The organism is Pseudomonas sp. LS2P72, from assembly GCF_054897865.1.
The window spans coordinates 2,332,268-2,447,610 of sequence record NZ_CM142708.1 but is presented as its reverse complement, the minus strand read 5'-3'; the positions used below and the strand labels follow the sequence as shown (position 1 = coordinate 2,447,610).

The following is a 115,343-nucleotide window of genomic DNA, read 5'->3' as shown; positions in this document are numbered from 1 at the left end:
ATCCAGTTCGCGCCAAGCGGCGTCGAGCTGGCTGTCGCAGCTGTCGCGGTAAGCGGTTTTACCGGCACAACCGGCAAGTGCCAGGGCAATCAACGGCACACAGATCCAGGCTTTCATTATTCACACCTCAAAAATAGGTCAACAGTCGTGCAGTTAAGACGGTCCGGCGCGTGAAAAGTGCCTTGGTCCCGCCGCGGAAACTCTAGCGCTCGCGAGAATACCCATCAGCCGCCAAAGAGTGTCGAAAAAACGACGCCCTCGCTTCGCGGAACGACCTTAGCGATTGAAGCGCGCCCCTCGATGGGTGCATTGTTGAACCTTGTCAGACGAGGGCGATTCATGAAAAAGCGTGTCGCGCTAGTGCTGGGCTCGGGTGGGGCCCGGGGCTACGCCCATATCGGGGTCATTGAAGAGATCGAACGGCGTGGCTACGACATCGCCTGCATTGCCGGATGTTCCATGGGCGCAGTGGTCGGCGGGATCTATGCCGCCGGCAAACTCGACGATTATCGCAATTGGATCGAAAGCCTGGATTACCTCGACGTCTTGCGTCTGGTGGACGTCAGTTTTCGTCTGGGCGCGATTCGCGGGGAGAAGGTTTTCGGGCAGATCCGCAAGATCGTCGGCGAGATCAATATTGAAGATTTGCGCATCCCCTACACGGCCGTGGCCACCGACCTGACCAACCAACAGGAAATCTGGTTCCAGGAAGGCTGCCTGCACCAGGCCATGCGCGCCTCGGCGGCGATTCCCAGCCTGTTCACCCCGGTGATGCAGGGCAACCGCATGCTGGTGGACGGCGGCATCCTCAACCCTTTACCGATCGTGCCGGTGGTGTCGAGTCATTGCGACCTGATCATCGCGGTCAACCTCAACTCCACCAACCAGCGCCACTATCAATTGCCGGTGATCCAGCGCCCGGCGGCGTTCAAGACCCGTTTCGACAGCCTGATCAATTCGCTCGGTTCAAAAATGCCCTTCCGCCGCAAACAGGCAGAACAATTGCTGCGGCTGGAAAAGGAAGCGTTGATGGCAGAAGCGGCCGATATCAACCCCTGGATCGAATCCGCCGAACCGGAGGCCCAGCAACCGGCGGCCGCCCCCGAACGCGCCGGCGCGCCGAAGTCCGCCACCGGCTCGTTCATCATCGACAACGTTGGGCCGGCCTCTTTGCTCGACCTGATCAACCAGAGTTTCGAGGTGATGCAGACGTCATTGGCGCAGTACAAGATCGCTGGTTATCCGCCGGATATTTTGATCAACGTGCCAAAACGGGTGTGCCGGTTTTTCGAGTTCTATAAAGCGCCGGAGCTGATCGCGCTGGGACGGGAAATTGCGCGGGATACGATGGATCGGTATGAGAATGAGCGGGATTCCTGAGATTCTCGAGTGAATGAAGGGGCCCCATCGCGATCAGGCTCGCTCCCACAGTGGATTTAAGTGATACACAAATTTTATGACCACCAAAGATCAAATGTGGGAGCGAGCCTGCTCGCGATGGGGCCGGATAATCCAACACAACAACTAAAGGCTGTCCTCACTCAACAACCGATACCCAACCCCCGCCTCAGTCACGATAAACCGCGGCTGAGTCGGATCATCCGCCAGTTTCTGGCGCAGGTGCCCGACCACAATCCGCAGGTAGTGAGTGTCCTCGGTATGGGTCGGCCCCCAAATATCCTTGAGCAATTGCTGCTGGGTGATGACCCGTCCCGGGTGTCGCGCCAGTTGTGCCAGCACCGCGTATTCCTTGCGGGTCAGCGCGACTTCGGTGCCGTCGAGCAACACCCGCCGATACGCCAGATCGACGGTCAACGGACCGAACATCAGCGCCGCTTGTTGAGCTTCTCCCGCCGGAGCCTGGCGCAACAAGGCACGCACCCGTGCCAGAAATTCCTGAATGCCAAACGGCTTGGTCACGTAGTCGTTGGCGCCGTTGTCGAGCGCTTCGACTTTCTGCCCTTCACTGGCGCGCACCGAGAGCACCAGCACCGGCACCGTCGACCACTCGCGAAATTCGCGCAGCACTTGCTGGCCGTCCATGTCCGGCAGGCCGAGGTCGAGTACCAGCAGGTCCGGTTTATTCAGTGCTGCCTGGGCCAGGCCCTCGGTGCCAGTGCCGGCCTCCAGCACTTTGTAGCCCTGGGAAACAAGGCTGATGCGCAGAAACTTACGGATCTGCGGTTCGTCGTCAATGACCAAAATGGTCGCGGTCTGGCTCATGAATTCACATCAACACAAAGAAGTGGCAAGAGAGTAACGCAAGCATGATCAGGCTTCACTTTCGGCTCTTAATTTTCAAAGGCCGGCTGAGCCTGCAACGGCAGGTGCAAGGTGATGCAGGTGCCGCGCCCTTCGATGCCATCGGCGACACTGATCCGCCCGCCATGGGCACCGACCATGCCCTGACAGATCGCCAGCCCCAGCCCGGTGCCTTGCCCGCCACGATCACCGCGCGCGGCGGTGTAGAACATGTCGAAAATCTTCGCTCGCTCATCGTGCGGAATCCCCGGCCCCTCATCGCTCACCGAAAAAAACAGCTCGCTGTCATCGGCTCCGGCGCGCAATTGCAGGCGACCGTGAGACGGTGAAAACCGCGCGGCGTTTTCCAGCACGTTGACCAGCGCCTGTTCGATCAGCGCGGCGTGGACGTACAGCAGCGGCAACTCTGGCGGCACTTCGGTGGTCACTTGCAACGGCGCCAGCACAGCGCGCAGACGATTGAGCGAACTGCCGACGATGTCGGCCGGCGACACCCAGTCCCGCGCCAGCTTCAGGGCGCCGTGCCCGAGACGGGTCATGTCCAGCAGGTTCTGGATGTAGCGATCGAGACGCTCGGCTTCATCGCGAGTGCCTTCAAGCAGTTCGCGGCGATCCTCCAGCGGGATCGCTTCACCGAGGGCCAACAGGCTGTCGATGCTGCCGCGCATGGAGGTCAGCGGTGTGCGCAAATCGTGGGACACCGAGGCCAGCAAGGCACTGCGCAACTGCTCGGTTTCGCCGTGCAGCCTCGCGGCTTCCAGGTCTTCGGCCAATTGCGCACGGGCCAGTGCCTGAGCCAGCGGTTGGCTCAGCGCGGTCAACAAACGCCGACGCTGACCGCTCAAGGTCTGACCCTCTTTTGCACACACACCGAGCAATGCCAACGGCCCGTCTTCCACCGACAACGGCCACCACCACCAACGCCCGAACGGTAGCGTGCCGGTGCCCGCGCCGGCCGGTTGATCGTGTTGCCAAGCCCAATCGGCGGCAGCGCGCTCGGCTTCGGAGAACTCCAGCGGGCCACCGGTTTCGACTTTCCAGCCACCCTGTCCGTCTTGATTGAGCAGGCAGAGTTGCAGATCACTCCAGCCATTGAGGTGCTGGGCCGCTGCGCTGACCACCGCCTGGCGGTCGGTGGCGGCAGTGAGTTTGCGCGACAGGTCGAGCAGTTCGGTGGTCTCTTCCTGAGTGTCGCGCAGCGCCTGCAATTGGCGCCGTTGCCGGGCCGCGAGGTTACCGGTCAGCGCTGCCATCAGCAGGAAGAACAGCAAGGTCAGCACGTCTTCTTCGCGCTGGATGCGGAAGGAAAAATTCGGCGGGATGAACAGAAAGTCATAGGTCAGAAACGACAACGCCGCACAGGCCAGCGCCGGGCCGAGGCTGCTGCGCACCGCCACCAGCAACACCGCCGCGAGGAACACCAGCGAAATATTGGGCAGTGGCAAAACACTCGACACCGCCCAGGCCAAGGCACTGGCGAGCACCGTCGCCACCAGCGCCAGCGCGTAGTCGAACCACACCAGTGACTGCGCCGAACGCTGACGCGGCTGATGCTGTTCGTGATCGCTGTCGAGGACGTTGATTTCCAGCCCGCGCGCATTACGCAACAAACGCGACGCCAGTCCGCCGCCGAACAACCGTCGACGCAATCGCTGCCGGGACTGACCGACCAACACCAAACTCGCGCGGCGTTCGGCGGCGTGCTGGATCAGGGTTTTCGCCACCTCGCCGGCGCGCAGCAGCACCACTTCACCGCCGAGGCGTTCGGCCAATTGCTGGGCGCTTTGCAGGCGCAGGCGAGACTGCTCGTCACGCACACTGCCGTTGTCTACATGCACCAGGCTCCACGGCAAATGTCGACGCTGAGCGACGCGACTGGCATGACGCACCAGGCGTTCGGCCTGAGCATCGCCATCGACGCCGACCAGCAGGCGACCGCGTACCGCCGGTGCCGCTTGGCCGAGCTGGCGATAGCCCTGGGCCAAATCATCATCGACCTGAGCGGCGGCGGTTTGCATCGCCAGTTCCCGCAGGGCCGTGAGGTTGGTCTGGGTGAAGAAAGCGTCGATCGCCGCCCTCGCCTGCTCCGGCACGTAGACCTTGCCATCGCGCAGACGCTCGAGCAGCTCGCGCGGTGGCAGGTCGATCAGCAGCAGCTCATAGGCTTCTTGCAGCACCCAGTCCGGCAGGGTTTCGCGGACCTGCACGCCCGTGATGCCACGCACTTTGTCGTTAAGACTTTCCAGGTGCTGGACGTTGACCGTGGTGAACACGTCGATGCCTGCAGCGAGCAGTTCCTGAATGTCTTGCCAGCGTTTCGCGTGACGACTGCCGGGCGCGTTGCTGTGGGCCAGTTCGTCCACCAGCACCAGTTTCGGTTTGGCCGCGAGCAGGCCGTCGAGGTCCATTTCTTCGAGCATCACGCCACGGTATTCCGAGCGCACCAACGGCTGCTGCGGCAAGCCGCCGAGCAGCGCTTCGGTCTCGGCGCGACCGTGGGTTTCGACCACGCCGGCAATGACTTTCACGCCCTGACGCAATTGGGTGTGGGCCGCTTGCAGCATGGCGTAGGTCTTGCCGACACCGGGTGCGGCGCCGAGAAAAACCTTGAGCCGGCCACGGCCGTCGCGGGGCAGGTCTGCTAACAGCGCGTCGGCGCGGCCGGAGTCACTCATGTTCGGGGATCTCTTTCATTCAGATGTTGATAGGGTGACTGTTCTGCCGCCATCGCGAGCAGGCTCGCTCCCACAGGGGAATGCATTCCAAAATGTGGGAGTGAGCCTGCTCGCGATGGCAGCACCACCGATCTACAGGTTTTCCAGCGCGATGTTTAGCGCCAGTATATTCACCACCGGCGGGCCAACGAGTGGCTGCTCGATGTGCGCATCCATCAACTGCTGAAGCGTAGACACCGGCAAATTGCGCGCCGCCGCAACACGCGCCAGTTGATAGGCAATCGCGGCCGGAGGCAAGTGTGGATCGAGGCCGCTGCCGGAGGTGGTGAGCATAGCCAACGGGACTGGGCCCTGACCCGGTACCTGCAGTTTGTTGGCATCGTCGATCACCCGAGTGGCCAGGGCCGGGTTGCTCGGCGAAAAGTTGCTGGCACTGCTCGACACAGTGGCAAATGCACCGGCCGATGGCCGTGGATGGAACCAGGCGTCGCCGACGAAATCTTGCGCAATCAGCGACGAGCCGCGGACCTTGCCGTCGGCATCATGGACCAGGCTGCCGTTGGCCTGATCGGGGAACGCGACCTGGGCTACACCGGTGACCACTAGTGGGTAGGCGACGCCGGTGATCAGGGTCATCAGGACGAGCAGGCTCAGGGCCGGGCGTATCATTGTGGACATTTCAGAATCCTCGAAATTGGAGAAGTTGTGGCGTGTTAGGGAAATCCACCCCTCACCCCAGCCCTCTCCCCACGGGGGAGAGGGGGAAAGGGAGCCGATCTGCGTTGCTCTCAAATCTTCCATTCACCTCGGAATATCAGGTCGCTGAATTTCGCAAGGCATCCGAGATCAGTCCCCTCTCCCCACGGGCGGTCCGACGTTTCGGGAGGGTTAGGGTGAGGGGGTCGATTTCAGCCTCAAACCAAATGCAACGCCGTCAACAGCATGTCGATCGCCTTGATCCCCACAAACGGCACCACTATCCCGCCCAATCCATAGATCAACAGATTGCGTCGCAACAACGCCGACGCACTCGCCGCCTGCACGCGCACGCCGCGCAATGCCAATGGAATCAGCACCACGATGATCAAGGCGTTGAACACAATCGCCGAGAGAATTGCGCTCTGCGGACTGCTCAGGTGCATGACGTTCAGCACGCCCAGTTGCGGATAGATCGAGGCGAACAGCGCCGGCAAAATCGCGAAGTATTTGGCCACGTCGTTGGCGATGGAAAACGTCGTCAGCGCACCGCGCGTCACCAGCAATTCTTTACCAATCTGCACCACGTCCAGCAGCTTGGTCGGGTCGCTGTCGAGGTCGACCATGTTCGCCGCCTCGCGCGCCGCTTGCGTACCGTCGTTCATCGCCATGCCCACGTCCGCCTGAGCCAGGGCCGGGGCGTCGTTGGCGCCGTCGCCGCACATGGCGACCAGGCGACCGTCGTTCTGCTCGTGACGAATGCGCGCCAGTTTTTTCTCTGGAGTGGCTTCGGCCAGCACGTCATCGACACCCGCCTCGGCCGCAATCGCCGCAGCGGTCAGCGGGTTGTCACCGGTCACCATGACGGTACGGATGCCCAGTTTGCGCAGCTCGGCAAATCGCTCGCGGATGCCGGGTTTGACCACGTCCTTGAGGTGGATCGCGCCGAGCAATTTACCGTCGGCGCAGACCAGCAACGGGGTGCCGCCGCTCTGGGCGATCTTGTCGATTTCCCGGGACAGCGGCGCGGCCAGATCGGCACGTTTCAGACCGACGAAGGCCAGCAACGAATCCACCGCGCCTTTGCGATACACGCGGCCCCGATAGTCGACGCCAGACAGACGCGTCTCGGCGCTGAACGGTACGGCGGTGAGCAACTCGGTGGCCGGCTCAGGTTGTGGCTGAGTACCTCGCAGGTACTCGACGATGGATTTACCTTCAGCCGTGTCATCGGCCAGCGAGGCGAACAAGGCACCCTCGGCGAGTTCCGTGGCAGTGACGCCAGGTGCCGCGTAAACCGCGGTGCAACGACGGTTACCGAAGGTGATGGTGCCGGTCTTGTCCAGCAGCAGGACGTGTACGTCCCCCGCCGCTTCCACGGCGCGACCGGATTTGGCGATCACATTCAGACGCACCAGACGGTCCATCCCGGCGATACCAATGGCCGACAACAGACCGCCAATGGTGGTCGGAATCAGCGTGACCAATAACGCCACCAGAAACACCAGCGGCAGGCTGCCGTTGGCGAAGTGGGCGAACGGTTGCAGGGTGACGACCACCAGCAGGAAGATCAGGGTCAGGCCGATCAGCAGGATATCGAGCGCCACTTCGTTCGGGGTTTTCTGACGTTTGGCGCCTTCGACCAGGGCGATCATGCGATCGAGTGTCGACTCGCCGGGGTTGGCAGTGATGCGCACCAACAGCCAGTCGGACACCAGTCGGGTGTTGCCGGTGACAGCCGAACGGTCGCCGCCGGATTCGCGAATCACCGGCGCGGATTCACCGGTAATCGCCGCTTCGTTGACCGCGGCGATGCCTTCAATCACCTCGCCGTCACCGGGGATCATTTCCCCCGCTTCAACACGAACCACATCGCCCTTGCGCAGGCTGGTGGCCGGCACAACCTGAAAGGCGCCGTTGCCGGTTTTGCGTCGGGCGCTCAGGCCTTCACTACCGGCCTTGAGGCTGTCGGCGCGGGCCTTGCCGCGACCTTCGGCCAGTGCTTCGGCGAAGTTGGCGAACAGCACGGTGAACCACAACCACAAGGCGATTTGCGCGGCGACAAAAGTCGGCACGCTGCTGTCGGGAATGAAGCACAGCACGGTGGTCAGGATCGCGGTCAATTCGACCACCAGCATCACCGGCGCACGCTGCAATTGCCGAGGGTCGAGCTTGACGAAGGCTTGCACCAGCGCCGGACGCCAGAGGGCCGAGATCGCGGTTTTCGGTTGTTCCGGCGCCTTGACGGTGGCGGCTTTAGTTGCGGGCATATTCATCATTGACTCCTTAGAAGCCCAGGCTCAGGTGTTCGGCGATAGGACCCAGCGCCAATGACGGCAGAAAGGTCAGGCCACCCACCAGCAAAATGGTCACGGTCAACAGGGTCACGAACAGCGGGCCATGGGTCGGGAAGCTGTTCTGGCCGATCGGTGCGGTTTTCTTCATCGCCAGGCTGCCGGCCAGGGCCAGAACCGGAAGGATGTAACCGAAACGCCCAATCAACATGCCGAAGCCCAGCATCAGGTTGTGGAACGCTGTGTTCGCGCCCAATCCAGCAAACGCCGAACCGTTGTTGGCACTGGCCGAGGTGTAGGCATAAAGCAACTGACTGAAACCGTGAGGGCCGGGGTTGCTCACCGCCGCGACCGGGCCGGGCAGGCTGGCGGCAATCGCGCCGAGCACCAGCACACCGACTGGCATGACCAGCAAGGTCACGACCAGTAACTGGACTTCCTTCGCCTGCAGTTTCTTGCCGAGGTATTCCGGGGTGCGGCCGATCATCAGGCCGGCGAGGAACACCGCGATCAACACGTTCAGCAACATGCCGTAGAGCCCGGCACCGACGCCGCCGAAGATCACTTCGCCGACCATCATGTTGACCATCGCGACCATGCCGCTCAGCGGATTAAGGCTGTCGTGCATGCCGTTGACCGAACCGTTGGATGCCGCCGTGGTAGTCACCGACCACAGCACCGTGGCGGTCGTGCCGAAGCGTGCTTCCTTGCCTTCCAGCGGCGCTGTCTGTTCGACGGCGACATTGTTCAGGGTCGGGTTCGGCTGGTATTCAGCCCACAGCGACGTCGCGCCGCCGATCAGGAACAGCGCCAGCATGCAGGCGATGATCGCGCGACTCTGACGCAGGTCTTTCACGTAGTGGCCGAAGGTGAACACCAGCGCCACCGGGATCAGAATGATCGAGCCGACTTCGAACAGGTTGCTCCACGCCGTCGGGTTCTCGAACGGGTGCGCCGAGTTGACGCCGAAGAAGCCACCGCCGTTGGTGCCCAGTTGCTTGATCGCAATCTGGCTGGCGGCCGGGCCGAGCGGGATCACCTGATCGACGCCTTGCATCGTCACGGCATTTACGTACTGCGCGAAGGTTTGCGGCACGCCCTGCCAGACCAGATACAACGCCAGCAGCAGGCACTGCGGCAGCAAGCCATAGAGGGTGGCGCGGGTCATGTCGACCCAGAAGTTGCCGAGGGTTTTACTCGACTTGCGACCGATACCGCGACACAGGGCTACCAGCACGGCGAGGCCGGTGGCGGCGCTGACGAAGTTCTGCACAGTGAGGCCGACCATCTGACTCAGGTAGCTCAGGGTCGCTTCGCCGCTGTAGGACTGCCAGTTGGTGTTGGTCATGAAGCTGACGGCGGTGTTGAACGCTTGCGTCCACTCCTGGCCCGGCAGGTTTTGCGGATTCAGTGGCAAGTGATCCTGAAACAGCAGGATCGCGAACAACAGCAAAAAGCCCGCAAGGTTGAAGGCGAGCAAGGCCAGGGTGTATTTCTGCCAGCTCTGTTCGGCCTGCGGATCAACGCCGGCCACCCGGTAACACCCGCGCTCCACCGGTCCGAGAATCGGCGAAAGCCAGGTGCGCTGACCTTCCATGACCTTGTAGTAGAAGCGCCCCAGAAACGGTGCCGGAATCAGCACCAGGGCGAAGAAGGCGAGGATCAGCCAATAGTCATAACTGTGCATAGCCGCTCCTAGTTCCGGTCCGCGCGCAACAGCGCAACCAACAGATAAATGAACAGCCCCACTGCCAATAGCAGCGACACTCCGTCCAGAACGCTCATGGAAATTCTCCGTGTTACGGCGTATTGCCGCGTGTGGATCCATTGTCGGCAGGGAGGCTGTAAAGGAACGAGAGCGAGGGGTGTGGCGGGGAATAAAGAATGCGTAAAGAGTGGGTTTATGGCTTTGTTACAGCTTGGTTTTGTGGCGCTTGGACGGGCCTCATCGCGAGCAGGCTCGCTCCCACAGGGGTTCGGGGTGTCCGGGCAACTGCATTCCAAATGTGGGAGCGAGCCTGCTCGCGAAGGCGGCATAACAAGCGACACTGCTCCCAACTGGCGCACAAAAAACAGTCATTCGGGGGCAAACATCCTCGATACGACGCCTTTCGGCACTTTACGACCGCTCTCACAACACTGGCACGCCCACTGCAAACGCCCTCTCCCGAGCTTTCCAAAACCGTTCAGGGGGCAACGCATGAACACACAACTCAAACCCACGCTGGGCACGCTGCATCTGTGGGGCATTGCGGTCGGGCTGGTGATTTCCGGTGAATACTTCGGCTGGAGTTACGGCTGGGGCGTGGCGGGCACACTCGGTTTTCTGGTGACTTCCTTTATGGTCGCCACGATGTACACCTGCTTCATCTTCAGTTTCACCGAGCTGACCACCGCGATTCCTCACGCTGGCGGTCCCTTTGCCTACAGCCGTCGTGCCTTTGGCGAGAAAGGCGGATTGATCGCGGGGCTGGCGACACTGATTGAATTTGTCTTTGCCCCACCGGCCATTGCCTTGGCCATCGGTGCCTACCTGAATGTGCAGTTTCCTGCCCTCGACCCGAAACACGCCGCGGTCGGTGCCTACATCGTGTTCATGGGCCTGAACATCCTCGGGGTGAAACTGGCCGCAACCTTCGAATTGGTGGTCTGCGTACTCGCAGTGGCAGAGCTGCTGGTGTTCATGGGCGTGGTCGCCCCGGCCTTCAGCTTCAGCAATTTCGCGCTGAATGGCTGGGCCGGTTCCGATGTGTTTGGCGCGCCGGCGATTGCCGGGATGTTTGCGGCGATTCCATTCGCTATCTGGTTTTTCCTGGCCATCGAAGGCGCAGCCATGGCCGCCGAAGAGGCCAAGGATCCGAAACGCACCATTCCGAAGGCCTACATCAGCGGCATTCTGACGCTGGTTTTGCTGGCGATGGGCGTGATGTTCTTTGCCGGCGGCGTCGGTGACTGGCGCACCTTGTCGAACATCAACGACCCGCTGCCGCAAGCGATGAAAACCGTGGTTGGCGAAAGCTCAGGCTGGTTGCACATGCTGGTGTGGATCGGACTGTTCGGTCTGGTGGCGAGTTTCCACGGAATCATCCTCGGCTACTCGCGGCAGTTCTTCGCCCTCGCCCGGGCCGGTTACCTGCCGGCGTCCCTGGCCAAATTGTCACGTTTTCAGACCCCGCACCGGGCAATCATCGCCGGCGGTGTGATCGGCATTGCCGCGATCTACAGTGACGGATTGATCAACCTCGGTGGCATGACGCTGACGGCGGCGATGATCACGATGGCGGTCTTCGGGGCAATCGTGATGTACATCATGAGCATGCTCAGCCTGTTCAAACTGCGCAAAACCGAGCCGAATCTGGAACGCACCTTTCGCGCGCCGTGCTATCCGTTGGTGCCGATCATTGCGCTGGTGCTGGCAGTGGTCTGCCTGGTGGCGATGGCCTGGTTCAACACGTTGATCGGGTTGATCTTCCTGGGCTTCATGGCAGCGGGTTTCGTATACTTCATGCTCACGGCGCAATTGCGTGCCGATGCGCCGACGGACGCGATGCTGACCGGGCTCTAAACAGGCGAAGTGCGGCTGTCAGAACAGGCATAGAATGGAACCACTGCGAAAATTAATCGCTCAAAGTGGTATGCACGATCGATTGGCGAAATCCGCCAATCGGCCTGCCCTCAAGGAGAGCCCTATGCCCTGGTATGCCTGGTTGATTCTGATCGTTGCAATCGGCTCGATCGTTGGTGGTTTGATGATGTTGCGTGACACCGCCAACAAGGTCGAACTGACCGAGGAGCAACGCAAACGCGTCGCTGAACGCAACGCGGAAGCGGATGCCAAGGATGCGCAGGACCGCTAACAGAACAAACCCCGTCGTTCTCATCAAATGACGGGGTTTTGCGTTTCTACTTTTCCCAATCGGCCTTGGCAATGTGCAAGCCATGCAGCCCTTTGTATGCCGCACGTTCAGGTTGGCTCCAGCCCTCAAGCAACGAATCCTCTAACCGATAAATCTCCACCCCGAGCGGGCGACACACGCTTAGCGGGTCCTGCGCATCCGGCCCCCACATGGCCAGTGACAGGTCACCGCCCGGGCAGGTCGAAAGCGCACACAACAGATCGATTTCGGCAAAAAACTCCAGGTAATCGCCCTTCTGCGCCGGACAGGCTTTCATGAAGTACATGTCGTCGTGGTTCAGGCCCGTGCACTGGAAAATGTTCAGCACGTCATGCACGTCGAACTCGGTCAGCCCATGAGGCAGTACCGCGCGGGTCAGGTTCGAATGGCAGTGATGGTGAAAGTCTTCGCCGGTGAGCATTTTGTTCACATAAGGATCGCAGCGGGTGCCGAGCAAATCGTGCAAGCGACCGCCATGTTCGTCGATCCCGTAACCGGCCAGGCTGTCATCGGTGATGGTCACCAGCGGCCGCAAAAAAGGCAGGTTCGACCAGAGCCGGTCATGAGTGCTGACGTGTGCGCCTTGTAACTGCCGGGTCCGCGCCGCCCACAAACGCTCCCGTGGATCATTGGCATTCCAGACATTGAAATCCCCGACTTGCGGCCCGACCGGCGTGGTCACGCGAAACACATGCCCAGCCGGCACCTTCCAGGCGCGACCGGTGCGGATCGGCACCTCGAATTCCTCAATTAGCGTGCGCCCCTCCTTCGCATCGCGGATCCGCTCGTAGAAGGCTTTGTCCACCTGCAAGGCCGAGCCTTTGCTGACTTGATAGGCCGCCGGATAGTCTTTGTACATGGCACGAATCCTCGATCAGTGATGGGAAGAACGGGTAAGCATCTGCAACAAGAGGTGTTCGGAATCGTCGAGATACAGGCTCATGGCGTCCTCAGCCGCGCGTTTGTCGCCCTCGGCCAACAACTCGTGAATCTGCCGGTCGCGCGCCAGCCAGGGCGCCTGAAAACGTGATTCATCGGGAGCGGTGCAGAACACCAGGCGCAATTGCGCGACGACGTTGGTGAAGAACTCGTCGAACAACGGACTGCGCAGCAACCCGACGATGTGTTGATGAAAGGCCAGGCTGTGGGTGCCGACGGCGCGCCAGTCTTCGCGCTCCCGGGCAAGCTCGGTGGCTTCCAGGGCTTCGAGCATCCGGTCGGATTGATAGTCGCGCAGCGGCTGACTTGCGCTGATGGCCTGCAGCTCCAGGGTGCGCCTGACCTTGAACAGATCCCGCACGTCCTCGACGCCCAGCCTGCGCACCATTACGCCCTTGTTGCGCACATAACGAGTCAGACCTTCCTGCCCCAGGCGATGCAGCGCTTCGCGAATGGTATTGCGGGAGGCGTTGTAGGCAGACACCAGATCGTTTTCCACCAACGCCATGCCGGGCAGCAAACGGCCGCCAATGATGTCGGCGCGCAACTCAAGTGTGATGTGGTCGGCCAGGGACAGTCCGCTGTTCATACTCATTGCCTCGTGATTGTTCAACAATCGTCAGTTAATGAGTAATCACTATTCGTGCCAGTTCGCTCAAGACAGCAGGACGGAGTTGGACGCATCTGCATGCTTTTTAGAAGTAGAAGTACAATCACCATCCCATTTTCATTGGTTAATATGGCGCATTGTTGCGGAGATACCCGATGCGTTACTCGCAGGACCATAAAGCCCAGACCCACCAACGCATCATCAAGGAAGCGTCAGCGCGCTTTCGCCGCGATGGCATTGGCGCAACAGGTCTGCAACCGCTGATGAAAGCATTGGGCCTGACTCACGGTGGTTTCTACTCGCATTTCAAGTCCAAGGACGAACTGGTGGAAAAGGCTTTGCAAGCCGCAGGCGAGCAGGTCGATGTGATTTGCGCCGAGCTCTTCGCTCAGGATCGTCCACTGGAAGCGTTCATCGACGCCTATTTGTCCGAATGGCACCAGACTTCACCCGATGAAGGTTGCCCGTTGCCGACCATGTCATCGGAACTCGGCCTGCGCGGGCAGCAAAGCCCGACCACTGACGTGGTGCTCAACGCACGGCTCGAACAAGTGCAAGGCACGCTTGAAGACGAGGACGCCGCCGACCAAAGCATCGTCATCATGTCGACACTGGTCGGGGCTTTACTGCTGTCACGCAGTGTCGAGAATCCCGAGCTGGCACAGCGGATTCTCGACGTGACTCGCGCCTATCTCAAACAGCCCCGGGACTAACCCTCCCAACGCTTGAACAGCACGCTGGCATTCACCCCACCAAACCCAAAGCCATTCGACAGCGCGTACTCGATCGCCATCGGCCGCGCCTGACCGTGGACGATGTCCACGCCTTGGGCGGCGGGGTCCGGGTTGTCGAAGTTGAGGGTGGCCGGCACGACCTGATCGCGAATCGCCAACAGCGTGAAGATCGCCTCGATACCGCCCGCTGCACCGAGCAAATGCCCGGTGGCCGATTTGGTCGATGTCACGGCGATTTTGTTATCCGTGCCGAACAACGCCTTGATGGCCGCCAACTCTCCCAAGTCCCCGACCGGGGTCGAGGTTGCATGAGCATTGAGATGTTGCACCTGCGCCGGCGAAATGCCTGCCTGGGCCAATGCCAGCGACATCGCCCGTCGCGCACCGCTGCCATCCTCGGGACCCGCCGTCAGGTGATAGGCATCGGCACTGGTGCCGTAACCGACCAGTTCCGCCAGCGGTTGGGCACCACGGGCCAACGCATGTTCCAGGGATTCGATCACCAGAAGGCCTGCGCCCTCCCCCATGACAAAGCCATCGCGGCCACTGTCGAACGGCCGCGAGGCACGCTCCGGGGTGTCGTTGTAACCGCTGGACAGCGCGCGAGCAGCAGCAAACCCGGCGAGACTGACGCGATCGATCGCCGCTTCCGCGCCGCCACATACCGCGATGTCTGCTTCGCCACAACGAATCAGCCGCGCCGCATCACCAATCGCCTGGACTCCGGCTGCGCAAGCTGTCACTGGCGCACCCAACGGGCCCTTGAAACCATGCTGGATCGACACATGACCCGCGGCGAGGTTGACCAGAAATGAAGGAATGGTAAACGGCGACAAGCGTCGCGGCCCACGGCTGTCCGTCGTGCGCACCGCATCGGCTATCGCACCGAAACCACCCACGCCAGAACCGATAATGGTTGCCGTACGCTCCTGGGCATTGGTGTCCGCCGCTTGCCAACCGGCCTGCTCCAGCGCCTGACGCGCCGCTTCCATGGCGAACATAATGAAGCGGTCCATCTTCTTCTGCTCTTTGGGCGCCGTCGCCCGGTCCGGGTCAAACCCCGCCTCGGGATCATCAGCCAGCGTCGGCACTGCGCCACCGACTTTGGCCGGCAAATCTGCAACCACCTCATCCGGCAAATTGCGCAACCCCGAATGCCCGGCCAACAGACGCGCCCAAACGGCTTCGACGCCAGAACCCAATGGAGAAACCAGGCCCATGCCCGTTACAACTACTCGACGATCACTCATACCGCACATACCTCAAGCCAATTGATGACGCCTCACGTGTAACGTGCGGCAGCCTTGCTTTTGGAAAGATTCGGCGCCAATACATGACGCGCCGCAACGAAGGCATCCCAGTCGGCCGCATCCGGTAACGAAGGAATGGTGATCAACTCACCTCGCGGCATCGACCATATCATCGGCTTCCATGACCATATCCGCCGGAATCTGCGTTGCGTCGATACCGGAGCGCTCCCAGATCTCGGTGCGTGTTACGCCTGGCAACACGGCCTGCACCTTGACCCCGGTTCCCTCCAGTTCGGCGTTCAACGACTGCGTCAGACTTAACACATAAGCCTTGCTGGCGCTGTAAGCGGCATTGAAGCGTTCGGGAAACAAGGCCACCACTGACCCGATATTGATGATCGTCCCCCGACCCGCCTTGGCAAAACTGGCGGCGGCTGCCGATGCCAACCGCGTGACCGTTGTCACGTTCAGTTGAATCAAGCGTTCCAGCTGATCCATGTCTGAGTTAGCCAACAACCCCTCGGACGCGACACCGGCATTATTCAGTAACAGGCTGATACTCGAATCGCTGCGAAGACGCTGCTCAATCTTCAGCACATCATCCTTTTGCGTCAGATCCGCCTTGAGCACCTCGACCTGAACGCCGTGTTCGGCGCGCAACTTTGTCGCCGCTGCTTCCAGCCGCTCTTGATCACGGGCAACCAATAACAAATCAAAACCACGCGCCGCCAACCGTTCGGCGTAAATCGCACCGATACCGGAAGAAGCACCGGTGACGAGGGCCGTACCTTGGGACTGGACAGAATTCATGACTGTGCTCCTGGGAGATGCCGCGGAAGTTAATTTATTATAGGCATAATTTAAGGCGCATATGATAGCCGTAATTTTTTACGCATCGACGAAAGGCGCACCCTCACAGCGTTCGCCAGAAAGCAAAAAGGCCGATCAATGACCGGCCCCTGGCGCTGACGTATAAGCTTAGTTCACCTCAAGCTTCTCGCGATTCTTATCCAGAATCGCTTTACCGATTCCCTTCACTTCGAGCAATTCGTCTACGGACGCAAACGGCCCATTACTCTCACGATAGGCAACAATCGCCTTGGCCTTGGCCTCGCCCACACCGGCCAACTCGCGCTGAAGGGTTGGCGCATCGGCCTGATTCAGATCGACCTTGCCGGACTGCGCCTTGGGAGAAACCTCCAGCACCAAGGGTGCATTGCCAGCCTCAGGCTTGGCCGTCGGCGCAGCAATGGCCGCAATAGAGGCGCTGGTGAGCAGGGCAAAAACCAGAGAGTAGAAATAGCCAGTACGCATAAATGAAGCTCCATGACATCGATTGAGAAAGCAGCTTTTCCGAAGCTGCCTTCCAAACTTAGGCGATGTCTGGAGTCTGTCAAAAATGTGTCCGTTACAGGATGTGAAACAATCAGGGTTCCAGGCGACGTTGCTGGTGAATCCAGTCGACGATATCGCCATCAGGGGTATAGCCGCTGACGGTTTCGCGCAGGAGCTGGCGGACACGACTGTAATCGTCATGATCAACAGCAATCAGCAACTCCCTCAAACGGCCCTTGAGTACATCCCAGGGCAGATGATCTTCGTTGGCGCTCATGATCATCGGATGCTGCGTCGCCGCCACGTTGTCGCCGATCAGCAACTCCTCGTAAAGCTTCTCACCGGGACGCAGCCCGGTGAACTCGATGGAAATGTCGCCTTGCAAATTCTTGTCCGAACGAACGCTCAGACCGGACAGATGAATCATCTTCTCCGCCAGCTCGACAATCTTCACCGGCTCGCCCATGTCCAGAACAAACACATCCCCGCCCTGCCCCATGGAACCCGCCTGGATCACCAGTTGCGCCGCCTCGGGGATGGTCATGAAATAGCGAGTGATTTTCGGGTGGGTGACCGTCAACGGGCCACCGGATTTGATCTGGCTGTGGAACAGCGGGATCACCGAACCGGAAGAACCCAGCACATTGCCAAAGCGCACCATGGTGAACCGGGTCTTGTTGACCCGGGAGACATTGGCCTTGTCGCCGAACATCACTGGGGCGATTTCACGACTGAGGGCTTGAAGCGTCATTTCGGCGAGACGCTTGGTACTCCCCATCACATTCGTGGGGCGAACAGCCTTGTCGGTAGAGATCAATACAAAGTTGGACACACCTGATTGCAATGCAGCCTGAGCAGTATTGAGCGTGCCAATGACGTTGTTAAGCACGCCTTCGGCGATGTTGTGCTCGACCATCGGGACATGCTTATAAGCGGCAGCGTGGTAGACGGTGTCTACATTCCAGGTCTTCATCACATCCAGAAGTTTGTCCTGGTGGCGGATGGAACCGAGGATAGGAAGCAGCCGGACAGGAACCGACTCCCTGCAGCCACGCTGCTCCAATTCCGACAGAATGCTGTAGAGGTTGAATTCGCTGTGCTCGAACAACAGAAGCGTCGTCGGCCCAAGCGAGAAAATCTGCCGGCTAAGCTCCGCGCCGATCGATCCGCCAGCGCCCGTGACCATTACTGTCTTGCCTTTGATACAGCGTTCGAGCAGGTCTGGTTGCGCTGGGACCGAGTCGCGACCCAGAAGGTCCGCGATATCCACTTCCTGGATGTCTTCGACCTTTACCCGGCCACTGGCCAGATCGGTGAAGTTGGGTACGCTTCGGATGTGAAGGGGGAAACGTTCCAGAATAGTGAGAATTTCCCGACGTCGTGCGCGGGTTGATGACGGCAGAGCCAGGAGGATTTCCTGTGCGCCGGTTACGTCGATCATCTGTTGGATGTGTTTGGGTTTGTAGACCTGAAGGCCTGCTATCGAACGATCCGCAATGCTGGGATCATCATCGATAAACGCCACGGGACGCATGACTCGACCCATGCGAAGTGCCGCTACAAGCTGGTTGCCGGCCACGCCGGCACCGTAGATGGCGACTTTGGTTAGGCGATCGTCGCGACTGGTAAACGGTACGTGCTGGGCGGCGGTGAACCAGTCGCCCATGAAGTACTGGCGCATGAACAATCGTAGCCCGCCAATGATGACCAGGCTGAGCCACCAATAGTTGAAGACAATAGAACGAGGCACTACCGCTTCGTGATTACTGTACCAATAGACCACCACTGCCAGAATCAGCGAAGACAAAGTGACTGCTTTGATAATCGCAATCAACGCATCGTTGCCGAAATATCGCATAACCGCCCGGTACATGCCGAAGCGGATAAACAGAGGAATGGCGACGACAGGGGCGCAAACAAACAGCCAGAAATGAACCCTGAAAGGGTTGTACATATCATCAATACCCAAACGCACGATGAACGCCAACCACAGAGCAGCCCAGACAAGCAAAATGTCTGTTCCGACCTGTATAAGCCGTTTCCGACGCCTGGGAAGCCCTACAAGGCGCGATCTGACCCTATCCATGAACTCTTCAAACACCTCAGCCTTCTCCCTTCAACTGCCGCATCACCGTAGTGAAACCTTATAGGCGCATCTGATCTATTTTCAAACCTAAATGACAGAACTGTTACTTAGTTCTTCATAGATGGCCTTTCAAGCTCTCCAGCGTGAAACTTGATCGCCAGAACGACCAGAGGAGCATAGGCCAAAATCAACCCTAGACTGGAGTTCAGGCCAAATTGCGTGACGCCTAGTGCGATAGGCAACAACCAAAGCAAATTGATCGCGCCCACCGCCACAGTGACCGGTAAATGGTTGCCAAACCGACGGGAGGCAAACTGATAGGCGTGGCTGCGGTGTGCTTCGTAAATCTTGTCGCCCCTGAGCAAACGGCGAAACAGCGTGAAAGTCGCATCGACAATAAATACGCCGAGCAGAATCAGCCAACCCCATAGCAAGTCCGCAGAGACCCACGCCGCTTGAAGTGAAAGCCCGCCAAGGACAACACCCAGGAATCCGCTCCCGGCATCCCCCATGAAAATTCTGGCGGGGGGGAAATTCCAAAAGAGAAAACCCGCCACGGACACGGCCAACAATAATGGTGCCCAGACCAAGTCCGTCGCACCACTCACCCAATACAGGAGGCAAGCCCCAAGACAAACGCAAATCGCCTCGACGCTGGCAATGCCGTCGATACCATCCATGAAGTTATAAAGGTTAAGTAGCCATACCAGATAAAACGCTGCTAACACATGACCAAACCACCCAAGGTCGAAAGTCCCCCCGCCGATTTCAACAACGGGTAACCCACCTAACCAGAACAGCAACCATATCGATGCAACGAAATGCCCCAACAAACGCCAACGGGCGGCGATGTGTCCGTGGTCATCCATAAAGCCAATAACGGCGATCAGCGCGCCCCCACCGGCAATCGCAAAAAACGCCGAAGAAGACATCAACCCTGCAAATAACAACATTCCTAAAGCCAATGTAAACGCCAGGACAATTGCAACCCCGCCCCCTCGAGGAGTGGGAACCGAATGAGAACTTCGGGCGTTGGGGATATCCATCAGGCTTCGAGACAGAGCGTAACGGCGCAGCGCCCAGGTGAGGAAAAAAGACACAGCAACGATGACAGGGATAAACCAGCCATAACTCATGATTTACGGGAATCCAGAAAATGTTGTGCCGTCTGGCTCAACGCTTTATCGAGGGTGACCGGAGGAGTCCAGCCTAATAGTTGTCGGTTTTTGCTGATATCAACCTGCAAGGACCCGAGAATACGATCCGACAACGTTCGCTGGCCCAGTAACGTTGCCGCACCGCTCATGAGCCAGGCAGGTATTGGCAACAATATGGCAGGTTTGCCCAAGGCGTCCGCCAGTTTGCGCAGTAACTGTGTGGTCGACACGTCCTCGCCGTCACTGACCAGGAACACTTGATTGGCAGCCGCTGGGTGGTCGGAACAGGTCACGATAAAATCCACCAGATTGTCTATGGCGACGAGACTTCGCTGGTTGTGAACCGCGCCGAAAGGCAAGGGAACACCGCGATACAGCCAACGCATCATGTTGAGAAAGTTGGCTTTGACGCCAGGACCGTAGACCAGCACCGGGCGGATGATCACCACCTCCATACCAGTAACTGCGGCAAGCTCCTTCAAACCTTGCTCTGCCTCAAGCTTCGAGATCCCGTAGGGGTCAATCGGAGCAGGCACATCATCGGCACTGTAGACGGTGCCGGGCTCAGCACCCTCTCCGTTCACCTTGATCGAGCTGATGAAAATAAAACGCTTCGTTCCGCTCGCTGCGGCTTGGCGAGCGAGGTTCAATGTAGCCTCGACATTGACTTCACGAAACGCCGCCAGCGGATCGGAAGAGACCTCTTTCATGACGTGAACACGAGCTGCCGCATGGACAACAACGTCGATGTCGGTGAGCGCTTCACTCCAATCGTTTGCACCATTGAGACTCGTCAGAGGTAGCTGGCGCACACCCGCCGGGAGCACAGCCGACGTGGCTCGGACCGGTGCCACAACAGAACAGTCAGGCAACTGCACCAATCGTTCAATCAGTGCGCGCCCTAAAAAACCACTGCCACCGGTAACCAGGAATGTTTTCGAACTCATGGGTGGCCCTTAGGAATACATAAGAACATCAATGCTCGGGCACTGTGTCGCAACACTTCAAAGCAGAGATCGATAAATCTCAGCATAGGATTTCGCCATCGAATCAGCTGAAAACACTTCTTCGAAACGCCGTGCAGCAGCCTCTCCCATCGACGCAGCAACTGCTGGCTGATTCCAGAGCTGGTTCATAGCGCCTGCCAGCGCAACGGAATCGCGGGGAGGAACGACAAGTCCTGTCTCACCTGCGATGTTGATGTAAGTAGTGCCGGAGCCAATCTCACAAGAAATCATCGGTTTTCCGTACATCGCTCCCTCAAGCAACGAAATACCGAAAGACTCGGACCTCAGATGCGACGGAAAAACGAACGCATAGCACAGCGTTAACAGGGCCGCTTTGTCTTCATCAGGTAAGCCACCGAGAAAATGTACATTCGTCAGCCCCAATTGATTCGCCTGGGCTTTGAGTTCCATCTCAAGGTGTCCGCCCCCGAGAATGACGACGGGCAGTTGAGTGGTTTTTGCAGCTTCAAGCAGATAGTCCAGTCCCTTGTAATAGCGCAGAGCGCCCACAAACAGGAAAAAACGTTCCCCCAGACGCGCTCGCCAGAAATCCAGTTTCTCAGCAGAAGGCGTCGGGTAGGTTTGCCGGTCCAGACCATAGGGTACAACGCGGACTTTATCTTTGAAGCGCGTCAATACCGGACTGCTTTCAGCGTAATTGGGCGATGAAGCAACGATACAGTCGACGCTAGACAGGAAGCGGTTCATCAATGGCTGATAAAGCTTGAGGAGCGTCTTTTGCTTGACGATATCAGAGTGATAACTGACGACGGCAGGCTTGCGAATTCGACTGACGAAATGCACAAGATCCATGTAAGGCCACGGAAAGTGATAGTGAACAATGTCCGCTTTCTTCGCCAGCTCGGCAAAATCCTTGAATGCCGATAGCGAGAAACCGGTGGACGCTACGTGCAGGTCGAGTTTGGAACGATGAGTCAGGTGGTGCCCAACCGGTTCGTTACGCGCCGCGCCTCGCTCGCTGAGATAAAGCACTTCGGATTCAAAACCGTGCTTAGTTCCACCTTCAGCAATCTGAAAGATGACCTGCTCAATGCCACCCATGGTTTCCGGGTAGTACGTCTTGAAGAAGTGCAGAACCTTGATCATTGTCCTTTGACCACCGTCTGATAAACCTGAAGCGTTTCCATTGCGCATCGCTCCCACGAAAATCTCGCGGCATGTAGCAAGCCTTGCTCAACGGCGCTGGAGCGCCATGTCTCATCTTCCAGACCTCGCTGGATCAGTCCAGTCAATGTCTCGGTGTCTTTGGCCTCGCACATCAAGGCCGCATCACCGGCAACCTCTGGGAGTGATGAGCTGTTTGAACAAACGACCGGGATACCAGAACTCATGGCCTCCAGAACCGGCAAACCAAACCCTTCATACAGCGAAGGGAAGGTAAAAAGACGAGCCCCGGCAAACAGCAGCGGTAGGTCTTCACTGGGTACAAAACCCAGATAAAAAGCCCAGCCCTCACGCCGGGCACTTTCGAGCCGTTGGTGAATGCTTTCGTTTCGCCAGCCGTGATAGCCAGTCAATACCAAAGGCCAGCGCTTGCGGACTTCGATAGGGAGTCGGGAATAGGCGTCAAGCAACGTCTCGATATTCTTGCGAGGCTCGATCGTCCCGACAAACAGGCTGTAACCATCAACCGTAAGACCATGGCGTGAAAGCGTGCTTCTGAGTTCATCGGCGCTACGAGGATGAAACTCGGCAGAACTGGCCAGCGGCACCGTATGGATACGCTCAATAGGCCAGGAAAAGTACTCCGCCAACTCTCTGCGCGTGTACTCCGAGTCCGTAATCAGTGCATCGGCTCTCACCAGTGTGGCTTTAAGCTCTTTCTGCAAATAGCGCACAAGTTGCGGCGCATGGCAGTGAGACCAAGTGAACGGAGACAGATCGTGGAAGGTAGCAACACTGCGGCCAGCAAAGGGCGGCAGATAATAATTCGGGCTGTGGTAAAGAAAATCACCATGGCCTTTTAATGCGCGCTTCCTGAGCAAAGGCATAAGAAGTCGATACGCTTCAACCGCCAGGAAGTTTTTTTGTACGGCTCGTTTCAGGCCGTATCCACTACCCGAGGCTTCGGCAGCCGTGGGCAACGCAGGCAAAAACCGCCGACCGGCAAAAAATTGCAGGTCGGTGATTTCCGGGTTCTGCTGCAGTCGCAGCGCCAATTCGTAGGTGTAGCGACCAATACCGGTCAGCGGAAAGCGGACCGGTTCAACAGAAAGAATTAACTTCATTTATTCAGCCGTCAGCATCCAGCTAAGGGTTTCGCCCAGGGACGGTGTGGTCCAGCCTGGTACCAGCGCCCGCAATCTCGAGTTATCCCCGCACAAGGTTTTCACCTCATTGGCTCGCACAAAGGCCGGATTCACTTCGACCTCGATATCATGCCCGGTGAAGCCTTTGCACATATCGATGACTTCGCGAAGCGAATGGGTATTGCCGGAACTGACATTGATAGTCTGCCCCAGTGGCTTCGCCTCGATAAGCCCTCGATATGCCTTCACCAAAGCGCGAACATCGCTGAAATCACGCCAAACATCGAGATTACCCAATTCGATCTTTGGCGCCCTGCGACGAAAATGAGAAACAATTTTCGGCAACAGGAAGTTCTCGGCCTGGCCCACGCCGGTGTAGTTGAACGGTCGAGTGATGACGATTGGCAGGCGCTCGTGCCAAAGGTTGGCCATGTACTCCATGGCCAACTTGCTAACGGCATAATCATTGGCCGGTGCCGGCGCTGTGGTCTCAGACAGCAGGCCACCCGAAGCATTGCCATAGACATTGGCGCTACTGGCGATCAGCACGCAGTCCAAGGATTTTCCACTGGCCGCGACGGCTTCCAGCAGATTACGCGTGCCTATCAAATTGACCTGATAGAACGCGTCCGCTGCGCCATGCCCGACAAACGCCAATGCCGCGAGATGAACTACAACATCCGGCTGAATCTTTGCCAGCAACGTACGCAGACCAGGGCCATCGGCCAAGTCCACCTGGTGATAATTGCGATCATCGGAAGGCTGACTGCCCAACCCGATAACCTCGTAGCCATGAGCCCGAAGTTCATCCGCCATGTAACGACCGGTGAAACCTTGAATACCTGTAATCAGCGCACGTTTGCCGGCAATGGTCATCAGAACGAGAATCCTTGTTCATTACGACGCAAGTCAGCTTCGACCATCATGCGGCACAGCTCTTCCAGCGAAGTCTTTGGTTCCCAACCCAAAACTTCCTTGGCTTTGGCCGGATTGCCGATCAGCAACTCAACTTCAGTTGGGCGGTAGAATTTCGGATTGATAGTGATCAGTACTTTACCGGTTGCAGCATCGGTACCCTGCTCGTCTTCCGCAGTCCCCGCCCAGGAAATGGTGATACCAACTGCCTTGAACGCCATGGAGACGAAGTCGCGAACGGTCTCGGTGCGGTTAGTCGCCAACACGAAAGTGTCCGGCTCATCGGCCTGCAGCATGCGCCACATCCCTTCGACGTATTCCTTGGCAAAACCCCAGTCGCGCTTGGCGTCGAGGTTGCCCAGTTCCATCTTGTCCAACAGACCCAGCTTGATCTTGGCGACGGAGTCGGTGATTTTGCGGGTCACAAACTCACGGCCACGCAGTGGGGACTCGTGGTTGAACAAGATACCGCTGGTGGCAAAAATGCCGTACGACTCACGATAGTTGATGGTCATCCAGTGAGCGTAGAGCTTGGCGACACCGTATGGGCTGCGCGGATAGAAAGGCGTGCTTTCGATCTGCGGGATAGCCTGCACCTTGCCGAACATCTCGGAAGTGGATGCCTGGTAGAAACGAACCTTCGGATTAACGATCCGAATTGCTTCGAGCAGGTTAACCGCGCCGAGGCCAGTGATCTCCGCAGTAGTGATCGGCTGCTCGAACGAAACACCCACGAAGCTCTGCGCAGCAAGGTTGTAGACCTCGGTGGCTTCGGTGGTTTGCAGCAGGCGGATGCTGGCCGACAGGTCAGTCAGATCGTATTCGACCAAATGCAGATTAGGGTTGGACTGAATACCCAACTCTTCGATACGCCAGAAATTGACAGAACTGGTTCGACGGTAGGTCCCGTAAACGGTGTACCCCTTCTCCAGCAGCAGTTCCGCCAGGTAGGCGCCGTCTTGACCAGTGATGCCAGTAACGATTGCTTTCATGCGAATCCTCTAAACTCCATTTGAAGGCCTTAGCAGGCACATCTTCAACTAATCAAACTTGAGTTTGGCGAACCAAGCTCCGAAGCCCCACAGCGGGGGGCCTATCATACATCCTCGCCTGTCTTAGCACACCACCAGCATGTCGATAAATCGGGGGGGCGAGGCAACCAAGCCACAGAGAAGGGCTCGGCAGGCAGGGTCACTTCTTGAAAAATTATCACTCCATTGGATTAAATCAGACTAGAAGCACTTCGAAAGACTGTTAGCCGTAGAGCAATAAAGTCGTTTTTTGGCGAAGATCACACAAAAAAGTACAAAATCTGGCCAACAACCAAATGAAATAACGCACTCTGTCTAACATCATCTACACAAACCATATTTCACCGAGCCCAAAACCATAGACTTCAATCCCCATCGACTTAAACGAGTCAGATGCGCAAGCACCTGAAAATGCAAAGTCAGAAACATTATTAATCGTGTTAAATGCTGCGAGCCTACACCCTTGGCGCGCACCCGCGGTGCGAGAGACCTACCAAGCTGCTAGTCTTTTATTCGCCATCTAGCTGGCGGCATAACAACAAATCCCAAGCCCGGCATCCCTCCTGAGCCCCCTAACGAAACAAGCTCTCTGTCGACGGGAAAAGGCGACGACAAACAGAGGCGAGACGCCATGAACTAAGGGTAGCGAGCACGATAAAGGTGACACCACCACCCCCTCCGAGGTTACAATCGCCGGCTGATTTGATAACCCGGTGTTTCGAATGCTCAACAGCACAATAAACGTTGCCCTGATGGACATAGCAGCGTCGGCAAAGCGCTATTCGCTTGTCGGCATGCTCGGATGGCAGGATGTCCGCCAGCGCTACAGACGCTCCGCCATCGGACCATTCTGGCTCACCATCAGCATGGGCGTAATGATCGGTACGATAGGTGTTGTATTTGGACAAATTTTTAATTCCCCTATCAAAGACTTCCTTCCCTTTCTAGCCGCAGGGATGATTCTTTGGGGGTTCATCGCAACTAGTGTAACCGAAGGCTGCACCAGCCTGATTGCAGCAGAAGGTATTATAAAACAGCTGCCTATTCCTTTGTTCGTGCATGTACTGCGAACTCTATGGCGAAACATACTAATACTTGGTCACAACATCATCATTTTCCCTCTCGCACTCCTGGCCGTGCAAAAACCATTAGGACTTGAAGCGCTCCTTAGCATTCCTGGCTTTGCCCTCCTGGCTATTAACCTGACTTGGATTAGCCTCATATTAGGTGTTCTGTGTGCACGATATCGCGACCTTACCCAGATCGTCTCAAGTCTTCTGCAGATTGCCTTTTACCTAACACCCATCATGTGGCTCCCCAGCCTGCTCCCGCAACGATCGAGCACTTACCTCCTGGATTTCAACCCTATCTATCACCTGATGCAAATTGTCAGAGCACCGTTGCTAGGTCAAGACGTTAGCACCTTGAGCTGGTGCGTATCCGGAGGTATGGCTGTATTGGGGTGGGGCTTAGCAATAATGTTCTACGGTTATTATAAGCGTCGCATTGCTTACTGGCTTTGAAGAAGAATACACACCATGGCTTCTATTGAGTTTCACAACGCATGCGTTGACTTTCCGATTTACAACGCTAGCGGGCGCTCGCTGAAAAAGCGCCTGATCCAGGTTGCGACAGGCGGCCAACTGGGAGCGAACGACCAGGGCCGCGTAATCGTGCGCGCCCTGGAAAATCTGACGTTCACGCTCAACGACGGTGAGCGCGTTGGTTTGCTTGGTCATAATGGTGCCGGTAAAAGCACCCTGCTGAGACTGCTCAGCGGTGTCTACTCTCCATCGTCTGGAACCGCCAGAATTAGTGGTGAAATAGGCTCACTGATCGATATTTCTCTAGGCATTGACCCCGAAGCAACGGGCAGAGAGAACATCTTTGTACGTGGCGTACTTTTGGGAATGACGAAGACCGAGATCGCAAAAAAGCTTGATGAAATCATTGAGTTCTCCGAACTCGGCGAGTTCATTGATATGCCAGTCAGGACCTATTCAACAGGTATGCATCTACGCTTGGCGTTTGCAGTGTCTACTACCGTCAGGCCGGAAATACTGATCATGGATGAATGGCTTTCCGTGGGCGACGAGGGCTTCAAACTCAAGGCTGAAGAACGAATGACCGAGCTTGTTAAAGCAACGAATATTTTGGTGATTGCAAGCCATTCTCGAGAACTGGTGATGCACACATGCAACCGTGTCATCTGGCTAGAGCATGGCAAAATACGAATGGACTCAGATCCCGAAACCGTGACGCGCGCTTATTTCGGACACTGAACACTTGCCTGCCCCCCGGCCATCTAAGTTAAGCTGATGACCCGTTTGGGCTCGTAAAGAACCCATTCTCATCAAGACCGACCTAGAAGACAGACCTGAATAATGCTAAACATCATCATTCCGATGGCTGGGCGTGGCAGCCGCTTCGCAAACGCTGGCTTTACCGATCCAAAGCCACTAATTCCTATACATGGAATCCCGATGATCAGGTTGGTCATCGAGAACCTTAGCCCTAAGTGTGAGCATCGTTTCATTTTTGTGTGCCAACGCGAACATTTCTCCGCGTACGGTCTAGACGTACTACTGCCGCAATGGACACAAAATTTCGAAGTCGTCTTGCTTGACGGCATCACCCAAGGTGCCGCCTGCACAGTCCTTGCTGCCAAACACCTCATTAACAGCGACGATCCGCTGATGATCGCAAACAGCGATCAGTTCATCGACGCCTCAATCGATGATTACCTGAGCGATATGGAACAGCGCTCGCTGGACGGTTTGATCATGACCATGACAGCCAATGACCCGAAATGGTCGTTTGCTGCCACTGATAACCTGGGCCATGTGACCTTGGTTGCTGAAAAAGATCCAATTTCCGAAGATGCAACCGTCGGCATCTACAATTTCGCCAAGGGTTCAGAATTTGTCAGCGCCGCCGAAGAAATGATCGAGGCAGATGAGCGCGTAAACAATGAATTCTATGTAGCTCCCGTCTATAACCGGATGATTGCCTCTGGTAGCAAAATCGGTATCTACACAATCGGTACGGATGGAGAAGGAATGTATGGCCTAGGTACCCCACCGGATCTGGCCTCATTCCTGGCTCTCCCCCTGTCCCTGACAAAAATTGAGCAGATCAAATGGAAATAATCAGCCATAGAGGATACTGGCTGGAGGCAAGTGAAAAAAACACTGTCAAAGCCTTCAGAAAGTCGTTCTCCCTGGGCTTCGGAACAGAAACCGATGTTCGAGATCTTGCCGGTACACTCGTTATTTCACACGACCCACCCACTGGTGGCGAACTGACGCTGGATGAGCTTCTGGAATTAGCAGGCACCGCACAACCAACCCTGGCCATCAACATCAAATCAGACGGGTTGGCCACCGCGGTTAGCGCCGCGATGAAACGCCACAGTTACGAAAATTGGTTCGCATTTGACATGTCAATTCCCGACACGCGAGGGCAATTGGCCGCTGGCAATCCAACCTATCTTCGAATCAGTGAATTCGAGGGCCGGTCCACCTTGATGACCTCTGCATCCGGCATCTGGCTTGATGCATTCGAATCAGATGAATGGCGAATAGAAGAGCTTCGGCGACTGACCAGCACAGGCATCAAAGTCTGCCTTGTATCACCGGAGCTACACAAGCGTGAACACAGACCCTTCTGGCAGCAACTCAAAGATAGCCATCTGCACACCAGCGATCTAGTCATACTATGCACTGATGTCCCAGAAGAAGCAGTTGATTTTTTTAAGGTGAAACCATGATTCAGGCAGTTATTTTTGACATGGACGGTGTCCTGATCGATGCCAAAGAATGGCATTACGAGGCGCTCAACAAAGCGTTGGCGCTGTTCGGATTCGAGATCTCCCGATATGACCATCTGACATCTTTTGATGGTCTACCTACCAGCAAAAAATTGAACATGCTGAGCAAGACGAACAACTTACCCTACGAACTGCATGGCTTCATTAACACGCTGAAACAAAATTACACGATGGATATGGTATTCGAAAAATGCCGACCACGTTTCATCCACGAATACGCGCTCTCCTCACTTAAGGCTCAGGGTTATAAGTTAGGTGTTGCTTCAAACTCAATCAAAGCAACCGTACAAACAATGATGCAAAAAGCTGATCTTGAGCGTTATTTGGACATTATGTTGTCGAATGAAGATGTCAAAGAACCCAAACCCTCTCCCGAAATCTACATCAAAGCGATGCAACAGCTTCAGTTAGAACCATCGCAATGCCTGATTGTTGAAGATAATGAGCACGGCATTCAAGCTGCTCGCGCCTCCGGCGCCCATGTACTCGTAGTCAGCGACGTCAACGACACCAACTACGAAAACATAATGAATGCTATCAAACGTGCCGAAGGTAATCCCCATGACTAACGTCCTCATCTTAGCTGCTAACGAACCCCATGACGACCGTGACAGCGGCTACCCCCTCTGCCTGACAGAGGTTGATGGAAAGCCGCTCATTCAGCACCTAAGCGAAAAATGCAATTCAATCCCAAATGTTAAATTGACGCTTGCCGTGCGCGATCAAGACTGCAAACGTTGGCACCTTGATAACGTCTTGCGCCTGCTGTCGCCAGACGCCAAGGTGCTGAATGTTCAGCGTAAAACTGGCGGGGCATCCTGCACAGCATTGCTCGCTATCGCAACGATCAAGAACGACGAGCCACTGCTGATCATCAATGGCAACGAACTGATTGACGTCGACTTTGCAGCGGTTATTTCTGGGTTCGTAAAGTCTGACTTTGACGCAGGCGTCGTCGTATTTCCTTCAGTCCATCCTCGCTACTCCTATGTACGCTTGAATGACGAAGGCTTCGTCGTTGAATGTGCCGAGAAAAACCCAATCAGCAACAATGCAACCGTCGGATTTTATTGGTTCAAACACGGTAGCGATTTTGTCGAAGCAGCCCAACAAGCAATCATGAAAAGCGCTCACGTCGATGGTCAGTACTACATCTGCCCAACCTTGAACGAATTGGTCTTGCGCCAGTTTAAAATTGGTGCGCACCGCATTAATACCCAGAAATTTCATCCCTTAAAGTCTGAAAGACAAATCGAGCGCCTTGAAACCTTTATCGACTCGGGAAAAAGCTGAACATGAAACACGATAAACTGGAGGACATGGTAAAGGGGTGGTTCGTGGGCGGGTTCACACCGACCGCATTTGACACTCAAGCCTGTGAAGTTGCTATTAAGCGATACGCGAAAGGCGAGTCAGAGGGAAGCCATTACCATAAGATTGCGACTGAGATTACGGTAATTGCGGAAGGGTCGGTGAGAATGGGCGGCAAAGAGTGGCATACCGGAGATATTATTACAATTGCCCCAGGAGAGAAAACTGATTTCTTGGCACTTACCGATACTTTAACGGTGGTGGTAAAGCTTCCCGGCGCCCTTAATGATAAATACATTGCAGACTAATCGGGTACCGGAATGACTAAGACCTGCATACTCGACGTTGGCGCAAACAACGGCGATTTCATTTTTAAAGTTGCCGAACGCTCTCCACAAATTCCAGTTTTGGGGTTCGAACCAATTCCGGAGTTATTTGAAGGACTGGAGGTAAAGAAGGAAACTCTTGATCTCCCTAACGTCGAGTTATTGAAGCTAGCCATCAATACGATATCTGGCGCTGCTAACTTCCATGTCGCGAAACATGCAGACTGGGGCGTATCCAGCCTATTAGACTTCGATAAGTCGTCACTTTCGGAAAATGAGTACTGGGCACAACGCAAAGACCTATACTTTGATCAAGATATTCAAGTTGAAGTTGCGCGGTTAGATGACGTGTTGCTTGCGGCAGGATACGATCACATCAGTTTTATCAAAATCGATGCGCAAGGTGTAGATTTAAAAGTCCTAGAGTCCTTGGGAACGCTACTGTCTAAAGTTGACGCAGGAATGCTCGAAGCCCCTACCACGCATAAGTCTGCACTTTACTCTGGTGAACCTACACTAAAAGAAGTCTTAGTCTTTTTAGAGAGTCACGGTTTTGAAACTTATGCAATCAAACCAAATGATCCAGCATGTGCGGAAGTAAACGTATTTTTCAACAAAATTGGGTTGGATTGGCAAGAAATTGAGGCAAGAATAGGATTAAAAGGGATACCACTCTATGACGGAAAACATTACTGGCACGTCCCTGCTCCGTCTGCGGTACTCCCACCTGGAGACCCTGTAAATATTTCAATATTGCAAGAGCTTGCCAGAGCACGCCACGTAGTTGCTGAAAACTCTGCTGCATGGGCTAGAGTGATGTATTGGAAAAATGAAACCGAAGTCCTCCGTAAAGAAAATGAACGCCTATCTTTAGATCTTAATGGAGAAGCACTTCACCTTAAGCGATCCATTTCAAGCACCGTCACTTCTTCAACGAGCGATAACGGTGCACTATTAGCCGAAATAAAAAACTTGAAAGCTGAAATAAGCGCCATTCACCAATCAACTAGCTGGCGAATAACTTCTTTTTTACGTGCAATAAAACGTTCAATTTGATATATAGGTGCTTTTCCCAGAATGTATGATCCTAAACTACTAAGCGAAATCTGCAGTTCTGATGCGGTTTTTTGGGGGGGGCGTCACCCACCGATTGAACACTTCACGGCGTCTACCCGACTCTTTGAGGCATCCTATGACTTCAGGGAGTCCTCCGACCGCCATGGCAACTACAGCGCCGTATACTTGACCGAATTGGATATCGGCCAAATAAAACAATGGCCATTAGTTCTTGATGAAGCACTACGTCTGCTTGACCATAACAAGAAAAGCTCACTCTTCCTGCGCTTCACCCAAAGCAATTTAATTAGTGTATTTCTACTCACCACTTTTCTAAGAAGAAGAACAGACTTCAAGTTCGAACTTATTTATCAAGAGCAAGATCCTGACGGAACTTTTGTTTACGCACTTAATTGCTTTAGGCTCAGTATCCGAGCTACCCTTTCTACCTTCGAATTCGCGCTAATCACAAATGGAAAGCGCCCTAATGAAGTAAAAGCGTTCATTGACAGCGTCTCGAGCATAAGGGGAATTGACAATATCGCCTGGACCATAGCGATATGTGGCCCAATAGAATTCGGAGCAACTATAGATAATAAATCTGGCAAGATTCGCTACATTGAAGAACCTAAAGAGCATGGTACAAAAGGATGGATAACACGTAAAAAAAATCTGATCGTAGAGACCTCCAGCGCAGAAAATCTTCTGATTGCACACGATAGGTATGAAATCCCTCCTACGTTTCTGGATGCAATGTTTGAGTATGGTGCAGATTTTTCGGTCATTGTCCCCGCTCAATATGATAGAAATGGAGATCGGTTTCCTGACTGGGTATCTATTGGTAGCCAGTGGTCTTGGGCTCCTTGCGGAATGCTAGAGCATGGTGATTACAACCCAAATATCTATGTAAATGGAGGCGTAATAATAAGTAAACGGGAGGTTTTGATAGCGTCTCCTTGGAACAACCTCTTATTCTGGAACCAAGGCGAAGACGTAGAACTAACTCGCTCAATGTCAGAGAAAGGCGTAACACCACGTTTTGCTAGGCATGTAGAACTTATAGTGACTGACGCCCGTCCAGGATACACATATGACTTTGCCAGCATCCCGCAAATTAATAATGTTTATGTATCTCCAAACGGAAGTCCACTGTCTGACCACTTTACAATTCCACCACTTGCTCCCGGCAAAGAAATCGATTTAAGAAACGTTAATCCGACCCACCTCGCGCATTTTGGAATATATGCTTCACCCTCTCTATTTGGGTACACCTCGTATGGACTAGTGCCAAAAAGAAAACATGCCGTTATTTCGATAAGCGCCATACAACCCGTAGCAAAATATACACACCTCAACATTACCATCACTAGTGAAAGCTTAAATAATGAATTTCAAATTTCAATAAATGGCACCACAACCACCTTCACCACTGAACACCTAATAAAAAGCAGAACAAAACTCACTATAGACCTTACAAGCAAAATCAACCAAAACTGTAGAAATATTGTCATTGCACTACATAACGATGATCACTATGCAATTGAAAGCATCGGTACTAATTTTGTTCAAGTAGAGTCTGCCTACCCATTACTGCTAAGCAGTAAAAACATGGACCTCGGCGGTGTTACAGGCTCAGGATGGTCAGAGCGTGAATCTTGGGGTGTTTGGTCTGTCGGTGCGACATCTTCATTAACACTTCCAAAATTTGAGATTGGAGAACACCACGACCTAAATCTGGTTATTAAAGCCATCTCGTTCGCCCCTAAATCGGTCAAGTCCCAATTAGTTGCAATGACTTGCGAAGGAACTCCTATAGGAATTTTAAGAATCCCAAAGAATAAGCGCCCTAAAAAATTCAACATCCGCGTACCTGGCTTTTTAATTCAAGACAAAGAAAGTATTTCCATACAACTGAATATACTGCACCTCTCATCACCCAAAAAGCAAGGTATCTCACTCGATGCACGAGAGCTTGGTATTGGCGTTGTTAGTATTGATGCAAATAAAATCAGTGAAGCCTAGCACTTAAATACGTTCAATCCACCGCGAAAACCATGCCATGAACAATAAGACAGCGCTGCTAATTGTTGAAAACAATTTTAACCTTACACATGTTGGCGTTAGACGCGTTATACGCTTCTACTGGAATCAGCTTATAGATGCTGGATACACGGTTACATTGGGATCTCCAAGCAACGGTAATTTTTTAACGTGCTCTGATGTGGACGCTAAAAATTCAATGCTACCAAAAAAAAATGATGAGCGTGATGTCGCTCCAACTTGGAAATCAAATGACCCCACTTATAAACCAGAACACACAAACCCGATAATACACAATCCAGCACTAAACCAAGTCACATGGAATCTGGATAAAAACATCTCCCCCGATAGTTTCGACCTCTCCATTATAACTGCCCCCTGGATATGTGCAGATCGTGGCGCTCTGCAAGAGGCGAAGTACTCAATTGGCATAGTTTACGATATGGTTCCCAACCTACTCGCAATTGGAGCCCTTCGTATGCCCCGATACCTCAATGCTTATGAGTTCGCCCACCAGCATAGTTTAGGGTATGATTTTTATCTTAGAAACGTTAAAAAAATTACATGTATTAGTGAGAGTACCAAACGTGATTTTTTAACCTTTTATGGAAAAAGTCTCGAGCCACGGATAGCGGTATCAATTCCATTTCAAGACTTTGGGAATGGAATGACGAACGAAGGAATATCAGACTCTGTACTTCTTATTAACGTACTGGACCATCGAAAGAACTTTGCTGCGGTTAGCGCCGTCATTAAAAAGACTACTAGCCTGAAGCCTGTAAATCTAATTATAGTCGGAACAGAGCGAATGCCTGTAATCGAAGTAACAAAGTTTTTAGGCGAGATGTCGGAAACTTGCGGAAATGTTGAATGGTATCGCTCGCCAAGCGATTGGCAGTTAGAACATCTAATGAAGAGATGTAAAGTACTGTTCTTTCCTTCTATCTACGAAGGCCTTGGGCTTCCTATACTCGAAGCACAGGCAAAAGGTTTGCCTGTAATTTCTTCAAACAACTCATCTTGCGAAGAAATAAATTTAAACCCCGAACTCACTGCGGATCCTTATGATCACGATGTGTTCGCAGAGATACTTACCAAGGTTTTAGATGGCACCTCATCATACCTTTCTGGTGAAAGCCTAAGATCTTGCCAAACTAGTTTTCTTTCCAAAAAGAACACAATACCTTTAATTTGATTATTTATACAAAAAAAAAAAAAAAACAAAAATGCAATTAAAACACCCGGGGAATAGTCATGATCTTGCTGCCTGCCCCTACTACAACAATTTTCAACTTTAACATCGGGCATCATGGCCGCTGGCTCCTGAAAGAGATCGGGAGCACAGCATCAGGCATCAAATCGCGGCTTTAAATGTGAGGTTCGTGGAGCGGTTACTTTGAATGTGGGGTTTATGGAGCGCTTACGTTTCAACTGGGGACAGTGAGTATGTTCTCGGTGGATCGATTACAATTTTTTCCTCCCATAACTTTTCAAGAAAATTCGCAGCGGTGACAACTAGCTTGCCTCCGTCAGCCTGATCTGGTGATAGGCACCCAATAGAAAGATGACCATCACATAAATATCTCAGGACTCAACCAAAGTTGCTACTTTCTTTTTAGTCAGCCTCTTGGACCAAGCCTGTACCGGCATTTCAACAAAGAGATGAAGACCGTACGCAACTACTACAGAGATTATCAAGCACGAAGCACCAAGGCACTCGGCGTAGAGCCTGGGCTTAAATGAATCATCAATTCAATAACTGTCGTATGAATAGCGTACAGCGGATATGAAATAGCCCCAAGCCATAACAACCATTTCTTATTTATAACTTTATTCACGCGAGGAGAAAACACGCACAAACCAAATGCAAAAGCTGCCAGTACCCAAGTGGTGAAATTCTTGTAGAAGGAAACGTTATCACTAATTGGAGAAAATGAAAACACAACCAATAACAGCGCAAGTAAAACAAAAAGCTTATTCAGACTGATCGTTTTTTTATAAAATAAACATACAGCTGTGCCCATTAACAAAATAGGTATGCAGTTCACTGCCAATGCTAAATCTATAAGTGCGGGTTTCGAAAGCAGAGGAAAATTCGCACCCAATACACCCAACCCCAAAGCGACTAAAATCAAACATGGATACAACCTTTGAGCCATTTTACTTCTAACTACAAAGAAGACTGCAGCCATTAGAATATAAAATTTAACTTCAATACTCAGACTCCAAACAATAGGTTCAATATTAGCCTCAATAGGTATAAATAAGTTCCCAAAAAGACTAACATTAAGAACAAAAATTTTTATCGTTGAAAGATCAAAATGTCTGACACCTATAAAAACCTGAGACACCAAACGTAAAAAAACCGCAGCTATTATTACCGGGTATATCCGAAAAACACGTTAAATCAGAAACTGCAAAGGTGGTGTCTTTTCGAGACTTAAGAAGATAACAAAGCCGCTCAATAATAAAAATGCACCAACGCCTAAAGCCCCCATGAATGTAGCAAAGTAGAATAGAAAGCTATCTACGGGAGGGTTGTTGGTCAACAGTATTGAGTGATCGATAGAAACGAGTAGAGCTGCGATACCACGCAACGAGTTCAGCGATTCGAGCCTTTCTGCCTTGGCCATATTCGCTGCTGTAATTCCGATAGTAGGTGTAGGTGGCAAAGGATTCACTCACTAACTTTACGCTAAGAAAGCATAACAATTATTTGTATAATATAAAGCGTTATACACTTTTTAAAAAGGCCTTCTACGAGCTGCAACTCCGATAACAGCCCATAGAAACCCACAACCTGAACACCCTAAACCTTCAAAGACAGCTTAACATCTTCATAAGCTTCACTAAGCGCGCGCACTGCGTCTTCATGTTTAACTTCAGCCCATACTTGTTTAACGTCGTCTTCAGCCTCCACCCAAGGATAGTCTTCAGGTGTAACATTCACCAGCGAAACATCTACTGTGTAGATAGAATTACGCCAATTAATATTCTTTAGAAGCTCCATATTTCCTGACCAGCCAGTCATTACACAGCGTCTACCAAGAGCGAGAGATTCAGCGCAGCCCATCCCATAGCCTTCAGATCGATGAAAACTCACATATACATCGCAGGCACGCTTCAGGCCAAGAGCCTCTTTGTAACTAAAACTATTAGTATTCAAAATAATGACATTGGGATATCTGATCCTAACCCCGTCAAGAAACGCCTCGTACTCCTTCCGCTTTTCATCGCCGTGCCTAAGCTCAAATTTCACATGCATGACCAAAGCGACATCGTTCACACCGCGAAAGCTTTCAGCAAAAGCTTTTAGAGCGGCCTCAGGGTTTTTCCGAACAGTCGAGGAAGTAAACTCCCAATTCAATAAGAATAAAACTTTCTCTCCAGGTAGATTGAAATACTTCCGATTAAAGTGTTCAACGCTGGAGACCGGCACCCTAACTTCAGGATCCACAAGTGTTATCGGTTTTGTGGTAGCGCTAGCCACAGCACTATAAACAAACTCCGTATCAACCATCATTGAGTCAACCGCGTCAAAGTTACTGATCAGCCGGCTTGGTACAAATGGTAGTTCCCAATGAGTAAAATTAATATTCCAACGGCCTTCCGCCCACTCGCGGAAAATATGTAAATGGTGCCCAACGAACGGAAAACCCACACACCAAATATTAGTAGGATACAATGGATCTGCCGAAAAATAGGTTTTAAACTCATCAGGAAGCACATTTTTATTGGCGCCCCGTTCTATATCGACAATACAAAAAGGCACACATTTTCGCCGTAACGATTCTATGTAATGAACACTAAGGTTCACTACTCCCCCTGATTCTCCAGCATAAAGCAGAATATTCAGTCCTTTATTTTCATCGGGTTGAACCTTTAATCGCTTTCTAATATTTTCCGTGGATATTACTTCTTTGGACTTGAGCAACCGCCGACAAATAAGCTGCACCCCAAGAAACATAACGCCTTTCCAGCTTGCACCTGCTCGGCGACGGGCCTCGATTCTATTGATAACCCCTTGAAGCCTTCCCCAAGGCCTAGGGTTAATATCAACAACAAAACTTTGCTCCGCCTCCTCTATCAACGTTGCAATTGGGGCGGCCTCGACGACGGGAGGAAAAAAAACATCATCATAATCTGTTTCTAGAGCCAGTTTGAAGGCATCGGTAAGATGATCTGGAACATCAGTGGTGGCTGAAGAGAATCGATTTATTCTTGGAACAACCGAATAGCTCTCAAGCTGTTTAGCAAGTTCCACATCCTCTGCTTGATTGTGAAAAATCAACGCATTGAATGGAACAAGTTTAAGTAGTTCGGTTTTCGCCACTACTAGCCCGCCGTTCAGATAGTGACGATTCCACGTTTGGTTTTCGTTCCCACACTCATAAATAGCCCCCCAAATAAGATGGGATCGATCATCAATCGCACAGTAAGATGGATAATTTTTCCCTGATTGATGGTGTTGTCTTATAGTCAGAAAATCAAAATCATAACCAAACTTTTCAAAACCAGTAAAGAAATTTTCGTCAAGCCAGTAGCGATCATGTAAAATGCAGAGGTTTTCATGATCAGCAATATCAACTATATCGTTTTTCTTGATGCAAATATCTGACAACTTTTGACTATACTGCCTATCAATGTAGATCGGTGAGTAATTATCATAAGCTGTGCTATATGGACCGACAATTATTATCTGATGATCGGAACCACCAAAGTCACGAATTGTTTTACACAATCGAGCGACAAGTTCAACTTTTTTCCCTTGAGTTAAAACCCCAAAAGTCCATTTCCGAGAGTTTGGACCAACTTTAATCTGACGACAAATTTTAAAAACCGTTACAATCTCGCCACCACTAACAAACTCTGCGTTCACAGAAACGGCCAAACCATACTTCCTATAAAGGAAGTTTTTTAACGCCGGAATCGATATATATTGATTCTGGACATATCGAACTATCAAAGTTCCGGATGCTTTTAGCATTCGGATAGACGAGTCAATTAAGATTCGCCAACCTTGTTGCGCTACAGGCTCTTGAAAAAGCCACACACTGTCAAAGCGATTGGAGTCGGCAGGGGATGCCCTGAAACCAGGGGCACTGAGAATATCTACAGAAACGAACGAGGCTCCATCAACTGGAGAGTCACCAATCCAGATATGATCCGGACCAGATCCGGCTTGAGCCAATGCTAACAGCTCACTAATATGTTCAATCATAATGCTTCTAGCCACCCTTTAAGGAGTCCCCTGGAACATCGCGTGCATTTGCATACACCTGCCAAAACGAAACTAACTCGATGTTTCGGTATTACAAATTTCCGTCAAAAACCAACAACCACCGCACTCACACTTCACACCTGCGCCAAATCCGTATCTTTTCTGGTTCATCGCAAGCCCACCCTAAAGTACTTTACTTTACTATTCCAGCAAGACTGATCAACAATACAAAATGATTGAGATGGCCATGGTTCGGACCTATCATTTTTTTGATAACACTAGGCTCATCAATCGCCGAGCACTTTCCTGCCAACTAATCAACTTGATGTTTTCGGAGATCGGCTGCCGGCCAGCTTGGTACAGGGCTAACCATTTTCTAATTACAATAGCGAGGCCTTCTAATTCCTCCCTATTAAAATAAAGTGCATGCTCACCGGCAACTTCACGGTGCAAGGGACTGTCACATGCGATGATCGATAGCCCATTGGCTGCAGCTTCTACTAAACTTAAGCCAAATACCTCATCTTGGTATGCAGCTATGAAACATTTACAGGCGGCCTGAACATTGCTAAAAATATCCTGATCCACTTCGGTGACCCACAATAACTTGGTCTTCTGCGCCTCCTTGATTAACTCCTTCGAACTTTGAACTTCGCGAGTTTCAAGGCTAGACACCACAACCAATACAACATCTATACTTTCAAACCACAAACCATTAAAAGTGGAAATTATTTTATGTAGGTCTTCCTTCGCCATTCTTCTGGCATCCAAGAAAAAACTAACGCTTTTAGATACTTCACTCGACAACTCTGCCAACGGGCGGGATTCGCAATCACCAGCTACATGGGGTTTAACTTCTGCCCCCAATGAAAAACTTCCTATTTCTAGTTTTCTCGCTCTGGGTTCAGCATTTTTTTCAAGCCAATCTCTCAGTTCTCTGGACACATGCTCTGAAACACAGATAACACCATCCATGTAGCGTGAAAGCGCAACTTGATCATGGTCCTCAAAAAAGGCAGGACCAAGAAACATACTAGACTTGAGCAATGGCTCTAGCTCATAGAGTATAAAATATACACTAATGCCAATACGTCTTAAATATTGATAAAACGATGCCTGCTTGGCTTGCACATTGTGTTCAACGTCCAAACCCAGGAAAATATCACCTTGGCAAAAATCTATATTATAGTCTTCTTGATCATTAGATGCTTGATTGAGGAAAGCATCAGTAAGCTTACCGGCATACCGATATCCAAACTCATCCTTAGTTGCATATACCGGCGTTACAACATACCCATCTGGAGGACTAGCTAAAAGTTCCCGAAGCAACCGCTCAACGATGTATGACACACCGCTAACACTGTTCCTATTAACCAAACCAGAGACGTCAACCAATAATTGCTTTATTGACGATTGCGTGTGTGTAGCAATTGCTTGGGCAACGCGCCTGATCTCAGTATCTGCCATTATTGGACCAAGACGAGCCACTTCATCTAGAAGCCAATCTCTGCGATCAGCCTCACTCGATGGAGCCAGATTTCTGGCTGCTTGAGCACCATGGGATTCAAACCACTTTTCAAATGCTCGCAATGTCAGCTGAGCACTGATTTCCCAAGTAAAATTCTTTGCCTGAATGACCCCATGCTCTCTAAGACTCTGGAGCAGCCCTGGATCCCGCAAAACTTGAAGTATCTTGTCAGTAATGGCTTGTTCCGAATGAGGATCAAACAGAGCCTCTGCGTTTCCAATGACTTCAGGAACGCTGGTTGTATTTGAGCCTATGGCTGCAGCGCCACAGGACATAGCCTCCAACACCGGCAATCCAAAACCTTCGTGCAATGAAGGGAAGATATAGAGTGCACACTGATTGTAGAACTGTACCAAGTCGTCGTCAGATACACGACCGGTTATTATCACATCATTCTGTGAGAGCTTACATTTCGAAATATGTTGCTCAAAGCGAAAGCGGTGATCATCAGGCAAACCACCAACCAATACCAACTGATATTCCTCACGCACAGAGACCGGCAATAGTGCATAAGCACTTATTAATCCGATATGATTCTTTCGATCATCTGTTGCGCCCGAATACATTAGATACTTACCACTGACACCGTACTTTTTATTAAACCGCTTTGTGGCATCGTGGGTATAAGTGACCGGTTTGAAAATATCATCTACTGCAGCAGAGATGTTTACGATTTTCTCATCCGCAAGATCCAAGTACTCAAGAGCCTCCTCTCGTGATGACTCGGAAATAGCAAGCATCAGCTCAGCTCGATTGAGGTGCGATATTTTCTCGCGATACAATCGCTCAAAGCCAGGATTGGGAGCAAAGTAGACGTCACTTTTGATAAGCGGAATCAAATCATAGAAAGTCACCGCGGTCGGCACCTTGAAAGGTGCCCGACCTATACTATGTACCGCGTCATCGCCAAACCCCTCCATCAAACTTGTCACATGGACAAGATCAGGCTTAAGGCTTGCTAAGAACTCTTCACGTATCAATTCCGCTATGTCTTTGCGCCACTCATTCGCCGGATCAAATGCATGCACAGGCCCGACACTACTCCACACCTTGATGTTCTCTTGGGGAAGCAACTCGGCAAACGCATCACGAATTGAGTCAATTGTTTCTGGAAACAGCCCGTTAAGCGCAAGGATTATTTCGTGCTCGCCACGCAGTTTGATCATGGCAGCTGCAAGCGCCATTGTATAACGCCCAATACCCCGAAAACGACTTCCGGTCTGTGCGCCCTGCATATCAATGACTATACGCATTAACGGCTTTCCTGTTCAGACATACGACTTTTTATATCAGTGTAAATATTTTGAGCTTTGGGCGACAATGGCGTATGCCCAGGCATAAACCCTTCGGGTAAATCTTCAATCCCACCATTACGGCCAAATCGACCAGCCGGGTTACTTTGGGCTGCTGACATCAACCCTCGTCGAAAAGCGAACATCCGCAAGTTGTGATAAAGGTTGGGGAAACGCCTGAATACTTTTTTTGCCGTTGCGACCAGCGTAGGGTTTCGCACCACAGGCCTAATCACCAACACCAGAGCTCCACGTGCAGCCTTGCCTGCCTTGCGCCGGATTTTCACCAACAGCCCACCATGACTGGTAGGTGTATTTGCTGATAGCGAAGGCTGCGGAATTGTGACGCCTAGCGACCGAGATCTGCGTCCACGAGTACTCACCCGGCTCCCATCAGCGCCTGCTGATAGCGCCTCTTGAAGACTTTTAATCTCTAGCCGTGCAGCAATCAGGTCCCGTTCAGATTTAGCAGCGCGTGATTTGGAGGACTCCAGCTCCAATCTGGCCTTAACAAGCAGCGTTTCGGCTGCTGTAGCTCTTCCCTCTAGTCCGGCCAGGGCTTCAGCCTGCTCCTTTAAGAGGGAAAGCGCAGACTGCAACTCAAGGTTGTCCGAATTATCCACGGTGTTTTTTTCCAAATAGTAAAAATGCCATATCCCCTCATAACCGGGTGAAACACGTGCGATACCAGGGAGAAACCTTTTACTCTCCACATGGAGCGGAGCGAGCAAGCTGAAAAGAATTCCAGTTCTCACTGGCTCCCAACGTAGTAACATCAGGCTAGGTGTGAAAAGTGGTCTGGTAGTCAGAAGACGCCTTAGTCTTTGCCCAAAAAAATCAATACTTCGAGCTCCGCTACACGCTCCTCTACCAACGCCACACTTGCGCGGCTTTCAACATTCAAACGCAACAATGGTTCAGTATTCGAAGCCCGCAAATTGAAACGCCAATCGTCAAATTCCAGGCTGACCCCGTCGGTCCTGTCAATTAATGCATTCTGAACAGCATAGTGCTCAACAATCCGTTGCAAAATAGGTGCGACACTTTCTACTTTGTAGTTTATTTCTCCACTGCACGGGAAGGCGGCAATTCGCTCATTGACCAACTGTGCCAATGTCTTTCCGGAGGTTGTCATCAAAGCCGCCACCAACAACCACGGAATCATCCCACTGTCGCAATACGCAAAATCCCGGAAGTAGTGGTGAGCACTCATCTCCCCGCCATACACCGCATCTTCCTCGCGCATACGCTCCTTGATGAACGCATGCCCGGTTTTGCTCTGAACGGCGATACCACCCGCCTGCTCAACCTGTTCGATGGTGTTCCAGGTCAACCGCGGGTCGTGGATGATCTTGCTACCAGGGTGTTGTTTAAGCAGCATCTCAGCCAGCAGGCCGACGAGGTAATAGCCTTCGATGAACCGACCATCGGCATCGAAGAAGAAGCAGCGATCGAAGTCACCGTCCCAGGCCAGGCCCATGTCGCACTGGTTTTCCAGCAGAGCCTGACGAGTCAGTTCGCGGTTCTCTGGCAGCAGTGGATTGGGTACGCCGTTCGGAAAGTGGCCATCAGGCACTTCGTTGATGAATACCCATTGCAGCGGCAGTCGTGCAGCCAATGCCTGCAGCACAGGGCCGGCAGCGCCATTGCCCGGGTCTGCAAGGATCTTGAGGGGTTTCAAGGTGCTGACGTCGACGTAGGTGAGCAAATGGTCGATGTAGGCAGTCTTGTCTAATGCCTGACGAACTGCGCCTTTTTCTGCCGCGACGGTACCCAGGTCACCCTGATCGACACGCAGGCGGATGGCGTCGAGGCCAGTATCGCCGCTGATAGGGCGAGACTCGGCCTTGACGAGTTTCATGCCGTTGTAGCCTTTGGGGTTATGACTGGCGGTGATCATTACGCCGCCATCAACCTTGTAGTGACTGGTGGCAAAGTAGACTTCCTCGGTGCCGCACAGCCCGATGTCGATCACATCGGCACCCGCCTCGGTAATGCCGCGCATCAGCGCTGCCGCCAGGGGTGGGCTTTCGAGTCTCATGTCCTGGCCGACCACGAAGGTTTTCCCCTGCAACTCGGCGACGAGCGCGCGACCTATGCGGTAGGCGATGTCTTCGTTGAGTTGAGCGGGTACCTGACCACGAATGTCATAGGCTTTGAAGCATTGCGTCACGATAGGAGGAAACATTCTACTCACTACTGAAATGTCCGATGCCGCCCTGGGGCGGCAACGGCAAGAATGGACCGCCAGGGCCTGATGCCTCTGGCGCGCTTACCCCGCAAGACGCGGGGCTCGCTTCGGGTTCAGTGTTGTTACTTGTCGACGCGACCGTAGTTGTCTTCGAAGCGCACGATGTCGTCTTCGCCCAGATAGTCACCGCTCTGCACTTCGATCAGCACCAGATCGATAACACCCGGGTTCATCAAACGGTGCTGATGACCAGCACGAATAAAAGTGGACTCGTTGGTGTTCAACATCAATTCCTGCTGATCGTTGACCACCACTGCCATACCGCTGACAACGATCCAGTGCTCGCTTCTGTGATGGTGCATCTGCAAGGACAACGAAGCCTTGGGCTTCACCACAATGCGCTTGATCTTGAAGCGCTCGCCATTTTCCAGCGTTGTGTAGGTGCCCCAAGGGCGATGCACGGTACGGTGGAGCAAATGAACCGTATGACTGCAGGCCTTGAGCTGATTGACGATATGTTTTACGTCTTGAGCATGGTCCTTGTGAGCAATCATCACCGCATCCGGGGTATCGATGACCAGCAAGTCCTCGACACCGACCAGCGCGGTAAGCCGACCTTCACTGTTGACGTAGTTATTGCGCGAGTTATGAGAGAGCACTTCGCCTTCAAAGCGGTTACCGTTCTCGTCGGGTTCGGTCAGCTCACTGACGGCGTTCCAGGAACCAATGTCGCTCCAGCCGATGTCGCAGGGAACGGTCGCAACTTTAGAGGATCGCTCCATCAACGCGTAGTCGATGGAGATATCCGGAACCTCTGCGAACGCATCAGCATCAAGCGCAAGGCAACGGTACTTGGCCGATGAAGTAAGGCGGGAGTTTTCAATCGTTTTGCTGACCGCTTCCACTACGTCCGGAGCATGTTGACGAAGCTCTTCGAGGACAGTGCCCACCCGGAAGCAGAACATCCCGGAGTTCCAGTAGTAGTTGCCTGCGCTGACATAACTTTGCGCGGTGTCAAGATTGGGTTTTTCGACAAAGCGCGCGACTTTCAGGCCGCCCTTCAGCGGTGCATCTTTTTGCGCTTCGATGTAGCCAAACCCTGTTTCAGGGTACGTCGGCTGGATCCCGAAGGTAACCAACCAACCTTCGGCGGCCAGCGTCATGGCGCTGGCTACGGCCGCAGCAAAGGCTTTTTCGTCTTGTATCAGATGATCAGCTGCCAGCACCAGCATCTGTGCATCAGGACCATGGGTCGTTTCCAGCTGAAGTGCAGCAGCGGCGACGGCAGCAGCGGTGTTACGCCCAAATGGTTCGAGGATGAAACCTTGAGCATGCTTGGCTGTATTGACGGCGCCGTACTCGTCTTCGGTCTTGAACAGGAGTTCGCGGTTGGTCACCGTCAGAACTTCCACAACACCTTCCAGACGCGAAGCGCGGAGGAAGGTTTTCTGGATCAGATTCTGGCCATCTGGCAGCTCCATGAACGGCTTTGGGTGGGCTTCTCGAGAAACAGGCCACAACCGGCTGCCCACTCCGCCAGACAAAATTACGGGAATCAGTTCCATGCTCTAAATCCTTAATCCCCTTCTGGCAGATATGTCCAGGAAGTGGGGCTCAGTTATATTTCCGGTCATTCCTGCATCGTAATTGATGCAAATTCTTGTTGAACCTGTCGCCAGGATGACAGCTCAGCTTCGATCCAAACCCGCTAGCTTCATGCCTGGTATCGCTTCTAATTACCTTGCTCCAGCATTCATCGAATGCCCGTACCTGCAACACTGTGTATTGGAGGCAATCTAGACAATGCAGTCTCCTTTGGAAAGGAAAAGCGGATCATTGGAGGTTGAGATGCGATGCGGAGCAGGATCAGATAATTCTGCCGGCCATTCTACAGCTAGTACCGGGAATTAATAACAGATGCGTAAGGGCTGGAGGCAAAAAAAGCGTTTGAAAACAAACAAGTGTTTCAACTGGTGGCCATCAAAATAACATCAAACCCCAATATCGATCAAATCTCAGCGGACAGGCGCATCCAGAAGTTTTTTCAAGTATTGCCCATAACCCGTCTTTCCCAGCCGCTCCGCCTGAGCTGACAGCTCAGCCGCAGATATCCACCCGCTGTTGTATGCAATCTCTTCCAGGCAAGCAACTTTAAACCCCTGGCGCTTCTCGATGGTGTGTACGAAGTGGCTAGCCTCAAGCAGCGACTCGTGAGTACCCGTGTCCAACCATGCGAAACCGCGACCAAGGATTTCGACGTTCAACTCACCCCCCTCAAGATAGGCACGGTTGACATCGGTGATTTCCAGCTCGCCGCGTGCGGACGGCTTGATGCTCTTGGCGATCTCGATGACCTTGTTGTCGTAGAAATACAGGCCAGTCACCACGTAGTTGGACTTGGGCTTCTGCGGCTTCTCTTCGATGCTCAGCGCCCGACCGGTAGCGTCGAATTCCACCACACCGAAACGCTCAGGATCAGATACGTGATAGCCGAATACAGTCGCGCCTTGCTCTTGATTGGTCGCGGAACGCAGGTTTTCCGAGAAGCTCTGACCGTAGAAGATGTTGTCACCCAAGATCAGACAGCAAGGGTCCTTGCCGATGAACTCTTCACCAATGATGAAGGCTTGCGCCAAACCATCCGGGCTAGGTTGTTCGGCGTAGGTAAGCTTGATGCCATACCGGCTTCCATCACCCAGCAATTTCCGAAAACAAGGCAAATCCTCCGGGGTGGAGATGATCAGGATTTCTCGCATTCCCGCAAGCATCAGGACCGACAGCGGATAAAAGATCATCGGCTTGTCGTAGATCGGCAGCATCTGCTTGGACACGCCGAGGGTCAACGGATGCAGGCGCGTACCCGAACCACCGGCGAGGATGATGCCTTTACGATTGATCGTGGTCATTTATTCAGAACCTCCCTGAGCATTCGGGTTACGCCACTTTTCCAATCCGGCAAGTGCAGAGAAAAATTGTCACGTAGCTTCTGAGTATTCAAACGCGAATTCAGAGGGCGGCGCGCAGGTGTTGGATAAGCCGTCGTTTCAATCGGATTGATCGCCGTTACGGCGAGCTGCTCGCCGCTGTCTTGGGCGAAACCGATCACATGGCTAGCATAGCCGTGCCACGACACTTCGCCACTGGCTGCCAAGTGATACAAGCCCGACAGCTCGGGACGCTGCAGAACTTGCTGAATCGCCAACGCCGTCACGTCGGCAATCAGGTCTGCCCCGGTCGGCGCTCCGATCTGGTCGGCGATGACGCTCAAGACTTCACGATCCTTGGCCAGACGCAGCATGGTCTTGGCGAAGTTGTTGCCGCGAGTGCCATAGACCCAGCTGGTGCGGAAGATCAGATGCTTGCAGCCCGACGCGGTAATCGCCTGTTCGCCGGCCAGTTTACTAGCGCCGTAGTGATTCACCGGGGCGACTGTATCTGACTCTTCCCACGGCATTGAACCCTGGCCGCTGAAGACGTAGTCAGTCGAGTAATGAATCAGCCAGGCACCTAAAGTCGCGGCCTCTTCAGCCATTACTTGGCTTGCCTGACCGTTCACACGGTCGGCCAACTCAGTCTCGGACTCGGCTTTATCGACGGCGGTATAGGCCGCAGCGTTGACGATGATGTCGGGTTTGACCTGACGGATCGTTGTGCGCAAGGCATCAAGATCGGACAGATCGCCGCACAACCCATCGACTGCGTGGCGATCCAGGGCGATTAACTCACCCAGCGGCGCGAGGGAGCGCTGCAGCTCCCACCCCACTTGACCATTTTTTCCAAGCAGGAGGATTTTCATGCCTTGATTGAGCGGTCTGAGTAGTTCTGGTCGATCCACTGCTGGTAGCTACCGCTCTTTACGTGAGCGACCCATTCAGTGTTGCTCAGGTACCACTCGACCGTTTTGCGGATGCCGGTTTCAAAGGTTTCTTCCGGCGTCCAACCCAGTTCACGCTGAATTTTACTGGCGTCGATCGCGTAGCGCAGATCATGGCCGGGACGATCCTGAACGTAGGTGATCAGGCTGGCATGTGGGCGATAAGCAGAATCGGGACGCAGTTCGTCGAGCAGTGCGCACAGGGTATGCACCACTTCAATGTTTTGTTTTTCGTTATGGCCACCGATGTTGTACGTCTCACCGATAACACCTTCGGTCACGACTTTGTACAGTGCGCGGGCATGGTCTTCGACGTAGAGCCAGTCGCGAACCTGGTTGCCTTTGCCGTAGACCGGCAGCGGTTTGCCTTCCAGCGCATTGAGGATGATCAGCGGAATCAACTTCTCGGGGAAGTGGCACGGGCCGTAGTTGTTCGAGCAGTTGGTGACCAAGGTCGGCAAACCGTAAGTTCGGCTCCAGGCACGAACCAGGTGATCGGAACTGGCTTTGCTGGCGGAGTAAGGTGAGCTTGGCTGATACGGTGTGGTTTCGGTGAAGAGGTCTTCCGGACCTTCGAGGTCTCCGTAAACTTCGTCAGTCGAAATATGGTGAAAGCGGAAGTCGGCTTTACGCGCATCATCCAGCGCAGCCCAATAGTGGCGCGCAGCTTCCAACAGGGTGTAAGTGCCGATGATGTTGGTCTGGATGAATTCAGACGGGCCAGAGATCGAACGATCGACGTGGGACTCAGCGGCCAGGTGCATGATCGCATCCGGTTCGTGTTCACGCAGAACACGGTCAACTTGATCACGATCGCAGATGTCGACGCGCTCGAACACGTAACGCGAGCTCTGGCTAACTTCGGCCAATGACTCAAGGTTACCGGCGTAAGTAAGCTTATCGACGTTAACGACAGAGTCGGTAGTGCTGGAGATGATATGTCGAATGACTGCCGAACCGATAAATCCCGCGCCGCCGGTTACTAGAATTTTCACGCGAAGCCATACCTTTGGAGTTACTGACAGGGAGTCAGTGTGAACCGAATCGGCAATACGCCACCCTTTCAACAAGCGCAGCATATTACAGCTTCATAAAGATTCCACTAATGGATATGGACGAGCATAGGGGTACATTCGAGGTGCGCCATGCCCTTGTCGAAATCAGACAAGGCGCTTGCGTGAAACCCTGGACGTACGCCCCAGGAACCATCCAAGAATCGGCCCGATCACCATCCCGATCAGCAGCGCAACAACCATGACCAGCGATACCGGCAGTTGCGGCCCCGCCCACCCCAGGAATAGCAGGGAAACCGATTGCTGATTCTCGAGAACGAACGCCAGGATCGCCAAAATCAGCAACAGGACGAATACGGCGAGCAGTACACGCTTGAGGTTACGCATGAGCGGTTCCTTGAATAACGGAGGCCGTCAAAGCCCTTCCTCCTCGTCCTCGTTCACCCGATCGCGCAATTCTTTGCCTGGCTTGAAATGCGGCACGAACTTGCCGTCGAGGCTGACGGACTGACCGGTTTTTGGATTGCGGCCTACGCGCGGTGCACGGTAGTGCAAGGAGAAGCTGCCAAATCCACGAATCTCGATGCGATCACCGGTGGCCAGACATTGGGACATTTGTTCGAGCATGGTCTTGATGGCCAGCTCCACATCCTTGGATGAGAGCAGCCCTTGATGGGTGACAATTCGTTCGATCAACTCCGACTTCGTCATATTTTTCCCTTCTTTTTCAAGCAGCTAGATCAGCGCTTCAAAGGTTTTAGCACGCCCGGATGAATTTGAACAGCCCGAGTTTTGACATATCTTTACTCACAAAGGGATGTCCGATTTGAGATCACTGGAACGCTGATCATGCACTTCCAGATTCATCTGCAGATAACCAGCATGGTGCGCGTCAGATAGCCCGCAGGATTAAAGCCAAAGGGGTACTCATCCTCGTCTTTGGCATCATCGGACCTGGCTACAACTTTGTAGCCAGCCGCCTTGCACTCCTTGTTCGCTCGCTTGCGACATTTCTCCCACCCCGAACCCAGCCCCGAACAATCGATCTCGATGCCACTGACCCCACGCACCGCGTGAGTCTTGGCACTAGTGGTACAGCCTGCCAGTGCCAGTACTGCTATGACGACAATGAGCTTGTTCATTCGCTTCCTTAGGCCAGGCAGTGCGCCCGACGGTCGTTCGCTTCAAGCTGAAGACTAGCTGCAAATAAACGATTGATCCGATTAAAGAAAGAGACAACTTGCCGGGACGATTGGTTTCACGGCAAACAACCGGAGCGCCGCGAAACCATCAGAATCACCAAATCCCAGAATTCGAGTAGGAGGCGGATTTACACCCGCCGTCCTCTCACACCACCGTACGTACGGTTCCGTATACGGCGGTTCAGGTTATGCGGTTAAGCCGGTTTATCGTATCCAGTATCGAGACCAACCCGAGTCGATCCCACAGCTTCTTCGGTAGCGCCTGATTCATATGTGGCGCTCCCGAGTTCCACCATGGGCCTCGGCCATTGAACGCTGATGTGCAGGCGCGCCCTTCGTCGAGTCCCAAACGCATCAGGTTGCGCGCCCTCGTAGAGGGTTGCTTCCATTGGCGCCAGATGATGCAGCGAAGTTTGTGTCGCACCCAGCCATCAAGCATCTCCAGCGCTCGCTTGCCCTGAGTTAACTTGAAATAGCTAGCCCAACCGCGCAGCACGGGGTTTATCCGTTCGATGACATTCGCCATCTTGTGGCCCCGCGCTCTGCACAGCAGGTCTCTGAGTCGGTCGCGCAAGCGACCCAGACTCATCGTTGCCACTCTCAGCCTCGGCTGCTGATGCCAGCTCATTCCGTAACCCAAGTAATCACACATCCAAGACCCGGCGACTCGGCTCTTTTCCCGGTTCAGCGTCAGTTTCAGGCGCTGATTCAGGAAGCGCTCAACACCGGCCATCACCCGTGTGCCAGCCCGCTGACTGCGCACATAAATGTTCGCGTCGTCGGCATAACGCACGAAGCGATGACCTCGCCGTTCCAGTTCGCTGTCGAGTTCGTTGAGCAGGATGTTCGACAGCAACGGCGAAAGCGGGCCGCCTTGCGGCGTCCCTTCCTGCCGTCGGCTGACGAGTCCACCTGACATCGTTCCCGCTTCGAGGTAACGACGGATCAACGTGAGCACACGCTTGTCTTCGATTTGACGCGCCACGTAAGCCATCAGGACATCGTGGTTGACCCGATCAAAGAACTTCTCCAGATCGAGTTCCACGCACCAGCGGTGACCCGCTGCCACATGGCCGCGAGCGGTTTCGATGGCTTGGTGAGCGCTTCTGCCCGGACGAAAGCCGTAGCTGTAGTCCGAAAACAACGGATCAAAGATCGGCGTGAGCTGTTGCAGCAGGGCTTGTTGGATCAGGCGATCCACGACGCTGGGGATACCCAGTTGTCTTGTCCCGCCGTTGGGTTTGGGAATGTCGACGGCGCGTACACCTTGCGGGTGATACTCGCCGGCCAGCAACCGAGCCTTAAGGATCGGCCAATACTGTTTCACGTAGCCCGCCAAGTCGTCGACCGTCATGCCATCGGCACCCGGTGCGCCCTTGTTGCTGACCACGCGTTGATACGCACGCTTGAGGTTGGCCGGTGCAAGCACTCGCGCCATCAGCGTGTCCGGCTCCGCGTTCGTCCACGTCACGGACGCCGTTGATACCTGTGCGCTGTCAGCCGTTATCCTCGGATTCTGTCCGGGACTCGGAGTGACAGTCTTCTCTGCGAGAAATTTCTGCATTTCGGTATTCAACGAGACTTTGACGCCTACTGGCGGCATAACCTGTTCGGCCCTTGGTGACGGGGTTATTCGTCACTTACTACGGCTTCGGCTGACTTCTGCACGCTCATCCCGTCACCTCGCGGCGCTCGGTAGCACAGTGGCAAACGGGCAGATCTCCCAGGGTAATTCGCGCGACCTTCCTGCTTATGCCTGTCGGATCTACGTCACAGCGCTCCGTGCAAGTATTGGGCTTTAGTGATCATGGCCACCTTACCCCGCTGCGCCGCCTAATCCGCTTCCTGTTCGTCAGGCCAGCATTTTGCCTCGGGCTTCCTTCAGATTCGCAGTCACCCGCGACACCCTTGCCTCCGGCTAACACTTCCCCTTGCCGGGTGTGTAGAGGACTTTCACCTCTAAGTCACCAGCGAGGCCACCACAGCCAAACTGGTTGCGCTTGCGCGCAACGCGCCATGCCTGGCGCACCACAAAAAAGGGCGACCGAAGTCGCCCTTTTTCTATGGTTTGACAGAACTTAGTTCTGTTTTTCCATTTGTGCACGCAACAGGTCGCCCAGAGTGGTAGGACCAGCAGCGATGCTATCCGAAGGCTTGTCTTTCAAGCTCTGGATTGCTTCTTTCTCTTCAGCATCGTCTTTCGACTTGATGGAGAGCTGGATTACACGGCTCTTGCGGTCAACGCTGATGATCTTGGCTTCTACTTCCTGGCCTTCTTTCAGAACGTTGCGCGCGTCTTCAACGCGGTCACGGCTGATTTCGGAGGCTTTCAGAGTCGCTTCGATATCGTCGGCCAGAGTGATGATGGCGCCTTTAGCGTCAACTTCTTTCACGATGCCTTTAACGATTGCGCCTTTGTCGTTCTCTTGAACGTACTCGGAGAACGGATCGCTTTCCAGTTGCTTGATACCCAGGGAGATGCGCTCGCGCTCTGGGTCAACCGACAGGATAACGGTGTCCAGCTCGTCGCCCTTCTTGAAGCGGCGGACGGCTTCTTCGCCCACTTCGTTCCAGGAGATGTCGGACAGGTGAACCAGACCGTCGATGCCGCCGTCCAGACCAATGAAGATACCGAAATCGGTGATCGACTTGATGGTGCCGGAGATTTTATCGCCCTTGTTGAACTGGCCAGAGAAATCTTCCCATGGGTTAGATTTGCACTGCTTGATGCCGAGGGAGATACGACGACGCTCTTCGTCGATGTCCAGAACCATAACTTCCACTTCGTCGCCGACTTGTACGACTTTCGAAGGGTGGATGTTCTTGTTGGTCCAGTCCATTTCGGAAACGTGTACCAGGCCTTCAACGCCTTCTTCCAGCTCAGCGAAGCAGCCGTAGTCGGTCAGGTTGGTTACACGAGCGGTAACGCGAGTGCTTTCTGGGTAACGGGCTTTGATAGCAACCCATGGATCTTCGCCCAGTTGCTTGAGGCCCAGGGAAACACGATTGCGTTCGCGATCGTACTTCAGAACCTTGACATCGATCTCGTCGCCAACGTTGACGATTTCGGAAGGATGCTTGATACGCTTCCAAGCCATGTCGGTAATGTGCAGCAGGCCATCGACGCCACCCAGATCGACGAATGCGCCGTAATCGGTGAGGTTTTTGACGATACCTTTGACTTGTTGGCCTTCCTGCAGGGATTCCAGCAGAGCTTCACGCTCAGCGGAGTTCTCGGCTTCGAGGACGCTACGACGGGAAACGACAACGTTGTTGCGTTTCTGGTCAAGCTTGATGACCTTGAATTCCAGCTCTTTGCCTTCCAGGTGCGTGGTGTCGCGCACAGGACGGACGTCAACCAGAGAACCTGGCAGGAACGCACGGATGCCGTTAACGTCGACAGTGAAGCCGCCTTTAACCTTACCGTTGATAACGCCCTTGACCACTTCTTCGGCTGCGAAGGCTGCTTCCAGAACAATCCAGCATTCAGCGCGCTTGGCTTTTTCACGGGACAGCTTGGTTTCACCAAAGCCGTCTTCAACCGAGTCCAGAGCAACGTGAACTTCGTCACCGACGTTGATAGTCAGTTCGCCAGCATCGTTGTAGAACTGCTCAAGCGGGATGAGTGCTTCAGACTTCAGGCCAGCGTGAACGGTTACCCAGCGAGCTTGGTAATCGATATCAACGATAACACCGGTGATGATGGAGCCTGCCTGAAGGTTCAGGGTTTTTAGGCTTTCTTCAAAGAGTTCCGCAAAGCTTTCGCTCATTTTAATTCCTGTTGAATAAGGGCGAAGGATACGCCCATCTCCACGTCCCAGACGACGTGGGTTATGTTCATTAGAAGAAGCACCACAAGACTATGACTGGTCCCCTGTGGAGTTTCTTGGTCACCCGGCGATATCGCGAATGGCGATCTCGCTCATGATGCGTTCCAGCACCTGATCGATGGATAATTCCGTGGAATCCAGCTGTATGGCGTCAGCCGCCGGCTTGAGCGGGGCTACCGCTCGCTGGGTGTCACGCTCATCGCGGACACGTATCTCATCTAGCAGACTCGACAGACTAACACCATCGACTTTGCCCTTCAACTGCAAGTATCGACGGCGCGCACGCTCCTCGGCACTGGCAGTGAGGAATATCTTCAGCGGTGCATCGGGGAAAACCACCGTGCCCATGTCGCGACCATCGGCCACCAGACCCGGAGCCTCCTGAAACGCCCGCTGGCGCTGGAGCAGTGCATCACGCACCGCCGGCAGCGCAGCGACCTGGGAAGCCCAGGCGCCGACTTGTTCGTTGCGCAGATCATCAGTGACATCGTCACCTTCAAGAATGATCCGCTGCGGATGACCTTCGGTCGCACCGACGAACTGCACGTCCAGATGAGCGGCCAGCAGTTTCAGCGACTCTTCATTGGTCAGATCGACGCCATGGTTACGCGCGGCGAATGCCAGCAGACGGTACAGCGCACCGGAATCCAGCAGACACCAGCCCAGACGCTTGGCCAGAATTCCGGCAATAGTGCCCTTGCCCGAACCGCTAGGCCCGTCGATGGTGATGACCGGTGGCTTGATAATCACGACTGAGCCTCTTGTGCAACACGGATACCGACCTGCGCGCACAGCGCGAGGAAGTTCGGGAACGAGGTCGCGACGTTGGCGCAATCATGGATGCGGATCGGTGCAGCGGCGCGCAGCGATGCCACGCTGAAGGCCATGGCAATCCGGTGATCGCCGTGACCGTGCACTTCGCCGCCGCCGATCTGGCCGCCGTCGATGATGATGCCGTCCGGGGTCGGCTCACACTTGACGCCCAGCGCCAGCAAGCCATCCGCCATGACCTGAATCCGGTCCGACTCTTTAACCCGCAGCTCTTCGGCGCCACGCAGGATGGTGCGCCCTTCAGCACAGGCGGCGGCCACGAACAGCACCGGGAATTCGTCGATGGCCAGTGGAACCAGCGCCTCGGGAATCTCGATACCTTTGAGTTTAGCTGCACGAACGCGCAAGTCCGCAACCGGTTCGCCGCCGACTTCACGCTGGTTTTCCAGGGTGATGTCAGCGCCCATCAGACGCAGGATATCGATCACGCCGGTACGGGTCGGGTTGATGCCGACGTGCTCAAGCACCAGCTCCGAACCTTCGGCAATTGACGCAGCCACCAGGAAGAACGCGGAAGACGAGATGTCGCCCGGAACTTCAATGTGGGTCGCGGTCAGCTTGTGGCCGGACTCGACCGAAGCGGTCGCACCGTTGACGCTGACCGGGTAGCCGAAGCCACGCAGCATGCGCTCGGTGTGGTCGCGGGTTGGAGCCGGCTCGGTGACGGTGGTCTTGCCTTCGGCATACAACCCCGCCAGCAGCAGGCAGGATTTAACCTGGGCGCTGGCCATCGGCATGGTGTAGGTCAGACCTTTGAGCTTGTTGCCGCCGCGAATGATCATCGGCGGACGACCTTCAGCAGCGGTCTCGATCACGGCGCCCATTTCACGCAGCGGATTGGCCACGCGATTCATTGGGCGCTTGGACAGCGAAGCATCGCCTGTCAGCGTGCTGTCGAAGTTCTGCGCAGCCAACAGGCCAGACAGCAGACGCATCGACGTGCCGGAGTTGCCCAGATAGATCGGGCCCGGTGCAGGCTTCAAGCCATGCAGGCCGACGCCGTGAATGGTCACGCGGCCGTGGTGCGGACCTTCGATCACGACGCCCATGTCACGGAAGGCCTGCAAGGTTGCCAGGGCGTCTTCGCCCTCGAGGAAACCTTCCACTTCGGTGACGCCTTCAGCCAGGGAGCCGAGCATGATCGAACGGTGGGAAATCGATTTGTCGCCCGGTACTCGAATCCGCCCAGTCAGGCGGCCACCAGGTTGTGCCAGGAAAATCAGGTCGTTGGAATTCATAGCGTCCACATATGCCCGGCGGGCCAGGATTTTACTGAAATGTTCGCGGGCAACCCGGGCGCGAGTGAACACGCCCAACAATTGGTGCCCATCCCCTGCATCGACCGCGTCGCGCAAGGCGTCGAGGTCGCTGCGAAATGTATCGAGTGTGCGCAGGACAGCTTCGCGGTTGGCGAGGAAGATGTCGTGCCACATGACCGGGTCGCTACCCGCAATTCTTGTGAAATCGCGGAAACCGCCCGCAGCGTAACGGAAGATCTCAAGGTTTTCATTGCGCTTGGCCAACGAATCGACCAAACCGAACGCCAACAAGTGCGGCAAATGGCTGGTCGCCGCCAACACTTCGTCATGACGTTCGACCTGCATGTGCTCGACATCGGCGCCCAATTCGCGCCACAAACGGTCGACCACTGCCAGTGCTGCCGGATCAGTCTGATCCAGCGGCGTCAGAATCACTTTATGGCGACGGAACAGCTCTGAGTTAGAGGCTTCCACCCCGCTCTGCTCGGAACCGGCGATCGGATGCCCCGGCACGAAACGCGCCGGCATGCCGCCAAACGCCTCGGTTGCCGCCCGCACCACATTGCCTTTGGCGCTGCCCACGTCGGTCAGAATCGCTTGCCCCAAATCCATGCCGGCCAATTGGCCGAGCATTTTTTCCATGGCGAGGATCGGCACGGCCAGTTGAATCACGTCGGCGCCCTGGCAAGCAACGGCCAGGTCTTCTTCGCAGCGATCCACCACACCCAACTCAACCGCCAGTTTGCGCGACTGCGGGTCGAGGTCGACCCCGACCACTTCCCGGCACAGGCCGCTTTCACGCAAACCCTTGGCAAACGAACCGCCGATCAGCCCCAGACCGACCACCACCAGGCGACCGATCATAGGTTCAGCAGATTGCAGTGCAGTGACATCAACCACGAGCCAGAACCTTGGTCAGCGATTCGAGGAAGCGGCTGTTTTCCGCCGGCAGACCGATGGTGATGCGCAGGTGATTCGGCAGGCCGTAATTGGCCACCGGACGCACGATCACGCCTTCGCGCAGCAAGCCCTGGAAGACCGGCGCCGCAACACGACCCAGATCGACACAGATGAAGTTGCCCTTGGACGGAATCCAGCTCAACCCCAGCTCACGGAAACCCGCTTCCAGCTGCTGCATGCCGGATTCGTTCAGGCGACGGCTTTCAGCCAGATACCCGGTGTCTTGCAGCGCAGCGCATGCAGCGGCGAGGGCCAGGCTGTTGACGTTGAACGGCTGACGCACACGGTTCAGCACATCCGCAACCACGGCAGCAGACAAGCCATAACCGACCCGCAGCGCCGCCAAGCCGTAGGCCTTGGAGAACGTGCGCGAAACCAGCAGGTTCGGGTAGGCCGCCAGATAGTCCAGACCATCTGGCAAGTCGCTGCCTTCGGCGTATTCGATGTAGGCCTCGTCCAGCACGACCAGCACGTGCGCCGGTACGTCCTGCAGGAATTCGTCCAGCGCTTCGGCGCCGAACCAGGTCCCGGTCGGGTTGTTCGGGTTGGCGATGAACACCACACGAGTATCGGCATCGATCGCGGCCAGCATGCCCGACAGATCATGGCCCCAGTCTTTGGCCGGGATCACTTTGGCCGTAGCGCCGACGGCTTGCGTGACGATCGGATAGACCGCAAATGCGTGCTCGCTGAACACCGCGTTCAGCCCCGGCGCCAGATAAGCACGGGCGACCAGTTCCAGAATGTCGTTGGAACCGTTGCCCAGCGTCACCTGACTGAGCTCGACGCGGCACTGATCGGCCAGCAGGGTCTTGAGCGCAAAACCGTTGCCGTCTGGATAACGGGTCAGCTCGGCCAATTCTTCGCGAATCGCCGCCAGGGCCTTGGGACTGGCGCCCAACGGGTTTTCGTTGCTCGCCAGTTTGACGATGCTGGCGGGATCGATATCCAGCTCGCGCGCCAGTTCGTCCACAGGCTTGCCCGGAACGTAAGGCGAAAGTTGTTGCACGCCCGGCTGTGCCAGAGCGAGGAAGTCACCACTCATTTGCTACCGCCCTTAGAGAACTGCTTTCGGGTAGGAACCCAGCACTTTGAGTGCCACTGCTTCCTGACTGATCTTTTCCAACACACCTTTGACCAGTGGGTCGCGGTGGTGACCGACGAAGTCGATGAAGAACACGTAGGTCCATTTACCGCTGCGCGACGGACGCGTCTCGATTCGCGTCAGATCGATACCGTTGTCGTGGAATGGCACCAGCAACTCGTGGAGCGCGCCGGGCTTGTTGCTCATGGAGACGATGATCGAGGTCTTGTCGTCGCCGGTCGGCGGCACTTCCTGGCTGCCGATCATCAGGAATCGCGTGGAGTTGTCCGGACGATCCTCGATTTTTTCGGCCAGACGAGTCAACCCGTACAGACCAGCGGCCATGTCGCCGGCAATCGCCGCCGAGTTCCACTCGCCCTTGACCCGCTTGGCCGCTTCGGCGTTGCTCGAAACCGCCACGCGCTCGACATTCGGGTAATGGGCGTCCAGCCACTTGCGGCACTGGGCCAGCGACTGGGCGTGGGAATAGATGCGGCTGATGCTGTCGGTCTTGGTGTTTTCACCGACCAACAGGTGGTGGTGAATCCGCAGCTCGACTTCGCCACAGATCACCATGTCGTGTTCGAGGAAGCTGTCGAGGGTGTGGTTGACCGCGCCTTCGGTGGAGTTTTCCACCGGGACCACGCCAAAGTTCACCGCACCGGCCGCCACTTCACGGAACACTTCGTCGATCGCTGCCATCGGCTTGCTGATCACGGCATGGCCGAAGTGCTTCATGGCTGCGGCTTGGGTGAAGGTACCTTCAGGGCCGAGGTACGCCACTTTCAGCGGCTGCTCGAGGGCCAGGCACGAGGACATGATTTCGCGGAACAACCGCGCCATCTCTTCGTTGCCCAGCGGCCCCTGGTTACGCTCCATTACACGCTTGAGCACCTGAGCTTCACGTTCAGGACGATAGAACACCGGCACTTCGCCTTCGGCCAGCGAGGCCATCTTTACTCGCGCAACTTCCTGGGCGCAGCGTGCGCGCTCACTGATCAGCTCCAGGACTTTCTCGTCCAGGGAATCAATGCGCAGGCGCAGTGCCTTGAGTTCTTGCTCAGACATTAACCGTGTTCCTTCTCGAACTCTGCCATGTACGAAATCAGTGCGTTGACCGCAACGATGTCGACGGCGTTATAGATGGAGGCACGCATGCCACCCACGGAACGGTGACCCTTGAGGTTCAACAGGCCACGCTCTTCGGCGCCGGCCAGGAATGGCTTGTCGAGACGATCGTCAGCCAGGCGGAACGGCACGTTCATCCACGAGCGATCCGACTTGTTGATCGGGTTGCTGTACAAGCCGCTGGCGTCGATGAAGTCGTACAGCGTGCGCTGTTTCACTTCGTTGAGCTTGCCGATGGCTTCAACACCACCCTGCTCTTTCAGCCACTCGAATACCAGACCCGAAAGGTACCAGGCCAGGGTTGGCGGGGTGTTGTACATCGAGCCGTTGTCGGCCGCGACCTTGTAGTTGAGCATGGTCGGGCACAGGGAACGGGCGTGACCCAGCAGGTCTTCGCGAACGATGTTGACGACGATGCCGCTCGGGCCGATGTTCTTCTGGGCGCCGGCGTAGATCATGCCAAAGCGCGAAACATCGATCGGACGCGAGAGAATGTCGGAAGACATGTCAGCCACCAGCGGAACATCACCGGTTTCCGGAACCCAGTTGAATTCCAGACCGCCGATGGTTTCGTTCGGCGCGTAGTGAACGTAGGCCGCATCTTTCGACAGGTTCCATTCGTTCTGACCGGGAATAGCGAAATAGTCGTAAGGCTTGGCGGTAGCGGCAACGTTGACGTTTCCGTAGCGCGAAGCCTCTTCGATGGCTTTCTGCGACCAGATACCGGTGTCGATATAGTCGGCGGTGCCGCTTTCCGGCAACAGGTTCAGAGGAATCTGAGCAAATTGCTGGCTGGCGCCACCTTGCAGAAACAGCACTTTATAGTTCGAGGGGATATTCAGCAGATCACGCAGATCCTGCTCGGCCTTGGTGGCGATGGACACGAACTCATCACTGCGATGGCTCATTTCCATGACCGACAGGCCCTTGCCGTGCCAGTCGAGAAGTTCACCCTGGGCGCGCTGCAGGACAGCTTCGGGAAGTGCCGCAGGACCGGCACAGAAGTTATAGGCTCTCTTGCTCACATCCAATCTCGCTCTGATTTGGTGGTATCACGCAATAAATCACAACATCAATCGACACAGAGTCCCTGCTGAAGCACAGCTTTTGTGGGAGTGAGCCTGCTCGCGATGCAGGCGCCGCGGTATGTCTAAAACTTCGCGGTGATGCAATCGCGAGCAGGCTCACTCCTACAGAGATCTCCATGGGTGTCGATATTTTCATACAGGACAAACAACAAGGGGGCGAATTCTCATCCGCCCCCTGCTTGTCCGCTTATTCCTGCGGTTCTTCGTCAGCGGCGGCGTCGAGTTGCTGATCTTCAACAACGTCGTCGATCACGACTTCGCCGTCGAACACTGCGCCCTCTTCACCTTCTTCCAGCTCTTCACCTTCGACTTCCGACGGCTCCTGAACCCGCTCCAGACCTACCAGCGTTTCATCGCTGGCCAGTTTGATGAGGGTCACGCCCTGGGTGTTACGACCCAGACTTGAGACTTCGTCGACGCGAGTACGAACCAAAGTGCCCTGGTCGGAAATCAGCATGATTTCCTCGCCATCGAGCACCTGGACCGCGCCGACCAGTCGGCCGTTACGGTCGTTGCTGACCATGGCGATAACGCCCTGGCCGCCACGCTTGTACTCAGGGAACTCGGTGATCGCCGTGCGCTTGCCGAAACCACGGGCCGAAGCGGTCAGGATCTGGCTGCCTTCTTCCGGAATCAGCATGGAAATCAGCTTCTGGCCTTCCGGCAGACGCATGCCGCGGACACCGCGAGCGGTACGGCCCATGGCGCGAACGTCGGTTTCCTTGAAGCGTGTGACCTTGCCGCCGTCGGAGAACAGCATGACTTCGCGACTGCCATCGGTAATGGAAGCAGAAATCAGCACATCGCCTTCATCCAGCTCCAGCGCGATCAGGCCGACGCTGCGTTGACGGCTGAAGGATTCCAGCGGGGTCTTCTTCACGGTGCCTTTGGCAGTGGCCATGAAGATGAAGTGACCTTCGGTGTATTCGTCGACCGGCAGCATAGTGGTGATGTATTCATCACTGTCCAGCGGCAGCAGGTTGACCAGCGGACGACCACGGGCAGCGCGGGACGCTTCCGGGATTTCGTAGGTTTTCAGCCAGTACACTTTGCCTTTGCTGGAGAACAGCAGCAGCGTGGTGTGGCTGTTGGCGACCAGCAGGTGAGCGATGTAGTCCTCATCCTTCACGCCAGTAGCCGATTTGCCTTTACCGCCACGACGCTGAGCCTGGTACGCAGCCAATGGCTGGGTCTTGGCGTAGCCACCGTGGGAAATGGTCACGACGCGCTCTTCTTCCGGGATCATGTCACCCAGGGTCAGGTCGAGACGGGCATCGAGAATCTCGGTGCGACGCACATCGCCGTATTCGGCGCGGATCACTTCCAGCTCTTCGCGGATCACTTCCATCAGGCGCGTGGCGCTGCTGAGGATGCGGATCAGCTCGCCGATCTGGTTGAGGATCTCTTGATACTCGGCCAGCAGCTTTTCGTGTTCCAGGCCGGTCAGACGGTGCAGACGCAGCTCCAGAATCGCTTGCGCCTGTTCTGGCGACAGGAAGTACTTGCCCTCGCGCAGACCGTATTGCGGGTCCAGGGTCTCTGGACGGCACGAATCGGCACCGGCACGCTCAACCATCGCAACCACGGCGGAAGATTCCCACGCAGTCTTGATCAGCGCTTCCTTGGCTTCCGACGGCGTTGGCGAAGCCTTGATCAGGGCGATAACCGGGTCGATGTTCGACAGGGCAACCGCTTGACCTTCCAGGATGTGACCACGTTCGCGGGCTTTACGCAGTTCGAACACGGTACGACGGGTAACCACTTCGCGACGGTGACGAACGAAGGCTTCCAGCAGGTCCTTGAGGTTCAGGATCCGCGGACGGCCGTCGATCAGCGCGACGATGTTGATACCGAACACCGCTTGCAGCTGGGTCTGGGCGTAGAGGTTGTTGAGGATCACCTCAGGCACTTCGCCGCGACGCAGTTCGATCACGACGCGCATACCGTCCTTGTCGGACTCGTCGCGCAGTTCGGTGATGCCTTCAAGCTTCTTCTCTTTTACCAGTTCGGCGATCTTCTCGATCAGACGGGCCTTGTTCAGCTGGTAAGGGAGTTCGGTGATGACGATCTGCTGACGGCCACCGACCTTGTCGATGTCTTCGATCATCGAGCGGGCGCGCATGTAAATGCGGCCGCGACCGGTGCGGTAGGCTTCGATGATGCCGGCGCGACCGTTGATGATCGCGGCGGTCGGGAAGTCCGGACCGGGGATGTATTGCATCAGCTCATCGATGGTCAACTCAGGGTTGTCGATGAGTGCCAGGCAACCGTCGATGACTTCACCGAGGTTGTGCGGCGGGATGTTGGTCGCCATGCCCACGGCGATACCGCTGGAGCCGTTGACCAACAGGTTGGGAATACGGGTCGGCATGACCGCCGGGATCATTTCGGTGCCGTCGTAGTTCGGCACCCAGTCCACGGTTTCTTTGTGCAGGTCAGCCAGCAGCTCGTGCGCCAGCTTGGTCATGCGCACTTCGGTGTATCGCATGGCGGCGGCGTTGTCGCCGTCCACGGAACCGAAGTTGCCCTGACCGTCTACCAGCAGGTAACGCAGCGAGAATGGCTGCGCCATCCGAACGATGGTGTCGTACACCGCGGTATCACCGTGAGGGTGATACTTACCGATCACGTCACCGACAACACGGGCAGATTTCTTGTACGGCTTGTTGAAGTCGTTGCCCAGCTCGCTCATCGCGAACAGCACACGCCGGTGCACGGGCTTCAAGCCATCGCGCGCATCCGGCAGTGCCCGCCCGACAATTACGCTCATCGCGTAGTCGAGGTAGGACTGCTTCAGCTCGTCTTCGATATTGACCGGGAGGATTTCTTTGGCCAGTTCGCCCATGAGAAGCCTGATTCCTTTTTCTGGTGAAACTTCGTCACATCCATATGGGACGAACGAAGCTCGCCGCTGCAGGCTGAGTGCCATGCACCGACTTACGACAAATCAACGAGTTATGCCATGGATCTGCGCAGTAAAGGCAGCCACATCGGGCTACCTTGGAAACCGCCGGATGTTATCACAAGAGCCGCCACGCACCTATCCCCCTGATGCGCATGGAGCATAGTTAGTTGACCGGTGACAGGCTTGAAGGGGACGAGAGAGGCTTAGAGCCGCTCCGAATGCAGAATTCGCGGCTGAATTACGGATGTTTATTGACTTTGAGGGCCTCATCGCCAGCAGGCTGGCTCCCACAGGATCGGTGTCGATCACAAAACCTGTAGGAGCAAAGCTTGCTCGCGATAGCAATTTATCCGACAACACAAAGCGTCAATGCAGGCGCTTGCGGCACATCAACTGCGCCATTTTCGCGGTGTCCGGGCGCTCGACGATGCCTTTTTCGGTAACGATCGCATCGATCAGGTCAGCCGGAGTCACGTCGAATACCGGGTTGAACGCATCGACATCCGCCCCGACCCGCTTGCCGCCGACCTCCAGCAACTCGCGACCATCGCGCTCTTCAATCGGGATGTCATCACCGCTGGCCAGGCTCATGTCGATGGTCGAACTCGGCGCCACCACCATGAAACGCACGCCGTGGTGCATGGCGTTGACCGCCAGCTGATAGGTGCCGATCTTGTTGGCCACGTCGCCATTGGCGGTGATCCGGTCAGCGCCGACGATTACCCAGGTAATGCCCTTGGTCTTCATGATGTGGGCAGCGGCGGAATCCGCGTTGAGCGTGACGGGAATGCCTTCGTTGGCCAATTCCCATGCGGTCAACCGCGAACCTTGCAGCCATGGACGGGTTTCGTCGGCATAAACGCGCTCGACCATGCCTTCGATAAATGCCCCGCGAATGACGCCCAGCGCGGTGCCGAAGCCGCCGGTGGCCAGTGCGCCAGTGTTGCAGTGGGTCAGGATCGCCTGGGCATTGCCCTGATGCTTGCGGATCAGGTCCACACCCAGTTGCGCCATGGTCAGGTTGGCTTCGCGATCACTCTCGTGAATGGCGATGGCCTCCGCCTCCAGCGCCGCCAGAGGGTCGGCATCACCCTTGATACGATCAAGGCGATCACGCATGCGACTCAAGGCCCAGAACAGATTCACCGCCGTTGGACGGGAATCGGCCAGTAACGCGAAATCCTCTTCCCACGCAGCCTGCCAGTCACCGCCCTCAACAATTCGGGCGCGGGCTGACAGCACCATGGCATAGGCGGCACTGATGCCAATCGCCGGTGCGCCGCGCACCACCATCGAACGAATGGCCTCGGCCACGCCAGCAGCGCTGGTGTAGGCGATCCAGGTTTCCTCGAACGGCAAAATACGCTGATCCAGCAGGTAAAGGGCGCCATCACGCCAATCGATGGCCTTTACCTTCTCAGCAGCCAACAGTCGATCGCGCATCCCTCACCCCGCACACATGAACAAAAGCCGTCGATTATAGCGATCCCCCTGCGAAGACGCTCGGGTATACTTCGCCATCCTTTACAAAAGCTCTGGAACCGACTCTCGATGCCGAACACTGCCGTTGCGCTCGACTTGCTATTGCTGCCGACCTGGCTGGTACCTGTCGAGCCCGCTGGCGTTGTCCTCAAAGAGCACGCCCTGGGCATCCGCGACGGACGCATCGTATTCATCGGCCCGCGCTCGGCTGCGCTGCAGCTTAACGCAACTGAAGTCCGCGAACTGCCGGACATGTTGCTCTGCCCTGGCTTGATCAATGCCCACGGGCATGCGGCGATGACGCTGTTCCGTGGCCTGGCTGATGATCTGCCCCTGATGACTTGGCTGGAAGACCACATCTGGCCGGCCGAAGCCAAGTGGGTCGATGAAGCTTTCGTCCGTGACGGCACCGACCTTGCAATCGCGGAGCAGATCAAAGGTGGCATCACCTGTTTCTCTGACATGTATTTCTTCCCCAAGGTTGCCAGCGAGCGCGTCCATAACAGCGGCATTCGCGCGCAAATCGTGATTCCGATCCTCGATTTCCCGATCCCGGGCGCCGGCACGGCGGACGAAGCCATTCGTCAGGGCGTCGAATTATTTGGCGATCTCAAGCACCACGAGCGCATCAAAGTCACCTTCGGCCCCCACGCACCCTACACCGTGGGCGACGAGAACCTGGAAAAAATCCGGGTGATCACCGAAGAACTGGACGCCGCGATCCACATGCACGTGCATGAAACCGCCTATGAAGTGCAGCAGTCCGTCGAGCAGTACGGCGAACGCCCATTGGCACGCCTCGGTCGCCTGGGCTTGCTGGGGCCGCGCTTTCAGGCGGTTCACATGACTCAGATCAGCGATGAAGACCTGGTATTGCTGGTAGAAAGTAACACCACCGTGATTCATTGCCCGGAATCCAACCTGAAGCTGGCCAGCGGGTTCTGCCCGGTGGAGCGCTTGTGGCAGGCTGGCGTCAATGTCGCGGTCGGCACCGATGGCGCTGCCAGCAACAACGACCTGGACCTGCTCGGCGAAACCCGCACCGCCGCTTTACTGGCCAAAGCCGTCGCCGGCTCGGCCACCGCGCTGGATGCCCATCGCGCCTTGCGCATGGCCACGCTCAATGGCGCCCGCGCGCTGGGCATTGAATCCGAAACGGGATCGCTGGAAGTCGGCAAAGCCGCGGACATTGTCGCGATCGATCTCTCCGGTCTGGCGCAGCAACCGGTCTACGACCCGGTTTCGCAGCTTATATATGCCACCGGCCGTGACTGCGTGAAACACCTTTGGGTCGCCGGCAAGCAACTGCTCGACGACCGTCGCCTGACTCGCCTGGATGAAAAACAGCTTTGCGCCACCGCCAAGGCCTGGGGCCAGCGCATCAGCGGCCATACCGAATCGTAAGCACCCCGGACTCACCACCGGGGCAACAGGATTTTTCAAGTTTTAGAGGACTTAACCATGAGCAACGTCGACTACGCCGAAATCGCCAAATTCGAAGCCCTGGCCCATCGCTGGTGGGACCGCGAAAGCGAGTTCAAACCGCTGCACGACATCAACCCGTTGCGGGTCAACTGGATTGACGAGCGGGTCCACCTGGCCGGCAAGAAAGTCCTCGACGTCGGTTGCGGCGGCGGCATTCTCAGCGAAGCCATGGCCCTGCGCGGCGCTACCGTCATGGGCATCGACATGGGCGAAGCGCCGCTGGCGGTCGCGCAACTGCATCAACTGGAATCCGGCGTGACTGTCGAATACCGGCAGATCACCGCCGAAGCCCTGGCTGAAGAAATGCCCGAGCAGTTCGACGTGGTCACCTGCCTGGAAATGCTCGAGCACGTGCCGGATCCATCCTCGGTGATCCGCGCTTGCTTCCGCATGGTCAAACCCGGCGGCCAGGTGTTCTTTTCCACCATCAATCGCAACCCGAAGGCGTACCTGTTCGCCATCGTCGGCGCGGAATACATCATGAAGCTGCTGCCGCGCGGCACCCACGATTTCAAGAAATTCATCCGCCCGTCCGAGCTGGGTGCTTGGAGCCGCATGGCCGGCCTGACCGTCAAAGACATCATCGGCCTGACCTACAACCCGCTGACCAAGCACTACAAACTGGCCTCCGACGTGGACGTCAACTACATGATCCAGACCCTGCGCGAGGAGTAAGCCGATGCGTATCAGAGCAGTTCTTTTCGACATGGACGGCACTCTGCTCGACACCGCCCCGGACTTCATTGCGATTTGTCAGGCGATGCGCGCCGATCGCGGCTTGCCGCCGATGAACGACAAACACATTCGCGACGAGATCTCCGGCGGCGCCAAGGCGATGGTCGCCGTGACCTTTTCCATGGACCCGGAATCACCGGGTTTCGAGGAATTACGCCTGGAGTTCCTGGAGCGTTACCTCGCCGGTTGCGCGGTTCACAGCAAACTCTTCGACGGCATGGGCGAACTGCTGGCCGACATAGAAAAGGCCAACCTGATCTGGGGCGTGGTCACCAACAAGCCGCTGCGGTTCGCCGAGCCGATCATGCAGCAGCTTGGCCTGGCCGAGCGCTCGGCGCTGTTGATCTGCCCGGACCATGTGAAGAACAGCAAACCGGACCCCGAGCCGTTGATCCTGGCGTGCAAGATGCTCGACCTGGACCCGGCCAGCGTGTTGTTCGTGGGTGATGACTTGCGCGATATCGAATCCGGTCGCGATGCTGGCACCAAGACGGCCGCCGTGACCTACGGCTACATTCACCCGGACGATAACCCGCGGCATTGGGGCGCGGACGTGGTGGTCGATCATCCGCTGGAGTTGCGCAAAGTGCTGGATAGCGCTTTGTGCGGCTGCTGAGCCGCTTTTCGTAGGAGCACGGCTTGCCGGCGATAGCGATTCTGAAAACGCCATCGCGGGCAAGCCATGCTCCTACAGGACTCGCTTTCTGATTTGTTGAGGGGTTTTTATGTTTGATTATTCCGCCCGCCCAGAATTGCTCAAGGACCGGGTCATCCTGGTCACCGGCGCTGGCCGTGGCATCGGTGCTGCCGCCGCGAAAACCTTTGCCGCGCACGGCGCCACCGTACTGCTGCTGGGCAAGACCGAAGCCAACCTGACTCAGGTCTACGACGAAATCGAAGCCGCAGGCCATCCACAACCGGCCGTGATCCCGTTCAACCTGGAAACCGCCCTGCCCCATCAATACGATGAGCTGGCCGCGATGATCGAAACCGAATTCGGCCATCTCGACGGTTTGCTGCACAACGCGTCGATCATTGGCCCGCGTACGCCGATCGAACAGTTGTCCGGCGAAAACTTCATGCGGGTCATGCACGTCAACGTCAATGCCATGTTCATGCTCACCAGCACCCTGCTGCCGCTGCTCAAGCTGTCGCAGGACGCCTCGGTGGTGTTCACCTCCAGTAGCGTCGGACGCAAGGGTCGTGCGTATTGGGGCGCTTACGGCGTGTCCAAATTCGCCACCGAAGGTTTGATGCAAACCCTCGCCGACGAAGTCGACACCGTGGCGCCGGTGCGCTCCAACAGCATCAACCCGGGCGCCACCCGCACCAGCATGCGCGCCCAGGCTTACCCGGGTGAAAACCCGCTGAACAATCCGACGCCCGAGGAAATCATGCCGGTTTACCTGTACCTGATGGGTCCGGACAGTACCGGCATCAACGGCCAGGCGTTCAACGCTCAGTAATGCCCGCGCGTCGCTTTTGTGCCGCGACGGCTTCCCGTCGCGGCACTCAAAGTGCGTCGTAACCACCCCCGCCACAAGTCAAAGAACTGTCATCAAACTCAACAACGCTCTTCAGCGACAGATTAATTACCTGATTTATAACGCTTTTTATCCGAATGAACTGAATGGCATGACTTTCGCTCTAAATTTGCTCAGACACGCAGTGTGAAAGCAGACAGGGCGGACGCCTGAACCGACAGGTACTTATCGTCGGCAAAGCGGACTAAACTTGCGCCAAATGTCCTACGGGACTGATGGACCAGTATGACGCGCAGCCCAAAGCCGCTCTCACCCAGCCTGTAAGACAGCCTTACTGCTTAGGGGCGCACGCCATATGAAATCACCTTCCCAGTCCAACGCAATTGACTTCGATAGCGCCAAATTGCAACGCCTGGGCTTTGGTCAGCAGCCTACCCTCATCGAGAGGTCCGTCAGCCTTGCGCAACTGCGCCAGCAACTGAGCCTGCAGCTGCAAACCAGTCTTGAGCCGCAACGCATTCTCGGCCTCTTCTTCCGTGAGATTCAGCGACTTGTACCGCTTGACGCCTTGACGTACGAGCACACGTCCAGTGACTTGCGCCTCGGATTCGGCCTGCGCGGCCATCATTCGATCAGCTACAGCCTCAGCCATGAAGGCGAGCACCTGGGCGAACTGGTATTCCGCCGCAATCAGCGCTTCAGTGAGCAGGAACAAGGCAACGTCGAGTCGCTGCTGTCCGCATTGCTGTATCCGATGCGCAATGCCTTGCTCTACCGCGCGGCCACCCAAAGCGCGTTGCGCGATCCGCTCACGGACACCGGCAACCGCATTGCCATGGACCAGACCCTGCAACGGGAAATCGAGATGTCGCGTCGGCATCTGCAACCCTTGTCGCTGCTGATGCTGGACATCGATCACTTCAAACGCATCAACGACAACCACGGGCACAGCGCCGGCGATGACGTGCTCAAGGCCGTTGCAGCCTCGATCAAAAACCAGTTGCGCAACGTGGACATGGTCTTCCGCTTTGGTGGCGAAGAGTTCCTTATCCTGCTTTGCAACACGAGTCGTGAGGCGGCGGCCATGGTCGGCGAACGGTTACGATTTGCGGTGCAGGCAGAGGATTATTCGGCCGACGGCCATGCGATCGAGCTGACGGTCAGCCTTGGCTGCTCGACGCTATTGCCCGGCGAGTCTGCCGACAGTCTGTTGCGACGGGCCGACAATGCGTTGTATGTGGCCAAGCGCGAGGGACGAAACCGGTTGGCGATGGCGGGTTGAATACCCAGAGCGGGCACGCTTGGTTAGCGGCCCGCACCGAAAGGATTTAGCGCACCGCGCCGCGCAATTCCCCCACCATTCCTTGCAACCGGGCTGGCTCTGCCGCCTCAACCGACACCGAAGGCCCTGCCACCAATGTCACCCGTGACCACAACCGGCGAAACACGCCCTTTTGCGGATCGCGGCTGAAGAAGCTTCCCCACAACCCCTGCAATGCCAACGGAATCACCGGTACCGGAGTCTCTTCGAGAATCCGCGTCACCCCGCCCTTGAATTCGTTGATCTCGCCATCTGCAGTCAATTTGCCTTCAGGGAAGATGCACACCAACTCGCCGTCCTTCAGATACTGAGCAATGCGCGTGAAGGCTTTTTCGTAGATCTGAATGTCTTCCTGACGTCCCGCGATCGGAATGGTCCCGGCCGTGCGAAAGATAAAGTTCAGCACCGGCAAGTTGTAGATCTTGTAATACATCACAAAGCGAATCGGCCGACGCACCGCGCCGCCAATCAGCAAGGCATCGACGAAGGACACGTGATTGCACACCAGCAACGCCGCGCCCTCATCGGGAATCAACTGCAGATTGCGATGTTCCACGCGGTACATGGAATGGCTGAGCAGCCAGATCATGAAGCGCATGCTGAACTCGGGGACGATGCTGAAGATGTAGGCGTTGACGCCGATGTTCAGCAGCGACACCACCAGGAACAACTGCGGGATCGACAGCTTGACCATGCTCAGCAAGACGATCGAGACAATCGCCGAGATCACCATGAACAGCGCGTTGAGAATATTGTTGGCGGCAATCACCCGCGCCCGCTCGTTCTCCGGGGTACGAGACTGAATCAGCGCGTACAGCGGCACGATGTAGAAACCGCCGAAAATCCCAAGCCCCAGAATGTCGATCAACACCAGCCAGGCGTGGCCAAAACCCAGGACTTCAATCCAGCCATGGCCCGTAACGCTGTCCGGAATTCCACCGGAATGCCACCACAGCAGCAAACCAAACACCGTCAGACCGAACGAGCCGAACGGCACCAGACCGATCTCGACTTTGCGGCCGGACAGTTTCTCGCAGAGCATCGAACCCAGCGCGATACCGACCGAGAACACCGTCAGAATCAGCGTCACCACGGTTTCGTCGCCGTGCATCCACTCCTTGGCATAGGCCGGGATCTGCGTCAGGTAAATCGCCCCGACAAACCAGAACCACGAGTTGCCGACAATCGAGCGCGATACCGCTGGCGTCTGACCCAAGCCCAGCTTCAACGTGGTCCATGACTGGCTGAAAATGTTCCAGTTCAGACGCATTTCCGGGGTGGCGGCCGCGGCCCGTGGAATACTGCGACTGGCCAGGTAGCCGAGCACCGCAACACCAATGATCGCCGTGGAGACGATCGGCGCGTAATGACTGGAGGACATCATGATCCCGGCGCCAATGGTCCCGGCGAGGATCGCCAGGAAGGTGCCCATTTCCACCAGGCCGTTGCCACCTACCAGCTCTTCGTCTCGCAAGGCCTGGGGCAGGATCGAATATTTCACCGGCCCGAACAGCGCCGAGTGAGTGCCCATGGCAAACAGCGCCACCAGCATCAGCAACAAGTGATCGAACATGAAACCGACCGCGCCCACCACCATGATGGCGATTTCACCAAGCTTGATCAGACGGATCAGCGCGTCCTTGGCGAACTTCTCCCCGAACTGCCCGGCCAGTGCCGAGAACAGGAAGAACGGCAAAATGAACAGCAGCGCACACAGGTTGACCCAAATCGAGCGGTCACCGTCGATGGTCAACTTGTAGAGAATGGCGAGGATCAGCGACTGCTTGAAGATGTTGTCGTTGAACGCCCCTAGCGACTGCGTGACGAAGAACGGCAGGAAGCGCCGGGTGCGAAGCAAGGTGAACTGTGAGGGGTGACTCATCTTCCATGTGTCCCTGATGTTGGGTAGAGAGTGGCGTGGATGCAGTTATTGGAATATCCAACGGCGATCCAGGCCACACATTACCTAAACTTTGCAGATTATTTCTTTAATCCTGCAATGCATGGCGAGACAAATAACTCGCCCCGCCAGGCGCCCTGCACAGTCCGTTTGGCGACGATCAGCCACATCACCGCCAATAACACCACCAGCACACCGCCGAAGGCACTGAAAAACGTCAGGTTCAAGGTGCTGGCCAGCTTCAACGTCGCCAGGGAATAGACGCCCAACGGGAAGGTGAAACCCCACCAGCCGAGATTGAACGGAATACCGGCGCGCAGGTAACGCAGGGTAATGAGCAGCGCGATCAGCATCCACCACAGACCAAAGCCCCACAGGGTGATCCCGGCCACCAACCCCAGCCCTGCGGCGATTTCACCAATGCCCGGTAGACCGTTGGCAGTGAAGATCGCCGGCGCGTCGGCGCCCAGCAGCAACATGCCCAACGCCCCGGTGCCGATCGGGCCGAGGGCCAGCCAGCTGGAGGCGGCCATGTTTTCGTGAGGCAGTTTATGCAGCGCCATGCGCAGCAACAGAATGGTCAGAATGCTGAACGCAACCGGTAGGGAAAAGGCCCAGAGCACGTAGCTGGTCACCAGCACCACCAGTTGCGAATGGGCATCAGCCAGGTGCGGCGCCAGCAGACCACCGCTGGCGGCCGCCACTTCTGCCGCCACCACCGGCAACAGCCAGACGGCGGTCATCTGATCGATGCTGTGTTCCTGACGGGTAAACATCATGTAGGGAATCAGCACGCCGCACGCCACAGACATCGCCACATCCAGCCACCACAGCACCTCGGCGAGATGAATTACGCCCTCGCCCCAACGCGGCAGACCGAACACCAGGAAACCATTGATGATGGTCGCCAGGCCCATGGGGATGGTGCCAAAAAACATCGAGACCGTGGAGTGACCGAAAATCCGCCGCGCCTCATCGAAAAACAGCACCCAACGCGCCGCATACATAACCGTGAATAAAACAAACAGCACGATGTTGAACAGCCAAAGGCCTTCGGCAATCGCGTGCAAACCGCCATTTGCGCCAGGCAGCTGCGCCAGCGCCAACGCCAGCACACCGGTGCCCATGGTGGCGGCGAACCAGTTCGGCGTGAACTGGCGGATGACTTCACGCGGATGCTGCAAATGACTGAAGGGTTTGAAACCGGCTGGGGCAGTGTTGGGGCATGTCATGGTGAACTCCTGTCCTCTATGGAGGTGGAGCTCATGGTAGATCTGAATCGAATATCGATATAACGGGTAATATCTCTAACTGTTATCTGTTTTGCAGATATATCGTCAGACGCTGCCGTCAGTCTCGATCACCAGGATTCTTGCCGCACCCTGCGGATGGGCAACGTGTTCGGTACCGACGTCGGCATAAAAGATATCGCCTACACCCAACATCACTGCTTTCTCCTGCCCTGTTTCGCGATAACGCATCTGCACGACGCCATCCAAAACCACGAACACTTCTTGCCCATCATTGATGTGCCACTTATAGGGCTGATCGGTCCAATGCAAACGCGTGGTGATGCCGTTCATGTTGGCGATATCCAACGCGCCCCAGGCACGGTCAGCGGTGAAGGATTTGCTGCGGATGATTTTCATGCGTCGGTCCGTCGAAATGTAGGGCGGTCCCAGGCTAACGGTCATCGAACATCGACGCCACAGACTTTCATGGACTGCTGACGCATCAACGCGAGCAGAGCGCCGACCGAGAGAGTAATCAGCACCGCGCCGTAACCATCGGTGGTGGCCACCAGCCCGAAGGTTCGGGTCAAGTTCCCGGCCAGCAACGACGGCAGGCAGAAAGCCAGGTAACTGAGCACGTAGTAAGCCGACATCAACCCTGCCCGCTCATGGGGTAAGGCCAGCGGCACGACGCTGCGCAATGCACCGAGGAAACCGGCGCCGAAACCGCATCCGGCCACCAGGGTGCCCACAAAAAACAGCGGCAGGCTGGCGCTGTGCACCGCCATCAGAATCAGTGCGACGCCGACGGGCAGCAGACTGCCGCCCAATCGCAAAACCTTGTCGGCCGGCCGATCGCGCAGGGTGTAGATCATCAATGCGCCGGTCACCGTCAACACAGCCACCGTCGCACCGCCAATCAGATTTGAGGTCGATCCGGTGGCCGTGCGCACCAGAGACGGCGCCAAAGAAGCGTAAAAGCCACCGAGTGCCCACACCGCGATATTGATTGGCAGCACCAGCCACAACGCACGCCGCGCCTGGATCGGCACATGCAGTGTCGGACGCAGCGAAGCCCAGGCTCCCGGTTGGGGACTGACGCTTTCCGGCAAACGCCAGACGTACAGCCCCTGCATCACAAACAGCGCGAACAGCACCCAATAGGTCAACTGCAACGGCAACGGCGCAAACTCGGCCAACAAGCCGCAGCCCATGGCGCCCGACGCCATGCCCAGCAACGGCGCCACACTGTTGACCAACGGCCCTTGCTGGCGATCAGTGTCCAGAAGCGCCGCACTCAATACGGCAGTGGCCATCCCCGTAGCAAAACCTTGAAGCACTCGTGCGCTGATCAACCAGGCGACACTGTCTGCATTGATAAACAGCAGCATCGCCAGCATGTTCAACATCACAGCGGTAAAAATTACAGGTTTGCGCCCCAGGTAATCCGAGAGCGAACCGACCGTGAGCAATGCCGCCAGCAAGCTGATGGCGTACACACCGAAAATCAGGGTCAGGGTCGCTGCCGAGAATTGCAGGTGCTCCTGGTACACGTGATACAACGGCGTCGGCGCGGTGGAAGCGGCAAGAAAACTGAGTAAGGTGATCGCCAGGAACCACAGGCTTGAACGATTAGACGTTGAACTGGACATGGACACACTCCGCAAAAGCTAACTTTTTGCTTTTGCGGAGTGTGCTACTGGCTAGGGCTTAAAGCAAATTCTTTGTGTTAAGGTCCGATGCATGGCTATTAAAGAAGGTTTACGCCCCGGCGGTCGCAGTGCCCGGGTGCAAGAGTCGGTTCATTCGGCAGTCCGCGATCTTCTCGAAGAGCAGGACCGCACCACCGTGACCGTCCCGCAAATCGCCGCGCGCGCCGGCGTCACGCCGTCGACCATCTACCGGCGCTGGGGCGATTTGTCGGTGCTGTTGGCGGACGTCGCCCTCGCCCGCATGCGCCCCGAGAGCGAGCCGGCCAATACCGGCAGCCTGCACGGTGATGTGCGCGCCTGGGCCGAGCAGTATCTGGACGAGATGAGTTCCGAGCCCGGCCGCAACATGTTGCGCGACGTGCAATGCAGCACCACGCCGGCCCTTTGCGCGACGATCATTGGCGGGCAGCTGCAGACGATTCTGGATCGTTACCCCGATCAGCCGAAGCCGAACGTTGATCGGCTGATCAACATGGTGGCGGCGCCGACGGTGTTTCGCATCCTGTTTTCAGCGGTGCCGCTGGAGGTTGAGGAGTTGCATCGGTTGATCGAGATTGCGCTGAGTCAGTGAGGCCGCCATCGCGAGCAGGCTCGCTCCCACAGTTGATCGCGGTCTAATGTGGGAGCGAGCCTGCTCGCGAAGAGGCCAGCACAAACACCCAAGATCCAACTGACGCACCGCCTGCGACACCCCGCCGCGCCGCGACCTTGGTCGACACTGACTAACCCCTGTCATCGTGCGAGACTGTCTGTCCGGGCGGGAGTCCCGGGTGTCTTTTGTCTGGAGTTCCCATGTCGCTGTCCAGCGGGCTGATCGCCGCCGTCGCCCTGGCCTATATGGCCATCCTGTTCGCCATCGCCTTCTATGGCGACCGTCGCAGCACACCGTTGCCGCCGCGAGTGCGCGCCTGGGTGTACAGCCTGTCGCTGGCCGTCTATTGCACCAGCTGGACCTTCTTTGGCGCCGTGGGCCAAGCCGCCGAACAACTCTGGTCTTTCCTGCCGATCTACCTCGGGCCGATCCTGCTGCTGGTGTGCGCGCCGTGGGTCCTGCAAAAAATGGTGATGATCAGCAAGCAGGAGAACATCACCTCCATTGCCGACTTCATCGCCGCGCGTTATGGCAAATCCCAGTCGCTGGCCGTGGTGGTGGCACTGATCTGCCTGGTCGGCGTGTTGCCCTACATCGCGCTGCAACTCAAGGGCATCGTGCTCGGGGTGAACTTGCTGATCGGCGCCGGTGCCGACGCCATGGGCACGCGCGCTCAGGACACGGCGCTGATCGTGTCGCTGGTGCTGGCGCTATTCACCATCGTCTTCGGTACCCGCAACCTCGACGCCACGGAACACCACCGCGGCATGGTGCTGGCGATTGCGTTCGAATCGCTGGTCAAACTGTTTGCTTTTCTCGCGGTCGGCGCGTTCGTGACCTACGGTCTGTACGACGGTTTCGACGACCTGTTCGATCAGGCCATGCTCGCACCGCGCCTGGAAGAATACTGGAAGGAAACCATCAACTGGCCGTCGATGGTGGTGCAGACCGGCGTGGCAATGATGGCCATCATCTGCCTGCCCCGGCAGTTCCACGTGACCGTGGTGGAAAACATCGAACCTCAGGATCTGCGCCTGGCCAAATGGGTGTTTCCAGCCTATCTGGCGCTGGCGGCGTTGTTCGTCGTGCCTATCGCCCTCGCCGGCCAGATGCTGCTGCCGAGCTCGGTGCTGCCGGACTCGTTTGTCATCAGCCTGCCGCTCGCTCAAGCCCATCCTGCTTTGGCGATGCTGGCGTTTATCGGTGGTGCCTCGGCGGCGACCGGCATGGTGATTGTTGCCAGCGTGGCGTTGTCGACCATGGTCTCCAACGACATGCTGTTGCCATGGTTGCTGCGGCGCAACAACGCCGAGCGGCCGTTCGAAGTGTTCCGCCAGTGGATGCTCTCGGTGCGCCGAGTGAGCATTGTGGTGATTCTGCTGCTGGCCTACGTCAGTTATCGCCTGCTCGGCTCGACGGCGAGCCTGGCGACCATCGGCCAGATCGCCTTCGCCGCCGTGACCCAACTGGCCCCGGCCATGCTTGGCGCGCTGTACTGGAAACAGGCCAATCGCCGCGGTGTGTTCGCCGGTCTCGCGGCCGGGACGTTCCTGTGGTTCTACACCTTGATCCTGCCGATTGCCGCCAACAGCCTCGGCTTGTCCTTGAGCAGCTTCCCGGGGCTGGCCTGGTTGCACAGCAACCCGCTGAACCTGCCGCTCACCCCGCTGACCCAAGGCGTGGTGTTGTCGCTGGCGGCCAACTTCACGCTGTTCGCCTGGGTGTCGGTGCTATCACGTACGAGGGTTTCGGAACATTGGCAGGCGGGTCGCTTCATCGGACAGGAAATCAGCGCCCGCCCCAGCGCCCGTTCGATGTTGTCGGTGCAGATCGACGATTTGTTGCAGCTGGCCGCACGCTTCGTCGGCGAAGAACGCGCCCGTCAGAGTTTTATCCGCTTCGCCTACCGCCAAGGCAAAGCCTTCAACCCGAACCAGAACGCCGACGCTGAATGGATCGCCCACACTGAACGCTTGCTGGCCGGTGTGCTCGGTGCTTCTTCGACGCGAGCGGTGGTAAAAGCCGCCATCGAAGGTCGGGAAATGCAACTCGAGGACGTCGTCCGAATCGCCGACGAAGCCTCGGAAGTGCTGCAATTCAACCGCGCGCTGCTGCAAGGCGCGATCGAGAACATCACCCAAGGCATCAGTGTGGTCGACCAGTCGCTGAAACTGGTGGCCTGGAATCGACGCTATCTGGAGCTGTTCAACTACCCGGATGGACTGATCAGGCTTGGCCGCCCGATTGCCGACATCATTCGCTACAACGCCGAACGCGGCCTGTGCGGCCCCGGCGAAGCCGAAGTGCACGTAGCACGGCGCTTGCACTGGATGCGTCAGGGCCGCGCCCATACTTCTGAAAGACTTTTCCCGAATGGCCGTGTGATCGAGCTGATCGGCAACCCGATGCCGGGCGGCGGTTTTGTCATGAGTTTCACCGACATCACCGCGTTCCGCGAGGCTGAGCAGGCGCTGACCGAAGCCAACGAGGGCCTGGAGCGTCGGGTTACCGAGCGGACCCACGAACTGTCGCAACTCAACCTCGCCCTGACTGAAGCCAAGGGCACCGCGGAGTCGGCCAACCAGTCGAAAACCCGTTTCCTGGCGGCGGTCAGCCACGACTTGATGCAACCGTTGAACGCTGCGCGACTGTTCTCGGCCGCGCTTTCCCACCAAGACGACGGGCTATCCGGTGAGGCGCAGAAACTGGTCCATCATCTGGACACGTCACTGCGCTCGGCCGAGGATCTGATCAGCGACCTGCTGGACATTTCCCGCCTGGAAAACGGCAAGATCAATCCTGATCCAAAACCATTCGTGCTCAATGAGATGTTTGACGTCCTCGGTGCCGAGTTCAAGGCGCTGGCCCGCGACCAAGGGCTGAAATTCCGCGTGAGGGGCAGTACGTTGCGCGTCGACAGCGACATCAAATTGCTGCGACGAATCCTGCAGAACTTCCTGACCAATGCCTTCCGCTATGCCAAAGGCCCGGTGCTGCTCGGGGTTCGCCGACGCAAGGGCGAGTTGTGCCTGGAAGTCTGGGACCGTGGTCCGGGCATTCCGCTGGATAAACAGCAGGTCATCTTCGAAGAATTCAAACGCCTCGACAGCCACCAGACGCGCGCCGAGAAAGGCCTGGGGCTGGGCCTGGCGATCGCTGACGGGTTGTGTCGCGTGCTGGGACATACTTTGCGCGTACGCTCCTGGCCGGGGCGCGGCAGCGTGTTCAGCGTCAGTGTGCCGTTGGCTCGTGCGCAATCCGCGATCCCGACCAAGGTCGTCGAACTCAATGGCAAATTGCTGAGCGGCGCGCAGGTGCTGTGCATCGACAACGAAGACAGCATCCTGATCGGCATGAACAGCTTGCTCACGCGCTGGGGTTGTCAGGTCTGGACGGCGCGCAACCGCGATGAATGCGCGGCGCTGCTCAGCGATGGAATGCGACCGCAATTGGCGCTGGTGGATTACCACCTGGACGATGGCGAGACAGGGACCGAACTGATGGCATGGCTGCGAACCCGATTGGGTGAGCCCGTCCCAGGGGTAGTGATCAGCGCCGATGGGCGACCGGAGACGGTGGCCCAGGTGCATGCGGCGGGGCTGGATTACTTGGCTAAACCGGTGAAACCGGCGGCGTTGCGGGCGTTGCTGAGTCGGCATTTGCCGTTGTAGCGCGCAAGGGCTGAACCTTGTCGTGGTGCAACTGCCGCCATCGCGAGCAGGCTCGCTCCCACATTGGACCGAGTTCTTCCAGATAGAATGCAGTTCCATGTGGGGCTTGCTCCGGGCGGCGCTCCGACGAAGCTTTTCGGCTTACTCGGGTAACTCGGCCAACCCATCCACATCCGTCATCGCCCGCTCCAGCAAGTCTGCTGGCAGGCTTTTGCTCGCCCGAGCGCCAAGCAATTTGAGCTGCTCGGCGCGGCTGACCAGATTGCCGCGTCCTTCTGTCAGCTTGTTGCGCGCAGAACTGTAGGCTTTATCCAGTTGCTGTAATCGATTGCCGACTTCATCCAGATCCTGGATGAACAACACGAACTTGTCGTACAGCCACCCGGCCCGCTCGGCGATTTCCCGGGCGTTCTGGCTCTGGCGCTCCTGCTTCCACAGGCTGTCAATCACGCGCAGGGTCGCCAGCAAAGTGGTCGGGCTGACAATCACGATGTTGCGGTCGAAGGCCTCTTGGAACAGAGTCGGCTCAGCCTGCAACGCGGCGGAAAACGCCGCTTCGATCGGTACGAAGAGCAGGACGAAATCCAGGCTGTGCAAACCGTCGAGACGCTTGTAATCCTTGCCGGCCAGCCCTTTGACGTGAGTACGCAGGGACAGCACGTGCTGCTTGATGGCGATCTGGCCGATGGCATCGTCTTCGGCCGCGACGTATTGCTGATAGGCCGTGAGGCTGACCTTGGAGTCGACCACCACCTGTTTGTCGCCCGGCAGATAAATGATCACGTCCGGCTGGAAACGCTCACCGTCCGGGCCCTTGAGGTTGACTTGGGTCTGGTACTCGCGCCCCTTTTCCAGGCCCGCGTGTTCAAGCACCCGCTCAAGAATCAGCTCACCCCAGTTGCCTTGGGTTTTCTGGCCTTTCAAGGCGCGAGTCAGGTTGGTGGCTTCGTCGCTCAGGCGCAGGTTCAGCTGTTGCAGCCGCTCCAGTTCCTTGGCCAGGGAAAAACGTTCGCGGGCTTCAGCCTGATAACTTTCCTCGACGCGTTTTTCGAAGGACTGGATGCGTTCCTTCAACGGATCGAGCAACTGCCCCAGTCGCTGCTGACTGGTTTCGGCAAAGCGCTGCTCGCGCTCGTCGAAGATCTTGCCGGCCAGCTCGGCGAACTGGGCGCGTAACTCATCTCGCGAGCCTTGGAGGTCGTTGAGGCGCTGCTGATGGCTTTCCTGCTGCTCACGCAGCTCGGCGTTGAGCGAAGCGGCCTGGGCGTCCAGACGGCGCAACTCAGCCTCTTTGCCGGCACGTTCCAGATTCCAGGCGTGGGCGGCGTCGCGTGCGTCGTCACGTTCGATCTGCAGCAGTTCGACTTCACGGCGTACGGCGGCCAGGTCTGCCTGTTTGGCGGCGTTGGCCTGGCCCAGATCACCGATTTCATCGCGACAGGCTTCGAGTTGGGCGTTCAATCCATCCTGAGCCAAATGAGCCGTGGCCAGACGCTCTTCCAGCAGTGCAACCTCTGACTGCGTGGCGCTCGCTCGCCGCTGAAGTTGCCAGGCCAGTACCAATAACGGCAGCGCAGCGCCCGCCAGACCGAGCAATGCGCTGGTCAAGTCCATAGCCATAGCCACTCCTGCCAATGAAATAAAGCTTGAAGGTTAACCAAGGCGTCAGGTCTTGGACAGCTCAGTCTTCGATCAGACCCAGTTCCTGCTGGGCGCGCCGATCCCCTGCCCGCGCGGCCGAACGCAGAAGGTCATGGCCGATACGGCGGTCACGGGCATTCCCGCATTCACGGCACATCAGCTGACCGAGACGACTTTGTGCGGCCACAATCCCTTCACGGGCTGGCTGCTTGAGCAAATGTCCGGCGAAGTGTTTGACGTTGGAGTTTTCGCCCAGACGCGGGCTGTCCAGCAGCCACTCGGCCACACGCATCGAAAAGCGCTTGGGCGGAGTAATGCTGGGAGGTGTGGAGGTTGCAGAGACTGATACTGAGCGAAACTTCATAAAGCACTGTGGGGCAGATCGGAAGGCGCGCCACTCTACTCTTTTTTTCTTACAGGTAAAGCCTAAAAAACCCGGCACGCCCGTCCTAGAGCAAGCGCTCGGGACAATCCACAGAAGCTGTGGATAACTCAGTGGACAACCGCCCTTGAACTCTCGCAAAGCCGTATGGAATGGGGCTCGCAGTCAAACTGACGATTTTTTCACCAGTAAAAAAAAGCGATGTTTTTCATTGACTTAAATTTTGGTTACAGGCACCCACTGCGTTTGAAGGGAAGATGACAGCGGCATGACACCCTCCGTGACTTATGTGCACAAGTACCTTCGAGGCAGTTATATCGATGCGCTTTTTCGGCGCATTTTTCGCCCGTATCTGGGGATAAACTTTGGCAAACCCGTGATCCAGGCGGGTCCTGGCCCGATGAGCCGTGACTACCAATGGTCGGAATTTGTGCTATTACAGGGCAAGTCTGCGGATCATGGCTTTTTCCGAGCGCCAATCGGACGTTGAATGAGGGCATCCAGAGAACTTTTTTGCTAACACACTTCCCTTCAGCCATTCAATCCGTTAGTATCCGCGGCGTTAGTACCAAGCTGAAAGTCAATTCTGGTCGAACAAATCCCCCCGGTCAGCCTTCCTCAAGGAAGCCTCCACCGACAAAGCGGGATCGACCACCTCGATGGTTTCCAGGTAAACCTTGCGTCAACACAGCCTTTGAATCGAAAGCAAAGGGTGTTGCGAAGCTCACTTACTCTGACCGAACCAACCTGCAAATTGATCAGGATCTTCACCCCGGGCCCAGAACCTTTGCCCTTGATGTGTTGCCTGCCCTCCTAAGTACCTACCTGCCAGCCCAAGCGCGCCAATTTATCAGCGCTTCAAACTGGCTGCTTTGTTCCAGTCGGGTTCTTCGTTCGACCAATGGTGGTCGTCGTCACTGGAACGTTTTAATTTTGCACGGTTCTTATCCGTGTCGCTCGTAGGAACACCCAATGACTATGTCTACTCAAATCCACACCCAGGATGCCATCCGCACCCTAACCAACGCTTTTGCACCAATGAACTGCCTGATCATGGCCGCTCGCAAAGGCTGCTTCAGCTTCACTCTGGTCAACGAACACGGCATCGCTCGTCACAGCGAACGCCTTTACCCCGATCAATACTCCAGCGCCGAGCCGCTGCAGGCCGTGATCGAGCGTACCCGTCAGGCACTGATTGCCTGATACGCCAGAAAGACTGAAAACCTCAAAAGCCTCGCTCAAAAAGCGGGGCTTTTTATTGCCTGATATTTCTCTTTTCGCTGCCACCGCCTAAGCACAAACCGATATAACGGTTATAACTCGCAGCCGGAAATATTTTAAAAACAGGCCTTTACGGCGCGAATATGACACTACACTTCAACTCAAGCGGCTGGTCCGCTTCCGGCGAGCCTGATTCGATTCACTGCTGCCAATGCCCTTCAGGTATCGCCGACCATTTCATGTGTCGAGGGCTTTATGGGTATCGCTGCCAGCGAACTGTGCCGTTATGTGATCCGCCCGACATTGATTTACCTCGGGTGCCATAGCGCAACCGCCGAATCCCTGCTACTGGGCGTCGCTGCCAGCCAGTCAGCCCTTGGAACTGCCCTGCATGACCGCCGTGGACACGGCCTGTACCGAATCGCCGAACCCCGCCATCAAGCACTTTGGGACCACTACCTGGCACTTGACCCGGACCGCGCAAGCCTGGTTCGTGGCTTGGCCAGCCAACATGCTTTCCTGAGTGGTCCGCACCTCGAATTGACCGTCAACCTGCGTTACGCCACAGCCATCGCCTGGCTGCTGGTAGAAGAACAGAACACCCCCCTCCCTGAAGCAGACGACTTGCTGGGCATGGCCCGTATCTGGCGCCAGACCTTCCAGCCTCAAGGACGCCTGAGAGACTTCACCTGTGCCTGGCAAACCTGTGTTTCACCGCTGAATCAGGTCGCCTGCTGATCTCCCATCTCCACAAGATCGCGCAACTGCTGCGATTTTGGTCGGATTGTCCTACAAAACCGCTCTAAATCAAGCCTCACAGCCTATAGCGCCGGGACGAAAATGTTGGTAATTTTCGCCCCGGTGATCACCAGGAGTTCTAATAATGAAAAAAGTAATGCTCAAAACCACCATTAGCCTCGCCGTTGCCATGGCATCCACCCAGATTTTCGCAAGTGGCTTTGCCCTCAACGAACAAAGCATCAGCGGGATGGGGACGGGTTTTGCCGGGCGATCTTCTTCTGCCGACGATGCATCCACAGTTTTTGGCAACCCTGCCGGCATGTCTCGCCTCAAGCGCGAACAAGTGACCGGTGGTGTTGCATTTATCGACGCGCACGCTGATATCAGTGACGCGAGCTCCAGTCCGAATAGTGGTACCAATAAAGGTGACATGGTCCCTTTCATGGGCGTCCCCATGGGCTACTACGTAAAGCCAATCGATGACCAGTGGGCAGTCGGTTTCGGCGTCTACGCTCCATTCGGCCTGGTGACCGACTACGAGAACGGCTTCGCCGGCAAATACTTCGGCACCAAGAGCGAAGTCACAATCGTGACCCTCCAGCCAACCGTCAGCTACGCCTTCAACGACAAGGTGTCGATCGGCTTCGGTCCGACCATCAACCGCATTGACGGCACACTGGAATCGAACCTGTCGCTGAGCCAACGCGCACCAGACGGTGAAGTCAGAATCAAGGGTGACGACACTGCGCTGGGCTACAACATCGGGATCCTGGTTCAAGCCACCGACTCCACTCGCGTCGGCCTGACCTATCACTCGAAAGTGAAGTACAAGCTCGAAGGTGATACCAAGGTCAACTACGGCGGCCTCGCTGCGCTGCGTCAGAGCCCGAACCAGAAGTACGACGCTTCGCTGGATATCACCACGCCTGAGTCGGTCGACTTCTCGGTCACTCACCAGCTGGACGACCAGTGGACCCTCTATGCAGGCAGCACCTGGACTCGCTGGAGCCGCCTGAAGGAAATCAGCGTCGAGAACAGCGGTGTTCCTGCTGGCCTGAACCCCCTGTTCGGCACCATCACTGAAGAACAGAACTGGCACGACACCTGGGCTCACGCCATCGGAGCTTCGTACCAGCTGAACAAGCAGTGGGTATTGCGCACCGGCCTGTCGGTTGACCAGTCGCCGACCAACAACGAAAACCGCTCTCCACGCATCCCGACTGGCGATCGCAAGATTTTCAGCCTGGGCGCCGGCTGGAGCCCGACCGACGACCTGACCATCGACGTAGCGTATTCGTACCTGCGCGAAGAGTCGGTCAAGGTCAACAACAGCAACGGTCAACCTCGCAACCAGAACTACAGCGCCAAGTATGAAAACTGGGCAAACGGTTTCGGTGTTGGCGCGACCTACCGCTTCTGACGGTTCCTTACTCGCCGCCTGAACTGAAAAAGCCCCGCTCTCTTGTACAGAGGCGGGGCTTTTTAATGGGCGTCGATCAGGGTTGCGAGGCCAATGCTTTCTCCACCGCTGCGATGAATTCGGGGTCATCAGGCTTGGTCAGACTGGAGAAATTGGCGATCACCTTACCTTTGCGATCGACCACATATTTGTAGAAGTTCCACTTCGGCGCGGTGCTCTGCCTGGCAATGATCTTGAACAAGTGCGTCGCGTCATTACCGCGGACTTTCTGCGGCTCAGTCATGGTGAACGTCACGCCGTAGTTCACGTAGCAGACCTTGGCAGTTTCTTCGCCATCCTTGGATTCTTGCTTGAAGTCGTTGGACGGAACGCCGATCACCTCCAGTCCCTGATCCTTGTAACGCTGATTCAGCGCTTCAAGGCTTTTGAACTGCGGGGCGAAACCGCAGAAGCTCGCGGTATTGACCACCACCAGCGGCTTGCCAGCGAAGCGCTGGCACAAGTCGATGGATTCCTTGGCGCGCAGCTTCGGCAACGAGCCTTGTAACAGGTCCGGGCACTCTGCCGCTTGAGCCAATCCACTAAACGCTACCAGTAACGCGGGAACTGCAAGCCAACGCATCAGCATGTCGGTGCATCCTTGAGTAATCGTCAAAACCGAAGTTACTCGCCCTCACCTCCTGCTAGCAAGCACCCATGCCCAGTTGCATCAACGCCAGCCCGCCCTGATGCCAGCCCCACCACGACAGGGCCAGCAGCAAGGCGCAGACAGCGACCACAGCGATCCGCGGCCAGAGACTGTTCATATCGCGCTCATCTGTGTTTGCAGGCGCGCCACCGGCTGCTCGCGCACCGGCCAGTTCAGGGCGGCGGCCAGCAGGCTCAAGAGAATCGCCACTTGCCAGATCAAGTCATAGCTCCCGGTTCGGTCGTACACCACCCCGCCCAACCAGCCGCCAAGGAACGATCCGAGCTGGTGAAACAGGAAAACAATTCCACCGAGCATGGACAGATTTCGCACGCCGAACAAGGTTGCGACGGTGCCGTTGGTCAAGGGCACGGTCGACAGCCACAGGAAACCCATCGCCATACCAAACAAGTACGCGGTGGTCGTCGTGACGGGCGCCCACAGGAACAACCCGATCACCACTGCCCGCAGCAGATACAGGCCGGTGAGCAAACGCGGCTTGGACATCCTCCCGCCAAGCCAGCCTGCCGTGTAGGTACCAAAAATATTGAACAGCCCGATCAACGCCAGCACTGTCGTGCCGACGCTCGCCGGAAGGTGCTGGTCCACCAGATAAGCCGGCAAGTGCACGCCAATGAATACCACCTGGAAGCCGCAGACAAAAAAGCCGAACGCCAGCAGCCAGAACCCTGAATGGGAACAGGCCTCGTGCAGGGCTTCGGACAGTGTTTGTTCATGACCGAACACCGGTAGCGGCTTGTCCTTGAGCATGCTCACCAGCGGCACGATCAGCGCCACCAACAGGCCCAACACCAGCAATGCCGCTGACCAGCCCAACCAGCCGATCAACCCCAGCGTACCGGGCAACATGGCGAACTGGCCGAAAGAGCCGGCAGCGCTGGCAATGCCCATGCCCATGCTGCGTTTCTCCGGCGGCACTGCACGGCCGACCACGCCGAGGATCACCGAGAACGATGTGCCCGACAGGCCAATACCGATCAACAGACCAGCGCTCAAGGACAAGGTCACGGCCGAATCCGACAGGCCCATGAACACCAGGCCCAATGCATACAGGACACCGCCGACCAGCACCACTTTCGCGGCGCCAAAGCGGTCGGCCAGCGCGCCGGTGAAGGGCTGCGCCAGGCCCCAGATCAGATTCTGCAAGGCAATGGCGAAGGCAAACGTCTCACGCCCCCAGCCGAACTCGGCACTCATCGGCGCCAGAAACAGCCCGAAGCCGTGTCTTACGCCCAAGGACAACGCAAGAATCAGCGCACTCCCCAACAAAACCCAACCACACGTACGCCACATCGATGTCATTCTTGTTCTCCGGTAGCGGGTATATACCCGCTTAAGATCGGAAAAACCGGCATCACGCCAGTTCGTCCAGCAGTCGCAGCAAGGTCTCGCGTTTCTCGGCACCCAAACGGTCGATCAACCGCTGTTGCGCCGCTTCCCAGGCTGGCAAGGCCGCTTTCAGCCGTTCCACACCGGCTGCGGTGAGCATGACGATGCGGTTACGCATGTCTTCGCCCTCGACCAGCATCAGCAGGCCTTCGCCTTCCAACACCCGCAGATTGCGCCCCAAGGTGCTGCGATCCAGCCCCATGGCCTCGGCCAACGTGGAAATACTCGGTTTATCCAGACGCTGCAGATTGCACAGCAGAGAATACTGGGCGACGTTGATCCCGAAGCCGTCGAGAGCGCCGTCGTAATGCCTGCTGACGCCACGGGCGGCACGACGCAGGTTGATGCATAAACATTGGGAGTCGAGCATGGTGCGTGTATATACCCGCGGTTAAATGAATGCAAATTTTTGCAACATATTACCTGTAGGAGCGAGCGGTGCGGCGATCCGACTTGTCCGCGATGAACGTTAACGCGGTTTCCCTGAAAGGACAGCAGCGCGGTCATCGCGAGCAAGCTTTGCTCCTACGGGACCAGGGCAACGCCCACCAACACCGCGACCTCAAGAATTTCCAGCAATGCCCCCGCCGTATCGCCCGTCGTGCCGCCCAATCGGCGCAGCATCACTTGCCGCAGCCAGACAAACATCAGCCCCGCCAGCGCCACTGCCAACGCGCCGCTGAGACCGGCAATCAAAACACACGCCAACGCACTCACCGCCAACACCTGTTTGCCCGCCAAACGCGGCAGATGATCGGCCAGCGCTTGCCCCAACCCGCCGGCACGCACATAAGGCGTGGTCAGGAACAAGCCCAGCAACGCGCTGCGCCCGATCAACGGAACAATGATCAGGACAACGGCGTGTTGCTGCTCGATCACTGCCAACAACGCGGCGAATTTGAGCAGCAACACCAGCACCAGCGTCACCACCGCAATCGGCCCGCTGCGCGGGTCCTTCATGATCGTCAACGTGCGCTCGCGGTCGCCGAACCCACCGAGCCACGCGTCGGCGCTGTCAGCCAGGCCGTCCAGGTGCAACGCGCCGCTGAGCAATACCCAAACCGTCAGCAACAGCGCTGCGTGAAGCAACAACGGGGTGCCGAGCAACAGCCAGTTGAACGCCCACAAAATCCCGCCGAACAGCAGGCCGACCAGCGGATAAAACAGCAGCGACCGCCCCAATTCCTGTGGCGCCGGCATGCCCGGCAAACGAATCGGCAGACTGCTCAAAAATTGCAGGGCGATCCAGAACGGCAACATGGTCAGAGCGCTTCCTTAAAAAACACGCCGGATTCGACCGACAACGAAAACAACGCGCCATGCCCGACTTCGACGTTGAGCAACTGCTCACGAGGTAATCCCCGCGCCTGAGCCAGCAACAAGCGCATGACCCCACCGTGACTGATCAGCAACACCCGCTCGCCGGCGTAGGCGACATGCAAGCGTTCAACGGCCGCCAACACCCGCGTCGAAAATTCCACCACCGGCTCACCCTGAGGCGGCGTAAACGCATAAGGGTCGGCCCAGAACAACCCCAACGCCTCGGCATCGGTGTCCATCAGCGCGGCGGCGCTCTGCCCTTCCCAAGTGCCAAAGTGCAGCTCTTGCAGGTCTTTATCCAACTGCACCGGCAAACCCAGCTGTGCGCCGAGTTCTTCGGCGAACCGCGCACAACGTTGCAACGGCGAGCTGACCAAACGATCCCAAGGCCCCTGCTCGACCACCGCCGCGCGCATCTGCGCCCAGCCCTTTTCGGTCAGAGCATCGTCGAGACTGCCGCGCAAACCGCCGCCGAGTTCGGTTTCACCGTGGCGCAACAGGTCCAGGCGCAAGGTCATGCCGGACGGTCCGCGACGGCGGCCTCGGCGAAAGTCGCCATCTGCCCGTGAAGGTCGCACGCCAGACGCAGCAACGGCACGGCCAACGCCGCACCGCTGCCCTCGCCCAGACGCAGGCCGAGATCCAGCAGCGGTTCGGCGTTCAGGCTTTCCAGTACATGACGATGGCCCGGCTCGGCGCCGCGATGACCGAACAACAGCCACTGACGGCATTCAGGATTCAAGCGCACCGCCACCAACGCCGCAACGCTGCAAATGAAACCGTCCACCAGCACCGCGACGCCTTCCTGAGCACACGCCAGGTACGCGCCGACCAGTGCGGCAATTTCAAAACCGCCGAGGTTGAACAGGGTTTGCAGCGCATCGCCACGTTGAGCGCTGTGCAACGCCAAAGCGCGCTCGATGACCTGAGCTTTATGGCTGACACCCGCCGCATTCAAACCTGTGCCCGGCCCGGTCAGATGCAGCACCGGACAATCGAGCAAGGCACAGGCCAACGCGCTGGCCGCGGTGGTATTACCGATGCCCATCTCGCCACCGATAAACAACTGCGCACCCGCGGCGATGGCGCGCTGCACGCTGTCGCGGCCGGCCTGCAAAGCGAGTTGGCCTTGAGCCGACGTCATCGCCGAACCTTCGACGAAATTCGCCGTGCCCGGGCCGATGTTCACGTGACGCACGCCCGGCAAATTCAACGACGGTGTCACCGTGCCGAGGTCGACCACTTCCAGGGAGGCTCCGAGTTGCCGCGCCAGCACGCTGATCGCCGCCCCGCCGCTGACAAAGTTGTGCAGCATCTGCCCGGTGACTTCCTGGGGAAATGCCGACACCCCTTCGGCGACCACGCCATGGTCACCGGCAAAAATCGCGATCCACAGTTGATCCAGACTCGGCTTGACCTGCCCCTGCAACCCGGCCAATTGCACGGCCACCGACTCGAGCCGACCAAGGGAGCCGGCCGGTTTGGTCAGTTGCTGTTGACGGGCCTGCGCCTGCTCGACCGCTTGAGCATCAATCGGTTTGCACGGGTTGAGCCACCAGGATTGAGTCATAACGCAGTTCCTTTCAAAGTCAGGGGCAGGCCGGCGACGGTCAGGACGACGCGCTGACAGCGCTCGGCCAATGCTTGATGCAGCCAACCGGCTTCATCGACGTAGCGGCGAGTCAATTCGCCCAGCGGCACGACACCCATTCCGGTCTCGTTGCTGACAAAAATGATTTCACCCGGCAACGACGCCAGGCAGTTCAGTAATGCATCACGTTCGGCCGACAGCCGCTTGGTGTCGTCGAGCATCAGCAGATTGGTCATCCACAACGTCAGGCAATCCACCAGCAGGCACCGATCGGCGCTGGCGGTTTCGCGCAGGATGCGGGCGAGTTCCACCGGCTCTTCGATCAACGCCCATTCGGCTGGACGACGTGCACGGTGATGGGCCACCCGCTCGTTCATTTCACCGTCGAGGGGTTGGCTGGTGGCGATGTAAGTCACCGCCAGACCGCTGTCGGAGGCGAGTTTTTCGGCCAGGCGACTTTTACCGGAGCGGGCGCCGCCGAGGATCAGTTGCAGCATGGTTCATTCCTTCAAATTGGCGGTGTGGCGACGGGCATCATCGCGGGCAAGCCATGCTCCTACAGAATCAAGAGCAGCTTTTGATCCTGTAGGAGCATGGCTTGCCCGCGATGACATTCTCAGATCCCCTCAAAACCCGCAGAGCTCACGCAACAGTCGGGTATCCAGATGCTTCTCCACCAGATCCGCCAGCCGCTCGATATCGCGCTCACGCAACGCGTGATAATCCACGTCCTGCACCGCCTGCAAACCTGCCCAGCGCAACAGCGCACTGCACGCCGCCGGCGATTCAAACAGGCCATGCAGATAGGTGCCGAAAATCTGCCCGTCCACGCTTTGCGCACCGTCGCAACGACCGTCGTCCAGCTGCACCGCGGCGTTTTCCAACGCCGGCCCGGTGGTCACCCCGGCATGAATTTCATAGCCGCTGACCGGCGCGTCTTCGAGCGCCAGACGCCCGCGCACATTGCGCAATTGCTTCTCTTCTTCGAGCCGGGTTTCGAAGGCCAACAAGCCCAAACCGGCGCTGGAACCCGATGCGCCCTCAAGGCCCAGCGGGTCGTGGACCTGCTCGCCGAGCATTTGCAGACCGCCGCAAATCCCCAGCACTTTGCCGCCATAACGCAGATGACGACTGATCGCGGTGTCCCAGCCATTGGCCCGCAGATACGCGAGGTCGCTGCGCACGCTTTTCGAACCGGGGAGAATAATCAGGTCGGCCGGTGGAATCGTCTGACCGGGGCCGACAAATTGCAGATCCACCTGCGGATGCAGGCGCAGCGGATCGAAATCGGTATGGTTGCTGATGCGCGGCAGCACCGGCACCAGCACTTTCAGGACCTGGTCGACCTTGTCGGTCTGACGCTGGTCGATGCCGTCCTCGGCTTCCAGGTGCAGGTCCATCACGTAAGGCAGAACGCCGATCACCGGTTTGCCGGTGCGCGCTTCCAGCCAGTCGAGACCCGGTTGCAGCAAAGCGATATCGCCGCGGAACCGGTTGATGATGAAGCCTTTGACTCGCGCCTGCTCACTGGGCGACAGCAGTTCCAGTGTGCCCACCAGATGCGCGAAAACGCCGCCGCGATTGATGTCGGCGATCAACACCACCGGACAATCCACCGCTTCGGCAAAACCCATGTTGGCGATGTCGCCGGCGCGCAGATTGATCTCGGCCGGCGAACCCGCGCCTTCGACCATGACCACTGGATAAGTCGCGCTCAACCGCTCATGAGAGGCCAGCACTGCTTGCATGGCGATGGCTTTGTAGTCGTGATACGCGACCGCGTTCATCGTCGTGACCGCACGACCATGGATGATCACTTGAGCGCCGGTGTCGCTGTTGGGTTTGAGCAGCACCGGGTTCATGTCGGTGTGCGGCTCAAGATTGGCGGCCTGAGCCTGCACCGCTTGCGCACGACCGATCTCGCCACCGTCGGCGGTCACGGCACTGTTGAGCGCCATGTTCTGTGGTTTGAACGGTACGACGCTGACGCCCTGACGCGTGACCCAGCGGCACAACGCCGTCACCAGCGTGCTTTTACCGGCGTCGGAAGTGGTGCCTTGCACCATCAACGTAGTCATTGGGTTTCCTTGGCGTAGGCTTCGAACGCATGCGCGAGACGTGTCCAGTCGGCTTCATCGGCGGGCAAGCCGAAACGCAGGCTGCTGTTGTTCGTGAACAACCGCAGGAGAATGCCGCGCCGAGCCATGAACTCATGCAGTGCTTCAGCGCGGTCGGTGATCAGCCATTGAAACAAGGCGCAGCCGCCCTGAGGTTTGAAGCCGTGCTGTTCAAGCAGCAGCGCCAGACGCTCGCTGGCTTCTTCAGAGCGAACCCGCTGCCGGGCATGCCCTTCGGTATCCAGCAGACAGGCCTGCCCCAGCACCCGCGTCGGCCCGCTGACCGCCCACGGTCCCACTTGCTCGGCGAGCAATTTGAGCAACTTGCGCTCAGCCAGCACGAAACCCAGACGCACACCGGCCAGGCCGAAAAATTTGCCGAAGGAACGCAGCACGATCAACCCGACCTGATTGGCAAAAGGTGCCAGGCTCAGCTGCGGTGTGTTGTCCATGAACGCCTCGTCCACCACCAGCCAGCCACCACGCTGGGCCAGCCGCGAGTGCCAGTCGAGCAGCCGACTGGGTGTCAGGCTCAGGCCGGTAGGATTGTTCGGGTTGACCACCACCAGCACGTCGAGGCTGTCGAGATAGAAGTCGACTTCCTGTTCCAGCACCTCACGCACGATGTAACCATTACGGCGCCACGCTTCGGCGTGTTCGGCGTAACACGGCGAGAGCACGCCGACCTTGCCGGCCCGGCGCAAACGCGGCAGCAACTGGATCGCCATTTGCGAGCCGGCCACCGGCAGCACCTGAGCCGCGCCGTAATAATCACAAGCCGCCTGCTCCAGACCGTCATCGGTTTCCGGCAACCGCGCCCAGGCCCGCAACGGAATCTGCGGGACCGCAAATGGCCAGGGCGCGAGGCCGCTGGACAGGTCGAGCCAATCGGCTTCGGCGATGCCGTATTCGAGCGCCGCCTTGCGTAACCGACCACCGTGCTCAAGCATAAAATTCAGCCCCCACGCAGAGGATCAGCAACCATAACCATACCCCGCGCTGGACCAATTGCCAGCCGCGGTCGATGGAGTCGGCGTCCGCCGGCACGCCTTCGCCCAATGGCGGACGCTGATGCAGTTCACCGTGATAAATCGCCGCCCCGCCCAACTCGACACCGAGCGCGCCGGCACCTGCCGCCATCACCGGACCGGCATTCGGGCTGTCCCAGGTCGGGCCTTGGATTCGCCAGCATTTAAGCGCCAGGCGGGTTTTGCCCAGCAGCGCGTAGGTCAATGCCACCAAGCGTGCAGGAATATAGTTGAGGATGTCGTCGATCTTTGCCGCGGCCCAGCCGAAACGCTCGAAGCGTTCATTGCGGTAACCCCACATCGCATCCAGCGTGTTGCTCAAACGGTAGAGCACTACACCGGGCGCACCGGCCACGGCAAACCAGAACAGCGCAGCGAATACCGCGTCGCTGCCGTTCTCCAATACGGATTCGGTAGCGGCGCGGGCGACTTCGGTTTTATCCAGTTCGCTGGTCTGGCGGCTGACCAGATAACTGACCCGTTTGCGCGCCTCGTCCAGATCATCGCTGCGCAACGCCTTGGCCACAGGCGTCACGTGCTCACCAAGGCTGCGCATGCCGAGGGCGCAATAGAGCACCAGAATTTCGACGATCCAGCCGACGTAGGGCGCCCAGGAAAACGCCGTGGCCAGCAGGGTCAGCGGCAACACCGCGATCACCCAGGCGGTCACGCCATGGCTGCGCCAGCCGCGGCCACCGCCGCCATTGAAACGTTGCTCGATGCGGTCGGCAAAACGGCCGAACGCCACCAGCGGATGCCAGCGTTTGGGTTCACCCAGCAGCGCATCCAGCGCAACCGCGGCGACACTCAGCAACGCCACACTCATTGACTCACTCCCCAATAATTTTCATACAGCAACTCACTGAGAGGTCGCGCCTGCGCCCAGCCTTCGAGTACCAGCATCGGCGCCGGATAGAATTCCTTGACCGGGCCTAGACAAAGAACGGCCAACGGCTTGGCACCGGCCGGCATACCCAGCAGATCCGCCAGCGCTTGCGGCTCGAACAGCGAGACCCAGCCCATGCCCAATCCTTCAGCGCGGGAGGCCAGCCAGAGGTTCTGAATCGCGCAGGACAGCGAAGCCATGTCCATTTCCGGCATCGTGCGACGGCCGAAAATGTGGCGCTCGCGATCGTCCATCAGCGCGGCGACCAGCACCTCGGCGCAATCGTTGATGCCTTCGACCTTGAGCTTCATGAATTCGTCGGTGCGCTCGCCGAGGGCTTCGGCGGTGCGGATGCGTTCTTCTTCCACCAGTAACTGGATCTTGCCGCGCAGCACTCGATCACTGATGCGGATGAACCGCCAGGGCTGCATCAGGCCGACACTCGGTGCCTGATGCGCGGCTTCGAGCAGGCGCCGCAGTAACTCGGGCTCGACGGTGCCACCGCTGAAATGACGCATGTCGCGGCGTTCGGCAATTGCCCGATAAACCGCTTCGCGTTCGGCCTGACTGAATGCGTTGTCAGTCATGGCCTCTTCGCGAGCAGGCTCGCTCCCACATTGGAAGGTGTGCTGCCTGAAGAAACGCAGTCCTCTGTGGGAGTGAGCCTGCTCGCGATGGCGGCCTCAAGGTCAGGCGCAAATAATGCGGCTACAGCGGCGGGATTGGACGGGAAATAAAAGTGCACATAAGAGGCGGTCATCCGCCCTTCACGATAAACCGCCTCTGCCCCTCGCCCACCGTTCGGGCTCAGGCCACGGGCAATCGGCTCAAGCTCGGTACTGGTCAGCGAATGGTGATAGGTGTGCCCGCGCAACGAACCTTCCGGCAACTCGACCGCCTGCAACGCCAACGCGGCCAGACGCTTTTGCATCACCGCGTCCCCCGCCAGCAAGCCGACCAGTTCAGCACGAGTACCCTCGACATCGGTCAACGAATCAAGCAGATACAGCATGCCGCCGCACTCGGCCAACAACGGCTTGCCGCCCGCATGGTGAGCGCGAATAGCGTCCAGCATCAGAGTGTTTTGCGACAGCGCCACATGGTGCAATTCGGGATAACCGCCTGGCAGATAGAGGCTGTCTGCCGGCGGCAATTGCGTGTCACGGATCGGCGAGAAAAACGACAATTCGGCGCCCATGGCTCGCAGCAAATCCAGGCTGGCACCGTAGGTGAAGGCAAACGCCTCGTCACGGGCCACGGCAATCCGCACACCGGCCAGCAACGGTTCTGTAGCGATCACATCGGGGGCGGCGAATTCCACCGCCGGTGGCAGCGCGACCTCGCAACTGCTGGCCAGCGCATCGGCCGCCGCATCGAGGCGCAGATCAAGATCGTTCAACTCACTGGCCTGAACCAGCCCGAGATGCCGACTCGGCAATTCGATCCCGGTTTCCCGGGACAAGGCGCCGTACCAGCGCAAGCCTTCAGTGAGGCTGCCTTCCAGTAATTGCGCGTGACGCAGGGTACCGACGCGGTTGGCCAACACTCCGGCAAACGGCAAGTCCGGCTGATAGCGCGCCAGCCCCAACGCCAGTGCGCCAAAGGTCTGGGCCATGGCGGTGCCGTCGATCACGCCGAGCACCGGCACACCGAAATGCCGCGCCAGATCAGCGCTGGACGGCGTACCGTCGAACAACCCCATGACACCTTCGATGAGGATCAGATCGGCTTCGCCAGCGGCTTCCCACAACAGGCGACGACTTTCCTGTTCGCCGACCATCCACATGTCCAGTTGATACACCGGCGCACCGCTGGCGCGCTCGAGAATCATCGGATCGAGGAAGTCCGGGCCGCATTTGAACACGCGCACTTTGCGTCCCTGATTGCGATGCAAACGGGCCAGCGCAGCGGTGACGGTGGTCTTGCCCTGACCGGAGGCCGGCGCGGCAATCAGTACCGCCGGGCATTGACGATGGCTATTCATAAAGTGCAGCTCACAACTCAACGCCTTTTTGCGCTTTGATCCCGGCCTGGAACGCATGCTTGATCACGCCCATTTCGGTGACGGTGTCGGCCAGTTCGATCATCTCCGGCTTGGCGCCGCGACCGGTCACCACCACATGCTGCATCGGCGGACGGGCCTGCAAGTCGCTGAGCACTTGATCGAGATCCAGATAACCGTGCTTGAGCGCGATGTTCAATTCATCCAGCACCACCAGGCCGATCGACGGATCACGCAGCAATTCGCGCGACACCGCCCACGCGGCTTCAGCGGCGGCGATGTCACGCTGGCGATCCTGGGTTTCCCAGGTGAAGCCCTCGCCCATCACATGAAAACGCACCTGTTCCGGGAAGCGCCGGAAGAACAGTTCTTCGCCGGTGCTGCTGCGCCCCTTGATGAACTGCACCACGCCACACTGCATGCCATGGCCCATGGACCGGGCGAGCATGCCGAAGGCCGAGCTGCTTTTGCCTTTGCCGTTGCCGGTCAGCACCAGCAGCAGGCCACATTCATTCGGGGAATTGGCGATGCGTTCGTCGATCACGGCTTTTTTGCGCAGCATGCGCGCCAGATGACGTTCGTCACGATCGGGGGTATCAGTCATGGGGGAGCTCTCCGTTGAGGCTGGATAACGGCGGGCAGGCACAAGAATAGACGGCAAAAAGCCTGGCATCGCCCACCGTGATGCCGCTGGATGGATCAGGCCGGTCTCCGGGCTCATGAGCGGCGTTGGCCTGACTGCGCGCCTTCCCATGTCATACGACACAGTGGCTCAAGGCGCAGCTTTCACTCATTTACCGTTGCGGGGGCAGCGCCGGGATCATGGCTCTTCGTCGCTTGAAGAGAATCACTCACCGGCTTCCCTGTTTCACTCTGTCGACCAAGGTCACAGAGCACCTGAAACAAGCCGCGAAGGTTAGAGGGTTGGGGATGGAGCGTCAATTGAAGACGGGCGGCCTGCGAGCGATTAACTGCCGTCGATCAATTATCTGACGCCAATCTTGTGCCACACTCCCCGCAGTGATATCAAAGAGCCACAGCCTCACAACACAATAACAAGGGTGAGCCACATGCAAGGCATGATCATCAGCAATCCGAAGCTGGAATTCCTGCGCCCGGTGCTGGAACGCTGGTTTGACTGTATCGACCGCTACAACGCCGTGCGCGGCGATAACGACACGCCTTACTGGTTCGACGAAAAAGCCAACCTGAGCCTGCTTTCCGCCGCGGCCTGGATGGCGGAAATGGTCACGCTGCAACAAACACCGACCCGTAAGCAGACCGAAGAAGGCGAACGCAATGGCCGCGCCGACCTGTTTATCGCGGCCAGCGAAGAACGCGCTTACGTTCAGGCGACCCAGCGCTGGCCCCGCGTCAACAGCCTGAACCTGACCCAAGCCTTGCAGGACATTACCTGCGACGCCAAGCGCATCAGCTACGCCAGCGACCTGAAACTCGGTTGCCTGTTCGTCGCCCCGCAAAAAGCCCAACAAAGCGCCACCCCGGAAGAACTCCAGGACATGGTCGACGACCTGCAAAAGGAACACACCTGCGCGGTCGCCTGGTACTTCCCCTATGCCTATCGCAAGTTGCGCAACGAAGCCGGCAACTATCACCCCGGCATTGCCGTGCTGTTCAAGGAAGCCCGCGGCTGAGCGGTTGAACCATCGCGCATCTGCGCTTCTCTATTGATCAGGTCAATGCATTCATAGGGAAGATCAGCATGCGCAAGCCCCAGCTCGTCCTCGTCATCGCGCTCGCCGGAGGACTTGCCGCCTGTGGTGAAACCGCCAGGCTGCAAGTCACCGACGGCTACGGCCCGTCACCCAAGCTGCCAGAACCGAACAAAACCCTGATCCCGACAGTGAACATCGCCCCGGCGATCGGCTGGCCGGACGGCGCGAAACCGATCGCCGCGACAGGGACTCAGGTGGCGGCTTTTGCCGAAGGTCTCGATCACCCGCGTTGGCTCTACGTGCTGCCCAACGGCGACGTGCTGGTCGCCGAAACCAACGCACCACCCAAACCCGATGACGGCAAAGGCATTCGCGGCTGGGTCATGGGCAAAGTCATGGGCCGCGCCGGTGCCGGCGTACCGAGCCCGAACCGCATCACGCTGCTGCGGGACAAGGACCACGACGGCATCGCCGAAACCCGCACGGTGTTCCTGGAAAACCTCAACTCACCCTTCGGCATGACCTTGGTCGGCAATGACCTGTACGTCGCCGACACGGACCGCCTGCTGCGCTTCCACTATGAAAACGGCGAGACGGCGATCAAGTCACAACCGATGAAGGTGATCGACCTGCCGGGCGGAACGCTGAATCACCACTGGACCAAAAACGTCATCGCCAGCAAGGACGGCAGCAAGCTGTACGTCACAGTGGGCTCCAACAGCAACGTGGCCGAAAACGGCATGGACATGGAAGAAGGTCGCGCAGCGATCTGGGAAGTGGATCGCGCCACCGGCAACCATCGCATCTTCGCCTCGGGGATTCGTAACCCGAACGGCCTGGCCTGGGAACCGCGGAGCGGCGCACTGTGGACGGCGGTCAACGAGCGTGACGAGATCGGCAGTGATCTGGTGCCGGACTACATCACGTCAGTGAAGGACGGCGGGTTTTACGGCTGGCCTTACAGTTATTACGGCCAGCACGTCGACATCCGCGTCGAACCGCAAAACCCCGACCTGGTGGCCAAGGCCATCGCGCCGGACTACGCGGTCGGCCCGCATACCGCATCGTTGGGCCTGACGTTCGCTGAAGGCAACAGACTGCCGGCGCAATTCAAGGAAGGCGCATTCATCGGCCAGCATGGCTCATGGAACCGTAAACCGCACAGTGGCTACAAAGTGATTTTCGTACCGTTCAGCGCAGGGAAACCGATCGGACAGCCGATTGATGTGCTCACCGGTTTCCTCAACAACGAGGAAAAAGCCATGGGCCGGCCGGTGGGCGTGGTGATTGATCAGCAGGGTGATTTGTTGGTGGCGGATGACGTGGGCAACAAGGTGTGGCGCGTGTCGGCGGCTCAATAACTGCAATACACATCAACTGTGGGAGCGAGCCTGCTCGCGATGAGGCCGGCACATTCGACATTGAATTTGCCTGACCCACCGCTTTTCGCGAGCAGGCTCGCTCCCACAAGGACCGCATTTAGCGCTTGCGACAGAGCGTCAACCCATCACCCAACGGCAACAACGACAGATCCACACGCGAGTCATCCTTCAAGGCGCGATTAAGCGCCTGGATGGCTCGGGTGTCTTCGCTCTCGGGATTGGTCTCAAGCACCCGTCCGCTCCACAGCGTGTTATCAAACACCGCCAGCCCGCCGACGCGCAGCAGACGCAATGCGTGCTCCAGATAGCGTGGGTAGTTGGCTTTATCGGCATCGATGAAGATCAGGTCGAATGGCGCTTGCTGATCCAGCTGAGCCAGGGTTTCCAGCGCGGGCGCCAGACGCAGATCGATCCGCCCGGCAAGCCCCGCCTCCTGCCAGTAACGGCGCGCGGTGGCGTTGTAGTCGCCGGGTATGTCACAGCAGATCAGCAAACCGTCATCCGGCAATGCAGCCGCCATGCACAAGGCGCTGTAACCGGTAAAGGTGCCCACTTCCAGCAGACGCTTGGCGCCGGTGAGCTTCACCAACAGCGCGAGGAACTGACCTTGCTCGGGCGCCACCTGCCAGCGAGCCATGGGCAGCGCCTGGGTTTCGTCACGTAAACGCTTGAGCAACGGCGTTTCGCGCAGGGAAACGTCGAGCAGGTATTGATACAGGGAATCGTCGAGATTGAGTGTGCGGGCGGTCATGACAACCTCGCGAACTATGGGTTATGCGCCAGGTGCTCAGGTTGCAAAACGCGCTTGGCGCTCAGATAGGCTTTCTGCCAGTAAGCTTTGGACAAGCTGTCGAGCTTCACCGTGCCGCCGGTGGCCGGCGCATGGACGAAGCGACCTTCGCCGACGTAGATCCCGGCGTGACTGACCTGAGAACCGCCATTGGTGGCGAAGAAGATCAGGTCACCGGTTTGCAGACCTTCCTTGCCCACACTGGCCGCCTGCATGCTGATCATCTCGCGCGTTGTACGCGGCAAAGAAATGCCGGCGACGTCACGGTAGACATAACCGATCAGTCCGCTGCAATCGAAACCCGAATCCGGCGTGTTGCCACCCCAGCGATACGGCGTGCCCACCAGGCCGAGTGCGCGGAACAAGACGTCTTCTGCTTCAGGGGAGAAGGCTTGGGAGGAACCGAAAACAATGGGTGCGCGAACCACCGGCGCAGGGGGTGGTGTACGGCTGGCGCAGGCGCTGAGCAGCGCTGCGAAGAACATGATTGCGAGGCGGGCCGACGTCGACATATGCAGAGCATCCTGATCTGGCTGCGGCTTTTTCTGCAGGGGGCGCAGAAAAGAAAACCGCCTGCGCAGGACGCAGGCGGTTTGCCATCAATAATGATCAGGATTCTAGCGGCTATGCGGCAAACTTCAAGTAAGACTTTAAGTTCACCTTACAAAAAGTCCGCTTACTTGCGTGCCGTGACGATCGCCGGGGACGCAGTCGGTGCCATCGCGAGTGCGCGCTTGGCTTCGATGAAGGTTTTGCTCCAGTAGCTGTCGCCCAGGCTATCGATCCGGACACCACCGCTTTTACGGCTGCTGGAATGGATAAACTGGTTGTCACCAAGGTAGATACCGGCGTGACTGACACGGCCGCGACGGCCATTGGTGGCGAAAAACAACAAGTCGCCCGGCTCCAGTTTGCTGCGAGAAACCAGCGGAGCGTCGACGTTGATCATTTCGCGAGTGGAACGTGGCAGGTTCATGCCGGCTTCTTCACGAAACAGGTAACCGATGAAGCCGCTGCAATCAAAGCCAGCTTCGGAGGTGCCGCCGAAACGGTAACGGGTACCGATCAGGGACATGCCGCGTTCGAGGATGCTGTCAGCCAGAACCGGAAGCTGGTACGACTTGCCGTCGGCGAAGTCTGCCAGCTCTTTTTCGGTGGCTGCTTCTTCCTGAAAAAGAGCTTGCTGATAAGCGGAAGATTGGGCGGTAGCAGAATTTTTAACCTGCTGTTGTTGCTCTTGCTGGGACACTGGAGAGTGAGCAGCGCAACCGAACAACAGGGTGACGAGTGCGAGGGGCACGAGGGGTGCAAAGCGATTTAGCATGGGCACGACCGTGGCTGATAGGTGTAAAGAAGGCGAGACTATGCCAACTATCAACCTCATTTGCAAATTCAATCGACCTTGATGTGACTTATCGGTTTCTCGTTTACATCTAAGCGCTTAAGCCCGTTTTAGACGTTCGCGCAGCCTGCAACCCTGTAGGAAAGCGGATTTCCTGGCGCCTGAAATATGCCGGAACCCGCTACAGGCCTTGGCGTTACCAGCCCAGGGTTTCTTTTAGGAAGGGAATCGTCAGCTTGCGCTGAGCTTGAAGGGAAGCCTGATCGAGACGCTCAAGCAGCTCGAAAAGTGCACTCATGCTGCGCGTACCGCGGGTCAAAATAAAATGCCCGACTTCATCGGTCAGGTGCAATCCACGACGAGATGCGCGCAGTTGCAAGGCCCGCAATTTGTCTTCGTCGGAGAGCGGACGCATCTGAAAGATCAAGGCCAACGTCAGACGGGATTTGAGGTCCGCCAGCTTCACCGGCAGCTCACGCGGGGATGTCGACGCGGCAATCAGCAGGCGTCGACCGCTGTCACGCAGACGGTTGAACAGATGGAACAGCGCCTCTTCCCAATCCGCCCGACCGGCCACCGCCTGCAAATCATCCAGGCAGACCAGTTCGTACTGTTCGAGGTTGTCGAGGATGGCGATGCCGCGATCAAGCAGTTCGGCCAACGGCAAATACACCGCCGGCTCCCCCAGTTGCTCGAAGCGCAGACAGGCCGCCTGCAGCAAGTGCGTACGCCCTACCCCGTCCTTGCCCCAGAGATAAATCAGGCTTTCGGTCCAGCCGGCGTCGGCTTCGCAGAGCCGCTCGACATAGCCGAGTGCAGCGGCATTGGCGCCTGGATAGTAATTGATAAAGGTAGCGTCATCGCGCAGACGCACACCTAGGGGCAGCTGAATCGGTTTCATGCTGACTGAACAGTTCCAAAGGAACCGTTAGTGGCCTCTGTGTAAAGTTTGCGAAGTTTATACCCGTGAGGCGGGTCGCACAATGCGACAGACCACAAGCAAAATCAAAGGTTTGCGTTAACGCCCTGGTTTTATGACAGTTTCTTTGGCGGCGCATGTGACCGCCGCACGAGGGATCCGGGTCAGCCTGGCATGGAACCAGGCTGCCCGCGATGCTTGATCAGGCCCTCTTAAATCTCGGGCTCATCAACACCGCTGTACATACCCGAATCTTTATACAAATCATGCACATGCCGCACCAGCACCATGATCACCGCCGCCACCGGCAGCGCCAGCAGCACGCCGGTAAAACCAAACAGCTCGCCCCCTGCCAGAATCGCGAAAATCACCGCCACCGGGTGCAGACCGATCTTGTCCCCCACCAACAATGGCGTCAGCACCATGCCTTCCAGCGCCTGCCCCACCATGAACACCGCGACGATACCGAACATGGGATACAGATCGCCGCCGAACTGGAACAGCCCGGCAATCAAGGCCGCGCCGATCCCGATGACAAACCCCATGTACGGCACGATCGCCGCCAGACCTGCAATCAACCCGATCAACAGCCCCAGTTCCAGCCCTATCAACATCAGGCCCGCCGCGTAAATCACGCCCAGCGCCACCATCACCAGCAACTGCCCGCGCACGAATGCACCCAGCACTTCATGGCATTCACCCGCCAGGGTCATAACACGCTCTTCGCGGTCACGGGGCAGCAGGTTGCGGATCTTGGCCATCATCAGGTCCCAGTCCCGCAGCAAATAGAAGACCACCACCGGGATCAGCACCAGATTCGCCAGCAAGCCAATCAATGCGAGGCCGGAGGCCGTTGCCTGACTCAGCACAACACCGACAATGTCAGTGGTTTGGCCCATGTGCTCACTGATCGCAGCCTTGAGCTTGTCGAACTTCCAGAAATTATCCGACAGTCCAAATTTCGATTGCGCCCACGGCAGTGCGGTGTGCTGCAACCAGTCGAGCATCTGCGGCGTCAGTTCGTACAAACGAAACAACTGCTTGGCGAGCATCGGTATCAACACCAGCAGCAGGGTCGTGAAGATCAGGGTGAACAGTGCAAACACCGCCACCACGCCCCAGGTTCGAGACAGGCCGGCCTTTTCCAGCCGATCCACCAATGGGTCGAACAGATAAGCCAACAGCAACGCCACCAGAAACGGCGTCAGGATCGGATGCAACAACCAGACAAACACGCAGAGCAGAACCACCCCACCCAACCAGAACCAACGCCGCGTATCGGCCATGTACCACTCCACCTGCATCTATATAAAGAAAGAAAACCGTTACCAACGGAATCGCAACTGCGGCACAGGTGCCGGAGTCGGCGCTACAACCGGTGCCGAACCTTCGGCCGGCTGAGCCGGTGCGACTGGCGCCGGCGCTTCACCGGCCGGAACCTCCTGCAACCTGGCCAGTGACAATTGCGCCTTCAACTGTTCGGCGCTGCCATTGACCCGATAGAGAATCCGGTCGCCGTCGACACTTTGCAGGCGCGCACCAAACGGCTCCAGCAAACGCCCAAGCGCCGCGTAGTGCTCCAGATTCATGCCTTGTACTTCGAGCAACTGTTCGCCCGAAGCACCCGGCTTGACGACAAAGCGAGGCGCCAGCCGCTGACTGACCGCCAGCATCACTGCATCGGCCGCCGCGGCCTGATCCGCACCCTGCACGCTGCCCGCCTCCTTCTTGTCGCCGAGCCACAACTGCCACTTGGCCTGCCACTGCCCACCCTCTTCACGGGCATGCACCGCGAGCAAGGCGTCAGCGTTGTAACGCTCCGATACACCGCGCAGTGGCGTCGCGTCCGTACCTTGCAGATTCGGTGCCGTGGCGACAATCTGCTCACTCAGATCAGCCAGCGGCAAGCGCAGCGGCAAACCACGGTGTTGCGCTGCTCGACGCAGCGGTGCAGCACTGGCCTGGCCATCGCCGACCAGACTCGAACCCTCAGAGGAGTCGTTCAACCACCAGCCGAGGATCGAAGGCCGGTTCGCCCCCCACAACGACAGCCCGGCACGGCGCAACGCTTGCTCGGTGGAGGCTGGGTCGAAATCGACCTTCAGCACTTCCGGCGGGCCAGCGTCAAACCCGTACTGACTGATGATTTGCTGCGGGTCCTTGCGCAGTGCCGCCAACCCCGGGCTTTGCGCAGCCTTGGGATCGCCGGTCAGACGCAACACCAGCGTATCCAGCGCTTGCTGGGTCGCTTGTTCGCGCACTTCCGGGGATTGACCACTGACAGGCTGACGCACCTGATACAGGTTTTTGACGGTTTCGGCATGACTCGCCAGGCTGACCACTGACAAACAGCCCGCAAACAAAAATCTGGAAAAAAAGCGCATGGAGGATTCCTGACGACAAGAGCGGCTGGAACAGGCCGCGTGAACCGGATTGAGCAAGGCTGTGACCACGCCCCCCAGCAAAACATTCACCCGACCCCGGCAAGTTTTTGCACTGTCCTAACGATAGACGGTTAATAGGGATACCTTATACAGCCATGAAGGAGGCGACCAACACGGGCAATGAAGGTTTTTTTAAGCTGATATGCCCCTGCCGTCGGCCTGAGGATGGCCGCTGCCCCTCAAGCCTGATAAAATCGCGCGCCTTCGCAGACCGGCAACAGCCGGGCACCCTGAAATTCGCGGATGGCAATCGCCTTCGTCAGTTTCGGTGGTCCCACTGGACTCGGTCGTTACCCCTGAATCCCCCCTAAAGGCCTGGATCATGAGCAAGCAACCCTCCCTGAGCTACAAGGACGCCGGTGTAGACATCGACGCCGGTGAAGCATTGGTCGAACGCATCAAGAGCGTCGCCAAGCGCACTGCGCGCCCGGAAGTCATGGGCGGCCTGGGCGGTTTTGGCGCCCTCTGCGAAATCCCGGCCGGCTACAAACAGCCAGTGCTGGTTTCCGGTACCGACGGCGTCGGCACCAAGCTGCGCCTGGCACTGAACCTGAACAAACACGACAGCATCGGCATCGACCTGGTTGCCATGTGCGTGAACGACCTGGTGGTCTGTGGCGCCGAGCCGCTGTTCTTCCTCGACTACTACGCTACCGGCAAACTCAACGTCGAAACCGCGACCCAGGTCGTGACCGGCATTGGCGCTGGCTGTGAATTGTCCGGTTGCTCCCTGGTTGGCGGCGAAACCGCTGAAATGCCAGGCATGTACGAAGGCGAAGACTACGACCTGGCCGGCTTCTGCGTCGGCGTCGTGGAAAAATCCGAAATCATCGACGGCTCCAAAGTCGCTGCCGGCGATGCCCTGCTCGCCCTGCCGTCTTCCGGCCCGCACTCCAACGGCTACTCGCTGATCCGCAAGATCATCGAAGTGTCCGGTGCCGACATCGAAAACATCCAGCTCGACGGCAAACCGCTGACCGACCTGCTGATGGCCCCGACCCGTATCTACGTGAAGCCGCTGCTCAAGCTGATCAAGGAAACCGGCGCCGTCAAAGCCATGGCCCACATCACCGGTGGTGGCCTGCTGGACAACATCCCGCGCGTTCTGCCAAAAGGCGCACAAGCCGTGGTTGACGTTGCGAGCTGGACCCGTCCTGCCGTGTTCGACTGGCTGCAAGAGAAAGGCAACGTTGACGAAAACGAAATGCACCGCGTGCTGAACTGCGGCGTGGGCATGGTCATCTGCGTCGCTCAAGAGCACGTCGAAACCGCGCTGAACGTGCTGCGCGAAGCCGGCGAGCAGCCTTGGGTCATCGGTCAGATCGCCACCGCTGCCGAAGGCGCGGCTCAGGTCGACCTGAAGAACCTCAAGGCTCATTGATGTCCCAGACCTGTGATGTGGTGGTGCTGTTGTCCGGCACCGGCAGTAACTTGCAGGCCTTGATCGACAGCACGCGGACCGGCGACAGCCCGGCCCGCATCGCTGCGGTGATTTCCAACCGCGCCGACGCTTACGGCCTGCAACGCGCCAGGGACGCGGGTATCGACACCCGCACCCTGGATCACAAGGCTTTCGAAGGCCGCGAGGCCTTCGATGCCGCGCTGATCGAACTGATCGACGCGTTCAACCCCAAACTCGTGGTACTGGCCGGCTTCATGCGCATTCTCAGCGCTGATTTCGTGCGCCACTACGCGGGTCGCCTGCTCAACATCCATCCCTCGCTGCTACCCAAATACAAAGGGTTACACACGCATCAGCGCGCGCTGGAAGCCGGCGATACCGAACACGGCTGCTCCGTGCACTTCGTCACCGAGGAACTCGATGGCGGACCACTGGTCGTACAGGCAGTAATACCGGTAGAGTTGCACGATTCGCCGCAGAGTCTGGCGCAGCGAGTTCATACCCAGGAACACCTGATCTACCCGTTGGCTGTACGCTGGTTTGCCGAAGGTCGTTTATCACTCGGCGAGCAAGGTGCTTTACTGGATGGAAAGTTACTCGCGGCCAGCGGCCACTTGATTCGAACCTAGGAGATTTTATGCGTCGCGCCCTGCTCTTCGCTTGCGCTCTGCTCGCACTGCCTTTTGCGCAGGCTGCAGAACTTCAACCTTTCTCCGCCAGCTACACCGCTGACTGGAAGCAGTTGCCCATGAGCGGCACCGCTGAACGCAGCCTGACCAAGCAAGCCAACGGCGCCTGGAAGCTCAGCTTCAAGGCCTCGATGATGATCGCCAGCCTGACCGAAGAAAGCATCCTGACGCTGGACAAGGACACGCTGCTGCCACAGTCCTACCACTTCGAACGTGGCGGCCTGGGTAAAGCCAAGAAGGCTGACCTGGATTTCGACTGGACCAACAAAATTGTCACCGGCACCGATCGCGGTGACCCGGTCAAGATCCCGCTCAACCGCGGCATGGTCGACAAATCCACTTATCAGCTGGCCCTGCAGCACGACGTGGCCGCTGGCAAGAAAAGCATGAGCTATCAAGTCGTCGACGATGGTGAAGTCGATACCTATGATTTCCGCGTGCTGGGTTCGGAAAAGGTCGACACCAAGGCTGGCCAGATCGAAGCAATCAAGGTCGAGCGCGTGCGCGACCCGACACAAAGCAAGCGCATCACCGTCCTGTGGTTCGCCAAGGATTGGGATTACCTGCTGGTTCGCCTGCAACAGGTTGAAACCGACGGCAAGGAGTACAACATCATGCTCCTCGACGGTACGGTCAACGGCAAGGCTGTCAAAGGCAGCTGATCCGGCTCTACACAAAAATCCGGAATCCGCTAAGGGTTCCGGATTTTTTTTGCCTGCTGAAATTCAGATCCGCGCCAGCGCCTGTGCCAGGTCGGCGCGCAGGTCTTCGACATCTTCGACCCCCACGGACAACCGCACCAACGCATCGCCGATGCCGAGTTGCGCACGAGTATCCGCGGGGATGGTGGCGTGGGTCATGATCGCCGGGTGCTCGATCAGGCTTTCCACCCCGCCCAGGCTTTCGGCCAAGGCAAAGATCCGCACACTCTCGAGGAAACGCGTGGCACCGGCCAGGTCGCTGTTCAGGTCGAGGGAAATCATCCCGCCGAAACCGCGCATCTGCCGCTGCGCCAGGTCGTGCTGCGGGTGCGACGGCAGGCCCGGATAATAGACGCGCGCCACCTGCGGCTGACGCTCCAGCCATTGCGCCAGGTCCAGCGCGTTATTGCAGTGGCGTTCCATGCGCAGCGCCAGGGTCTTGACGCCGCGCAGGGTGAGGAAAGCGTCGAACGGCCCGGCGATCGCGCCTACCGCGTTCTGCAGGAAACCCAGACGCTCCGCCAGATCCACGTTTTGTCCGACCACCGCGATGCCGCCGATCACGTCGGAGTGCCCGTTCAGGTACTTGGTGGTCGAGTGCAGCACGATGTCGAAGCCCTGCTCCAGCGGACGCTGTATCCATGGGCTGGCAAAGGTGTTGTCGGCCACACAGATGATGCCTCGCTGGCGGCAGATGCGCGCAATGGCAACGAGGTCAGTGAGGCGCAGCAAAGGATTGCTCGGCGTCTCGACCATCACCATCCGCGTATCGTCCTGCAGCGCCGCTTCGAAGGCCGACAAATCAGTCAGGTCGACGAAGCTGAAGCGATGCCCGGCGCTGCGCCGACGCACTTTGTCGAACAGGCGAAAAGTACCGCCGTACAGGTCGTTGCCGGAGACGATGTGCGAATCAGCATCGAGCAATTCAAGAACGGTGGAAATCGTCGCCAGCCCGGACGCGAACGCGAACGCCTGGGTGCCGCCTTCGAGGTCCGCAACGCAACGTTCCAGCGCAAAGCGCGTCGGGTTGTGCGAGCGCCCGTAGTCGAAGCCTTTGTGCACTCCGGGACTCTGCTGCAAATAGGTGGAGTTGGCATAAATCGGCGGCATCAGCGCCCCCGTGGAAGGGTCGGGCGTTTGCCCGGCATGGATCACACGGGTGGCGAAGGCACGTGGCACTGCGTTTTCATCGTGTTGACTCATGTAAGGGATCTCCGTAAATGGTTGAGCATGTCGACTCGAGTAATCAAGCCGTGGAAGCCCGAAGCGTCGGCGATGATCGCCACCAGCCCACGGTCGAGCTCCGCGCGCAGTTCAGCCAGACTGGCGCCTGGAGGCAGGGTTTGCAGCTGATCGGTCATCGCGCTGGCCACGCTCATGCGAAAGTGCGAAGCATCTTCCTGCATGCCCAGCAGAATGTCGGACTCGTCGATCACGCCGACCAGCCGCTGCCCGCCCTCCAGCACCGGCAGTTGCGACACATCCGCCAGACGCATGCGCTGGAACGCGGTGAGTAGCGTATCGTCCGGGCCTACGCTGATCACCCGGCCATCCTCGAAGCGCCGCGAGATCAGGTCGCGCAAATCGCCGTAATGTTTGTACTGCAGCAGGCCCTGATCGTTCATCCACTGGTCGTTGTAGACCTTCGACAGGTAGCGCGTGCCGGTGTCGCAGACGAAGCTGACGACCCGCTTCGGCTCGGTCTGCTCGCGGCAGTAACGCAGCGCTGCCGCCAGCAGTGTGCCGGTCGAAGAGCCGCCGAGTATGCCTTCGGCGCGCAGCAGTTGGCGGGCATGATCGAAGCTTTCCTCGTCGCTGATCGAGTAGGCGTGGCGCACGCTGGACAGGTCGGCAATCGACGGAATGAAGTCCTCGCCGATGCCTTCCACCGCCCAGGAGCCTGGCGTGCTCATGGTGCCGCTGCGGCTGTATTCGGCCATCACCGAGCCGACCGGGTCGGCCAGCACCATGACCAGGTCCGGTTGCACGCGGCGAAAGAAACGAGTCAGCCCGGTCAGCGTACCGGCCGAGCCAACGCCGACGACGATGGCGTCCAGGTCATGCTGAGTCTGCGCCCAGATTTCCGGCGCGGTGCTGCATTCGTGGGCCAGCGGATTGGCCGGGTTGTTGAATTGATCGGCGAAGAAGGCGTCAGGAATTTCCTGCGCCAGCCGCGCCGCAACGTCCTGGTAGTAATCGGGATGGCCCTTGCCGACGTCGGAGCGAGTGATGTGCACCTCGGCGCCCATAGCCTTGAGGTGCAAAACCTTCTCGGTGGACATCTTGTCCGGCACCACCAACACCACGCGGTAGCCCTTGGCACGGCCGACCAGCGCCAGGCCAAGGCCGGTGTTGCCGGCGGTGGCTTCGACGATGGTGCCGCCGGGACGCAGGCTGCCGTCGCGCTCGGCGGCGTCGATCATCGCCAGGCCGATGCGATCCTTGATCGAACCGCCGGGGTTCTGCGATTCGAGCTTGAGGAACAGCGTGCACGGGCCGGTATCGAAACGGCTGACGCGCACCAACGGCGTATTGCCGATCAGTTCGAGTACGGCGGGTCGGGAGTCGGTGGGCATGTCGTCACCTCGCTACAGAAATCAGCACTGGATGGACAGCAACCGACGGCGAGTCATCGCGCGCCAGTCGCGGCAAAGTATCGCTTGGACCATAGGCCGGGATGGCGCCACCCGCAACCTCGCACAGCCAGCCGGTAGCGTCGCCGGACCGACAAAGCCGCTCGGCGTTCAGACCGAGAACCGCGCCACCATCGTATTCAGATCGGCCGCCAACCGAGACAGCTCCTGGCTCGCGGCACTGGTTTGATTCGCCCCGGCCGACGCCTGCAACGCCAGATCGCGAATGTTCATCAGGTTGCGATCCACCTCGCGCGCAACAGCCGCTTGTTCCTCAGAAGCACTGGCGATCACCAGGTTGCGCTCATTGATCAAGGTAAACGCCGTGGCGATTTCCTCCAGCGCCGTGCCGGCGGCTTTCGCCACTTCCAGGGTCGAACGCGCGCGCGTGTTGCTCTGCTGCATCGAACTGACCGCAGCATCGGTGCCTTTCTGGATGCCGGAGATCATCTGCTCGATTTCGTGGGTCGATTGCTGAGTCCGGTGCGCCAGCGCTCGCACTTCATCGGCCACCACCGCAAACCCGCGCCCGGCACTCCCGGCCCGCGCCGCTTCGATGGCCGCGTTCAGGGCCAGCAAGTTCGTCTGTTCGGCAATCGAGCGAATCACATCCAGGACTTTGCTGATGCCATAAACTTTCTCCGCCAGGTCCTCGACCTGGGTCGCATTGGCCGTGACATCGTCGGCCAGGGATTCGATAGACAACACGGTCTGATGCACCTGCTCGCGACCGTGCTGGGCGATCCGGTCGGATTCCCGAGACGCTTCGGACGTGGCCACTGCGTTGCTCGCCACCTCCTCCACCGCCGCGGTCATCTGATTCACCGCCGTGGCGGCCTGGTCGATTTCCAGGCTCTGCTGATGCAGGCCCCGAGTGGCCTCTTCGGTCACACAACTGAGTTCTTCCGAGGCCGAGGCCAATTGGCTGGATGAGTCGGAAATACGCCGCAGAGTTTCGCGCAAACTCCCCTGCATGCTCTTGAGCGCGTGCAACAGCCGCGCCGGCTCGTCCTTGCCGCTGATGCTGATGTCACCGGTCAGATCGCCGCCAGCCACCCCTTCAGCCACCTTCAACGATTGGGAAAGCGGCACGACGATGCTGCGGGTCAGCAGCAGCGCCAGGCCGATGGTCATCACCGCCGTCAGGCCGATCATCACCCAGACCCAGACCCGCGAATGGCTGAACACCTGGCGCCCCGCCTCCGTCGCCAGGTTAGCGTTGTGCTTGTTCAGTTCGACCAATGCCTTGAGGGTAGCGGCGATTTCATCGGCCAACGGACTCATCTCGCCATTGAGGATGGCGGCCGCCTCATCCACCCGTCCCTGGGCCGAGAGCGTCATCACCTGAGTCTGGAACTGCAGGTAGTGCTGCTCCGAGGCTTTGAAGCGGTCGAACAGCACACGTTCTTCGGGCAGCACGATCAGCGCGTCATAACGCTGCTGAGGCTCACCCAGATTGCCTTTGAGTTCGTTGAGTTTGCTGACGTTTTGCGCCAGCGCCTGCGGGTCGCGATTGATCAGCAGGCGCATGGTCAACGCCCGCAGCCGCAGCATGTCCTGATTCATCTCCCCGACCGCCATTACGCTGGGCAGCCAGTTGTCATCGACCTGATCGGACTGCGCGCGCATGTTCGACATTTGCAGCAGCGCGAACGCCCCCAATCCAAACACCATCAACGCCAGCAGGCCGAAACCCAGGCCCGCACGCGGCGCAATATTGAGATTTCTGATACTCATTGCTCTGGTTCCTTCCAAAAGCGCTGCATCAACCCTGCAGCGGGTTGCCTTAGAAGGTATCGGCCCTGAGAGATTTTGCGTAAGACGAAAAAGTGATATCAAAACGCCTTACTACTTCGATCGTCGGGCGGTAACGATTCAGCGCTCGGGAATGGGCGCGCAAGAAAGTGGAACGCGTAACAGGAGGAGTGCTCTATACCTTCAAGGTCTTTTTTGATCGAATGACTTTCCTGTTACCTGCGAGGTTTCCCATGACTGTCACCGTCAACACCGTCTCCACCGAAGGTTTTCGTCACAGCGTACAGATCGATGACCATGAACTCTTTGCCGACGTACCGACACTCGCCGGCGGCGAAGGCTCGGCGCCCGAGCCACACGATTACTTCGACGCGGCCCTGGGTGCCTGCAAGGCCCTGACCCTGAAGATGTACGCGAAGAAGAAAAATATCCCGCTGACCGGTATCACGGTCGAAGTCAAACGCGACAACAGCGAAGAGCAGAAAGGTAAATATGCCCTGCACGTCAAACTGACACTCAAAGGTGTGCTCACCGACACCCAGCGCGATGAGCTGCACCGCGTGGCCGACCGTTGCCCGGTCCACAAGTTGATGACCACCACCGACGTCAGCATCGAAACGCACCTGTCTGAAGGTGCCTTCAGCCAATAGCGGCAAGGGCTGCGCAAGCGGGTTATGCTCCACGCATTACCCGCTCAGCCTGGAATGCAGCATGAACACTCCGCTCGTGATCCGTCCCCGCGCCGAAGATGTCGAAGGCCAACCCATTCTTCGCCCGCTGCCGTCAGCCAAATGCCGCAGCGTCGGGCCTTTCGTGTTTTTCGACCACATGCTCGAAACCCGCTATGAGGCGGGAAAAGGCATGAACATCCGTCAGCATCCGCACATTGGTCTGTCGACCCTCACGTACTTGTTCGAAGGAAAAATCCAGCACAAAGACAGCCTCGGCTCTGATCAAGTGGTGGAGGCCGGTGATGTCAGCTGGATGACGGCGGGCAGCGCGATTGCCCACGTCGAGCGCACGCCTGAGGCGTTGAAGGACATCGGCTTCACGATGCACGGTTTGCAGATTTGGCTGGCTTCACCAAAAGATAAAGAGCACGGCCCCGGACACTACAGTCACCATCCGGCGGCCACGCTGCCGGTCAGCGATAACCTGGGAGTGAAGATCCGGATGATTGCCGGGTCAGGCTTTTGCCTGGAATCACCGGTCCCGGTGCTTTCTCCTACGCTATATGCCGAATTGAACCTGCAAACGGCGACCACCTTGCTGATTCCCACCGAGCATGAAGAGCGGGCGTTGTATGTGCTGGACGGCGAGGTGCAACTGGATGGCGAGTTGATAGAACCGCATTCGCTGGTGGTGTTGCCGGTCGGGGAAGAGATGACGCTGTTCGCTGAGAGCGACTGTCATGCCGTGCTGTTTGGCGGAGCGCCGCTGGATGGACCGCGACGGATCAACTGGAACTTTGTGGCGAGCGATCCGGCGTTGATCGATGAAGCGCGGCGGCGTTGGGCGGCCGGGGATTGGCCGACGGTGCCTGGGGAAAGTGAGCGGATTGAGTTGCCGCGGTAGATAGCGTCGGGGTTAAGAGTTATGGCTGGCTGAAAAATCACCCCTCACCCCAGCCCTCCCGAAACGTCGGACCGCCCCAATGGGGAGAGGAGGAAAGGGAGCAGATCGGGGGCCTTTCAAACCTGAGTTCGACCCAATCTTTCAGGTCGAAATATTTCAAACATCCCCATAGGTCAGCCCCCTCTCCCTCCGGGAGAGGGTTAGGGTGAGGGGCTTTTTGCTTTTAGCCGTCGGATGCACCTGACAGAACGAACAGTGATCTGGCTCATGACTCACTCCAGTAAAAGACACCAGAAATAAAAAAACCCGCCGAAGCGGGTTTTTGTACAACGCAGTTAAACCGACAGTTCAACCAGCAGCTTGTTGAGACGGCGCACGTAGGCGGCCGGGTCTTTCAAGCTGTCGCCGGCGGCCAGCGCCGCCTGATCGAAGAGGATGTGCGACAGGTCGCCGAAGCGTTCGTCGCTCTGCTCGTTGTCGAGCTTCTCGATCAGCGGGTGAGCCGGGTTGAATTCGAAGATCGGCTTCGACTCAGGAACCTTCTGACCGCTGGCTTCGAGGATCTGACGCATCTGCATGCCCAGGTCCTGCTCGCCGATGGCCAGAATCGCCGGGGAATCGGTCAGACGATGGGAAACCCGCACTTCAGCAACGGAGTCGCCCAGTGCAGTTTTCAGACGCTCGACCAGGCCTTCTTTGGACTTGGCGACTTCTTCCGCGGCTTTCTTGTCCTCTTCCGAGTCCAGGTTGCCCAGGTCCAAGTCACCGCGCGCCACGTCGACGAAGCTCTTGCCGTCGAAGTCGCTGAGGTAGCTCATCAGCCACTCGTCGATACGGTCGGTCAGCAGCAGCACTTCGATGCCTTTCTTGCGGAAGACTTCGAGGTGCGGACTGTCTTTAACCGCTTCGAACTTCTCGCCGGTCAGGTAATAAATCTTGTCCTGACCTTCCTTGGCGCGAGCCAGGTATTCGGCCAGACCCACCACTTGTTCACCTTCTTTACCGTTGGTCGATGCGAAACGCAGCAGGCCAGCGATTTTTTCTTTGTTGGCGAAGTCTTCTGCCGGGCCTTCTTTCATGACCTGGCCAAAGTTTTTCCAGAAGCTCTTGTATTGCTCAGGCTCGTTCTTCGCCAGCTTTTCCAGCATGTCGAGAACGCGCTTGGTCAGCGCCGACTTCATGGAATCGATGATCGGATCTTTCTGCAGGATTTCCCGCGACACGTTCAGCGACAGGTCGTTGGAATCGACCACACCTTTGATGAAGCGCAGGTACAGCGGCAGGAACGACTCCGCCTGATCCATCACAAACACGCGCTGCACGTACAGCTTCAGGCCTTTCGGCGCTTCACGCTGGTACAGATCGAACGGAGCACGGGCCGGCACGTAAAGCAGCGAGCTGTATTCGAGCTTGCCTTCGACCTTGTTGTGGCTCCAGCTCAGCGGGTTCTCGAAGTCGTGAGCGACGTGCTTGTAGAACTCCTGGTATTCCTCGTCTTTCACTTCAGTACGAGGGCGGGTCCACAGGGCGCTGGCGCGGTTGACGGTTTCCCACTCAACGGCCGGTTGCTCTTCGCCTTCAACGGCGGCCACTTCTTTCGGCAACTCGATCGGCAGAGCGATGTGGTCGGAGTACTTCTTGATGATGTTGCGCAGACGCCAGCCATCGGCGAATTCGTCTTCACCGGATTTCAGGTGCAGGACGATACGGGTGCCGCGCTCGGCTTTATCAACGGTGGCAACTTCAAAATCGCCTTCACCCTTGGACGACCAGTGCACGCCTTCGCTGGCAGCAGCACCGGCACGACGGCTGAACACGTCGACTTTATCGGCGACGATGAATGCAGAGTAGAAACCCACACCGAATTGACCGATCAGGTGCGAGTCTTTTTTCTGATCGCCGGAGAGATGTTTCATGAAGTCGGCAGTGCCGGATTTGGCGATGGTACCCAAGTGGGTGATCGCATCTTCACGGCTCATGCCGATGCCGTTGTCTTCGAGGGTGACGGTTTTAGCGTCCTTGTCGAAGCTCACACGGATTTTCAGTTCGGCGCCACCTTCCAGCAACTCAGGCTTGGACAGGGCTTCGAAACGTAATTTGTCGACAGCGTCAGAGGCGTTCGAGATCAATTCGCGAAGGAAAATTTCCTTGTTGGAATACAGCGAATGGATCATGAGGTGCAGCAGCTGCTTCACCTCGGTCTGGAAGCCCAGGGTTTCCTTTTGAGTTTCCACACTCATGGTCATCAAACTCCAATCAGATGGCAGTGGCCGCGACCTGAAGGGTCGGCGGCGGGTTGTCATCAAAGTTGGGGGCTGAGTTCAGGATTTCAAGGGCTCTTCAATTTTGAAATGAGCGCGGGCTGTGGCAATCGGTTCGGCTTCAGTGCTTTGCCAGGCCGTAATCGCAACGTTGGCCACCCGGCGGCCCTGCCGGCACACCTGGCATCTGGCCCAGGTGTCGCGAAACTGCCCGGCGCGCAGATAGTCGAGGGAGAAATCGATAATCTTCGGCACACCCGGCGAACCGGTGAAAATCAGCAGGTGCAGCGCTGCGGACAGTTCCATGAACCCGGCAATCACGCCACCATGAATCGCCGGCAATAAAGGGTTACCAATGTTGTCCTTGTTGGCCGGCAGCCGAAACAGCAGGTCATCCCCCACCCGCGAACATTCGACGCCGATCAGTTTGGCGTAAGGGATCAGGTGCAACAGCGAGGCGTAGTCGCCCTGCTCATGTGCCTGCTGAAGTTGTTCCTTGAAGGAATCGGTCATTTCGCACCTCCGGCGATGACGCCGCCAAAACCTTTGGTGCCCTTGATGGCTTTGCCCATGCGCATGAAGGTGCCC

At 57.2% G+C, this 115,343-nt stretch carries 101 protein-coding genes, 2 pseudogenes and 1 riboswitch (2 of these 104 running past the window's edge); of the genes and pseudogenes, 31 read left to right on the top strand and 72 right to left on the bottom strand.

What is annotated here, in order from left to right; all coding sequences use genetic code 11:
* On the bottom strand, window positions 1-117 hold the start of the coding sequence (locus ACYZUA_RS11330) for a hypothetical protein (RefSeq protein ID WP_461963161.1). It extends 162 nt beyond the left edge of the window; 117 of the gene's 279 nt are visible here — the first part of the coding sequence; it begins with the start codon at window positions 115-117; the stop codon falls past the left edge of the window.
* Between the two features lie 222 nt (window positions 118-339).
* Here ACYZUA_RS11330 and ACYZUA_RS11325 point away from each other — a divergent pair, with 222 nt between their 5' ends.
* The gene (locus ACYZUA_RS11325; RefSeq protein WP_461963160.1) at window positions 340-1,380 is read left to right on the top strand and encodes a patatin-like phospholipase family protein; all 1,041 of its coding nucleotides are present in this window, start codon (window positions 340-342) and stop codon (window positions 1,378-1,380) included.
* A 144-nt stretch (window positions 1,381-1,524) separates the two neighbouring features.
* Here ACYZUA_RS11325 and ACYZUA_RS11320 read toward each other — a convergent pair whose 3' ends face one another.
* The 6 genes from ACYZUA_RS11320 to kdpF all read right to left on the bottom strand — a co-directional run bounded on the left by ACYZUA_RS11320 (window position 1,525) and on the right by kdpF (window position 9,712).
* Window positions 1,525-2,223, bottom strand: a complete 699-nt coding sequence (locus ACYZUA_RS11320; protein ID WP_461963159.1) for a response regulator — start codon at window positions 2,221-2,223, stop codon at window positions 1,525-1,527.
* 68 nt (window positions 2,224-2,291) lie between these two features.
* Window positions 2,292-4,937, bottom strand: coding sequence for a DUF4118 domain-containing protein (locus tag ACYZUA_RS11315; RefSeq protein WP_461963158.1), 2,646 nt, complete (start codon window positions 4,935-4,937; stop codon window positions 2,292-2,294).
* Between the two features lie 132 nt (window positions 4,938-5,069).
* A complete protein-coding gene (gene kdpC, locus ACYZUA_RS11310; protein ID WP_461963156.1) occupies window positions 5,070-5,615 on the bottom strand; it encodes a potassium-transporting ATPase subunit KdpC in 546 nt (181 codons plus the stop codon).
* Between the two features lie 236 nt (window positions 5,616-5,851).
* Window positions 5,852-7,909, bottom strand: coding sequence for a potassium-transporting ATPase subunit KdpB (gene kdpB, locus ACYZUA_RS11305; RefSeq protein ID WP_461963155.1), 2,058 nt, complete (start codon window positions 7,907-7,909; stop codon window positions 5,852-5,854).
* A 10-nt stretch (window positions 7,910-7,919) separates the two neighbouring features.
* The gene (gene kdpA, locus ACYZUA_RS11300; RefSeq protein WP_461963154.1) at window positions 7,920-9,614 is read right to left on the bottom strand and encodes a potassium-transporting ATPase subunit KdpA; all 1,695 of its coding nucleotides are present in this window, start codon (window positions 9,612-9,614) and stop codon (window positions 7,920-7,922) included.
* 8 nt (window positions 9,615-9,622) lie between these two features.
* Complete coding sequence (gene kdpF / locus ACYZUA_RS11295; protein WP_007899818.1) at window positions 9,623-9,712, bottom strand: K(+)-transporting ATPase subunit F; 90 nt, start codon at window positions 9,710-9,712, stop codon at window positions 9,623-9,625.
* A gap of 415 nt (window positions 9,713-10,127) precedes the next feature.
* On the opposite strand from kdpF, the gene eat reads away from it, so the two are divergent.
* Window positions 10,128-11,492, top strand: coding sequence for an ethanolamine permease (gene eat / locus ACYZUA_RS11290; protein WP_461963152.1), 1,365 nt, complete (start codon window positions 10,128-10,130; stop codon window positions 11,490-11,492).
* A gap of 124 nt (window positions 11,493-11,616) precedes the next feature.
* Window positions 11,617-11,784 (top strand): DUF2897 family protein, encoded by a 168-nt coding sequence (locus tag ACYZUA_RS11285; protein ID WP_008006000.1) that lies wholly within the window; start codon window positions 11,617-11,619, stop codon window positions 11,782-11,784.
* Window positions 11,785-11,830: 46 nt separating this feature from the next.
* Here ACYZUA_RS11285 and ACYZUA_RS11280 read toward each other — a convergent pair whose 3' ends face one another.
* Window positions 11,831-12,682 carry an urea carboxylase-associated family protein gene (locus ACYZUA_RS11280; RefSeq protein WP_046057108.1) on the bottom strand — a complete coding sequence of 284 codons (852 nt, stop codon included), beginning with the start codon at window positions 12,680-12,682 and terminating at the stop codon, window positions 11,831-11,833.
* Between the two features lie 15 nt (window positions 12,683-12,697).
* Window positions 12,698-13,351, bottom strand: coding sequence for a GntR family transcriptional regulator (locus tag ACYZUA_RS11275; RefSeq protein WP_008148759.1), 654 nt, complete (start codon window positions 13,349-13,351; stop codon window positions 12,698-12,700).
* Window positions 13,352-13,527: 176 nt separating this feature from the next.
* On the opposite strand from ACYZUA_RS11275, the gene ACYZUA_RS11270 reads away from it, so the two are divergent.
* Window positions 13,528-14,085 carry a TetR/AcrR family transcriptional regulator gene (locus ACYZUA_RS11270; RefSeq protein ID WP_111450694.1) on the top strand — a complete coding sequence of 186 codons (558 nt, stop codon included), beginning with the start codon at window positions 13,528-13,530 and terminating at the stop codon, window positions 14,083-14,085.
* Here ACYZUA_RS11270 and fabF read toward each other — a convergent pair.
* The 10 genes and pseudogenes from fabF to gmd form a co-directional block, all read right to left on the bottom strand.
* A complete protein-coding gene (fabF, locus tag ACYZUA_RS11265; protein WP_461963151.1) occupies window positions 14,082-15,356 on the bottom strand; it encodes a beta-ketoacyl-ACP synthase II in 1,275 nt (424 codons plus the stop codon). The two genes, ACYZUA_RS11270 and fabF, sit on opposite strands and share 4 nt — an antisense overlap.
* A 32-nt stretch (window positions 15,357-15,388) precedes the next feature.
* Window positions 15,389-16,166, bottom strand: a pseudogene (locus tag ACYZUA_RS11260) (SDR family NAD(P)-dependent oxidoreductase).
* Window positions 16,167-16,334: 168 nt separating this feature from the next.
* Window positions 16,335-16,670, bottom strand: a complete 336-nt coding sequence (locus ACYZUA_RS11255) for a ComEA family DNA-binding protein (RefSeq protein ID WP_282479698.1) — start codon at window positions 16,668-16,670, stop codon at window positions 16,335-16,337.
* A gap of 112 nt (window positions 16,671-16,782) precedes the next feature.
* On the bottom strand, window positions 16,783-18,777 hold the full coding sequence (locus ACYZUA_RS11250; protein WP_461963944.1) for a polysaccharide biosynthesis protein: 1,995 nt from the start codon (window positions 18,775-18,777) through the stop codon (window positions 16,783-16,785).
* Window positions 18,778-18,884: 107 nt separating this feature from the next.
* Entirely contained in the window at window positions 18,885-19,913 is a 1,029-nt protein-coding gene (locus ACYZUA_RS11245) for an MraY family glycosyltransferase (RefSeq protein WP_461963150.1), read from the bottom strand.
* The gene (locus ACYZUA_RS11240) at window positions 19,910-20,881 is read right to left on the bottom strand and encodes a UDP-glucose 4-epimerase family protein (protein ID WP_461963149.1); all 972 of its coding nucleotides are present in this window, start codon (window positions 20,879-20,881) and stop codon (window positions 19,910-19,912) included. Before ACYZUA_RS11240 ends, ACYZUA_RS11245 begins: the two co-directional genes overlap by 4 nt.
* 57 nt (window positions 20,882-20,938) lie before the next feature.
* Window positions 20,939-22,048 (bottom strand): glycosyltransferase family 4 protein, encoded by a 1,110-nt coding sequence (locus ACYZUA_RS11235; protein ID WP_461963148.1) that lies wholly within the window; start codon window positions 22,046-22,048, stop codon window positions 20,939-20,941.
* A complete protein-coding gene (locus ACYZUA_RS11230) occupies window positions 22,045-23,190 on the bottom strand; it encodes a glycosyltransferase family 4 protein (RefSeq protein WP_461963147.1) in 1,146 nt (381 codons plus the stop codon). The genes ACYZUA_RS11235 and ACYZUA_RS11230 overlap by 4 nt, the downstream gene beginning before the upstream one ends.
* Window positions 23,191-24,087, bottom strand: coding sequence for a GDP-mannose 4,6-dehydratase (locus ACYZUA_RS11225; protein ID WP_461963146.1), 897 nt, complete (start codon window positions 24,085-24,087; stop codon window positions 23,191-23,193). It abuts the gene before it with no gap.
* Entirely contained in the window at window positions 24,087-25,118 is a 1,032-nt protein-coding gene (gmd, locus tag ACYZUA_RS11220) for a GDP-mannose 4,6-dehydratase (protein WP_461963145.1), read from the bottom strand. Before gmd ends, ACYZUA_RS11225 begins: the two co-directional genes overlap by 1 nt.
* A gap of 761 nt (window positions 25,119-25,879) precedes the next feature.
* Here gmd and ACYZUA_RS11215 point away from each other — a divergent pair.
* From ACYZUA_RS11215 to ACYZUA_RS11170, 10 genes are all read left to right on the top strand, one after another.
* Window positions 25,880-26,680 carry an ABC transporter permease gene (locus ACYZUA_RS11215; RefSeq protein WP_461963144.1) on the top strand — a complete coding sequence of 267 codons (801 nt, stop codon included), beginning with the start codon at window positions 25,880-25,882 and terminating at the stop codon, window positions 26,678-26,680.
* A 15-nt stretch (window positions 26,681-26,695) separates the two neighbouring features.
* Window positions 26,696-27,439 (top strand): ABC transporter ATP-binding protein, encoded by a 744-nt coding sequence (locus ACYZUA_RS11210; RefSeq protein WP_461963143.1) that lies wholly within the window; start codon window positions 26,696-26,698, stop codon window positions 27,437-27,439.
* Window positions 27,440-27,541: 102 nt separating this feature from the next.
* A complete protein-coding gene (locus ACYZUA_RS11205; protein WP_461963142.1) occupies window positions 27,542-28,306 on the top strand; it encodes a glycosyltransferase family 2 protein in 765 nt (254 codons plus the stop codon).
* Window positions 28,297-28,926: a PI-PLC domain-containing protein gene (locus ACYZUA_RS11200; RefSeq protein WP_461963141.1), complete on the top strand. Its 630-nt coding sequence runs from the start codon at window positions 28,297-28,299 to the stop codon at window positions 28,924-28,926. Before ACYZUA_RS11205 ends, ACYZUA_RS11200 begins: the two co-directional genes overlap by 10 nt.
* Window positions 28,923-29,555, top strand: coding sequence for an HAD family hydrolase (locus tag ACYZUA_RS11195; RefSeq protein ID WP_461963140.1), 633 nt, complete (start codon window positions 28,923-28,925; stop codon window positions 29,553-29,555). Before ACYZUA_RS11200 ends, ACYZUA_RS11195 begins: the two co-directional genes overlap by 4 nt.
* Window positions 29,548-30,279 (top strand): glycosyltransferase family 2 protein, encoded by a 732-nt coding sequence (locus ACYZUA_RS11190; RefSeq protein WP_461963139.1) that lies wholly within the window; start codon window positions 29,548-29,550, stop codon window positions 30,277-30,279. The genes ACYZUA_RS11195 and ACYZUA_RS11190 overlap by 8 nt, the downstream gene beginning before the upstream one ends.
* 2 nt (window positions 30,280-30,281) lie before the next feature.
* Window positions 30,282-30,605 (top strand): cupin domain-containing protein, encoded by a 324-nt coding sequence (locus ACYZUA_RS11185; protein WP_461963138.1) that lies wholly within the window; start codon window positions 30,282-30,284, stop codon window positions 30,603-30,605.
* A gap of 12 nt (window positions 30,606-30,617) precedes the next feature.
* Entirely contained in the window at window positions 30,618-31,679 is a 1,062-nt protein-coding gene (locus ACYZUA_RS11180; protein ID WP_461963137.1) for an FkbM family methyltransferase, read from the top strand.
* 21 nt (window positions 31,680-31,700) lie between these two features.
* Window positions 31,701-33,701: a hypothetical protein gene (locus ACYZUA_RS11175; protein ID WP_461963136.1), complete on the top strand. Its 2,001-nt coding sequence runs from the start codon at window positions 31,701-31,703 to the stop codon at window positions 33,699-33,701.
* Window positions 33,702-33,738: 37 nt separating this feature from the next.
* Entirely contained in the window at window positions 33,739-34,914 is a 1,176-nt protein-coding gene (locus ACYZUA_RS11170; RefSeq protein WP_461963134.1) for a glycosyltransferase, read from the top strand.
* 499 nt (window positions 34,915-35,413) lie between these two features.
* Here the strand turns inward: ACYZUA_RS11170 and ACYZUA_RS11165 are convergent.
* The 21 genes and pseudogenes from ACYZUA_RS11165 to mtnA all read right to left on the bottom strand — a co-directional run bounded on the left by ACYZUA_RS11165 (window position 35,414) and on the right by mtnA (window position 64,568).
* Window positions 35,414-36,352 (bottom strand): annotated as a pseudogene (locus tag ACYZUA_RS11165) (acyltransferase family protein).
* Between the two features lie 176 nt (window positions 36,353-36,528).
* Complete coding sequence (locus tag ACYZUA_RS11160) at window positions 36,529-38,940, bottom strand: glycosyltransferase family protein (protein WP_461963133.1); 2,412 nt, start codon at window positions 38,938-38,940, stop codon at window positions 36,529-36,531.
* Between the two features lie 261 nt (window positions 38,941-39,201).
* Entirely contained in the window at window positions 39,202-41,721 is a 2,520-nt protein-coding gene (locus ACYZUA_RS11155; protein ID WP_461963132.1) for a glycosyltransferase, read from the bottom strand.
* On the bottom strand, window positions 41,721-42,491 hold the full coding sequence (locus ACYZUA_RS11150) for a hypothetical protein (RefSeq protein ID WP_461963131.1): 771 nt from the start codon (window positions 42,489-42,491) through the stop codon (window positions 41,721-41,723). The genes ACYZUA_RS11155 and ACYZUA_RS11150 overlap by 1 nt, the downstream gene beginning before the upstream one ends.
* An 86-nt stretch (window positions 42,492-42,577) precedes the next feature.
* Window positions 42,578-43,948 carry a phosphohexomutase domain-containing protein gene (locus tag ACYZUA_RS11145; protein WP_461963130.1) on the bottom strand — a complete coding sequence of 457 codons (1,371 nt, stop codon included), beginning with the start codon at window positions 43,946-43,948 and terminating at the stop codon, window positions 42,578-42,580.
* 125 nt (window positions 43,949-44,073) lie between these two features.
* On the bottom strand, window positions 44,074-45,516 hold the full coding sequence (locus tag ACYZUA_RS11140; RefSeq protein ID WP_461963129.1) for a mannose-1-phosphate guanylyltransferase/mannose-6-phosphate isomerase: 1,443 nt from the start codon (window positions 45,514-45,516) through the stop codon (window positions 44,074-44,076).
* Between the two features lie 450 nt (window positions 45,517-45,966).
* Entirely contained in the window at window positions 45,967-46,857 is an 891-nt protein-coding gene (gene rfbA, locus ACYZUA_RS11135) for a glucose-1-phosphate thymidylyltransferase RfbA (RefSeq protein ID WP_461963128.1), read from the bottom strand.
* Window positions 46,854-47,747: a dTDP-4-dehydrorhamnose reductase gene (gene rfbD, locus ACYZUA_RS11130; protein ID WP_461963127.1), complete on the bottom strand. Its 894-nt coding sequence runs from the start codon at window positions 47,745-47,747 to the stop codon at window positions 46,854-46,856. The genes rfbA and rfbD overlap by 4 nt, the downstream gene beginning before the upstream one ends.
* Window positions 47,744-48,820, bottom strand: a complete 1,077-nt coding sequence (gene rfbB / locus ACYZUA_RS11125; protein WP_461963126.1) for a dTDP-glucose 4,6-dehydratase — start codon at window positions 48,818-48,820, stop codon at window positions 47,744-47,746. The genes rfbD and rfbB overlap by 4 nt, the downstream gene beginning before the upstream one ends.
* A 165-nt stretch (window positions 48,821-48,985) precedes the next feature.
* Window positions 48,986-49,225 carry a LapA family protein gene (locus ACYZUA_RS11120; protein ID WP_056744083.1) on the bottom strand — a complete coding sequence of 80 codons (240 nt, stop codon included), beginning with the start codon at window positions 49,223-49,225 and terminating at the stop codon, window positions 48,986-48,988.
* 27 nt (window positions 49,226-49,252) lie between these two features.
* Window positions 49,253-49,549, bottom strand: coding sequence for an integration host factor subunit beta (gene ihfB, locus ACYZUA_RS11115; RefSeq protein ID WP_003369729.1), 297 nt, complete (start codon window positions 49,547-49,549; stop codon window positions 49,253-49,255).
* Between the two features lie 152 nt (window positions 49,550-49,701).
* Window positions 49,702-49,980, bottom strand: coding sequence for a hypothetical protein (locus ACYZUA_RS11110; protein WP_461963124.1), 279 nt, complete (start codon window positions 49,978-49,980; stop codon window positions 49,702-49,704).
* A gap of 241 nt (window positions 49,981-50,221) precedes the next feature.
* Entirely contained in the window at window positions 50,222-51,643 is a 1,422-nt protein-coding gene (ltrA, locus tag ACYZUA_RS11105) for a group II intron reverse transcriptase/maturase (RefSeq protein WP_461963123.1), read from the bottom strand.
* Between the two features lie 475 nt (window positions 51,644-52,118).
* Complete coding sequence (gene rpsA / locus ACYZUA_RS11100; protein WP_008148721.1) at window positions 52,119-53,810, bottom strand: 30S ribosomal protein S1; 1,692 nt, start codon at window positions 53,808-53,810, stop codon at window positions 52,119-52,121.
* 120 nt (window positions 53,811-53,930) lie between these two features.
* Window positions 53,931-54,620, bottom strand: a complete 690-nt coding sequence (gene cmk, locus ACYZUA_RS11095) for a (d)CMP kinase (RefSeq protein WP_008148720.1) — start codon at window positions 54,618-54,620, stop codon at window positions 53,931-53,933.
* Window positions 54,617-56,824: a bifunctional prephenate dehydrogenase/3-phosphoshikimate 1-carboxyvinyltransferase gene (locus tag ACYZUA_RS11090; RefSeq protein WP_461963942.1), complete on the bottom strand. Its 2,208-nt coding sequence runs from the start codon at window positions 56,822-56,824 to the stop codon at window positions 54,617-54,619. Before ACYZUA_RS11090 ends, cmk begins: the two co-directional genes overlap by 4 nt.
* A 28-nt stretch (window positions 56,825-56,852) precedes the next feature.
* Entirely contained in the window at window positions 56,853-57,965 is a 1,113-nt protein-coding gene (gene hisC / locus ACYZUA_RS11085; protein ID WP_461963121.1) for a histidinol-phosphate transaminase, read from the bottom strand.
* A gap of 12 nt (window positions 57,966-57,977) precedes the next feature.
* Window positions 57,978-59,072: a prephenate dehydratase gene (gene pheA, locus ACYZUA_RS11080; RefSeq protein ID WP_017129662.1), complete on the bottom strand. Its 1,095-nt coding sequence runs from the start codon at window positions 59,070-59,072 to the stop codon at window positions 57,978-57,980.
* Complete coding sequence (gene serC, locus ACYZUA_RS11075; protein ID WP_134098105.1) at window positions 59,072-60,157, bottom strand: 3-phosphoserine/phosphohydroxythreonine transaminase; 1,086 nt, start codon at window positions 60,155-60,157, stop codon at window positions 59,072-59,074. The genes pheA and serC overlap by 1 nt, the downstream gene beginning before the upstream one ends.
* A 250-nt stretch (window positions 60,158-60,407) precedes the next feature.
* Window positions 60,408-63,065, bottom strand: a complete 2,658-nt coding sequence (gene gyrA, locus ACYZUA_RS11070; protein WP_056744076.1) for a DNA gyrase subunit A — start codon at window positions 63,063-63,065, stop codon at window positions 60,408-60,410.
* Window positions 63,066-63,491: 426 nt separating this feature from the next.
* A complete protein-coding gene (mtnA, locus tag ACYZUA_RS11065; RefSeq protein WP_461963120.1) occupies window positions 63,492-64,568 on the bottom strand; it encodes an S-methyl-5-thioribose-1-phosphate isomerase in 1,077 nt (358 codons plus the stop codon).
* A 108-nt stretch (window positions 64,569-64,676) separates the two neighbouring features.
* Here mtnA and ACYZUA_RS11060 point away from each other — a divergent pair, with 108 nt between their 5' ends.
* The 5 genes from ACYZUA_RS11060 to ACYZUA_RS11040 all read left to right on the top strand — a co-directional run bounded on the left by ACYZUA_RS11060 (window position 64,677) and on the right by ACYZUA_RS11040 (window position 69,593).
* Complete coding sequence (locus ACYZUA_RS11060) at window positions 64,677-66,011, top strand: TRZ/ATZ family hydrolase (RefSeq protein WP_461963119.1); 1,335 nt, start codon at window positions 64,677-64,679, stop codon at window positions 66,009-66,011.
* Window positions 66,012-66,068: 57 nt separating this feature from the next.
* Entirely contained in the window at window positions 66,069-66,767 is a 699-nt protein-coding gene (gene ubiG, locus ACYZUA_RS11055) for a bifunctional 2-polyprenyl-6-hydroxyphenol methylase/3-demethylubiquinol 3-O-methyltransferase UbiG (protein ID WP_461963118.1), read from the top strand.
* A gap of 4 nt (window positions 66,768-66,771) precedes the next feature.
* A complete protein-coding gene (gene mupP, locus ACYZUA_RS11050) occupies window positions 66,772-67,443 on the top strand; it encodes an N-acetylmuramic acid 6-phosphate phosphatase MupP (RefSeq protein ID WP_033055824.1) in 672 nt (223 codons plus the stop codon).
* A 109-nt stretch (window positions 67,444-67,552) separates the two neighbouring features.
* On the top strand, window positions 67,553-68,293 hold the full coding sequence (locus ACYZUA_RS11045; protein WP_033055825.1) for a YciK family oxidoreductase: 741 nt from the start codon (window positions 67,553-67,555) through the stop codon (window positions 68,291-68,293).
* Between the two features lie 373 nt (window positions 68,294-68,666).
* Window positions 68,667-69,593: a GGDEF domain-containing protein gene (locus ACYZUA_RS11040; RefSeq protein WP_461963116.1), complete on the top strand. Its 927-nt coding sequence runs from the start codon at window positions 68,667-68,669 to the stop codon at window positions 69,591-69,593.
* Between the two features lie 46 nt (window positions 69,594-69,639).
* On the opposite strand, the gene ACYZUA_RS11035 is transcribed toward ACYZUA_RS11040, so the two are convergent.
* From ACYZUA_RS11035 to ACYZUA_RS11020, 4 genes are all read right to left on the bottom strand, one after another.
* Window positions 69,640-71,514, bottom strand: a complete 1,875-nt coding sequence (locus ACYZUA_RS11035) for an MFS transporter (RefSeq protein ID WP_461963114.1) — start codon at window positions 71,512-71,514, stop codon at window positions 69,640-69,642.
* 98 nt (window positions 71,515-71,612) lie between these two features.
* Window positions 71,613-72,764 (bottom strand): TDT family transporter, encoded by a 1,152-nt coding sequence (locus ACYZUA_RS11030; RefSeq protein ID WP_461963113.1) that lies wholly within the window; start codon window positions 72,762-72,764, stop codon window positions 71,613-71,615.
* A gap of 105 nt (window positions 72,765-72,869) precedes the next feature.
* Window positions 72,870-73,181 carry a cupin domain-containing protein gene (locus tag ACYZUA_RS11025; RefSeq protein ID WP_461963112.1) on the bottom strand — a complete coding sequence of 104 codons (312 nt, stop codon included), beginning with the start codon at window positions 73,179-73,181 and terminating at the stop codon, window positions 72,870-72,872.
* A gap of 41 nt (window positions 73,182-73,222) precedes the next feature.
* On the bottom strand, window positions 73,223-74,416 hold the full coding sequence (locus ACYZUA_RS11020; RefSeq protein WP_461963111.1) for an MFS transporter: 1,194 nt from the start codon (window positions 74,414-74,416) through the stop codon (window positions 73,223-73,225).
* 91 nt (window positions 74,417-74,507) lie between these two features.
* Here ACYZUA_RS11020 and ACYZUA_RS11015 point away from each other — a divergent pair, with 91 nt between their 5' ends.
* The gene (locus ACYZUA_RS11015; protein ID WP_461963110.1) at window positions 74,508-75,047 is read left to right on the top strand and encodes a TetR/AcrR family transcriptional regulator; all 540 of its coding nucleotides are present in this window, start codon (window positions 74,508-74,510) and stop codon (window positions 75,045-75,047) included.
* A gap of 221 nt (window positions 75,048-75,268) precedes the next feature.
* A complete protein-coding gene (locus tag ACYZUA_RS11010; RefSeq protein WP_461963109.1) occupies window positions 75,269-78,739 on the top strand; it encodes a hybrid sensor histidine kinase/response regulator in 3,471 nt (1,156 codons plus the stop codon).
* 141 nt (window positions 78,740-78,880) lie between these two features.
* Here the strand turns inward: ACYZUA_RS11010 and ACYZUA_RS11005 are convergent, their stop codons facing one another.
* Both ACYZUA_RS11005 and ACYZUA_RS11000 read right to left on the bottom strand, forming a co-directional pair.
* On the bottom strand, window positions 78,881-80,245 hold the full coding sequence (locus tag ACYZUA_RS11005) for a DNA recombination protein RmuC (protein WP_176471581.1): 1,365 nt from the start codon (window positions 80,243-80,245) through the stop codon (window positions 78,881-78,883).
* Between the two features lie 175 nt (window positions 80,246-80,420).
* Window positions 80,421-80,744, bottom strand: a complete 324-nt coding sequence (locus ACYZUA_RS11000; RefSeq protein ID WP_461963108.1) for a sel1 repeat family protein — start codon at window positions 80,742-80,744, stop codon at window positions 80,421-80,423.
* 996 nt (window positions 80,745-81,740) lie between these two features.
* Between ACYZUA_RS11000 and ACYZUA_RS10995 the strand changes: the two genes are divergently transcribed.
* From ACYZUA_RS10995 to ACYZUA_RS10985, 3 genes are all read left to right on the top strand, one after another.
* On the top strand, window positions 81,741-81,965 hold the full coding sequence (locus ACYZUA_RS10995) for a hypothetical protein (RefSeq protein ID WP_019407963.1): 225 nt from the start codon (window positions 81,741-81,743) through the stop codon (window positions 81,963-81,965).
* 273 nt (window positions 81,966-82,238) lie between these two features.
* A complete protein-coding gene (locus tag ACYZUA_RS10990) occupies window positions 82,239-82,721 on the top strand; it encodes a hypothetical protein (protein WP_095130135.1) in 483 nt (160 codons plus the stop codon).
* A gap of 145 nt (window positions 82,722-82,866) precedes the next feature.
* Window positions 82,867-84,144, top strand: coding sequence for an OmpP1/FadL family transporter (locus tag ACYZUA_RS10985; protein ID WP_461963107.1), 1,278 nt, complete (start codon window positions 82,867-82,869; stop codon window positions 84,142-84,144).
* A 76-nt stretch (window positions 84,145-84,220) separates the two neighbouring features.
* Here the strand turns inward: ACYZUA_RS10985 and ACYZUA_RS10980 are convergent, their stop codons facing one another.
* The 14 genes from ACYZUA_RS10980 to cobO form a co-directional block, all read right to left on the bottom strand.
* On the bottom strand, window positions 84,221-84,772 hold the full coding sequence (locus ACYZUA_RS10980; RefSeq protein ID WP_461963106.1) for a glutathione peroxidase: 552 nt from the start codon (window positions 84,770-84,772) through the stop codon (window positions 84,221-84,223).
* Between the two features lie 55 nt (window positions 84,773-84,827).
* A complete protein-coding gene (locus ACYZUA_RS10975) occupies window positions 84,828-84,950 on the bottom strand; it encodes a hypothetical protein (protein WP_008148682.1) in 123 nt (40 codons plus the stop codon).
* The gene (locus ACYZUA_RS10970) at window positions 84,947-86,155 is read right to left on the bottom strand and encodes an MFS transporter (RefSeq protein WP_076030232.1); all 1,209 of its coding nucleotides are present in this window, start codon (window positions 86,153-86,155) and stop codon (window positions 84,947-84,949) included. The genes ACYZUA_RS10975 and ACYZUA_RS10970 overlap by 4 nt, the downstream gene beginning before the upstream one ends.
* 52 nt (window positions 86,156-86,207) lie before the next feature.
* The gene (locus ACYZUA_RS10965) at window positions 86,208-86,612 is read right to left on the bottom strand and encodes a MarR family winged helix-turn-helix transcriptional regulator (RefSeq protein ID WP_461963105.1); all 405 of its coding nucleotides are present in this window, start codon (window positions 86,610-86,612) and stop codon (window positions 86,208-86,210) included.
* A 155-nt stretch (window positions 86,613-86,767) separates the two neighbouring features.
* Window positions 86,768-87,502 carry an adenosylcobinamide-GDP ribazoletransferase gene (locus ACYZUA_RS10960; protein WP_461963104.1) on the bottom strand — a complete coding sequence of 245 codons (735 nt, stop codon included), beginning with the start codon at window positions 87,500-87,502 and terminating at the stop codon, window positions 86,768-86,770.
* 2 nt (window positions 87,503-87,504) lie between these two features.
* The gene (gene cobC / locus ACYZUA_RS10955) at window positions 87,505-88,080 is read right to left on the bottom strand and encodes an alpha-ribazole phosphatase family protein (protein ID WP_461963102.1); all 576 of its coding nucleotides are present in this window, start codon (window positions 88,078-88,080) and stop codon (window positions 87,505-87,507) included.
* Complete coding sequence (gene cobT / locus ACYZUA_RS10950; RefSeq protein WP_461963101.1) at window positions 88,077-89,132, bottom strand: nicotinate-nucleotide--dimethylbenzimidazole phosphoribosyltransferase; 1,056 nt, start codon at window positions 89,130-89,132, stop codon at window positions 88,077-88,079. Before cobT ends, cobC begins: the two co-directional genes overlap by 4 nt.
* Window positions 89,129-89,650 (bottom strand): bifunctional adenosylcobinamide kinase/adenosylcobinamide-phosphate guanylyltransferase, encoded by a 522-nt coding sequence (gene cobU, locus ACYZUA_RS10945; RefSeq protein WP_461963099.1) that lies wholly within the window; start codon window positions 89,648-89,650, stop codon window positions 89,129-89,131. Before cobU ends, cobT begins: the two co-directional genes overlap by 4 nt.
* Window positions 89,651-89,779: 129 nt before the next feature.
* Window positions 89,780-91,231 (bottom strand): cobyric acid synthase, encoded by a 1,452-nt coding sequence (locus ACYZUA_RS10940; protein ID WP_461963098.1) that lies wholly within the window; start codon window positions 91,229-91,231, stop codon window positions 89,780-89,782.
* Entirely contained in the window at window positions 91,228-92,220 is a 993-nt protein-coding gene (gene cobD / locus ACYZUA_RS10935; RefSeq protein ID WP_461963097.1) for a threonine-phosphate decarboxylase CobD, read from the bottom strand. Before cobD ends, ACYZUA_RS10940 begins: the two co-directional genes overlap by 4 nt.
* Window positions 92,213-93,124 carry an adenosylcobinamide-phosphate synthase CbiB gene (cbiB, locus tag ACYZUA_RS10930; RefSeq protein WP_461963096.1) on the bottom strand — a complete coding sequence of 304 codons (912 nt, stop codon included), beginning with the start codon at window positions 93,122-93,124 and terminating at the stop codon, window positions 92,213-92,215. Before cbiB ends, cobD begins: the two co-directional genes overlap by 8 nt.
* Window positions 93,121-93,771: a 5,6-dimethylbenzimidazole synthase gene (gene bluB / locus ACYZUA_RS10925; protein WP_461963095.1), complete on the bottom strand. Its 651-nt coding sequence runs from the start codon at window positions 93,769-93,771 to the stop codon at window positions 93,121-93,123. The genes cbiB and bluB overlap by 4 nt, the downstream gene beginning before the upstream one ends.
* On the bottom strand, window positions 93,768-95,168 hold the full coding sequence (locus ACYZUA_RS10920; protein ID WP_461963094.1) for a cobyrinate a,c-diamide synthase: 1,401 nt from the start codon (window positions 95,166-95,168) through the stop codon (window positions 93,768-93,770). The genes bluB and ACYZUA_RS10920 overlap by 4 nt, the downstream gene beginning before the upstream one ends.
* A 10-nt stretch (window positions 95,169-95,178) precedes the next feature.
* Window positions 95,179-95,790, bottom strand: coding sequence for a cob(I)yrinic acid a,c-diamide adenosyltransferase (gene cobO / locus ACYZUA_RS10915; RefSeq protein ID WP_046048017.1), 612 nt, complete (start codon window positions 95,788-95,790; stop codon window positions 95,179-95,181).
* Between the two features lie 81 nt (window positions 95,791-95,871).
* A riboswitch (cobalamin riboswitch) is annotated at window positions 95,872-96,102 on the bottom strand.
* 154 nt (window positions 96,103-96,256) lie between these two features.
* On the opposite strand from cobO, the gene ACYZUA_RS10910 reads away from it, so the two are divergent.
* Both ACYZUA_RS10910 and ACYZUA_RS10905 read left to right on the top strand, forming a co-directional pair.
* Window positions 96,257-96,841 carry a hypothetical protein gene (locus tag ACYZUA_RS10910; protein ID WP_461963093.1) on the top strand — a complete coding sequence of 195 codons (585 nt, stop codon included), beginning with the start codon at window positions 96,257-96,259 and terminating at the stop codon, window positions 96,839-96,841.
* Between the two features lie 68 nt (window positions 96,842-96,909).
* The gene (locus tag ACYZUA_RS10905; protein WP_461963092.1) at window positions 96,910-98,223 is read left to right on the top strand and encodes a PQQ-dependent sugar dehydrogenase; all 1,314 of its coding nucleotides are present in this window, start codon (window positions 96,910-96,912) and stop codon (window positions 98,221-98,223) included.
* 118 nt (window positions 98,224-98,341) lie between these two features.
* On the opposite strand, the gene ACYZUA_RS10900 is transcribed toward ACYZUA_RS10905, so the two are convergent.
* From ACYZUA_RS10900 to ACYZUA_RS10875, 6 genes are all read right to left on the bottom strand, one after another.
* Window positions 98,342-98,995 (bottom strand): O-methyltransferase, encoded by a 654-nt coding sequence (locus ACYZUA_RS10900; protein WP_461963091.1) that lies wholly within the window; start codon window positions 98,993-98,995, stop codon window positions 98,342-98,344.
* A gap of 14 nt (window positions 98,996-99,009) precedes the next feature.
* Entirely contained in the window at window positions 99,010-99,546 is a 537-nt protein-coding gene (locus ACYZUA_RS10895; RefSeq protein WP_046048021.1) for a C40 family peptidase, read from the bottom strand.
* Window positions 99,547-99,710: 164 nt separating this feature from the next.
* Window positions 99,711-100,358, bottom strand: coding sequence for a C40 family peptidase (locus ACYZUA_RS10890; protein WP_461963090.1), 648 nt, complete (start codon window positions 100,356-100,358; stop codon window positions 99,711-99,713).
* 214 nt (window positions 100,359-100,572) lie between these two features.
* Complete coding sequence (gene hda, locus ACYZUA_RS10885; RefSeq protein WP_008148645.1) at window positions 100,573-101,277, bottom strand: DnaA regulatory inactivator Hda; 705 nt, start codon at window positions 101,275-101,277, stop codon at window positions 100,573-100,575.
* 230 nt (window positions 101,278-101,507) lie between these two features.
* Complete coding sequence (locus tag ACYZUA_RS10880) at window positions 101,508-102,581, bottom strand: AI-2E family transporter (protein ID WP_461963089.1); 1,074 nt, start codon at window positions 102,579-102,581, stop codon at window positions 101,508-101,510.
* Window positions 102,582-102,620: 39 nt separating this feature from the next.
* Window positions 102,621-103,679, bottom strand: a complete 1,059-nt coding sequence (locus ACYZUA_RS10875; protein WP_461963088.1) for a DUF2066 domain-containing protein — start codon at window positions 103,677-103,679, stop codon at window positions 102,621-102,623.
* 382 nt (window positions 103,680-104,061) lie between these two features.
* Here ACYZUA_RS10875 and purM point away from each other — a divergent pair, with 382 nt between their 5' ends.
* Genes purM through ACYZUA_RS10860 form a run of 3 tightly spaced genes read left to right on the top strand, consistent with a single transcriptional unit; the run spans window position 104,062 to window position 106,492 of the window.
* Complete coding sequence (purM, locus tag ACYZUA_RS10870) at window positions 104,062-105,120, top strand: phosphoribosylformylglycinamidine cyclo-ligase (RefSeq protein WP_461963087.1); 1,059 nt, start codon at window positions 104,062-104,064, stop codon at window positions 105,118-105,120.
* A complete protein-coding gene (gene purN / locus ACYZUA_RS10865; protein ID WP_074880550.1) occupies window positions 105,120-105,770 on the top strand; it encodes a phosphoribosylglycinamide formyltransferase in 651 nt (216 codons plus the stop codon). The genes purM and purN overlap by 1 nt, the downstream gene beginning before the upstream one ends.
* A gap of 8 nt (window positions 105,771-105,778) precedes the next feature.
* Complete coding sequence (locus tag ACYZUA_RS10860; RefSeq protein ID WP_461963085.1) at window positions 105,779-106,492, top strand: DUF3108 domain-containing protein; 714 nt, start codon at window positions 105,779-105,781, stop codon at window positions 106,490-106,492.
* A gap of 63 nt (window positions 106,493-106,555) precedes the next feature.
* Here ACYZUA_RS10860 and ACYZUA_RS10855 read toward each other — a convergent pair whose 3' ends face one another.
* The 3 genes from ACYZUA_RS10855 to ACYZUA_RS10845 form a co-directional block, all read right to left on the bottom strand.
* Window positions 106,556-107,734, bottom strand: a complete 1,179-nt coding sequence (locus ACYZUA_RS10855; RefSeq protein WP_461963084.1) for a trans-sulfuration enzyme family protein — start codon at window positions 107,732-107,734, stop codon at window positions 106,556-106,558.
* Window positions 107,731-109,107, bottom strand: a complete 1,377-nt coding sequence (locus ACYZUA_RS10850) for a pyridoxal-phosphate dependent enzyme (protein WP_461963083.1) — start codon at window positions 109,105-109,107, stop codon at window positions 107,731-107,733. The genes ACYZUA_RS10855 and ACYZUA_RS10850 overlap by 4 nt, the downstream gene beginning before the upstream one ends.
* A gap of 168 nt (window positions 109,108-109,275) precedes the next feature.
* Window positions 109,276-110,901, bottom strand: coding sequence for a methyl-accepting chemotaxis protein (locus ACYZUA_RS10845; protein WP_461963082.1), 1,626 nt, complete (start codon window positions 110,899-110,901; stop codon window positions 109,276-109,278).
* A 251-nt stretch (window positions 110,902-111,152) separates the two neighbouring features.
* On the opposite strand from ACYZUA_RS10845, the gene ACYZUA_RS10840 reads away from it, so the two are divergent.
* Both ACYZUA_RS10840 and ACYZUA_RS10835 read left to right on the top strand, forming a co-directional pair.
* On the top strand, window positions 111,153-111,569 hold the full coding sequence (locus tag ACYZUA_RS10840; RefSeq protein WP_461963081.1) for an OsmC family protein: 417 nt from the start codon (window positions 111,153-111,155) through the stop codon (window positions 111,567-111,569).
* Between the two features lie 61 nt (window positions 111,570-111,630).
* Entirely contained in the window at window positions 111,631-112,494 is an 864-nt protein-coding gene (locus ACYZUA_RS10835) for a pirin family protein (RefSeq protein WP_461963080.1), read from the top strand.
* A 335-nt stretch (window positions 112,495-112,829) separates the two neighbouring features.
* Here ACYZUA_RS10835 and htpG read toward each other — a convergent pair whose 3' ends face one another.
* From htpG to ACYZUA_RS10820, 3 genes are all read right to left on the bottom strand, one after another.
* Window positions 112,830-114,734: a molecular chaperone HtpG gene (htpG, locus tag ACYZUA_RS10830; protein ID WP_056744671.1), complete on the bottom strand. Its 1,905-nt coding sequence runs from the start codon at window positions 114,732-114,734 to the stop codon at window positions 112,830-112,832.
* An 81-nt stretch (window positions 114,735-114,815) separates the two neighbouring features.
* Window positions 114,816-115,268, bottom strand: coding sequence for a PaaI family thioesterase (locus tag ACYZUA_RS10825; protein WP_046048032.1), 453 nt, complete (start codon window positions 115,266-115,268; stop codon window positions 114,816-114,818).
* Window positions 115,265-115,343 carry the end of a PaaI family thioesterase gene (locus ACYZUA_RS10820; RefSeq protein WP_283183616.1) on the bottom strand. The gene runs 398 nt beyond the window's last position, so the window shows 79 of its 477 coding nt (coding positions 399-477); the start codon falls outside the window, past its right edge; the stop codon is at window positions 115,265-115,267. The genes ACYZUA_RS10825 and ACYZUA_RS10820 overlap by 4 nt, the downstream gene beginning before the upstream one ends.

What these genes read in the sequence shown, in the direction of transcription:
- ACYZUA_RS11325 (WP_461963160.1), top strand. Translation starts at nt 340, where the DNA reads ATGAAAAAGCGTGTCGCGCTAGTGCTGGGCTCGGGTGGGGCCCGGGGC.
- ACYZUA_RS11320 (WP_461963159.1), bottom strand. Translation starts at nt 2,223, where the DNA reads ATGAGCCAGACCGCGACCATTTTGGTCATTGACGACGAACCGCAGATC.
- ACYZUA_RS11315 (WP_461963158.1), bottom strand. Translation starts at nt 4,937, where the DNA reads ATGAGTGACTCCGGCCGCGCCGACGCGCTGTTAGCAGACCTGCCCCGC.
- kdpC (WP_461963156.1), bottom strand. Translation starts at nt 5,615, where the DNA reads ATGTCCACAATGATACGCCCGGCCCTGAGCCTGCTCGTCCTGATGACC.
- kdpB (WP_461963155.1), bottom strand. Translation starts at nt 7,909, where the DNA reads ATGAATATGCCCGCAACTAAAGCCGCCACCGTCAAGGCGCCGGAACAA.
- kdpA (WP_461963154.1), bottom strand. Translation starts at nt 9,614, where the DNA reads ATGCACAGTTATGACTATTGGCTGATCCTCGCCTTCTTCGCCCTGGTG.
- kdpF (WP_007899818.1), bottom strand. Translation starts at nt 9,712, where the DNA reads ATGAGCGTTCTGGACGGAGTGTCGCTGCTATTGGCAGTGGGGCTGTTC.
- eat (WP_461963152.1), top strand. Translation starts at nt 10,128, where the DNA reads ATGAACACACAACTCAAACCCACGCTGGGCACGCTGCATCTGTGGGGC.
- ACYZUA_RS11285 (WP_008006000.1), top strand. Translation starts at nt 11,617, where the DNA reads ATGCCCTGGTATGCCTGGTTGATTCTGATCGTTGCAATCGGCTCGATC.
- ACYZUA_RS11280 (WP_046057108.1), bottom strand. Translation starts at nt 12,682, where the DNA reads ATGTACAAAGACTATCCGGCGGCCTATCAAGTCAGCAAAGGCTCGGCC.
- ACYZUA_RS11275 (WP_008148759.1), bottom strand. Translation starts at nt 13,351, where the DNA reads ATGAACAGCGGACTGTCCCTGGCCGACCACATCACACTTGAGTTGCGC.
- ACYZUA_RS11270 (WP_111450694.1), top strand. Translation starts at nt 13,528, where the DNA reads ATGCGTTACTCGCAGGACCATAAAGCCCAGACCCACCAACGCATCATC.
- fabF (WP_461963151.1), bottom strand. Translation starts at nt 15,356, where the DNA reads ATGAGTGATCGTCGAGTAGTTGTAACGGGCATGGGCCTGGTTTCTCCA.
- ACYZUA_RS11255 (WP_282479698.1), bottom strand. Translation starts at nt 16,670, where the DNA reads ATGCGTACTGGCTATTTCTACTCTCTGGTTTTTGCCCTGCTCACCAGC.
- ACYZUA_RS11250 (WP_461963944.1), bottom strand. Translation starts at nt 18,777, where the DNA reads ATGGATAGGGTCAGATCGCGCCTTGTAGGGCTTCCCAGGCGTCGGAAA.
- ACYZUA_RS11245 (WP_461963150.1), bottom strand. Translation starts at nt 19,913, where the DNA reads ATGAGTTATGGCTGGTTTATCCCTGTCATCGTTGCTGTGTCTTTTTTC.
- ACYZUA_RS11240 (WP_461963149.1), bottom strand. Translation starts at nt 20,881, where the DNA reads ATGAGTTCGAAAACATTCCTGGTTACCGGTGGCAGTGGTTTTTTAGGG.
- ACYZUA_RS11235 (WP_461963148.1), bottom strand. Translation starts at nt 22,048, where the DNA reads ATGATCAAGGTTCTGCACTTCTTCAAGACGTACTACCCGGAAACCATG.
- ACYZUA_RS11230 (WP_461963147.1), bottom strand. Translation starts at nt 23,190, where the DNA reads ATGAAGTTAATTCTTTCTGTTGAACCGGTCCGCTTTCCGCTGACCGGT.
- ACYZUA_RS11225 (WP_461963146.1), bottom strand. Translation starts at nt 24,087, where the DNA reads ATGACCATTGCCGGCAAACGTGCGCTGATTACAGGTATTCAAGGTTTC.
- gmd (WP_461963145.1), bottom strand. Translation starts at nt 25,118, where the DNA reads ATGAAAGCAATCGTTACTGGCATCACTGGTCAAGACGGCGCCTACCTG.
- ACYZUA_RS11215 (WP_461963144.1), top strand. Translation starts at nt 25,880, where the DNA reads ATGCTCAACAGCACAATAAACGTTGCCCTGATGGACATAGCAGCGTCG.
- ACYZUA_RS11210 (WP_461963143.1), top strand. Translation starts at nt 26,696, where the DNA reads ATGGCTTCTATTGAGTTTCACAACGCATGCGTTGACTTTCCGATTTAC.
- ACYZUA_RS11205 (WP_461963142.1), top strand. Translation starts at nt 27,542, where the DNA reads ATGCTAAACATCATCATTCCGATGGCTGGGCGTGGCAGCCGCTTCGCA.
- ACYZUA_RS11200 (WP_461963141.1), top strand. Translation starts at nt 28,297, where the DNA reads ATGGAAATAATCAGCCATAGAGGATACTGGCTGGAGGCAAGTGAAAAA.
- ACYZUA_RS11195 (WP_461963140.1), top strand. Translation starts at nt 28,923, where the DNA reads ATGATTCAGGCAGTTATTTTTGACATGGACGGTGTCCTGATCGATGCC.
- ACYZUA_RS11190 (WP_461963139.1), top strand. Translation starts at nt 29,548, where the DNA reads ATGACTAACGTCCTCATCTTAGCTGCTAACGAACCCCATGACGACCGT.
- ACYZUA_RS11185 (WP_461963138.1), top strand. Translation starts at nt 30,282, where the DNA reads ATGAAACACGATAAACTGGAGGACATGGTAAAGGGGTGGTTCGTGGGC.
- ACYZUA_RS11180 (WP_461963137.1), top strand. Translation starts at nt 30,618, where the DNA reads ATGACTAAGACCTGCATACTCGACGTTGGCGCAAACAACGGCGATTTC.
- ACYZUA_RS11175 (WP_461963136.1), top strand. Translation starts at nt 31,701, where the DNA reads ATGTATGATCCTAAACTACTAAGCGAAATCTGCAGTTCTGATGCGGTT.
- ACYZUA_RS11170 (WP_461963134.1), top strand. Translation starts at nt 33,739, where the DNA reads ATGAACAATAAGACAGCGCTGCTAATTGTTGAAAACAATTTTAACCTT.
- ACYZUA_RS11160 (WP_461963133.1), bottom strand. Translation starts at nt 38,940, where the DNA reads ATGATTGAACATATTAGTGAGCTGTTAGCATTGGCTCAAGCCGGATCT.
- ACYZUA_RS11155 (WP_461963132.1), bottom strand. Translation starts at nt 41,721, where the DNA reads ATGCGTATAGTCATTGATATGCAGGGCGCACAGACCGGAAGTCGTTTT.
- ACYZUA_RS11145 (WP_461963130.1), bottom strand. Translation starts at nt 43,948, where the DNA reads ATGTTTCCTCCTATCGTGACGCAATGCTTCAAAGCCTATGACATTCGT.
- ACYZUA_RS11140 (WP_461963129.1), bottom strand. Translation starts at nt 45,516, where the DNA reads ATGGAACTGATTCCCGTAATTTTGTCTGGCGGAGTGGGCAGCCGGTTG.
- rfbA (WP_461963128.1), bottom strand. Translation starts at nt 46,857, where the DNA reads ATGACCACGATCAATCGTAAAGGCATCATCCTCGCCGGTGGTTCGGGT.
- rfbD (WP_461963127.1), bottom strand. Translation starts at nt 47,747, where the DNA reads ATGAAAATCCTCCTGCTTGGAAAAAATGGTCAAGTGGGGTGGGAGCTG.
- ACYZUA_RS11120 (WP_056744083.1), bottom strand. Translation starts at nt 49,225, where the DNA reads ATGCGTAACCTCAAGCGTGTACTGCTCGCCGTATTCGTCCTGTTGCTG.
- ihfB (WP_003369729.1), bottom strand. Translation starts at nt 49,549, where the DNA reads ATGACGAAGTCGGAGTTGATCGAACGAATTGTCACCCATCAAGGGCTG.
- ACYZUA_RS11110 (WP_461963124.1), bottom strand. Translation starts at nt 49,980, where the DNA reads ATGAACAAGCTCATTGTCGTCATAGCAGTACTGGCACTGGCAGGCTGT.
- ltrA (WP_461963123.1), bottom strand. Translation starts at nt 51,643, where the DNA reads ATGCCGCCAGTAGGCGTCAAAGTCTCGTTGAATACCGAAATGCAGAAA.
- rpsA (WP_008148721.1), bottom strand. Translation starts at nt 53,810, where the DNA reads ATGAGCGAAAGCTTTGCGGAACTCTTTGAAGAAAGCCTAAAAACCCTG.
- ACYZUA_RS11090 (WP_461963942.1), bottom strand. Translation starts at nt 56,824, where the DNA reads ATGATCGGTCGCCTGGTGGTGGTCGGTCTGGGGCTGATCGGCGGTTCG.
- hisC (WP_461963121.1), bottom strand. Translation starts at nt 57,965, where the DNA reads ATGAGTGGTGACTTCCTCGCTCTGGCACAGCCGGGCGTGCAACAACTT.
- pheA (WP_017129662.1), bottom strand. Translation starts at nt 59,072, where the DNA reads ATGTCTGAGCAAGAACTCAAGGCACTGCGCCTGCGCATTGATTCCCTG.
- gyrA (WP_056744076.1), bottom strand. Translation starts at nt 63,065, where the DNA reads ATGGGCGAACTGGCCAAAGAAATCCTCCCGGTCAATATCGAAGACGAG.
- mtnA (WP_461963120.1), bottom strand. Translation starts at nt 64,568, where the DNA reads ATGCGCGATCGACTGTTGGCTGCTGAGAAGGTAAAGGCCATCGATTGG.
- ACYZUA_RS11060 (WP_461963119.1), top strand. Translation starts at nt 64,677, where the DNA reads ATGCCGAACACTGCCGTTGCGCTCGACTTGCTATTGCTGCCGACCTGG.
- ubiG (WP_461963118.1), top strand. Translation starts at nt 66,069, where the DNA reads ATGAGCAACGTCGACTACGCCGAAATCGCCAAATTCGAAGCCCTGGCC.
- mupP (WP_033055824.1), top strand. Translation starts at nt 66,772, where the DNA reads ATGCGTATCAGAGCAGTTCTTTTCGACATGGACGGCACTCTGCTCGAC.
- ACYZUA_RS11045 (WP_033055825.1), top strand. Translation starts at nt 67,553, where the DNA reads ATGTTTGATTATTCCGCCCGCCCAGAATTGCTCAAGGACCGGGTCATC.
- ACYZUA_RS11040 (WP_461963116.1), top strand. Translation starts at nt 68,667, where the DNA reads ATGAAATCACCTTCCCAGTCCAACGCAATTGACTTCGATAGCGCCAAA.
- ACYZUA_RS11035 (WP_461963114.1), bottom strand. Translation starts at nt 71,514, where the DNA reads ATGAGTCACCCCTCACAGTTCACCTTGCTTCGCACCCGGCGCTTCCTG.
- ACYZUA_RS11030 (WP_461963113.1), bottom strand. Translation starts at nt 72,764, where the DNA reads ATGACATGCCCCAACACTGCCCCAGCCGGTTTCAAACCCTTCAGTCAT.
- ACYZUA_RS11025 (WP_461963112.1), bottom strand. Translation starts at nt 73,181, where the DNA reads ATGAAAATCATCCGCAGCAAATCCTTCACCGCTGACCGTGCCTGGGGC.
- ACYZUA_RS11020 (WP_461963111.1), bottom strand. Translation starts at nt 74,416, where the DNA reads ATGTCCAGTTCAACGTCTAATCGTTCAAGCCTGTGGTTCCTGGCGATC.
- ACYZUA_RS11015 (WP_461963110.1), top strand. Translation starts at nt 74,508, where the DNA reads ATGGCTATTAAAGAAGGTTTACGCCCCGGCGGTCGCAGTGCCCGGGTG.
- ACYZUA_RS11010 (WP_461963109.1), top strand. Translation starts at nt 75,269, where the DNA reads ATGTCGCTGTCCAGCGGGCTGATCGCCGCCGTCGCCCTGGCCTATATG.
- ACYZUA_RS11000 (WP_461963108.1), bottom strand. Translation starts at nt 80,744, where the DNA reads ATGAAGTTTCGCTCAGTATCAGTCTCTGCAACCTCCACACCTCCCAGC.
- ACYZUA_RS10995 (WP_019407963.1), top strand. Translation starts at nt 81,741, where the DNA reads ATGTCTACTCAAATCCACACCCAGGATGCCATCCGCACCCTAACCAAC.
- ACYZUA_RS10990 (WP_095130135.1), top strand. Translation starts at nt 82,239, where the DNA reads ATGGGTATCGCTGCCAGCGAACTGTGCCGTTATGTGATCCGCCCGACA.
- ACYZUA_RS10985 (WP_461963107.1), top strand. Translation starts at nt 82,867, where the DNA reads ATGAAAAAAGTAATGCTCAAAACCACCATTAGCCTCGCCGTTGCCATG.
- ACYZUA_RS10980 (WP_461963106.1), bottom strand. Translation starts at nt 84,772, where the DNA reads ATGCTGATGCGTTGGCTTGCAGTTCCCGCGTTACTGGTAGCGTTTAGT.
- ACYZUA_RS10975 (WP_008148682.1), bottom strand. Translation starts at nt 84,950, where the DNA reads ATGAACAGTCTCTGGCCGCGGATCGCTGTGGTCGCTGTCTGCGCCTTG.
- ACYZUA_RS10970 (WP_076030232.1), bottom strand. Translation starts at nt 86,155, where the DNA reads ATGACATCGATGTGGCGTACGTGTGGTTGGGTTTTGTTGGGGAGTGCG.
- ACYZUA_RS10965 (WP_461963105.1), bottom strand. Translation starts at nt 86,612, where the DNA reads ATGCTCGACTCCCAATGTTTATGCATCAACCTGCGTCGTGCCGCCCGT.
- ACYZUA_RS10960 (WP_461963104.1), bottom strand. Translation starts at nt 87,502, where the DNA reads ATGTTGCCGTTCTGGATCGCCCTGCAATTTTTGAGCAGTCTGCCGATT.
- cobC (WP_461963102.1), bottom strand. Translation starts at nt 88,080, where the DNA reads ATGACCTTGCGCCTGGACCTGTTGCGCCACGGTGAAACCGAACTCGGC.
- cobT (WP_461963101.1), bottom strand. Translation starts at nt 89,132, where the DNA reads ATGACTCAATCCTGGTGGCTCAACCCGTGCAAACCGATTGATGCTCAA.
- cobU (WP_461963099.1), bottom strand. Translation starts at nt 89,650, where the DNA reads ATGCTGCAACTGATCCTCGGCGGCGCCCGCTCCGGTAAAAGTCGCCTG.
- ACYZUA_RS10940 (WP_461963098.1), bottom strand. Translation starts at nt 91,231, where the DNA reads ATGACTACGTTGATGGTGCAAGGCACCACTTCCGACGCCGGTAAAAGC.
- cobD (WP_461963097.1), bottom strand. Translation starts at nt 92,220, where the DNA reads ATGCTTGAGCACGGTGGTCGGTTACGCAAGGCGGCGCTCGAATACGGC.
- cbiB (WP_461963096.1), bottom strand. Translation starts at nt 93,124, where the DNA reads ATGAGTGTGGCGTTGCTGAGTGTCGCCGCGGTTGCGCTGGATGCGCTG.
- bluB (WP_461963095.1), bottom strand. Translation starts at nt 93,771, where the DNA reads ATGACTGACAACGCATTCAGTCAGGCCGAACGCGAAGCGGTTTATCGG.
- ACYZUA_RS10920 (WP_461963094.1), bottom strand. Translation starts at nt 95,168, where the DNA reads ATGAATAGCCATCGTCAATGCCCGGCGGTACTGATTGCCGCGCCGGCC.
- cobO (WP_046048017.1), bottom strand. Translation starts at nt 95,790, where the DNA reads ATGACTGATACCCCCGATCGTGACGAACGTCATCTGGCGCGCATGCTG.
- ACYZUA_RS10910 (WP_461963093.1), top strand. Translation starts at nt 96,257, where the DNA reads ATGCAAGGCATGATCATCAGCAATCCGAAGCTGGAATTCCTGCGCCCG.
- ACYZUA_RS10905 (WP_461963092.1), top strand. Translation starts at nt 96,910, where the DNA reads ATGCGCAAGCCCCAGCTCGTCCTCGTCATCGCGCTCGCCGGAGGACTT.
- ACYZUA_RS10900 (WP_461963091.1), bottom strand. Translation starts at nt 98,995, where the DNA reads ATGACCGCCCGCACACTCAATCTCGACGATTCCCTGTATCAATACCTG.
- ACYZUA_RS10895 (WP_046048021.1), bottom strand. Translation starts at nt 99,546, where the DNA reads ATGTCGACGTCGGCCCGCCTCGCAATCATGTTCTTCGCAGCGCTGCTC.
- ACYZUA_RS10890 (WP_461963090.1), bottom strand. Translation starts at nt 100,358, where the DNA reads ATGCTAAATCGCTTTGCACCCCTCGTGCCCCTCGCACTCGTCACCCTG.
- hda (WP_008148645.1), bottom strand. Translation starts at nt 101,277, where the DNA reads ATGAAACCGATTCAGCTGCCCCTAGGTGTGCGTCTGCGCGATGACGCT.
- ACYZUA_RS10880 (WP_461963089.1), bottom strand. Translation starts at nt 102,581, where the DNA reads ATGGCCGATACGCGGCGTTGGTTCTGGTTGGGTGGGGTGGTTCTGCTC.
- ACYZUA_RS10875 (WP_461963088.1), bottom strand. Translation starts at nt 103,679, where the DNA reads ATGCGCTTTTTTTCCAGATTTTTGTTTGCGGGCTGTTTGTCAGTGGTC.
- purM (WP_461963087.1), top strand. Translation starts at nt 104,062, where the DNA reads ATGAGCAAGCAACCCTCCCTGAGCTACAAGGACGCCGGTGTAGACATC.
- purN (WP_074880550.1), top strand. Translation starts at nt 105,120, where the DNA reads ATGTCCCAGACCTGTGATGTGGTGGTGCTGTTGTCCGGCACCGGCAGT.
- ACYZUA_RS10860 (WP_461963085.1), top strand. Translation starts at nt 105,779, where the DNA reads ATGCGTCGCGCCCTGCTCTTCGCTTGCGCTCTGCTCGCACTGCCTTTT.
- ACYZUA_RS10855 (WP_461963084.1), bottom strand. Translation starts at nt 107,734, where the DNA reads ATGAGTCAACACGATGAAAACGCAGTGCCACGTGCCTTCGCCACCCGT.
- ACYZUA_RS10850 (WP_461963083.1), bottom strand. Translation starts at nt 109,107, where the DNA reads ATGCCCACCGACTCCCGACCCGCCGTACTCGAACTGATCGGCAATACG.
- ACYZUA_RS10845 (WP_461963082.1), bottom strand. Translation starts at nt 110,901, where the DNA reads ATGAGTATCAGAAATCTCAATATTGCGCCGCGTGCGGGCCTGGGTTTC.
- ACYZUA_RS10840 (WP_461963081.1), top strand. Translation starts at nt 111,153, where the DNA reads ATGACTGTCACCGTCAACACCGTCTCCACCGAAGGTTTTCGTCACAGC.
- ACYZUA_RS10835 (WP_461963080.1), top strand. Translation starts at nt 111,631, where the DNA reads ATGAACACTCCGCTCGTGATCCGTCCCCGCGCCGAAGATGTCGAAGGC.
- htpG (WP_056744671.1), bottom strand. Translation starts at nt 114,734, where the DNA reads ATGAGTGTGGAAACTCAAAAGGAAACCCTGGGCTTCCAGACCGAGGTG.
- ACYZUA_RS10825 (WP_046048032.1), bottom strand. Translation starts at nt 115,268, where the DNA reads ATGACCGATTCCTTCAAGGAACAACTTCAGCAGGCACATGAGCAGGGC.